The organism is Arsenophonus sp. PmNCSU2021_1 (assembly GCF_036919435.1).
Taxonomy (GTDB): Bacteria; Pseudomonadota; Gammaproteobacteria; order Enterobacterales; family Enterobacteriaceae; genus Arsenophonus; species Arsenophonus nilaparvatae.
In genome coordinates, this window is the sequence record NZ_JAZHPL010000006.1 from 286,567 (window position 1) to 401,909 (window position 115,343).

At 44.3% G+C, this 115,343-nt stretch carries 104 protein-coding genes, 5 tRNA genes, 3 rRNA genes and 20 pseudogenes (2 of these 132 only partly in view); 58 read left to right on the plus strand and 74 right to left on the minus strand.

Features of this window, described 5'->3' with window-relative positions:
• On the minus strand, nucleotides 1-247 hold the 5' portion of the coding sequence (locus tag V3224_RS14310) for an IS701 family transposase (protein WP_334470580.1). It extends 728 nt beyond the left edge of the window; the window shows 247 of its 975 coding nt (coding positions 1-247); its start codon is at nucleotides 245-247; its stop codon lies beyond the left edge, outside the window.
• 181 nt (nucleotides 248-428) lie between these two features.
• Here V3224_RS14310 and V3224_RS14315 point away from each other — a divergent pair, with 181 nt between their 5' ends.
• The 3 genes from V3224_RS14315 to V3224_RS14325 all read left to right on the plus strand — a co-directional run bounded on the left by V3224_RS14315 (nucleotide 429) and on the right by V3224_RS14325 (nucleotide 2,592).
• Nucleotides 429-650: a type II toxin-antitoxin system Phd/YefM family antitoxin gene (locus V3224_RS14315; protein WP_334471329.1), complete on the plus strand. Its 222-nt coding sequence runs from the start codon at nucleotides 429-431 to the stop codon at nucleotides 648-650.
• Complete coding sequence (locus tag V3224_RS14320) at nucleotides 647-1,039, plus strand: type II toxin-antitoxin system death-on-curing family toxin (RefSeq protein ID WP_334471331.1); 393 nt, start codon at nucleotides 647-649, stop codon at nucleotides 1,037-1,039. The genes V3224_RS14315 and V3224_RS14320 overlap by 4 nt, the downstream gene beginning before the upstream one ends.
• Nucleotides 1,040-1,854: 815 nt before the next feature.
• Nucleotides 1,855-2,592: a helix-turn-helix transcriptional regulator gene (locus tag V3224_RS14325; protein ID WP_334471333.1), complete on the plus strand. Its 738-nt coding sequence runs from the start codon at nucleotides 1,855-1,857 to the stop codon at nucleotides 2,590-2,592.
• Here the strand turns inward: V3224_RS14325 and V3224_RS14330 are convergent.
• Complete coding sequence (locus V3224_RS14330; RefSeq protein ID WP_334471335.1) at nucleotides 2,563-3,225, minus strand: acyl-homoserine-lactone synthase; 663 nt, start codon at nucleotides 3,223-3,225, stop codon at nucleotides 2,563-2,565. The genes V3224_RS14325 and V3224_RS14330 overlap by 30 nt on opposite strands.
• 643 nt (nucleotides 3,226-3,868) lie before the next feature.
• On the opposite strand from V3224_RS14330, the gene pfkA reads away from it, so the two are divergent.
• Nucleotides 3,869-4,846 carry a 6-phosphofructokinase gene (gene pfkA, locus V3224_RS14335; RefSeq protein WP_032115812.1) on the plus strand — a complete coding sequence of 326 codons (978 nt, stop codon included), beginning with the start codon at nucleotides 3,869-3,871 and terminating at the stop codon, nucleotides 4,844-4,846.
• 70 nt (nucleotides 4,847-4,916) lie between these two features.
• On the opposite strand, the gene glpD is transcribed toward pfkA, so the two are convergent.
• The 6 genes from glpD to gntX all read right to left on the minus strand — a co-directional run bounded on the left by glpD (nucleotide 4,917) and on the right by gntX (nucleotide 10,061).
• Nucleotides 4,917-6,413 (minus strand): glycerol-3-phosphate dehydrogenase, encoded by a 1,497-nt coding sequence (gene glpD, locus V3224_RS14340; protein WP_334471337.1) that lies wholly within the window; start codon nucleotides 6,411-6,413, stop codon nucleotides 4,917-4,919.
• A gap of 260 nt (nucleotides 6,414-6,673) precedes the next feature.
• Nucleotides 6,674-7,432 carry a DeoR/GlpR family transcriptional regulator gene (locus V3224_RS14345; protein ID WP_334471339.1) on the minus strand — a complete coding sequence of 253 codons (759 nt, stop codon included), beginning with the start codon at nucleotides 7,430-7,432 and terminating at the stop codon, nucleotides 6,674-6,676.
• A 17-nt stretch (nucleotides 7,433-7,449) separates the two neighbouring features.
• Nucleotides 7,450-8,304, minus strand: a complete 855-nt coding sequence (gene glpG / locus V3224_RS14350; RefSeq protein WP_334471341.1) for a rhomboid family intramembrane serine protease GlpG — start codon at nucleotides 8,302-8,304, stop codon at nucleotides 7,450-7,452.
• Between the two features lie 15 nt (nucleotides 8,305-8,319).
• Nucleotides 8,320-8,646: a thiosulfate sulfurtransferase GlpE gene (gene glpE / locus V3224_RS14355; protein ID WP_310511022.1), complete on the minus strand. Its 327-nt coding sequence runs from the start codon at nucleotides 8,644-8,646 to the stop codon at nucleotides 8,320-8,322.
• Nucleotides 8,647-8,740: 94 nt separating this feature from the next.
• Nucleotides 8,741-9,319 carry a Fe-S biogenesis protein NfuA gene (gene nfuA, locus V3224_RS14360; RefSeq protein ID WP_032115817.1) on the minus strand — a complete coding sequence of 193 codons (579 nt, stop codon included), beginning with the start codon at nucleotides 9,317-9,319 and terminating at the stop codon, nucleotides 8,741-8,743.
• A 58-nt stretch (nucleotides 9,320-9,377) separates the two neighbouring features.
• On the minus strand, nucleotides 9,378-10,061 hold the full coding sequence (gntX, locus tag V3224_RS14365) for a DNA utilization protein GntX (protein ID WP_334471345.1): 684 nt from the start codon (nucleotides 10,059-10,061) through the stop codon (nucleotides 9,378-9,380).
• Nucleotides 10,062-10,100: 39 nt separating this feature from the next.
• On the opposite strand from gntX, the gene bioH reads away from it, so the two are divergent.
• On the plus strand, nucleotides 10,101-10,877 hold the full coding sequence (gene bioH, locus V3224_RS14370; RefSeq protein WP_334471347.1) for a pimeloyl-ACP methyl ester esterase BioH: 777 nt from the start codon (nucleotides 10,101-10,103) through the stop codon (nucleotides 10,875-10,877).
• An 88-nt stretch (nucleotides 10,878-10,965) separates the two neighbouring features.
• Here the strand turns inward: bioH and V3224_RS14375 are convergent, their stop codons facing one another.
• A complete protein-coding gene (locus V3224_RS14375; protein ID WP_334471349.1) occupies nucleotides 10,966-11,208 on the minus strand; it encodes a FeoC-like transcriptional regulator in 243 nt (80 codons plus the stop codon).
• Between the two features lie 252 nt (nucleotides 11,209-11,460).
• Nucleotides 11,461-12,486: pseudogene (locus tag V3224_RS14380) on the minus strand (nucleoside recognition domain-containing protein); the annotation flags it as partial.
• Nucleotides 12,487-12,602: 116 nt separating this feature from the next.
• Between V3224_RS14380 and V3224_RS14385 the strand changes: the two are divergent.
• A complete protein-coding gene (locus V3224_RS14385) occupies nucleotides 12,603-13,475 on the plus strand; it encodes an IS982 family transposase (RefSeq protein WP_334467716.1) in 873 nt (290 codons plus the stop codon).
• A 28-nt stretch (nucleotides 13,476-13,503) separates the two neighbouring features.
• Here the strand turns inward: V3224_RS14385 and feoB are convergent.
• Nucleotides 13,504-14,752: pseudogene (feoB, locus tag V3224_RS14390) on the minus strand (Fe(2+) transporter permease subunit FeoB); the annotation flags it as partial.
• 59 nt (nucleotides 14,753-14,811) lie between these two features.
• The gene (gene feoA / locus V3224_RS14395) at nucleotides 14,812-15,048 is read right to left on the minus strand and encodes a ferrous iron transporter A (protein ID WP_334471351.1); all 237 of its coding nucleotides are present in this window, start codon (nucleotides 15,046-15,048) and stop codon (nucleotides 14,812-14,814) included.
• A gap of 426 nt (nucleotides 15,049-15,474) precedes the next feature.
• Between feoA and V3224_RS14400 the strand changes: the two genes are divergently transcribed.
• The gene (locus V3224_RS14400) at nucleotides 15,475-16,347 is read left to right on the plus strand and encodes an IS982 family transposase (RefSeq protein ID WP_334470981.1); all 873 of its coding nucleotides are present in this window, start codon (nucleotides 15,475-15,477) and stop codon (nucleotides 16,345-16,347) included.
• Between the two features lie 341 nt (nucleotides 16,348-16,688).
• Nucleotides 16,689-17,279 (plus strand): tail fiber protein, encoded by a 591-nt coding sequence (locus V3224_RS14405; protein WP_334469890.1) that lies wholly within the window; start codon nucleotides 16,689-16,691, stop codon nucleotides 17,277-17,279.
• 10 nt (nucleotides 17,280-17,289) lie between these two features.
• Here the strand turns inward: V3224_RS14405 and V3224_RS14410 are convergent, their stop codons facing one another.
• From V3224_RS14410 to V3224_RS14430, 5 genes are read right to left on the minus strand one after another with little or no spacing between them, the layout of a single operon-like run.
• Entirely contained in the window at nucleotides 17,290-18,585 is a 1,296-nt protein-coding gene (locus V3224_RS14410; protein ID WP_334471353.1) for a phage tail protein, read from the minus strand.
• Entirely contained in the window at nucleotides 18,585-19,136 is a 552-nt protein-coding gene (locus V3224_RS14415) for a YmfQ family protein (RefSeq protein ID WP_334470560.1), read from the minus strand. Before V3224_RS14415 ends, V3224_RS14410 begins: the two co-directional genes overlap by 1 nt.
• Nucleotides 19,127-20,206, minus strand: a complete 1,080-nt coding sequence (locus V3224_RS14420; protein ID WP_334469513.1) for a baseplate J/gp47 family protein — start codon at nucleotides 20,204-20,206, stop codon at nucleotides 19,127-19,129. Before V3224_RS14420 ends, V3224_RS14415 begins: the two co-directional genes overlap by 10 nt.
• Nucleotides 20,207-20,644 (minus strand): phage GP46 family protein, encoded by a 438-nt coding sequence (locus V3224_RS14425; protein WP_334469514.1) that lies wholly within the window; start codon nucleotides 20,642-20,644, stop codon nucleotides 20,207-20,209. It abuts the gene before it with no gap.
• Nucleotides 20,641-21,150 carry a phage baseplate assembly protein V gene (locus V3224_RS14430; RefSeq protein WP_334470336.1) on the minus strand — a complete coding sequence of 170 codons (510 nt, stop codon included), beginning with the start codon at nucleotides 21,148-21,150 and terminating at the stop codon, nucleotides 20,641-20,643. The genes V3224_RS14425 and V3224_RS14430 overlap by 4 nt, the downstream gene beginning before the upstream one ends.
• Here V3224_RS14430 and V3224_RS14435 point away from each other — a divergent pair.
• Complete coding sequence (locus V3224_RS14435) at nucleotides 21,070-21,267, plus strand: hypothetical protein (RefSeq protein ID WP_334470380.1); 198 nt, start codon at nucleotides 21,070-21,072, stop codon at nucleotides 21,265-21,267. The two genes, V3224_RS14430 and V3224_RS14435, sit on opposite strands and share 81 nt — an antisense overlap.
• Here the strand turns inward: V3224_RS14435 and V3224_RS14440 are convergent.
• From V3224_RS14440 to V3224_RS14495, 12 genes are read right to left on the minus strand one after another with little or no spacing between them, the layout of a single operon-like run.
• A complete protein-coding gene (locus V3224_RS14440; protein ID WP_334469516.1) occupies nucleotides 21,239-22,354 on the minus strand; it encodes a phage baseplate assembly protein in 1,116 nt (371 codons plus the stop codon). The genes V3224_RS14435 and V3224_RS14440 overlap by 29 nt on opposite strands.
• Nucleotides 22,347-23,696, minus strand: coding sequence for a DNA circularization protein (locus V3224_RS14445; RefSeq protein ID WP_334469518.1), 1,350 nt, complete (start codon nucleotides 23,694-23,696; stop codon nucleotides 22,347-22,349). Before V3224_RS14445 ends, V3224_RS14440 begins: the two co-directional genes overlap by 8 nt.
• A 9-nt stretch (nucleotides 23,697-23,705) precedes the next feature.
• Nucleotides 23,706-25,862, minus strand: a complete 2,157-nt coding sequence (locus tag V3224_RS14450; protein ID WP_334469520.1) for a tape measure protein — start codon at nucleotides 25,860-25,862, stop codon at nucleotides 23,706-23,708.
• A gap of 3 nt (nucleotides 25,863-25,865) precedes the next feature.
• A complete protein-coding gene (locus V3224_RS14455; protein ID WP_334467923.1) occupies nucleotides 25,866-26,009 on the minus strand; it encodes a hypothetical protein in 144 nt (47 codons plus the stop codon).
• On the minus strand, nucleotides 25,987-26,448 hold the full coding sequence (locus tag V3224_RS14460) for a hypothetical protein (RefSeq protein WP_334467921.1): 462 nt from the start codon (nucleotides 26,446-26,448) through the stop codon (nucleotides 25,987-25,989). The genes V3224_RS14455 and V3224_RS14460 overlap by 23 nt, the downstream gene beginning before the upstream one ends.
• A 9-nt stretch (nucleotides 26,449-26,457) precedes the next feature.
• Complete coding sequence (locus V3224_RS14465; RefSeq protein WP_334467919.1) at nucleotides 26,458-26,823, minus strand: phage tail tube protein; 366 nt, start codon at nucleotides 26,821-26,823, stop codon at nucleotides 26,458-26,460.
• Between the two features lie 9 nt (nucleotides 26,824-26,832).
• Nucleotides 26,833-28,338 (minus strand): phage tail sheath subtilisin-like domain-containing protein, encoded by a 1,506-nt coding sequence (locus V3224_RS14470; RefSeq protein ID WP_334467917.1) that lies wholly within the window; start codon nucleotides 28,336-28,338, stop codon nucleotides 26,833-26,835.
• Nucleotides 28,335-28,700, minus strand: coding sequence for a DUF2635 domain-containing protein (locus V3224_RS14475; RefSeq protein ID WP_334469522.1), 366 nt, complete (start codon nucleotides 28,698-28,700; stop codon nucleotides 28,335-28,337). The genes V3224_RS14470 and V3224_RS14475 overlap by 4 nt, the downstream gene beginning before the upstream one ends.
• Nucleotides 28,600-29,142, minus strand: a complete 543-nt coding sequence (locus V3224_RS14480; RefSeq protein ID WP_334471355.1) for a phage protein Gp37 — start codon at nucleotides 29,140-29,142, stop codon at nucleotides 28,600-28,602. Before V3224_RS14480 ends, V3224_RS14475 begins: the two co-directional genes overlap by 101 nt.
• The gene (locus V3224_RS14485; RefSeq protein ID WP_334467914.1) at nucleotides 29,142-29,558 is read right to left on the minus strand and encodes a gp436 family protein; all 417 of its coding nucleotides are present in this window, start codon (nucleotides 29,556-29,558) and stop codon (nucleotides 29,142-29,144) included. Before V3224_RS14485 ends, V3224_RS14480 begins: the two co-directional genes overlap by 1 nt.
• A 47-nt stretch (nucleotides 29,559-29,605) precedes the next feature.
• Nucleotides 29,606-30,553, minus strand: coding sequence for a Mu-like prophage major head subunit gpT family protein (locus V3224_RS14490; protein ID WP_334467912.1), 948 nt, complete (start codon nucleotides 30,551-30,553; stop codon nucleotides 29,606-29,608).
• Nucleotides 30,553-31,701 (minus strand): phage protease, encoded by a 1,149-nt coding sequence (locus V3224_RS14495; RefSeq protein ID WP_334467911.1) that lies wholly within the window; start codon nucleotides 31,699-31,701, stop codon nucleotides 30,553-30,555. The genes V3224_RS14490 and V3224_RS14495 overlap by 1 nt, the downstream gene beginning before the upstream one ends.
• Here V3224_RS14495 and V3224_RS14500 point away from each other — a divergent pair.
• Nucleotides 31,700-31,834, plus strand: coding sequence for a hypothetical protein (locus V3224_RS14500; protein WP_334467910.1), 135 nt, complete (start codon nucleotides 31,700-31,702; stop codon nucleotides 31,832-31,834). The genes V3224_RS14495 and V3224_RS14500 overlap by 2 nt on opposite strands.
• 104 nt (nucleotides 31,835-31,938) lie before the next feature.
• Here V3224_RS14500 and V3224_RS14505 read toward each other — a convergent pair whose 3' ends face one another.
• A complete protein-coding gene (locus V3224_RS14505) occupies nucleotides 31,939-32,415 on the minus strand; it encodes a phage virion morphogenesis protein (protein ID WP_334467908.1) in 477 nt (158 codons plus the stop codon).
• A 41-nt stretch (nucleotides 32,416-32,456) separates the two neighbouring features.
• Here V3224_RS14505 and V3224_RS14510 point away from each other — a divergent pair.
• Nucleotides 32,457-32,541 (plus strand): annotated as a pseudogene (locus V3224_RS14510).
• On the opposite strand, the gene V3224_RS14515 reads toward V3224_RS14510, so the two are convergent.
• Together V3224_RS14515 and V3224_RS14520 are read right to left on the minus strand one after the other, a co-directional pair.
• On the minus strand, nucleotides 32,541-33,872 hold the full coding sequence (locus tag V3224_RS14515; protein ID WP_334467906.1) for a phage minor head protein: 1,332 nt from the start codon (nucleotides 33,870-33,872) through the stop codon (nucleotides 32,541-32,543). The pseudogene V3224_RS14510 and the gene V3224_RS14515 overlap by 1 nt on opposite strands.
• Complete coding sequence (locus V3224_RS14520) at nucleotides 33,856-35,229, minus strand: DUF935 domain-containing protein (protein ID WP_442889632.1); 1,374 nt, start codon at nucleotides 35,227-35,229, stop codon at nucleotides 33,856-33,858. Before V3224_RS14520 ends, V3224_RS14515 begins: the two co-directional genes overlap by 17 nt.
• Between V3224_RS14520 and V3224_RS30040 the strand changes: the two genes are divergently transcribed.
• On the plus strand, nucleotides 35,228-35,377 hold the full coding sequence (locus V3224_RS30040) for a hypothetical protein (RefSeq protein WP_442889630.1): 150 nt from the start codon (nucleotides 35,228-35,230) through the stop codon (nucleotides 35,375-35,377). The genes V3224_RS14520 and V3224_RS30040 overlap by 2 nt on opposite strands.
• A gap of 19 nt (nucleotides 35,378-35,396) precedes the next feature.
• On the opposite strand, the gene V3224_RS14525 is transcribed toward V3224_RS30040, so the two are convergent.
• From V3224_RS14525 to V3224_RS14605, 19 genes are all read right to left on the minus strand, one after another.
• A complete protein-coding gene (locus tag V3224_RS14525) occupies nucleotides 35,397-37,064 on the minus strand; it encodes a hypothetical protein (RefSeq protein ID WP_334471357.1) in 1,668 nt (555 codons plus the stop codon).
• Between the two features lie 39 nt (nucleotides 37,065-37,103).
• A complete protein-coding gene (locus V3224_RS14530; protein WP_334467901.1) occupies nucleotides 37,104-37,688 on the minus strand; it encodes a DUF3486 family protein in 585 nt (194 codons plus the stop codon).
• Between the two features lie 10 nt (nucleotides 37,689-37,698).
• A complete protein-coding gene (locus V3224_RS14535; protein ID WP_010618208.1) occupies nucleotides 37,699-37,989 on the minus strand; it encodes a VpaChn25_0724 family phage protein in 291 nt (96 codons plus the stop codon).
• Nucleotides 37,986-38,294: a DUF2730 family protein gene (locus V3224_RS14540; protein ID WP_334467899.1), complete on the minus strand. Its 309-nt coding sequence runs from the start codon at nucleotides 38,292-38,294 to the stop codon at nucleotides 37,986-37,988. Before V3224_RS14540 ends, V3224_RS14535 begins: the two co-directional genes overlap by 4 nt.
• Nucleotides 38,284-38,454 (minus strand): TraR/DksA family transcriptional regulator, encoded by a 171-nt coding sequence (locus tag V3224_RS30045; protein WP_442889627.1) that lies wholly within the window; start codon nucleotides 38,452-38,454, stop codon nucleotides 38,284-38,286. Before V3224_RS30045 ends, V3224_RS14540 begins: the two co-directional genes overlap by 11 nt.
• A gap of 3 nt (nucleotides 38,455-38,457) precedes the next feature.
• A complete protein-coding gene (lysC, locus tag V3224_RS30050) occupies nucleotides 38,458-38,718 on the minus strand; it encodes an Rz1-like lysis system protein LysC (protein WP_442889989.1) in 261 nt (86 codons plus the stop codon).
• Complete coding sequence (locus V3224_RS14545; RefSeq protein ID WP_334471359.1) at nucleotides 38,627-38,995, minus strand: hypothetical protein; 369 nt, start codon at nucleotides 38,993-38,995, stop codon at nucleotides 38,627-38,629. Before V3224_RS14545 ends, lysC begins: the two co-directional genes overlap by 92 nt.
• The gene (locus V3224_RS14550) at nucleotides 38,992-39,498 is read right to left on the minus strand and encodes a lysozyme (RefSeq protein WP_334467897.1); all 507 of its coding nucleotides are present in this window, start codon (nucleotides 39,496-39,498) and stop codon (nucleotides 38,992-38,994) included. The genes V3224_RS14545 and V3224_RS14550 overlap by 4 nt, the downstream gene beginning before the upstream one ends.
• A gap of 125 nt (nucleotides 39,499-39,623) precedes the next feature.
• A complete protein-coding gene (locus tag V3224_RS14555) occupies nucleotides 39,624-40,052 on the minus strand; it encodes a Mor transcription activator family protein (RefSeq protein ID WP_334467895.1) in 429 nt (142 codons plus the stop codon).
• 112 nt (nucleotides 40,053-40,164) lie between these two features.
• The gene (locus V3224_RS14560; protein ID WP_334467893.1) at nucleotides 40,165-40,683 is read right to left on the minus strand and encodes a gp16 family protein; all 519 of its coding nucleotides are present in this window, start codon (nucleotides 40,681-40,683) and stop codon (nucleotides 40,165-40,167) included.
• Nucleotides 40,684-40,686: 3 nt separating this feature from the next.
• Entirely contained in the window at nucleotides 40,687-40,971 is a 285-nt protein-coding gene (locus tag V3224_RS14565; RefSeq protein ID WP_334467891.1) for a hypothetical protein, read from the minus strand.
• Between the two features lie 360 nt (nucleotides 40,972-41,331).
• Nucleotides 41,332-41,856 (minus strand): host-nuclease inhibitor Gam family protein, encoded by a 525-nt coding sequence (locus tag V3224_RS14570; protein WP_334467889.1) that lies wholly within the window; start codon nucleotides 41,854-41,856, stop codon nucleotides 41,332-41,334.
• A gap of 8 nt (nucleotides 41,857-41,864) precedes the next feature.
• Complete coding sequence (locus V3224_RS14575; protein ID WP_334467887.1) at nucleotides 41,865-42,119, minus strand: hypothetical protein; 255 nt, start codon at nucleotides 42,117-42,119, stop codon at nucleotides 41,865-41,867.
• The gene (locus tag V3224_RS14580) at nucleotides 42,116-42,520 is read right to left on the minus strand and encodes a hypothetical protein (RefSeq protein ID WP_334467886.1); all 405 of its coding nucleotides are present in this window, start codon (nucleotides 42,518-42,520) and stop codon (nucleotides 42,116-42,118) included. Before V3224_RS14580 ends, V3224_RS14575 begins: the two co-directional genes overlap by 4 nt.
• Nucleotides 42,513-42,725 carry a hypothetical protein gene (locus V3224_RS14585; protein ID WP_010618224.1) on the minus strand — a complete coding sequence of 71 codons (213 nt, stop codon included), beginning with the start codon at nucleotides 42,723-42,725 and terminating at the stop codon, nucleotides 42,513-42,515. The genes V3224_RS14580 and V3224_RS14585 overlap by 8 nt, the downstream gene beginning before the upstream one ends.
• A 2-nt stretch (nucleotides 42,726-42,727) precedes the next feature.
• On the minus strand, nucleotides 42,728-43,669 hold the full coding sequence (locus V3224_RS14590) for an AAA family ATPase (RefSeq protein WP_334472039.1): 942 nt from the start codon (nucleotides 43,667-43,669) through the stop codon (nucleotides 42,728-42,730).
• Nucleotides 43,670-43,742: 73 nt separating this feature from the next.
• Entirely contained in the window at nucleotides 43,743-45,362 is a 1,620-nt protein-coding gene (locus V3224_RS14595) for a Mu transposase C-terminal domain-containing protein (RefSeq protein WP_334471361.1), read from the minus strand.
• A gap of 182 nt (nucleotides 45,363-45,544) precedes the next feature.
• Complete coding sequence (locus tag V3224_RS14600) at nucleotides 45,545-46,030, minus strand: DNA-binding protein (protein WP_334471363.1); 486 nt, start codon at nucleotides 46,028-46,030, stop codon at nucleotides 45,545-45,547.
• A 2-nt stretch (nucleotides 46,031-46,032) separates the two neighbouring features.
• Nucleotides 46,033-46,272: a helix-turn-helix domain-containing protein gene (locus V3224_RS14605; protein WP_334467883.1), complete on the minus strand. Its 240-nt coding sequence runs from the start codon at nucleotides 46,270-46,272 to the stop codon at nucleotides 46,033-46,035.
• Nucleotides 46,273-46,449: 177 nt separating this feature from the next.
• Between V3224_RS14605 and V3224_RS14610 the strand changes: the two genes are divergently transcribed.
• Nucleotides 46,450-47,037 (plus strand): helix-turn-helix domain-containing protein, encoded by a 588-nt coding sequence (locus tag V3224_RS14610; RefSeq protein ID WP_334471365.1) that lies wholly within the window; start codon nucleotides 46,450-46,452, stop codon nucleotides 47,035-47,037.
• A 447-nt stretch (nucleotides 47,038-47,484) separates the two neighbouring features.
• Here the strand turns inward: V3224_RS14610 and V3224_RS14615 are convergent, their stop codons facing one another.
• Entirely contained in the window at nucleotides 47,485-49,809 is a 2,325-nt protein-coding gene (locus tag V3224_RS14615) for a Tex family protein (protein WP_334472040.1), read from the minus strand.
• A gap of 188 nt (nucleotides 49,810-49,997) precedes the next feature.
• On the opposite strand from V3224_RS14615, the gene greB reads away from it, so the two are divergent.
• From greB to hemN, 16 genes and pseudogenes are all read left to right on the plus strand, one after another.
• Nucleotides 49,998-50,483 carry a transcription elongation factor GreB gene (greB, locus tag V3224_RS14620; RefSeq protein WP_032115823.1) on the plus strand — a complete coding sequence of 162 codons (486 nt, stop codon included), beginning with the start codon at nucleotides 49,998-50,000 and terminating at the stop codon, nucleotides 50,481-50,483.
• A gap of 140 nt (nucleotides 50,484-50,623) precedes the next feature.
• Entirely contained in the window at nucleotides 50,624-51,343 is a 720-nt protein-coding gene (gene ompR / locus V3224_RS14625) for an osmolarity response regulator transcription factor OmpR (protein WP_026821896.1), read from the plus strand.
• The gene (gene envZ / locus V3224_RS14630) at nucleotides 51,340-52,665 is read left to right on the plus strand and encodes a two-component system sensor histidine kinase EnvZ (protein WP_334471366.1); all 1,326 of its coding nucleotides are present in this window, start codon (nucleotides 51,340-51,342) and stop codon (nucleotides 52,663-52,665) included. The genes ompR and envZ overlap by 4 nt, the downstream gene beginning before the upstream one ends.
• Before the next feature lie 265 nt (nucleotides 52,666-52,930).
• Nucleotides 52,931-53,966 (plus strand): annotated as a pseudogene (gene pstS / locus V3224_RS14635) (phosphate ABC transporter substrate-binding protein PstS).
• 96 nt (nucleotides 53,967-54,062) lie between these two features.
• The gene (gene pstC, locus V3224_RS14640) at nucleotides 54,063-55,019 is read left to right on the plus strand and encodes a phosphate ABC transporter permease PstC (protein ID WP_334471368.1); all 957 of its coding nucleotides are present in this window, start codon (nucleotides 54,063-54,065) and stop codon (nucleotides 55,017-55,019) included.
• A gap of 1 nt (nucleotide 55,020) precedes the next feature.
• On the plus strand, nucleotides 55,021-55,905 hold the full coding sequence (pstA, locus tag V3224_RS14645) for a phosphate ABC transporter permease PstA (protein WP_334471369.1): 885 nt from the start codon (nucleotides 55,021-55,023) through the stop codon (nucleotides 55,903-55,905).
• 38 nt (nucleotides 55,906-55,943) lie between these two features.
• A complete protein-coding gene (gene pstB, locus V3224_RS14650; protein WP_334471371.1) occupies nucleotides 55,944-56,720 on the plus strand; it encodes a phosphate ABC transporter ATP-binding protein PstB in 777 nt (258 codons plus the stop codon).
• Between the two features lie 14 nt (nucleotides 56,721-56,734).
• Entirely contained in the window at nucleotides 56,735-57,454 is a 720-nt protein-coding gene (gene phoU, locus V3224_RS14655) for a phosphate signaling complex protein PhoU (protein WP_334471373.1), read from the plus strand.
• A 164-nt stretch (nucleotides 57,455-57,618) separates the two neighbouring features.
• Complete coding sequence (locus V3224_RS14660; RefSeq protein WP_334471375.1) at nucleotides 57,619-58,443, plus strand: transporter substrate-binding domain-containing protein; 825 nt, start codon at nucleotides 57,619-57,621, stop codon at nucleotides 58,441-58,443.
• Nucleotides 58,444-58,504: 61 nt separating this feature from the next.
• On the plus strand, nucleotides 58,505-59,242 hold the full coding sequence (locus V3224_RS14665; protein WP_334471378.1) for an amino acid ABC transporter permease: 738 nt from the start codon (nucleotides 58,505-58,507) through the stop codon (nucleotides 59,240-59,242).
• Nucleotide 59,243: 1 nt separating this feature from the next.
• Nucleotides 59,244-59,978, plus strand: a complete 735-nt coding sequence (locus V3224_RS14670) for an amino acid ABC transporter permease (protein WP_334471380.1) — start codon at nucleotides 59,244-59,246, stop codon at nucleotides 59,976-59,978.
• Nucleotides 59,979-60,208: 230 nt separating this feature from the next.
• Nucleotides 60,209-60,349 (plus strand): hypothetical protein, encoded by a 141-nt coding sequence (locus V3224_RS14675; RefSeq protein ID WP_334471382.1) that lies wholly within the window; start codon nucleotides 60,209-60,211, stop codon nucleotides 60,347-60,349.
• A 173-nt stretch (nucleotides 60,350-60,522) separates the two neighbouring features.
• Nucleotides 60,523-61,176, plus strand: a pseudogene (locus V3224_RS14680) (solute carrier family 23 protein); the annotation flags it as partial.
• A 198-nt stretch (nucleotides 61,177-61,374) separates the two neighbouring features.
• Nucleotides 61,375-61,932 (plus strand): annotated as a pseudogene (locus V3224_RS14685) (solute carrier family 23 protein); the annotation flags it as partial.
• A 163-nt stretch (nucleotides 61,933-62,095) separates the two neighbouring features.
• Complete coding sequence (gene yihI, locus V3224_RS14690; protein WP_032115833.1) at nucleotides 62,096-62,599, plus strand: Der GTPase-activating protein YihI; 504 nt, start codon at nucleotides 62,096-62,098, stop codon at nucleotides 62,597-62,599.
• 270 nt (nucleotides 62,600-62,869) lie between these two features.
• A complete protein-coding gene (hemN, locus tag V3224_RS14695) occupies nucleotides 62,870-64,243 on the plus strand; it encodes an oxygen-independent coproporphyrinogen III oxidase (protein ID WP_334471385.1) in 1,374 nt (457 codons plus the stop codon).
• Between the two features lie 45 nt (nucleotides 64,244-64,288).
• On the opposite strand, the gene glnG is transcribed toward hemN, so the two are convergent.
• Both glnG and glnL read right to left on the minus strand, forming a co-directional pair.
• Nucleotides 64,289-65,716, minus strand: coding sequence for a nitrogen regulation protein NR(I) (gene glnG / locus V3224_RS14700; RefSeq protein WP_334471387.1), 1,428 nt, complete (start codon nucleotides 65,714-65,716; stop codon nucleotides 64,289-64,291).
• Nucleotides 65,717-65,725: 9 nt separating this feature from the next.
• A complete protein-coding gene (gene glnL / locus V3224_RS14705; protein WP_334471389.1) occupies nucleotides 65,726-66,766 on the minus strand; it encodes a nitrogen regulation protein NR(II) in 1,041 nt (346 codons plus the stop codon).
• A 115-nt stretch (nucleotides 66,767-66,881) separates the two neighbouring features.
• Between glnL and V3224_RS14710 the strand changes: the two are divergent.
• Nucleotides 66,882-67,193: pseudogene (locus tag V3224_RS14710) on the plus strand (IS701 family transposase); the annotation flags it as partial.
• On the opposite strand, the pseudogene V3224_RS14715 reads toward V3224_RS14710, so the two are convergent.
• Together V3224_RS14715 and V3224_RS14720 are read right to left on the minus strand one after the other, a co-directional pair.
• Nucleotides 67,183-67,602: pseudogene (locus V3224_RS14715) on the minus strand (transposase); the annotation flags it as partial. The pseudogenes V3224_RS14710 and V3224_RS14715 overlap by 11 nt on opposite strands.
• Nucleotides 67,603-67,799: 197 nt before the next feature.
• A pseudogene (locus V3224_RS14720) lies at nucleotides 67,800-68,354 on the minus strand (transposase); the annotation flags it as partial.
• Between the two features lie 70 nt (nucleotides 68,355-68,424).
• Here V3224_RS14720 and V3224_RS14725 point away from each other — a divergent pair.
• Nucleotides 68,425-68,724: pseudogene (locus V3224_RS14725) on the plus strand (transposase); the annotation flags it as partial.
• A gap of 62 nt (nucleotides 68,725-68,786) precedes the next feature.
• On the opposite strand, the gene istB (V3224_RS14730) reads toward V3224_RS14725, so the two are convergent.
• Nucleotides 68,787-69,548: an IS21-like element helper ATPase IstB gene (gene istB / locus V3224_RS14730; protein WP_334468702.1), complete on the minus strand. Its 762-nt coding sequence runs from the start codon at nucleotides 69,546-69,548 to the stop codon at nucleotides 68,787-68,789.
• Entirely contained in the window at nucleotides 69,535-70,575 is a 1,041-nt protein-coding gene (istA, locus tag V3224_RS14735) for an IS21 family transposase (RefSeq protein WP_334468700.1), read from the minus strand. The genes istB (V3224_RS14730) and istA (V3224_RS14735) overlap by 14 nt, the downstream gene beginning before the upstream one ends.
• Before the next feature lie 78 nt (nucleotides 70,576-70,653).
• Here istA (V3224_RS14735) and V3224_RS14740 point away from each other — a divergent pair.
• Nucleotides 70,654-71,070, plus strand: a pseudogene (locus V3224_RS14740) (transposase); the annotation flags it as partial.
• A 125-nt stretch (nucleotides 71,071-71,195) separates the two neighbouring features.
• Here V3224_RS14740 and glnA read toward each other — a convergent pair.
• Both glnA and argE read right to left on the minus strand, forming a co-directional pair.
• Complete coding sequence (glnA, locus tag V3224_RS14745; RefSeq protein WP_334471400.1) at nucleotides 71,196-72,605, minus strand: glutamate--ammonia ligase; 1,410 nt, start codon at nucleotides 72,603-72,605, stop codon at nucleotides 71,196-71,198.
• 258 nt (nucleotides 72,606-72,863) lie between these two features.
• Nucleotides 72,864-74,018, minus strand: a pseudogene (gene argE, locus V3224_RS14750) (acetylornithine deacetylase).
• An 820-nt stretch (nucleotides 74,019-74,838) separates the two neighbouring features.
• Here argE and oxyR point away from each other — a divergent pair.
• Nucleotides 74,839-75,741 carry a DNA-binding transcriptional regulator OxyR gene (oxyR, locus tag V3224_RS14755; RefSeq protein WP_334471402.1) on the plus strand — a complete coding sequence of 301 codons (903 nt, stop codon included), beginning with the start codon at nucleotides 74,839-74,841 and terminating at the stop codon, nucleotides 75,739-75,741.
• 35 nt (nucleotides 75,742-75,776) lie between these two features.
• Here the strand turns inward: oxyR and sthA are convergent.
• From sthA to V3224_RS14780, 5 genes and pseudogenes are all read right to left on the minus strand, one after another.
• Nucleotides 75,777-77,030 (minus strand): annotated as a pseudogene (gene sthA / locus V3224_RS14760) (Si-specific NAD(P)(+) transhydrogenase); the annotation flags it as partial.
• A 59-nt stretch (nucleotides 77,031-77,089) separates the two neighbouring features.
• A pseudogene (istB, locus tag V3224_RS14765) lies at nucleotides 77,090-77,671 on the minus strand (IS21-like element helper ATPase IstB); the annotation flags it as partial.
• A 170-nt stretch (nucleotides 77,672-77,841) separates the two neighbouring features.
• A complete protein-coding gene (locus V3224_RS14770) occupies nucleotides 77,842-78,075 on the minus strand; it encodes a hypothetical protein (protein ID WP_334471404.1) in 234 nt (77 codons plus the stop codon).
• A pseudogene (gene istA / locus V3224_RS14775) lies at nucleotides 78,072-79,093 on the minus strand (IS21 family transposase). Before istA (V3224_RS14775) ends, V3224_RS14770 begins: the two are co-directional and overlap by 4 nt.
• Before the next feature lie 80 nt (nucleotides 79,094-79,173).
• Nucleotides 79,174-79,329: pseudogene (locus tag V3224_RS14780) on the minus strand (FAD-dependent oxidoreductase); the annotation flags it as partial.
• Between the two features lie 211 nt (nucleotides 79,330-79,540).
• Between V3224_RS14780 and fabR the strand changes: the two are divergent.
• Nucleotides 79,541-80,182, plus strand: coding sequence for an HTH-type transcriptional repressor FabR (gene fabR / locus V3224_RS14785; protein WP_334471406.1), 642 nt, complete (start codon nucleotides 79,541-79,543; stop codon nucleotides 80,180-80,182).
• Nucleotides 80,183-80,408: 226 nt separating this feature from the next.
• On the opposite strand, the pseudogene trmA reads toward fabR, so the two are convergent.
• Together trmA and V3224_RS14795 are read right to left on the minus strand one after the other, a co-directional pair.
• Nucleotides 80,409-81,317 (minus strand): annotated as a pseudogene (trmA, locus tag V3224_RS14790) (tRNA (uridine(54)-C5)-methyltransferase TrmA); the annotation flags it as partial.
• A 143-nt stretch (nucleotides 81,318-81,460) separates the two neighbouring features.
• The gene (locus tag V3224_RS14795) at nucleotides 81,461-81,709 is read right to left on the minus strand and encodes a hypothetical protein (RefSeq protein ID WP_442890456.1); all 249 of its coding nucleotides are present in this window, start codon (nucleotides 81,707-81,709) and stop codon (nucleotides 81,461-81,463) included.
• Nucleotides 81,710-82,042: 333 nt separating this feature from the next.
• On the opposite strand from V3224_RS14795, the gene murI reads away from it, so the two are divergent.
• The 9 genes from murI (at nucleotide 82,043) to birA (ending at nucleotide 92,830) form a co-directional block, all read left to right on the plus strand.
• Complete coding sequence (murI, locus tag V3224_RS14800; protein WP_334471407.1) at nucleotides 82,043-82,882, plus strand: glutamate racemase; 840 nt, start codon at nucleotides 82,043-82,045, stop codon at nucleotides 82,880-82,882.
• A gap of 430 nt (nucleotides 82,883-83,312) precedes the next feature.
• A 16S ribosomal RNA gene (locus V3224_RS14805) occupies nucleotides 83,313-84,857 on the plus strand.
• A gap of 87 nt (nucleotides 84,858-84,944) precedes the next feature.
• Nucleotides 84,945-85,020: transfer RNA gene (locus V3224_RS14810), tRNA-Glu, on the plus strand.
• A gap of 373 nt (nucleotides 85,021-85,393) precedes the next feature.
• Nucleotides 85,394-88,297, plus strand: a 23S ribosomal RNA gene (locus tag V3224_RS14815).
• A gap of 154 nt (nucleotides 88,298-88,451) precedes the next feature.
• Nucleotides 88,452-88,567 (plus strand): 5S ribosomal RNA (gene rrf, locus V3224_RS14820).
• Together the 16S, 23S and 5S rRNA genes with 1 tRNA gene alongside form the textbook arrangement of a ribosomal RNA operon.
• Nucleotides 88,568-88,697: 130 nt before the next feature.
• Nucleotides 88,698-89,738 carry an IS21 family transposase gene (gene istA, locus V3224_RS14825; protein ID WP_334469161.1) on the plus strand — a complete coding sequence of 347 codons (1,041 nt, stop codon included), beginning with the start codon at nucleotides 88,698-88,700 and terminating at the stop codon, nucleotides 89,736-89,738.
• Nucleotides 89,725-90,486 carry an IS21-like element helper ATPase IstB gene (gene istB, locus V3224_RS14830; protein WP_334471409.1) on the plus strand — a complete coding sequence of 254 codons (762 nt, stop codon included), beginning with the start codon at nucleotides 89,725-89,727 and terminating at the stop codon, nucleotides 90,484-90,486. Before istA (V3224_RS14825) ends, istB (V3224_RS14830) begins: the two co-directional genes overlap by 14 nt.
• Nucleotides 90,487-90,827: 341 nt before the next feature.
• Nucleotides 90,828-91,871, plus strand: coding sequence for a UDP-N-acetylmuramate dehydrogenase (gene murB, locus V3224_RS14835; protein WP_334471411.1), 1,044 nt, complete (start codon nucleotides 90,828-90,830; stop codon nucleotides 91,869-91,871).
• Nucleotides 91,868-92,830, plus strand: coding sequence for a bifunctional biotin--[acetyl-CoA-carboxylase] ligase/biotin operon repressor BirA (gene birA, locus V3224_RS14840; protein ID WP_334471413.1), 963 nt, complete (start codon nucleotides 91,868-91,870; stop codon nucleotides 92,828-92,830). The genes murB and birA overlap by 4 nt, the downstream gene beginning before the upstream one ends.
• A gap of 41 nt (nucleotides 92,831-92,871) precedes the next feature.
• On the opposite strand, the gene coaA is transcribed toward birA, so the two are convergent.
• Nucleotides 92,872-93,834, minus strand: a complete 963-nt coding sequence (coaA, locus tag V3224_RS14845) for a type I pantothenate kinase (protein ID WP_334471414.1) — start codon at nucleotides 93,832-93,834, stop codon at nucleotides 92,872-92,874.
• Between the two features lie 593 nt (nucleotides 93,835-94,427).
• Here coaA and V3224_RS14850 point away from each other — a divergent pair.
• The 15 genes from V3224_RS14850 to V3224_RS14920 all read left to right on the plus strand — a co-directional run bounded on the left by V3224_RS14850 (nucleotide 94,428) and on the right by V3224_RS14920 (nucleotide 110,171).
• Nucleotides 94,428-94,500: transfer RNA gene (locus V3224_RS14850), tRNA-Thr, on the plus strand.
• Between the two features lie 27 nt (nucleotides 94,501-94,527).
• Nucleotides 94,528-94,612: transfer RNA gene (locus tag V3224_RS14855), tRNA-Tyr, on the plus strand.
• A gap of 98 nt (nucleotides 94,613-94,710) precedes the next feature.
• Nucleotides 94,711-94,785 (plus strand) — tRNA-Gly (locus V3224_RS14860).
• Between the two features lie 6 nt (nucleotides 94,786-94,791).
• Nucleotides 94,792-94,867: transfer RNA gene (locus V3224_RS14865), tRNA-Thr, on the plus strand.
• Nucleotides 94,868-94,995: 128 nt separating this feature from the next.
• Nucleotides 94,996-96,180 carry an elongation factor Tu gene (gene tuf, locus V3224_RS14870; protein ID WP_032116381.1) on the plus strand — a complete coding sequence of 395 codons (1,185 nt, stop codon included), beginning with the start codon at nucleotides 94,996-94,998 and terminating at the stop codon, nucleotides 96,178-96,180.
• A 280-nt stretch (nucleotides 96,181-96,460) separates the two neighbouring features.
• Nucleotides 96,461-96,844 carry a preprotein translocase subunit SecE gene (gene secE, locus V3224_RS14875; protein ID WP_334471417.1) on the plus strand — a complete coding sequence of 128 codons (384 nt, stop codon included), beginning with the start codon at nucleotides 96,461-96,463 and terminating at the stop codon, nucleotides 96,842-96,844.
• Between the two features lies 1 nt (nucleotide 96,845).
• On the plus strand, nucleotides 96,846-97,391 hold the full coding sequence (nusG, locus tag V3224_RS14880; RefSeq protein ID WP_334471419.1) for a transcription termination/antitermination protein NusG: 546 nt from the start codon (nucleotides 96,846-96,848) through the stop codon (nucleotides 97,389-97,391).
• Between the two features lie 143 nt (nucleotides 97,392-97,534).
• Nucleotides 97,535-97,963, plus strand: coding sequence for a 50S ribosomal protein L11 (gene rplK / locus V3224_RS14885; RefSeq protein WP_334471421.1), 429 nt, complete (start codon nucleotides 97,535-97,537; stop codon nucleotides 97,961-97,963).
• Between the two features lie 3 nt (nucleotides 97,964-97,966).
• On the plus strand, nucleotides 97,967-98,668 hold the full coding sequence (gene rplA / locus V3224_RS14890; protein WP_032116419.1) for a 50S ribosomal protein L1: 702 nt from the start codon (nucleotides 97,967-97,969) through the stop codon (nucleotides 98,666-98,668).
• Nucleotides 98,669-98,974: 306 nt separating this feature from the next.
• Nucleotides 98,975-99,472 carry a 50S ribosomal protein L10 gene (rplJ, locus tag V3224_RS14895; RefSeq protein ID WP_334471424.1) on the plus strand — a complete coding sequence of 166 codons (498 nt, stop codon included), beginning with the start codon at nucleotides 98,975-98,977 and terminating at the stop codon, nucleotides 99,470-99,472.
• Nucleotides 99,473-99,533: 61 nt separating this feature from the next.
• Nucleotides 99,534-99,905, plus strand: coding sequence for a 50S ribosomal protein L7/L12 (gene rplL / locus V3224_RS14900; RefSeq protein ID WP_334471426.1), 372 nt, complete (start codon nucleotides 99,534-99,536; stop codon nucleotides 99,903-99,905).
• Between the two features lie 345 nt (nucleotides 99,906-100,250).
• On the plus strand, nucleotides 100,251-104,279 hold the full coding sequence (gene rpoB / locus V3224_RS14905) for a DNA-directed RNA polymerase subunit beta (protein ID WP_334471428.1): 4,029 nt from the start codon (nucleotides 100,251-100,253) through the stop codon (nucleotides 104,277-104,279).
• 115 nt (nucleotides 104,280-104,394) lie between these two features.
• On the plus strand, nucleotides 104,395-108,621 hold the full coding sequence (gene rpoC / locus V3224_RS14910; RefSeq protein ID WP_334471430.1) for a DNA-directed RNA polymerase subunit beta': 4,227 nt from the start codon (nucleotides 104,395-104,397) through the stop codon (nucleotides 108,619-108,621).
• Nucleotides 108,622-108,790: 169 nt separating this feature from the next.
• A complete protein-coding gene (locus V3224_RS14915; RefSeq protein ID WP_334471431.1) occupies nucleotides 108,791-109,033 on the plus strand; it encodes a hypothetical protein in 243 nt (80 codons plus the stop codon).
• A gap of 217 nt (nucleotides 109,034-109,250) precedes the next feature.
• Nucleotides 109,251-110,171 (plus strand): polysaccharide deacetylase family protein, encoded by a 921-nt coding sequence (locus V3224_RS14920; RefSeq protein ID WP_334471432.1) that lies wholly within the window; start codon nucleotides 109,251-109,253, stop codon nucleotides 110,169-110,171.
• A gap of 394 nt (nucleotides 110,172-110,565) precedes the next feature.
• Here the strand turns inward: V3224_RS14920 and thiH are convergent.
• From thiH to thiC, 6 genes and pseudogenes are all read right to left on the minus strand, one after another.
• Nucleotides 110,566-111,677: pseudogene (thiH, locus tag V3224_RS14925) on the minus strand (2-iminoacetate synthase ThiH).
• Entirely contained in the window at nucleotides 111,674-112,444 is a 771-nt protein-coding gene (locus tag V3224_RS14930) for a thiazole synthase (protein ID WP_334471435.1), read from the minus strand. The pseudogene thiH and the gene V3224_RS14930 overlap by 4 nt, the downstream one beginning before the upstream one ends.
• A gap of 3 nt (nucleotides 112,445-112,447) precedes the next feature.
• Nucleotides 112,448-112,648, minus strand: coding sequence for a sulfur carrier protein ThiS (gene thiS / locus V3224_RS14935; protein WP_334471437.1), 201 nt, complete (start codon nucleotides 112,646-112,648; stop codon nucleotides 112,448-112,450).
• A 2-nt stretch (nucleotides 112,649-112,650) separates the two neighbouring features.
• A pseudogene (locus V3224_RS14940) lies at nucleotides 112,651-113,400 on the minus strand (HesA/MoeB/ThiF family protein).
• Entirely contained in the window at nucleotides 113,393-114,046 is a 654-nt protein-coding gene (gene thiE / locus V3224_RS14945; protein WP_334471439.1) for a thiamine phosphate synthase, read from the minus strand. The pseudogene V3224_RS14940 and the gene thiE overlap by 8 nt, the downstream one beginning before the upstream one ends.
• Nucleotides 114,030-115,343, minus strand: a pseudogene (gene thiC / locus V3224_RS14950) (phosphomethylpyrimidine synthase ThiC) (its annotated part continues 458 nt past the right edge of the window); the annotation flags it as partial. The gene thiE and the pseudogene thiC, both read right to left, overlap by 17 nt.

A 115,343-nucleotide genomic window follows, 5' to 3' on the forward strand; every position in this document is an offset into this window, starting at 1 on the left:
TACTACGTGTTTTGGCAATCAATGTATCATCGGCAATTAGTACGCAAGGGCTTTTTTTGTCTATAGAAGGTTCAACTAATCGCCATAGGTCTTTAGGTCTAAAACATCTACTTTTTAGCCATCGGCTAACAGTGTCATGAGATAAAGGCGATGGGCTTACTTCTGATAACGCTAAACCAGAGTATCTTAAACTGCTTACTTGTAAGAATGTTTTATAGATATCTTTAATACATGGATAACCCGACAAAATATGAACACCCTGATTTTTTCTTGTTTTTAAATTTATACTTCTTTTTTGGAGATTGCGAAACTCGTGTTATATACGTCAATTTCAATGTCTAATGGCCCCATCACTCATTTCTTTTCATATAGTTGCACTATACAGATGTTCGACGTACAATTTAAATGTACACTTTAGGAGACATATCATGCGTACATACACTTCCACTCAAGCCCGCGCCAATATCTCAGAAGTGTTGGATGCTGCCACTCATGGTGAACCCGTTGAAATCACCCGCAGTGATGGAAGTTCAGCAGTAGTTATCAGCAAGGCTGAATTCGAGGCATACCAGAACGCTAAGCTGGATGCGGAGTTTGATGTGATTATACAGCGCCATGGGCATACTGTAGAGGTATTGACAAACCGATGATATGGGTCAGCGCACAGGAAGTTATTGCTTTTCATGACCGTATATTGCAATGGCTTCCCGGCGTTGCTGGTATGCCGGATCCTAGCAGAGCGGAAGCTCTTATTTCCCGGGTGCAAAATCGTGCACATTATGACGGTGTTACGGATATTTTTGAGTTGGCTGCCACTTACTGGGTTGCTATCGCCAGAGGTCACATTTTTAATGATGGCAATGAGCGTATCGCGTTTTTTGTGACCATGACTTTCCTCTACCGCAACGGTATCAATATCCGAGATAACGACAATACTTTGGAAAATTTAACGGTAGAAGCTGCTACCGGAGAAAAAACTGTTGATCAGTTAGCGCAGCAGTTACGTGAGTTAGTAAATCGTATCGAGCCAATTGGTTGAATAATCATTGTTTTTCATGTAATTAATCAAAAATTAGTTTAGTAAAAATATAATCAAATAATATTAGTATTAAGCCACTATTCAGTACTCAAAATCATACTAGTTTATTAAATTAAGGTGTTTTTTAAAATTGTTAGCGTGGCTAAATAATGCACTTGTATTGCTATGGTGTTATTTTTTTAAAAAGATATTGTTAATTAGTGACAGAATATTGAAAAATTCAATCATGATAAGCATCTATCGAAAAAATATTGTTTATTTAGCACATTTATTTTCATAAAGAATAAACCATTCATAATGTTTTTATATCGTAAAATTCTTAGATAATTTTAATATGTAGGATGTTCGATATATCACTAAATGAAATTTATAGAGCAATTGAGATATAGATTAAACTGATTTTTAGAATGAAATATGGCTAATTAGTCGATATATTGATTTAATTATAAATAAATTTGTAAGCAAAAGTTTATTTCTTTGTTAAGGTTAATATATTGATATATAAGTAAAAATTAAAGTCTTGCGAAGAAAAAGTGAGTTATTAGCGGCAAATTATGATTAAAAAAAGCTATAAAGCCAGCAGAGACATCTTGCTTCTGCTGACTATATGATATTGACAAATAAATTTCCCTGGTGTTGGCCAACTTGGCAGCCTGACCTTACATGAGGTCAGGTTTTTTTATTGTTTTTATATAAATCTAATAGTGACTTTACCCTTTTTTATGCTTCGATTGTAGTTAGACTTAAGTCTAGTTTTGTACTATACTTTTGTCCTGACACGGAGGTTAATTATGTATTTTGGGGGGAATTACTGGATGTCAAAGGCGTTTTTTGATAATGATACGATAAATAATGTAATAAAAAACTACTTAGATAAAGAATTAGCTGTTTTTGGGAAATTTAGGTATGCATATATAATCCTGAATAAAAGAAATCCAGCGGAAATGTTTGCGATAACAAATTATCCAGATAAGTGGGTTGAGATATATAAGGAAAGGAATTATCAACAAATAGATCCCGTTGTTATCTTTGCTCTTAATAGAGTTTCTCCTTTTGAGTGGGACGAAAGTTTGTCTGTTAATTCTAATGTTGATTTCTCCAAAATTTTTAATATTTCAAAAGATTATAATGTTGTAAATGGCTATACTTTTGTATTACACGATTATAATAATCTCCTTGCTATGTTATCAATTGTCATGATCAGTTCGGAAGTTGTGGAAATAGAAAAAAGGATAAAAGATCATAAAAATGATTTGCATATGCTTCTTCTTGATGTTCATGAAAAAATCACCTCTCTGTATCGAGAGATGATTAGACGAAACTATCAGAACCCAGCAAGTGGAAAAGATTGTTTTTCACCCCGCGAAAATGAAATTTTATATTGGGTTAGTATGGGAAAAACTTACGCGGAAATTGCAACCATACTAGGTATAAAATTGGGTACAGTAAAATTTCATATTGGCAGTGTTGTGAAAAAATTAGGCGTTATGAATGCTAAGCATGCAATAAGACTCGGTGTCGAATTACAACTCATTAAGCCTATCTCCGAATGACGGATATATCAATGGCCATTTTTTTAAATTATTATTAACAAGTCTGTCATAATGGCTCCTTATTTTTCCAATTAGCTTATTTTGATTTTTAGAATCTATAGGCAAAAGCAGTAGATAAACTTTTTCATTTTTCTCTGATAAACCTTGTTCGATGATTGAAACCTCCCAACCGGATCGCTCTACTACTTTTAACATACCATGGCTGATAATAGTAAGAATCCCATCATAATCGCCTTTTTGCGCATAATTAATCATTGCTAGACATAGTATAAAAAAGACAGGATGTTTGTCGCAATTTAGTTCTTTTGTTCGGTCTTTGGCCACGAAAAAGCGGCTTGATTCAATATAGTTTTCTTTAGGGAGATTGAGATGCTTGAAAAAAGGGGCAAATGTGCCTGTGATCATATTAGGAAATTGCATTTCAATAAATCTAACACTACAGATGATGGTGTTACTTCTTACGCCAAATAGATAGTTAGCTTTGTCATTATCATATTCATCAAACTCCATACCATTAATACAATTAACTGCCCAGTTAAGGCGATCTTTAAATGTTTCTTTTCTTAGCGTAAATAATTCTTTTGATTTTTTTTCAGTCAAAAGGTTGTAGTTCACATCGAATATTTCTAACATTTTTTCTCCATTATTTCATTTACTCGGAGATCCTATATTTAAAATTACTAAAATATTTCTATCTAGCGATACTATTTTTCGATTTCCACTATCGGTAATAATGCCTATTATATTTTGCCTTCTCTGTAATTTTTTGTACACTAGTGGTGTTAAGTTTATATATGCATTTTTCGATGGAACTAACTCACTCATAAGGAATATTTTATGGGAAGTGTAAATCGGAGGTGTAAATTAATCGGACAGTTTTTAATTAAAAGTTAAAAATTTTTATAGATAAAGTTAGCTATATTAAAAAGACATAAAAAGTGTTTTATTGATAGCGCTGGTTTAAGAAAAGTAATCTATATATTTATAGTATAAAAAAAATTAAACTATCTATTAAGATAACTGAGTTATCCGCTAAATATATAATTTATTAACATAATGATTAGACATTTTTTTATTTAATTATTCTCATGATAGCATTTGCAATATTTATACTAAATTTTACCTTTATCAAAGAAAGTTAATAATTTAAGCATTCGGTAAAAGTTTTATCGTATAATGTAGTAAGCCGAATCAATTCAGCCAGTTATAGCCATAAACGAAATGAATGAAATTATGGTTTTTATACTTATGGCAATATATTAAATCAGAGGTCACCATGAACAAAAAAGGAATAAAAAAAGTTGGCGTTTTAACCAGTGGTGGTGATGCGCCAGGAATGAATGCCGCTATTCGTAGTGTTGTGCGCATGGGACTTTCTGAAGATTTAGAAGTTTATGGTATCTATGACGGCTATATGGGACTTTATGAAAATCGAATAAAAAAACTCAACCGTTTTAGTGTTTCTGATATTATTAATCGCGGCGGTACTTTCTTAGGCTCTGCCCGTTTTCCTGAATTTCGTGATAGTGAGAAGGTAAGAACCCAAGCTATTGAGAATATGAAAAAACATAATATTGATGCCTTGGTTGTCATCGGTGGAGATGGCTCTTATCGTGGCGCAAAGAAGATCACTGAAGCGGGTTTCCCTTGTATAGGTGTACCCGGAACTATTGATAATGATGTTGCCGGTACTGATTATACGATTGGTTATTTTACCGCTTTGGATACTATTGTTGAGGCAATTGATCGTTTACGTGATACCTCAACTTCCCATAAACGTATTTCGATTGTTGAAATAATGGGGCGTCATTGTGGTGATTTGACTTTATCCGCGGCTATTGCTGGCGGCTGTGAGTTTGTGGTATTGCCCGAAATACCTTTTGATAAGGAAGAGTTACTGACAGAAATTAAATCTGGCTTAGCAAGAGGTAAACGTCATGCAATTGTTGCCATTACTGAACATATTTATGATGTTAATGAATTGGCAAAATATATTGAAAAAGCAACGGGGCATGAGACACGAGCAACGGTTTTAGGCCATATTCAGCGAGGTGGTAGCCCAGTTGCGAGTGATCGAGTTCTGGCATCCCGTATGGGTGCTTACTCTATTCAGTTACTTTTACAGGGGTATGGTGGGCGCTGTGTTGGTATTCAAAATGATAAACTGGTTCATCATGATATTATTGATGCAGTTGAAAATATGCAACGTAAGTTTAAGCAGGATTGGTTAGATACGGCGAAGAAACTTTATTAACTGGTTTGAGCGGGTTGTAGCTGATAAAGTTTCGATATAAGCCTCATAAATTTATGAGGCTTATATGGTTTTATTGCGTGATGGTTGTATTTTTAGTTAACCATTGCGTTATTCGTTGTTTCTCATCATCATTGAGCCACATACCTAATTTGGTTCTGCGCCAGATGACATCATCTAACTCTGTAACCCATTCATTTTCGACTAAATAACGTAATTCAGCTTCGTATAAATTGTGGCCAAAAGCTTCACCTAGATCTGATAACGATTGTGCTTGTTTTAAGATCAAATTGCTATTACTACCGTAAGTGCGGGCATATCGCAATGCAATGCCTTCTGGTAACCATGGGTAGCGTTTACGTAATAGTTGGGCATAACCGTCACGATCACAGCCTTCGATATCACCACCAGGTAGCGTTGCTTCTTTAGTCCACGCTTTACCGGCATTAGGATAGTAATGAGCTAATTTATCTATCGCATGTTCTGCAAGTTTACGATAGGTGGTTAATTTACCGCCGAAAACAGATAGTAAAGGTGCTTTTCCTTGTTCATCATGGATGTCGAGGGTGTAATCACGTGTAATAGCTTGAGGTGAATCAGATTCATCATCACATAATGGACGTACCCCAGAGTAAGTCCAGACAATATCTTGCTGTGTTAACTGTTTTTTGAAATGATCGTTATAAACTTTTAATAAATAATTGATTTCATTATTATCTATGTGAACATCTTTTGGATCACCTTGATATTCGACATCGGTAGTACCGATAATAGAAAACTCGTCCATCCAAGGTATAACAAAGACAATACGATGATCTTCATTTTGTAAAATATAAGCTTGTGAGCCATCGTGTACACGAGATACAACAATATGGCTACCTTTAATTAGCCGGATACCGTAGGGAGATTTTAATTGTAACCCTTCATCAAAGAAAGATTTAACCCAAGGTCCTGTTGCGTTTACTAATCCTTTTGCTTGCCAAGTTTCTTTTTTGCCCGTACGTAAGTCTTCTGCTTCTACGACCCACAGCCCATTCTCACGCCAGGCTTTCGTCGCTTTAGTGCGAGTTCGAACTTCACCTTTATGTCTGAGAATTTCTTGTGCATTGAGGACAACTAACCGTGCATCATCTACCCAACAATCTGAATATTCAAAACCTTTTGTCAGTTCTGATTTTAAGACAGAGTTTTTACCAAATTTTAGTCCTTTACTTCCGGGTAGACTGGTACGTTTACCGAGGTGATCATAAAGGAAAAGGCCAGCACGTATCATCCAAGCAGGACGAAGATGAGGTTGATGAGGTAGGCGAAAACGCATAGGGAAAGCGATATGAGGAGCGAGCTTAAGCAAAACTTCACGTTCGGCAAGCGCTTCACTAACTAAACGAAATTCATAATGTTCTAAATAGCGTAATCCGCCATGGATTAGTTTGGAACTAGCAGAAGAAGTTGCGCTAGCAAGATCTTGAGCTTCTAATAGTAATACTGATAATCCTCGACCAGCAGCATCAGCGGCAATACCTGCACCATTTATACCACCACCTAGCACAATTAAATCTTTTGTTTTCATGCGTCCCCCAATGTTCGAGATTGCTCAAATATGTTCGTTTTCGCTCACAATTTTAATCAAATTAGATTCTAAAGCCAACTATTATTAAGTTGAAGAAAAACCATTAAATTGAAGCTATTTACCATTTATTGGAAAAATAGAGAAAAAATAGCAAACTAATTAAGAAAATGAGTATTAATCTGGAGAGAATATTAGCTTATTAAGAAGTATAGCCACAGAATAGAGCAGGAAATAAGAAAATCTCCTGCGAAAAGTGAGCATTAGCATATTTCAAGTGTTACATTATGATGCTCAATCATTTTGTGGATGTTTGCAGGAGGGGCTTTGTCAGTAAAAAGATAATCAATCATCTCCATACTACCTAGGTTAACCATTGCATTGCGACCAAATTTTGAGTGATCAGTAACCAGCATAACGCAACGAGAATTTTCAATAATCGCTTTTTTTGTTCGTACTTCATGGTAGTCGAATTCGAGTAATGAACCATCTTCATCGATACCACTAATGCCTAAAATACCATAGTCTAGACGGAATTGAGTTATAAAATCTAAGGTTGCCTCACCAACAATTCCTCCATCACGGCTGCGAACTTCTCCTCCTGCTAAGATCAGACGAAAATCCTCTTTTGTCATAAGTAGGGTTGCAACATTAAGATTATTAGTGACGATCCTTAAATTTTTATGATCCAGCAAAGCATAGGCGACAGCTTCTGGTGTAGTACCGATATCAATAAATAGTGTAGCTCCATTGGGGATTTGGCGCGCAACATGTTGAGCAATCCGTTCTTTTTCGTTCGACCACATCATCTTGCGATCGTGGTAAGCAGTATTAACAGAACTTGAAGGAAGCGCGGCACCTCCGTGATGGCGCTGAATTTTATTTTTTTCCGCTAGTTCATTGAGATCACGACGGATAGTTTGTGGGCTGACATTGAAATATTCAACTAACTTTTCAGTACTTACATAGCCTTGAATACGGGCAAGTTCGATAATAGTATCATGGCGTTGAGTTTGCTTCACAAGAACCTCAAGTATCACTATATGTATTGGTCATGTTTGGTATTATTTGGTTTATGTCTATTATCCCATAATCCCATTAATAAACCGATAATTAACCCGGCAGTGTGTGCCGTGTTAGCTATTTTCATGCCAAAAATATCAAAGTAACCAAGAAATAACCATAAAACAGCAAATATCATTAACCCTCTTGGAATAGAAATACCTTTTTCTGGGTGACGTTCACCGGTTAACCAAACGTAGCCAATCAGCGAAAAAACTAGGCCGGAAAGACCACCAAAAGCAGAGCCACTAAAGAGCGATTGCCTCCAATTACTAAAAAGAGCTGATACAATAGCAATGACAAATAGTTTACCTGTACCCAATTGGCGTTCTACCTGACTACCTAAATACCACCACCACATTAAATTAAATAGAATGTGCATCAACGAAAAGTGAAGTAGGGCGGGGGTGAATATTCGCCAGATTTCCGTGTACTGAGTACTTGATGGCCAAGCAAGATAAGCCATTACGGCGTCATTACCGGAAATTAACATCCAAATATAAATAAAAATAGCTAAAAAGAAAACGATGATGGTTAGTGGGCCAGATTGTTTTTTTAAATAATCAACAGTGAGATAATTACGGTAGCCAAATTTTTTATCGATATGTCCCGTTTGCCAACTTGCTGCCTGATAACGTGAATTAAGAGGATCTTGCATAAACAGCTTTAGTTCTTGCTGCACTTGATCGAACTTATTTTCATCATGTAGCCAGAGATCAAAAAATTTTCTCTGTGGTTCTGCGCGCATTTCGATAACAATGTTTTGCATCGCCATATAATCAATAAATGCTTGTGCTAATCTAGGATTTGCTATAGAAATTAAATGGATCATAACCAGTTATATCGCTTACGAGAGTGAGTTGATGGTGTGTGGGTATTCTCTCAACCATGCTTCAAAACCACCGTTTATGCTATAAACAGTTTCGAAGCCCATATTAACTAAATATTGTGCGGCGCCTTGGCTACTATGGCCATGGTAACACATTATCATTACCGGCGAGTCAAAGTCTGTTTGCTTAATAAAGTTATTTAAGGTCTCATTCGTGAGATGGTAAGCGCCTTTAATATGCGCTGAATGAAAACTTTGTGGGTCACGAATGTCGACCATGATGATGTCACCTGTTTGCCAAAGTTTATAGGCTTGTTCAACTGTAATTAATTGAAAATTATCCATAGTAATCTGCACAATATTATTTTACATTCGGAAAAACAAGATACTCTCTGTATTTTTAAAGAGTATCCATCATTGGCAAAAATGAGTAATTATTTTAATAATAAGAGTGATCACCACGCTGATGTTCGGTTAAATCTTTTACTCCTTTTAATTCGTCTGGGAACATATTTAGCAACTGTTTTTCAATACCTTCTTTTAAGGTAATATCGACCATTGAACAGCCATTACATCCTCCACCGAATTGTAGAATTGCATATCCATCGTCAGTGATTTCCATCAATGAAACCCGTCCTCCATGGCCTGCTAATTGAGGGTTAATTTGTGATTGAATAACATATTCAACTCGTTCAATCAGTGGAGCATCGTCAGCCACTTTTCGCATTTTAGCATTAGGCGCTTTTAGGGTAAGTTGAGAGCCTAATTGATCCGTTACGAAATCGATTTCGGCCTCTTGCAGAAAAGGTGCGCTAATTTCATCAATATAAGCTGAAAGTTTATCAAATTTAAGTTCAATATCCGTCGCTTCGATAGCATCAGGAGGACAATAAGAGACCCCACATTCTGCAGAAGGTGTGCCAGGATTGATGACAAATACGCGAATTTGTGTACCAGGTTCTTGATTTGCCAATAGTTTGGCAAAATGAGCTTGTGCTGCTTCAGTAATATTAATCATAATCGATGCTCAAGTTTATCATTTTAGTATGTTTATCATACGCTCTTTTCCTTACTTTCTACAAGGTTCTGCATATTGCCCAGGCTTGAACTGAGTTTGCTCCAGCACTAATCAGCAACTTAGCAACTTCATTCATTGTTGTTCCTGTTGTAATGACATCGTCAAATACGGCAATATGGCAATCTTGAAACGATTTTTTTACCCTAAAAACTTTACTAAGATTTTGGGTACGTTTTTTAGCAGAAAGTTGAGTTTGCGGTAGTGTAGCACGAGTGCGAATAATTGAATTAGTTTGAAATTGGCATCCTAACCAATAAGCTAATTGAGTTGCTATTAAACTGGCTTGATTAAATCCACGTTGCCAATGTTTACCATGATACAGTGGGAGCGCTATTATGATATCTGGTTTACGCCAGCGTTGTTGGCGATATCCTTGTTGCCAATAGAGTAGAAATAAGTTTGCAAGGATAAAGGCGATTTGCGTTATCTTTTCATATTTGTACTGCTGTATTAGCTTGCTTAATGGTGGTATATAGGGAGTAATGGCGACAGGATTGTGCCAATAGGGTGGAGTTTGTAAGCAGCGACCGCAAGCAAGGGTGAATTGTTCAACGGGTAAAGCACAGCGATGACAAACTCGTTTTAGATAAGGTAAATGTTTTAAACAGTAGTGACAAATGCCATGAAAGCGATATTTTAGTGTTTGGTGGCATAGCCAACAATACCCAGCCATTGTTAACATAATGATGTCCTTTTTTATACCTGTAAAGCGAGAATAACTATGACGACACTGTTTTGGCAGCAGTTGGGTAAAGGAAAACAAGATATTGTGCTATTGCACGGATGGGGATTAAATGCAGAAGTTTGGCGTACCATTGAAGTGGAATGTGGTTCTCATTTTCGTCTCCATCTAGTTGACTTACCTGGCTATGGTCGTAGTAATCTTTTTCCACCGATGTCGCTACAACAAATGGCAGAGGTAATTTGGCAGAAAGCGCCCAAGCAGGCTATTTGGTTAGGTTGGTCGTTAGGCGGACTGATTGCTAGTATCATCTCACTTAACCATCAAGCTGAAATAGCAGGTTTAATAACAGTGGCTTCATCGCCCTGTTTTGGACAACAAGAAAATTGGCCAGGCATTAAACCTACGGTACTTAAGGGGTTTGAACGACAATTACAGGTTGATTTTCATCGTACAGTAGAACGTTTTCTTGTATTGCAAACATTGGGCACTAAAACAGCTAATGGCGATATACGATTATTAAAATCGGTGATACTAGAGCAGCCGTTACCTTCTGTTGCCGTGTTAAACGCAGGTTTGGAAATTTTGCTAATAACTGATCTACGGCAATCTTTATTAACCTTAAATAAACCTTTTTTGCGTATCTATGGTGACCTTGATAGCTTAGTACCCAAAAAAATAGTACCAATGCTGGATAAATGGTTACCTAATTCGCCTTCGGTGGTAATAAAACATGCCGCCCATGCCCCTTTTATTTCTCATCCTAATCAGTTTATTCAATTGTTAGTCGATTTTTTTGGTCAATTGGAGAAATGAATATGGGGAGTCAGAATAAAAGCAAAAGCATTCTTTATGCTAATCGAGTAAGCGATAATTTTAATAAATTATCGCTTACTTGCATAAATTAGAGAGAAGTAACTTGATAAATTTTTAGGTTACACTTTTTTATTTCGGGACATTGCTTACAACTATGGCCCGTTAAACAGGATGATTGATCAATTTGTTCTAATTTTCCCATGGCTGCTAATTTATCTAACATAGCCTCAATCATAGGTAATAATGAAGCAGAGAATTTCTGACTAATTTGGTAAGCATCCGTTCTGCCATACAGCGCAACCATATCTCTGACTTGCAATAAACTGATCATCTCATTACCTCTAGTGGCATGAACCACTTTGGCTGTGGTTACATTTATGGACATTATGATGGAGTTTTAGTGTTATGCGTTTACGTGAATGGCGCAACAATGCAATTAACAGTAACACGAGTTTCGCACAGGCCTATAAAATTCTAGAAATGGCTTAAAAGTAATGATTAATCTGCAAGTTACTGAAATGCATAAATTCAATTAATTTACAATAAGTTATATTTAATTTATAAGGTTTTATCTATTTACATATTATGCTGAATTAAACTTAAAAATAGAGCGTTTTTTTATTGGTGCGAAACTCGTGAGTAAGTTAAACACGACGAGCATCCCAATAACCCACGCGCTATATTGTGGATGTTGTGAGAAAGTGGCTATTTGGTAGAACAAGGCAGAAACCGAATAAGCAACATTCAAGCCCCATAGAATAGAAAATGTCATCCAGTTTCGATTCGTTTCACGGGCAATGGCTCCTAATACAGAAATGCAAGGCACATAAAGTAGAACAAAGATTAGATAGCTATAGGTTGATAAAGACGAACCGAATCGTGCTGCCATAGCGCCCATTGTACTGCTATCCATATCACCATCACCTTTACTGGCTTCAATAGGATTGGATAAGACACTTAAACTGAATGTTTCTTTTAGACTATCCCAAGTTTCATTAACCGCATCTTCTAATTCATCTAACAGATTAAATTGCTCGGCATTAAAAGGTGTTTGAGTAATATTTTCGGCGGTGTACAGTGTATTCAATGTGCCGACTACCACTTCTTTAGCTAACGCGCCCGTAATAAGTCCAACGGTTGCTTGCCAATTATCATCATTGATACCGATAGGTTTCAATAACGGGGTAACGGTTTTACTTACTGACGCTAATGCTGATTGGTTAATATTATCAACGACTTTACCGGACAAAGAAAAACTATTAAGTGCCCCCATAATCATACTGGAAATAATAATCACTTTTCCCGCTCTTAAGACAAAGCCTTTCAATCTTTGCCAGCTCTGTAATAGTAATGTTTTTAAGTGTGGTACATGGTAAACCGGTAATTCCATGATAAAAGGGGAGGATGCGCCCCGTGCAACAGTATATTTCAATAACAACCCGGTTAGGATGGCAATGACAATACCTAATAAATAAAGAGAAAAAACAATACTTACGCCATTTTTGCCAAAAAAAGCGGCCGCAAAGACAGCAAAAATAGTCAGCCTGGCGCCACAAGACATAAAAGGCGCCATTAAAACGGTGATTAATCGTTCACGAGGAGTATCTAACCTGAGTTCGGGATAAGAAATAAAGAGAAAGTCTTGATATTCAAATAGTTGAATGAGCCTGTTTTGTTAAAATACTCTAACAGTCTGGTTAAAGAGTAGAGCATTGTTAAACAATTATGGAAAATCTTACTGAACTTTATTGCCTGATGGATGATTTTTGCAAAGACTTCGAGCCAAAAATGCATGAATATTTGCTGACTAACGGTACTAAGCGTCGTAGACGGTCTACTCAGCTTTCGTTGGCGGAAATGATGACACTGGTTGTGTTGTTTCATCAACTCCGATTCAGGCAATTCAAGGTATTTTATCTCTATTATGTCCGCTTATATCTCCGGAAGGAATTTCCTAACTTGCCATCCTATTCACGCTGTGTAGAGTTACTTCCGCGTAGTGCCTTAGCGTTAACGGCACTGTTTGAGTCAATTAAGGGAAAATGCACGGGGCTATCGGTTGCCGATTCTACTCCGATAGCGGTGTGTGATAACTTACGGATCCGCAGACATAAAGTCTTCAATGGGATAGCTGAACGGGGAAAAAATTCAACAGGTTGGTTCTTTGGTTTCAAGCTTCATGTAATTATCAATCATTTGGGGGAAATACTCAGTTTTCGACTCACACCAGGAAACACCGATGATCGGAAACCATTGCCTGAGCTGACAAAGGATCTTTCTGGTTGTTTGTACGCAGATAAAGGGTATTTATCGGCTTCACTGAAACAGCAACTCAAAACGATGGGAATTAGCCTTATAACGAATATCAAGAAGAAAATGAAGCCTATTAAACAGACTTGTTTCGACAAAGCCATCTTGCGTCATCGTTCTGTCATTGAAACGGTATTTGATGAGTTAAAAAATCTTTGTCAAATAGAGCATACGCGACATCGCTCTCCGGCTAACTTTGTAGTGAATTTATTAGGCGGACTGGTTGCATATTGTTTAATGCCATCTAAACCAAAGATACCTGTTGCAGGTACGTATCTTCAAGTATAATTGATAATGCTTATCCCGAACTCAGGTTATCTAGTGTCCGTGCACCCATAATAGCAGGTACATTACAGCCAAAACCGACAATCAAAGGAACAAAAGATTTACCAGGCAGACCTAGTGCTTGCATCAGTCTATCCATGACAAATGCTGCGCGTGCCATATAACCAGAGTCTTCCAATACAGAAAGGAATAAATACATTAAACCAATTTGGGGAACTAATGGCAAAACAGTGTTGATACCACCACCTACCCCTTGGGCAAGGAAAACCGTCAACCATTGTGGAAAGTTAAAAGTATGGCCAATCCATTGAATTCCATGGATGAAAATGGCTTCTGAGCCACCTTCAAAGAGCGGTTGTAATGCACCACCAATATTGATAGCAAGTATGAACATCAAATACATGATAAAAAGAAATATCGGCACCCCAAACCAGCGATTAAGTACTATGTTATCAATAAATTGCGTTAAGGCATTCGGTTTTGCCGTTTCAGTATTAATCACTGCTTCGCAAAGGCTGGCAATAGTTTGATAGCGTGCATCAGCGATGATGAGCTCAGGCTCTTCTTGTTGTTGAGATTGTAAATGGGTTCTAATTTTATCTAATTTATCAGTGGAAATAGCGGCACGTTCGAGGCTATATATCACCTTCTAAGATTTGTAGTGCTAGCCAACGGCGCTGTTGATGATTGAATTTATTATGGTCGATAATTTGAATTAAATTTTCCACTTCGGTGAGCAAAAAATCGGGATAGCGGATGAGGGTTGAAATAAGATTATTACTATGTTTATCAATCGCTTGTTTTAATTTGCTAATACCTTTTGCGCGAGTCGAAACTAGAGGGATAATAGGGCAGCCTAGGCGTGTTTGAAGTTCATCAATATTAATATGAATATTTTGGTTTTCGGCAATATCCAACATATTAAGCGCAACGATACAAGGCACACCTAATTCAATAAGTTGTAATGTTAGATAAAGATTACGCTCGAGGTTAGCGGCATCGATAACATTTATCAACATATCCGCTTCGCCACTTAGGATGAAATGACAGGCAATTTGCTCATCGAGTGAGGTCTGTTCTGAAATAGTGGTTAGTGAATAGGTGCCAGGCAGGTCAACTAATTCAATATCATATTCCGAGGTTGCAAAGCGACCAGCCTTTCGCTCAACAGTGACACCAGACCAGTTGCCAACACGTTGGCGGGCGCCTGTTAATTGATTAGAGAGTGTCGTTTTACCGGCGTTAGGGTTGCCAATAAGGCCAATAGTTAATGGTTTCATAGTTTTGGTGTCAGATGAGTAATAAGCAATAGGCTATTTAGTTATCATAAAAAATATTTTTATACCGCTTGGTTGCCGGCATCGTCCAAATTTAATAACGCAAGATCTTTTTTTCTTAAGATCAAATTCATACGGCGAGTTTCGATTTGAATAGGATCACCAAGCGGCGCTATACGAATAACGTTAAAAAAAGATCCAGGTAACAGACCTAAAGAAAGTAACTTTTGACGGTAAGCTGGATTTATTTCTGCTGAAAATCCGACAATTTTGTATAGATGATTATGAAGAATTGACATAGACACTTCCACTCTAGAGCGAAAAAAAACAAAGATACCGCAAATGGGTACCAGACGAATAGTAAAATTAATGAAAAATATTATCATTCTCATATTAATAATGATAATCATCATTGTATGCTACTCGAATTAATTTAGCGCTTTTTTTAAATGACAGCAATTGATATTGATCAATAGTTCTCTAGAGAGTGAAGTATTGTATAGCGCGGCAAATCATTTGATACCGAAAGGCAAAATATTTGATACGCTCAAAAAACACACAAAGGAAAGTTATTTGATACTAACTGCGGTATCGAGGTAAATATTTTAACCTGAGTTCGGGATAAGAAATAAAGAGAAAGTCTTGATATTCAAATAGTTGAATGAGCCTGTTTTGTTAAAATACTCTAACAGTCTGGTTAAAGAGTAGAGCATTGTTAAACAATTATGGAAAATCTTACTGAACTTTATTGCCTGATGGATGATTTTTGCAAAGACTTCGAGCCAAAAATGCATGAATATTTGCTGACTAACGGTACTAAGCGTCGTAGACGGTCTACTCAGCTTTCGTTGGCGGAAATGATGACACTGGTTGTGTTGTTTCATCAACTCCGATTCAGGCAATTCAAGGTATTTTATCTCTATTATGTCCGCTTATATCTCCGGAAGGAATTTCCTAACTTGCCATCCTATTCACGCTGTGTAGAGTTACTTCCGCGTAGTGCCTTAGCGTTAACGGCACTGTTTGAGTCAATTAAGGGAAAATGCACGGGGCTATCGGTTGCCGATTCTACTCCGATAGCAGTGTGTGATAACTTACGGATCCGCAGGCATAAAGTCTTCAATGGGATAGCTGAACGGGGAAAAAATTCAACAGGTTGGTTCTTTGGTTTCAAGCTTCATATAATTATCAATCATTTGGGGGAAATACTCAGTTTTCGACTCACACCAGGAAACACCGATGATCGGAAACCATTGCCTGAGCTGACAAAGGATCTTTCTGGTTGTTTGTACGCAGATAAAGGGTATTTATCGGCTTCACTGAAACAGCAACTCAAAACGATGGGAATTAACCTTATAACGAATATCAAGAAGAAAATGAAGCCTATTAAACAGACTTGTTTCGACAAAGCCATCTTGCGTCATCGTTCTGTCATTGAAACGGTATTTGATGAGTTAAAAAATCTTTGTCAAATAGAGCATACGCGACATCGCTCTCCGGCTAATTTTGTAGTGAATTTATTAGGCGGACTGGTTGCATATTGTTTAATGCCATCTAAACCAAAGATACCTGTTGCAGGTACGTATCTTCAAGCATAATTGATTATGCTTATCCCGAACTCAGGTTAAGTATTGTGAATGTAGTTAAGCCACTGTAATTGATCTGTTTTGACGATCGATAACACTTTATTGATCGTCTATATCGCTGATGTTTTATGTTATCCGACAAGAGTTCAGTAGTGAGATTTTGCTGTACATAAAACACCCCAAAATGGATTAAAATTTAATCAAAACCTCGATTTTAGCCCTAAATCGGCATTTTGGCTAAAATTTGAACGGTAAATACAGTGTTTTTTGCCGTGCATTTTCCTCATCAAGCCATCATTTAGGCTTATTTTGTCAGGAAACAGGCGAAATCCTTTTTTACAAAAAACCTTGGTTTGTTAGAAACGGTAAATCTGGCTAAAAATGCCACACCCAATCAGCGTAAAATTAACGGCAAAACTCTCACTCAGGATGTGCAGCTAACTGCCACAGATGTTCATGCTGTTACACCCGAAGTATTGCGTGTCGAAATCCCGGTAGGTATTCCCCTGCCTTGGCCTGCTGAAAGAGCGCCGACCGGTTGGTTTATCTGCAACGGTGAGCCATTCGATAAGAAAAAATACCCGCTTTTAGCACTCGCCTATCCATCAGGAAAACTCCCTGATTTACGTGGTGAGTTTATTCGTGGCTGGGATGCTGGGCGAGGCGTGAATCCTAGGCGTAAGGTTTTATCGTCTGAAACTGCATCACTCGAGAGCCACGCTCATGGTTATCGGGACAGGTATTATGTTGAAGATGATGGTCCACTAGGCCACGCAAACAATAAAGAAAAAATGCCTGTAGGGTATAATGCAGATACAGGTTCACGTGCTACGGATGGAGATAATGATTCTTTTCTATTCATTGACAAAACAACGTCTAATGCAGGCGGTAGCGAAACCCGCCCGCGAAATGTCGCGTTTAACTACATTGTCAGGGCGGCCTGATAATGTTGAGTTAGTAGCAAACCAGCTGCCATGTTCTCGGCGCTTTAATCCCTGTTCTGGTATAATCTGCACTGATAATTAACGATTTTCCGACTATTTCGACATAAGTACCTAAATTGCCCTCGGGAGCAATACCTTTGTATTTTACCGTCGCGTTTGCCGAGAAAATGGCATGAGGGACGGGACAAGGTAAAGATACCGTATAAATCTGTCCGGCATTGAGTGGTGGTGTGATGCCCCATTGTCTGATAAGGCCGCTGTCACCACATTTCCACCATCCATTCGTAGCGAGGTGAGCTGTATTTTTTGCTCCTCGATTGTTAATCTGCATATTAAGCCAGCTGCTTAACGCCCCGCCCCAAATAGGGCCAGTTACATCACCATTTTCTTGATAAACCGCGGTTCTGCCGCCCCATGAGATATGCAAATTGCTATGAGTATTGATGGTTCCATCAATTTCTACACTCTTTAACCAATGCAATCGATCATTATTCCAGGAAGCTACTTTTGCATTATTAGCATAAAATGCCACGTTGCCATCGCCATTAGCCCGTAATCCTGAATCGTTATCGCCGATATGCACAGATTGGGTCACATGGAGGTTGCCATTGACGCTACCACCCGTTCGTTTATCCAGTGCATTTTTTGCACAATCTACCGTTTCCGTTAAACCAAGGTTTTTTATAAATTGATTTTTGTCCAGGATGTCCGCCCCATTCTCATTTTTTGCCAGTTTTTGACTCAACAGTTGCATGACGTTTTCAGCAAATTTGGGGTTATTGCTGATGGCCTGGGCCAGCTTGTTCAGCGTATCTAAATCGGACGGCGCTTTATCAACAACCGCATTCACCCGGTCATTGACCGCCTTGGGTGTCGCGGCGGTAGTGTCGTCCGCGCTGCGAGGGGAACTGTTTAACTGCACAATCCCTTTGCGGTGCACCGTGGCTTCCTGAATACCGTCCTGGGTCGCCAGTTTGCCCAGCCCCAGATGCGTGCGGGCCTTTTCCTGCGCCGTCTTACCCGCTGCCGCAATCTCCGTCAATGCCTGGGTTTTCAGTAACGCCTCCTGACCGATAATCGCCCGGATAGCCAGCGTCAGCTGATTTAACTTGCCCTTATCCGGGCGGATGCCCGCGGCGTCCAGCAAGGCCAGTTGTTCAGCTTGCTGGATATTGAACCAGTCTTCCCCCGGCCAGCTGATGCCCTTGTGGCCGTCGCCCTCGGTAAACCATAACGGCGTGGTGCTCTGGGTTTCTTTCAGCGGCGGCATGGTGGCAATGCCGCTGTTGTTATCTAAAAAATACATTAGCCTTTCTCCTTTTTGTCAGCATACACATAGCGAAAGTCCTGATGCGCCGGCTTATAGCGGTTTAACAGGCATTCCAGTATTCCTGCATAATAAATACGCAGCGGCGTGGTGATCGGGTCAAGCACATGCATCGGGCGATAGTCCACGTCGGTCTCAATCGTCACCATCGTGACCCACTGATTATCCGGTAAGGTGCTCATGTTCACCGTAAAGCCGTAAGACCGCGCCAGGTCAATGTAAAACTGCCGGTTGAGGCTCGGTTTCATGCGCAGTTTGTTGGCCGCATAGCGCTGGCGCTCATCGATACCGGCATCGTCGCCGATATCACAGTCCGGTAGCCCTAAAAAACGCTCCCAGTCAGCCAGCAACCGTGTGGCGGTCAGCGGAAAACGCTCGGCCAACAATTGCTCGGCGCGTTCGGTGACGCGTGCTGTGCTGCGGGCCAGGCCGTCGGCCAGCGACGCCAGCAGCGTATCCGGCGCTTTGTTCCAGGCCAGGCCATTAGGCAGCAGTTGCAGCAGTGCGCGCTGGTGTGCTTTTAAAGCCATGTGATATCCCCCATCACCAGTAGCTCGGTTTTTCCGCTACTGACCGGCGTCAGCGGGTTTTTCAGGGCGTAATCATCCAGCCCGCTTATCCCGGACAGCACACGCCAGAATGCCGAAGGCAACAGGGTTTCGCCTGGTTTGGCCGCGGTGTAAAACAGTTGCCTGAGCGCCTCGCGGATACGGGCCTGGTTATCCGGGGTATTGGGGGCGATACGCAGCGTGATATCGACCTTTTTTGCCCCTGGCGCAAACACCGTCACCGTCGGCCCCTCCGGTTGGCCGACCCACTCGCCGGTGGCCGGGTCCCGGTGGCGCGCGAGATAGTCGGTCACCCGCGCAATATCGGTCGGGCCGGGGAAGATATCTGGGTGATGGTCCATCACGAAGGTCACGCCCACCGTGCCCGCCCCGTTCCAGGTGGGCAGACACCAGCTACGCGTGACGCCCGGCACCTCGCGCGCCCAGCGTTCGTAATCCCAGCGCGTGCCGCCGCCCGGCGGAAACTGCACCCGATACAGCAGGCGCGACAGCAATTCCTCCACGCGCTCGCGGTCAGCGCCGCCCCGAATACCCGGTGCTTCCGTCAGCGCCTGCTGGGCCACCCCGGCAACCGGGGTCACAAAACCGAGGGACTGTCCCGCACCGCAGTCACCCGCCAGCCCCGGCTGGTCGGCCTCAACGTTGACCGTTACGCTGCCGGCCTTGCCCTCGGCGGCGTCTGTCAGGCGGTAAAGCGCGCCGTCAGCCCGTTGCAAACGTGTGCCGACCGGCACACTGGCGGCATCATACAGCGACAGCCTGACCGGGCCGCTGGCCCGTGCGGCCTGTTTGCGCACCACGCCCCAGAACGCACAGTGTTTGAGCAGTTCGCTTTCGTCGGCGTCGCTCGGAATGATTTGCCGGGCTATCCAGCCCAGGTGCTCATGCTCCAGCGCCGACAGCCCGGCCTGCGCCATCGCCATGGCACCCAGCAGACTGTCCTGGGCCGGTAGCGCGCCCGGCAGGCGTTGCGCCACATCCTGCTGCGTCTGGCTGATAAGCTCGCCGAGCGTGGGTATCTGATACGGCATTTACATCCCCTCCAAACGGGCTTTAAAGGTAAACGGGCGCGCACTGCCGTCCTTGAGCGTCAGGCGCACGGTCAGTCGCAGCCAGCCCGGCAGCGGCGCACTCGCCTGGCAATGCAACTGGCTTATCATCCCGGCGTCCAGCAGGCCACGCAGCGCCTCATGGGCGTAGGCTTCCGCCCGCGCCAATACCGCAGGCAGCGCCTTTTCCCGTGACAGCAGCCACAGCCGCGCGCCAACCGGGCGGTCGCGGTAACTGTCCGCCCACCATCCGCGCCGGTCATGGCCGCCATCCGGCAAACAGTCGGAGACCTCGGCACGCCGGTCGGTAAACAGGCACAGCAGCACCGTGGTCGTCAGGCTGTCGTCGGCGAGTAAATCCGCGCCCTCTTGTACCAGCATCCCCTCGCCATTCATCCAGCGTAGCGCCGCGTCGCTCATTGCGGCCCCCCGGTCAGACTGCCCCGGCCATTTTCCTGATGGCGGTGAGCACTCTGTTTGACACCGCCGATAACGGCTTCCGGTGCGGTTAAGGTGCCTTTAGATTCAGCACTGCCCTCAATCGTGATGTTCTGTTTCACGCTCACGCTCTTTGCTATTTCCACATCACCGGTAAAGCGCGCTGTCGGAGTGTTAAACACCGCCTCCTGCTCGGCGACCACTTCCAGTGTTTTACAGGTGATGATGCAGCGCCCGTCCCGGGTCAGACGCAGACGATGCCCCTCATAGTGATACAGGCCGCTATCCCCGGCGGGCAGTCCGGTGGGTCGATAACGGCGGTCTTCTACCACTAGCACGGTCGCCTGGTCACGACTGCCGCCCAGGCAGGCAAACACCACCTCAGCCCCCGGCAACGGCACGCTGATATGCCCGTATTGCTGCGGGCGCTCGACCTCATCGAAGGTTTCGCCGTCCAGCGCCGTCAACTGGACGTTTTGCGCTTTCAGGCTGTCATTGACCCCGGTCAGAACGCCACGCCCAAACAACAGCCGGATCCCGCGTATCACCGGGGCAAGCAGCCGTTGCAGTGCGATATTACTCATCGAGTTTATTCCCCTGGTTAAGCCAGGCCCGCACCAGACCGTCGACGCCGCCGTCAGTACCGCCCGCCTGACGCTCGGCCTCCGCCGGCACAATAAACGCCTCGCGCGGGGCCAGTGTTAACGTTGTGCGTTCCCCCTGGTCCGCATCGAGATCAAACTGCACCTGGCTAATCAACAGGTCACGGCTGACCATCGACAGACGCGGCGCAATGACGCGGGTCAGCCGATTGGTCTGCCACAGTTCACCGCTTTCGCGCCGCCAGCCCTTGACCACGGTGGTAAAGCGTTCTGACTGGGCCAATGCCCGTCGACTTTCCCGCAGGGCGCGCGCCCGTGCGGTGGCGGGGGTCAGTGTGCTGTCAGCCAGAATCACTTTGGGGCGGTAACGCCCCATCGCGGGGTCGTCGCTTTCTCCCTTGGGGGCAGCGCGCAGTGCGTTGGTGTTGGCGTCGCCGGCGTGCCCACCGCCGCCGCCGTGGCCTTTAACCCGATACTGACTGTGGCGGTCGCGCCAGTCCTCGGTGTACTCGGCGGACAACAGATTTTCACCCAGACGCAGGGTGTCAGTGGCGGTGTTCGCCGCCTGGGTAAACACCAGATCGCCATCGGCATCACTGGTCACCAAAACCCCCCGGTAACGCGCCGCCCGGCTCAGCACATCCGCTACGCTTTCAGACAGTTCAAGGGTAAAGGAGGTAAAGGGTTTGGCGGCCTCGGGGTCAGACACCGCCCAGCGCACCGCAATGCCAAAAGGGCTGCACAGGTCTTGCGCAATCTGTTGCAGGGTGCGCTGACGCCATTGCCCGCCCGGATAGACCGCCGAACAGTCCACCAGATCGCCGGTTTTATCCCGGCCCTTTATCGTCACCTGTGCCGCGTCGGCCGCCATCTTGTGCGATACGCTGTCCAGGTAGCCGGTGATGACCGGTTGCCCGTCAAGGGTCAGCGCGAGCGTTCCGCCGGCGCGCAGGCTGTCGGGCAACGCCTGGCCGGGCATCATGATCCCGAGGGTAAAATCCCCGGCCAGACGCGACAGCCCGCGGGTAATACTGACCGAGAGCCAGTGGGTGAAAATCCGGTTGTCGATGCGCAACGCCACCTCAGCCACCGAGCACCTCCACGCGCTCGCCCCCCGGCACAAACAGCGGATGACGCAGCCGGTTGCGACGAATAAAGCGCGCCGTGTCACGCGCATCGCCGGTGATGCGGTACAGGGTCACCAGCGCCGGCTCGGTGATTGTCACTGCGGCCTGGATCAGGCCGGGTAACGCCACGCCGCGATGGGATAAATCCGCCACAAAGGCGCGGCTTAACGCCCGCACCTGCAAGGCCAGGCTCTGATAGCCCAGCGCCGAGCTGGTCAGGGCACACGCATCCAGTCGGCGCGCGACCTGCTGGCTGACGCGCACCACATCCGGCGTACTTTCCAGCCAGACGCTGGCGCTGTCACTGAGCGGCAGCGGGGCGGGCGAGACCGTGTGTGGCAACACCTGCGCCGGTGCGTTTTGGCCGACCGCGGCCAGACTGGCGGTAAGCAGGGACGACAACATCTGTACCTGCACCACCGCCACCGCCAGGCGCAGCGTATTGTGCAGCAGTTGCAGCGTGGCGCGGGTGGCAGGTTGCAGCCCCTGCCTATCGCGCAGGCGATCCTGACGGACCAAAGCGCTGTCCAGCCGGTCGGCCAGCTGGACTATCTGGTGTTGGAGAGCGCCGGGCTGCGGGGAGACCGGCGCGCGTGCCCGGTTTTTTATCTGCTCAGGTTGGGGGTAAGCCGGCAGGCGCTGTATGCCCTGAAAAATGCCCTTGAAGGCCAGCGCCAGGCGGTCGGGGGTGCTGATAAGCCCCTGGATATTGCCGCGCAGGGCGGTAAACGAGGCACTAAAGCTCTGCATATCGGCCAGCAGCCCCAGACCCGTGAGGGCGCTTTCCAGCGTGTTGGCCTGCTCGCTAACGGTATCCATCAACGCCTGCGCGTCATGCAGCGAGGCCTGCCAGCCATCAGCCAGCGTTGAAAAGAGTGCGGCCAGTGTGCTGTCGCCCTGGCGATTGACCACCCCAGCCGTATCTTGCGCCACCGCAGGGGCGGTCTCATCGGCCACCGGCACCACCGTGACGGTAAACTCCACCAGACGCTGGTTATCGACGCTGTAGCGGCTTTCAAAATGTTCAACCAGCACCGACAGCGTACCCCAGTCAGGGTGCAACACCTCGCCCGGTCCCGGCGCATTCAGCGCCTGCGTCAGCCGTACCCGCTGCGCCTGCACATCATCGCCGGTCAGTGACAGGGTGAAGGTGTGCTCAGGCAGTTTTTTTCCTAAATCGTCTGCCCCGCCGTGTTCGCGCAGCGGGTAATCACGCCGCACCACCCGGCGACCGCCGCGACTGCGCTGCTCTTTGTAAACCCAGAAAGGCACGCCGCGAAAGCGGCCCTGACCGGTACTTTTCATCTGCGCACCTCAATAAATACGGTAGTTGTCGCCGTTATACACATCGAGCTGTAAGCCAAAGGCGTTGCTGTCGGTGACGGCGCTGTTTTGCAGCACCAGGCCCGGGGCCAGGGCGATACGCATGTCGGCCTGGGCTTTCACTGCCTGCGGTATTGCCTGTTGCTCGTCCTGCTTGTCCCACCGGGCGTAGATATCGCCCAGCCAGCCGCCGAGTTTTTCGCCGAGTACGCTACCCAGCATCGAGCCGGCCACCGCGCCAATCGGGCCGCCGATAGCGCCGACGAGTCCGCCCGCCGTCGCCCCGGTTGCCGACCCCAGTGCGCCGCCTTTATCTTCGGCTGTCGCGTCTTTATCGAGCAGCGTAGGGGCAACCGACAAAGCCGTGAGTAACGGGCCGCCGAGCCGACTGCCAAACCGCAGGGCACCGCGACCGAGTGCGCCGGCCTTATTACTCAGCCAGCCGGTCGCGCCCGACAGTGTCTGCATTGCGCCGCCGAACAGGCCGCTGGCCCGCTCGCCCACCTGACTCAACCAGCCGCCGGCGCGGCGGCCAATGGAGGCCATAAACCGGCCTGCACGAGCCACACCCGGCACGCTGCCAAGCAGGGTGCCTGCACGATTGACCAGGCCGCCAAAGAAGCCTGAGACGGCGGAGGCCGCCCGCCCCAGACGGGAGCGCGGCACCGGGGCCGCTGGACGGCCCGGACGCAGGCGCGAGCCTTTACGGCGGGTGCGTCCGCTGCCATCGACATAAGTCTCACTGCCTCCCCCGACGCCGCCCGCCGGCCAGTTGGTGACAAACACGCTCACCGGCGCACCCAGTCCGCCGCCCATCGCAAACGGTGCCGGGCCAGGCAAACCCGCCGGGGCATTTTTGCCGCGCCCACGCCACCATCGATAAGCCCGCCACGGGTAACGCACCGGCGCACTGGCCAGCCCCCAGGCGGGACGGGCTATCGCCATGCCGACACGGGCCAGTTTCGAGGCGACGTAAATCGCCAGCATGGCTTTGGCGGTGTTAGCGGCATATTTGCCGATAGTGTCGAGGGTGTCGCCGTAACCGGCCTGGCGTAGCGCCATCAATTCAGCATTGACCCGGCTCAGGCCATTTTTAAACAGCGTGACGCCCCGTCGGGCACTGTCGAATACCCCGTTAAAACGGCTGGCCAGCCGGTTGGCCCATTGGTCCTGCAAACCGCTTTCCTGCGCCTCGCCGGCAACATCCAGAAAGTCTTTTAACTCGGTTTTAAGCCGTTTAAACGGCCCTTGATTCATTACCTTGACGGCGAACTGCTGCCAGACATCACCCAGCTGGGAAGTGAGTCCCGTCCACGAGTTCATCGCGTCTTTCTGCGCCCCTTTGGCCTCTGCCCGCATCGCCTGAAACAGCAAGCGAATAGACTCAGGCCCCAGCAAGCCTTTTTCCCCGCGAGCCTGCATTTCAGGACGTGTTTTTCCCAGCGCCCGGCCAAGGATGCTGTAAACATCAACGCCATAGCCGGTTAACAGGTTCGCATCCTGCGCTTGAATGCTTTTGCGGGAAAACATCTGCTTAAGCTGAAGGGAGGCACCTTGCGCTTCCGGCAGCGTCCAGCCGTGCCGCGCGCCCTGGTCTTCCAGCATGGCGACAAAAAGCCTCGCCTGCTCTCGGTTCATGCCAAATTCACGGCTGGTCGTGTACTCCTGAATGACGCCCTGCAAGCCCCAGGTGGTGTCTTTGGCGTTTTTCGTCGCCCACTGAATATCGTCGTCGGTCTGTCCCTTGTTCTTGTTATTCTGCGCGTTCAGGCGAATGGTGTAGTTTTCCATTGCCGCCGCCGGGTCGATAAAGGCTTTTTTCAGGCCAACCAGTGCCGCGCCCCCGGCCAGCAGCCCGTAAAGGCGTGCTACGCCGCCATAGGCCGCCTTGGCGCGCGTCTCCAGATGGTCAAAACCGGATGACACCGACGCCAGCCCCAGGCGCAGACCGCTAAAGGTGCGCTGGCCCTGATGGCCCAGCCGGTCAAGCTGACTTCCCAGGCTATTCGCCCGCAGACCGAGACCGTGCAGGGATGCGCCGCCTTGCCGCCCCATGCCGACCAGACTTTGACCGAACAGCCGCGCCTGCCGGGGCAGGGTGCCCAGCAGGTCAACAATGACGGCGGCTTTGACTTTTTTTTCTGCCATCGGTTACTCACGCTGTAATAAATGGGTGGCTTGCTGGCAGTGCCGGTAGAGCCGGATTAACGGCAGGGAAAGCGCCCAGTCCATGCCCGATTTGGTAACGGTTGCGAGCATCAGCGCCGCTTCCTCAATTTTTTCCCGACACTGCATCCAGTCGCCCCGCATCAGCCGCCAGCTGGCCGGCCAGCGCGCTGCCGCCCAGACGCTGGGCGATGATAAGGCGTTCAATATCCCGCGCCGACAGGCTTTTCAGTTGCAGCAGCGACAATGGGCCGTTGAGGTTGCCCAGCCGGGCGACCTGGCGGCGCAGCAGCTCAAACTCCACCATCGCTGGCGAACGCACTAACTCTGAGCCGTTAGCCGTCTGCACCACCCGCTCGGCGGCCAATTCGGCATCAATAATGTCCTTGCCGGTTAATGGCCGCAGGGTGACGTCCGTATGGCGCTGTTCATCATCACCGCTGCCGGTGACCAGACCGTCAACCAGGGTCAGTTGCCCGCGCGCCAGTTCGTCGGCGACACTGGCGATATCCGGCGACACCCCTTCAACCTCGTGGGCCGCCGCCAGGGTTTCCATGCTGTGGGTCATGCTTGCTCCTTACGCCACACGCTGGCTGCGAATGGCGGTAAATTTGGCGGAAATTTCGCCCGCGTCCGTCAGGGATTCTTCCCCGTTGCTCCAGGCGTTGGTCATCATGTGCGTTTCGCCGGAATCGGCGGCAAACTCCAGCGTGACATCGTGCCAGCCGTTGATGACGTCCACACTCAGATCACCCCGCGCCGGGAATTTGCATTCCAGCGTGGCGGCGCGAGGTGTCGATTTGTAGCCATAAACGCGTGCGCCGGTCACTTCCTCGCGTTTTTCCCCGGACGGGGTAAAGGTGGCCCCCGTCAGGGTCGGGTATTCCTGCCCGTTAACCCGGACAATGGCCTTGCCCTGGTATTGCAGTTTGCCAAATGCCATCGTACCCCCTTACAAAATGAACTGAATTTGTTCTGCGAAAATGCGGAACTGGTTGACCACATCCGGCCTGCACAGTACGTCTACCCGGTTGCGGTCGTTTTTGTTGCGCTCGACAATCAGGCTGTCGCGGAAGCGCTCGAAGTTCTCAATCAGCCCCGCCTCCAGCCACTCTATCGCCAGCGCCAGTAACTGGGTGCGGATAATGGCCGGCGTCACCATCGCCTGCCCCGGTGCCACCGGCGTACCGTCATCGGCCAGCTTATGGCGCGGAAAGCGCTGGGTGATGCGTACCCCGGTGGAATAGCGCAGATAAGACAGCGTCGCCACGGTATTCACATCGAGGTAAGACGGATCCGGATCGCCATAGGCGTTGGTACGATAGGTGGTTATCTGCCGCTCAATCTGCACCCCATCGTCGGCCCCCACGGTCACGGTAGCGATGCCGTCATACAGCAGCTGGTTACGCTCATTGGGGCGCAGCCGGTCAGACAATGCCGGCGCCAGCCGTCGCGGCAGGCGCAGGCTTTGCAGCGGGCGCGCCGGATCAAGACTTAAATGTTTTGCGCCAATGGCGCACAGGGTGGCCGCCCACAGATAGCCCGGCTCGGGGGCGCGCTGAATGCCGCTACAGGTCAGCAGAAAATCATTGCGCGTCTTACCGAACTGGGTGATTTCCCCCAGACTGCCGGTATGGGCCGCCCAGGCGATGCCGTCAGACATTTTGGTCGGTCCCCAGCGATCGCGCAGCGCTTCACTCAATAATTTCAGATTAGCCGCATCGAGCCAGGGCATGACAATATGGTGATACTGGGTATCCCCCAGCGCGGCAATACTGTTGGCCAAATCAGGGTTCGTCGCCCGTGCAGCGGGCGCGGCAAGTGTCACTGCCAGTCCGGGCGGCGTTATCTCGCCATCGTAATAATTCAGGCGGATATCCTGCGCCGAATAGTCGGAAATAAACCGTGCCGTCAGGGTCACCACCGTTTGATCGGCAGTGACATTTTCACCCCCCGGGGCGGCAGACACCGCGGTCACCGGCAGCGACGGCAGGGTATTAATCGCTGTCGCCAACGCATCACCGACCGTCTTACCCTGCTGGCCTTTCTCCACCGTCACGCGCACCCGCACACCGCCGAGATAGACATTCAGTACCCCGGCCTGTTGTGCTGTGCCCGATAAGGTCAGGCTGCCGGCATCGGCCTTGCCCGCCCCGTTACCCTGCGCCATCACGGTTAACACCGCATCCGGGTTATCGGTTAAAAATTCCCTCACCATCGCCGCCAGCATCGATCCCTGGCCCCAGAGTGTCGCGGCATGATCGGCGCGGGTGATGCGGACCGGCGTGTCTACTGCGCCGCTGCCGTCGACCTTGCCGTCCTTGATGGCGGCCTGACCCAACATCAGCACCTGGGTCAGCGTGGTCGGGGTACCGGTGACGGCCTGCGAATTATCAATCTCAATATGCGTCAGCGGTAGGCGAACCCCGGCGCTGATTTCATTAAAGCTTATGGTCATGAAGGCGACTCCTGTTTACTCAAGGCGGCAGGGGCTGACGTTTGCCGGGTGGCCGCCGGTTTGGATGGGGGCGGGATTTCCAGCACATCCTTGAAACGCAGCAGGCGTGTTAGCCAGAAAGCATTGCGCGGCACCCAGGCCCCCGTATCCGGTAACATCCGCAGGGAATTCGGTTCACGCACCGCACGCTCCGGGGCCGGCACCACAAAAATCATCGGTAAGTCATGCGGGTTAGGGAAGCGCATCAAAGCGTTATCGGTGTCATTCATGGTCGTTGTTCTCTCCGCGCAGGGTGATAGGGGCGGCGAACGGCGGGCTGCCGTCCGTCTGGGTAAAGGTTTGATAATGGCGCAGGTACGCATCCACACCGTCATCCTGAAGCAAAGGCGGCACCGGCTCCTCGCAGGTGAAATAAGTGCCATACAGCACCACGCCATGTTGCCCCTGTTGCTCGGTGTACAGGTTGCGCCCTTCTTCAAAACGCATCGGTCCGGCATGACCGGGACGAAAACCCGACAAGCCCGCTATCAGCCGCGTCACTATCTGGTAGAGGCCGGGGCGGTCTCCCTCGGCACCATTGATAACCTCGGCCACCACGTAAAAAACAAAACGGCTGTCAATCACCCCTTTCACTTGACCCGCCTGCGCTCCCAGCCACACCAGATATACCGAGGGCGGTGTAAGTAGCACATCACGCAGCCCCGCCTCGCTCCAGTCGCCGGGATGGGTGGCGATATCACGCAACGTGTTGCCAAATACCTCATGTAGTCGCGCCAGCAAGGCGTTTTCGGTGGAGACAATCATCAGATAAACCCCTTCTGCCTGCGCCCGAACACCGACGCCTCGGCCTGCATCTGCGGCAGGTCGGCACTGTCGGGAGCCTGGTTATCGTTATCCACCCCGAGCGGCAGTTCACCCTTTTTCACCGCCTCCAGCCAGCGCAGCGCATCCTGGTAACGCTGGCGGGTTTGCTCAGTGGCCCGCTCGTCATTCAGGTAGTAAAACGCCAGGGTGCAGGCATGCTGTTTCAGCACCGACGGCACCACCGAGAGCGGCAGCGCGTAACGGGCCGCGATAAAGCTGTCCATCAGGGCGCTGGCATCGCTGAGCGCCTGGTCCACTTTCTGCCGGGCTGCCGCCTCATCGCCGCGCCCGTCGACCAGTTTTTCTATCAACGGGGCGCTATAGCGGGCGCGTAAATCCTGCTCACTGGCATACATCCCCTGACTCTCCGTTAATGACCGTTAAAACCCGGTTTAAAGGGCGTTTAGAGCGCATCCGCCACCAACAGTGTCAGCTTGCCTTTCATTTCGTTAGAGACCGTGGTGCTGCCCTCGGCCAGTAATTCCCGCTCCAGTAACTGGGTGGCGGTTTTTTCCAGCTCCACCGGCACCACCAGATGGGTCGGGCGAATACCCAGCTTGCGACCGCCATCGGCACTAAAGCCGCGCATGGCGCTCCAGCCTTTCCAGAGGTTATCCAGCGTCAGTGACGCCTGCATGCGGTAAGCCATCTGCCAGAAGCCGTAGCCCACATTGCGCCGGGCGGAGGCACCAAAGACAAATTCGTTATCGGTAAACGCGCGCCCCTCATCGACCTTGGTCAGGGCGAGTAACTCCGGCGGGCGGCGGTTCTGGAAAATCAGCGGTTTAAGCGCCCGTGAGCAGTCCAGCAGATACCATACCGCCCCCTCGTAGTCTTTTTCTGTTGCCCCGGTGCCGGTTTTTTCAATCAACTGGTTGGCGACCTTTTTGGCGGTGCCGGTGCCGTCGACCTTGGGATAGACCGGATGCTCGCTATCAAAAAAAGGTTTACCGTCGTAGCAGTCGGTTTTATTGCCGTCGCGCAAGGCGGTAAACACCAGTTCGTCCGGTTGTGCGGCGGCAGCGCGCCCCATTTCCTGAAACAGCGGGGTATACACGCCCAGATTGTCATCCTCGAAATCATCGCGGGTAATGGCCACCGTACCTTCATAGGTCTTGTTGTTGATGGTGTAACCATAGACTTTCATCTGCTGGATACTGCGTGCACCGACCCACTCACGGAACGCGGGAAACTGCCCCAGCCAGCCGTAGGTATTGGATTTTGACGTCGAGGGCACGCTGGTCGCCACCTGCTGATAGTGAGACGGGGCCATCGCCAGCCCGTTCTGAAACTCTTTGCGAAAGCCGGTCATCAGGGCAGTGATTTGCGACGGGGTAATGGGGGTTGGCATTATAGTGCGTCCTCGGTCTTGATTTTCTGGAACGCCGCCGGGGTCATCCCCAGCACGCGCGCGGCCTGTAACTCTTCCGCCGACAGGGCGACGGTGGCGGTTTTTTCACGGTTTTCGGGCGGCAGCGTCAGGGTTTCGGTCTGCACCCGGGTCAGGGCGGCTATCGGCTGGCGCGTCGCTAGCTGCGCCGACAGCGCCGTCACACCCATCTGGTCGCCGAGTGTTTCCAGGTAGGGGCGCTCGGATTTCAATATCCGCCCGTCCTGCTCGGCCTGGTCCAGCGTCTGCGCCAGGGTGGTTTTTCCCAGGTCGGCGGACAGTGACACCACCTGCTCACGCACCGCGTTATAGGTCTCGACCGGGACATAGCGGCGTAAATCCACGGCCGCCGTCGGTGCCTGGGTTTTCAGGGCGTTCAGGTCAGCGGACAGGGCCGCCATAGTGGTTTCCAGCGCGGTAGCCTTGTCCGCCTGGCTTTTTAGCGTGGTCACGGCAGACAGGGCGGCGGTGGCGACCTCATCGGTCAGCTCGCCGCCCTCCGGCACCGTCAGGCCCAGCGCGGCCAGCAGCGCTGTTAACGATGGATTCATTGCAGGCTCCTTAGGGGAGGAAGGGGGAACAGTTAACGCCTGGTAGATATCTTCGGCGCTCAGAGCGGCCACCGGGCGCAGGCCCGTCAGACCCGGATCGCCGGTAATGGCTAACATTCTTAGCTCCAGGGGTTCGCCGCTGCGCGCGTCATAGCCCATCACCGGCGAAAAATAGGGAAATTCATTGTTTTTTAGGCGCTCAAGCGCCGGCGGGTTCCACTCCGGCTTGACCCAGACCCCGGTGTTGTCGTCCCAGCGAAAACGTGCCGGGGTAGCCGGAACAAAGCCGGCTGCCGGGGCCGCTTCCTGTTTAAACAGCGTCTGGTGGTTATAATCGATTTTGACAGGCTGATTGAGTGCCACCACCCGCGCCACCATGCGGTTAAACGCGGCTTCGTTAATCAGCCAGCCTTCGGCGGGCGTCTCGGGGCGACCGTCACGCGCCCGGACATGGCCGGCGGGCATCACCTGACACCAGCCGTCATGATCAAAGGGCGAGAGCGTCGCGGCGTTGAGCACCGCATAGGCTATCTTGGGAACAGGGGGTTTTGTCGTCATGCCGGCAGTGTGGCAGCCTGAGTGCGGACGGTGGGATTACGCTACATTAACAATCAAAGAGGGGGCCAGTTTTACGTTGGCAGGGGGGCAGATTTCAATGGGCACTGACAACGGCGGGCGATCGCCTGAATAACCCCGTTCAAAACCCCTTCAAAAACGCCGTAGCGCGTTCAAAAGATTTTTTTGATGCAAGGTATACCTTCTCCGTCATCATCGCGTGGTGGGGCGCACTGGCGTTTATGGGTGCAGGGCGTTGGACAGGCGTTGCGCCAGGGCGTCAAGGATATCCCGCTCGCCGGTCGGATCCAGTCCCATAAACGGACGGGCCGGGATGGCTGCCGGCCCCGGACGCATCCCCGGTTTGCCGCCCCACTGATGGATGGCCGCCTGCGGCGCATTGGCCCCGATACGCGCCCAGCTATCCCCCCAGTCGATGCTCACCGAGCGCGCCATATCGCCCTCACGGGTTAACACCTTGATCGGGCTATAGCCGTGCCGCTCACGCCAGCGGCGATACGGATCGCTCAAGGGTGCCCAAGCTGCCCCGGTATCCGGCGCGCGTTCGCGTTCAAACGCCTGCTCAGTGGCCGAAAGGAGGCTGGCGGCAACGATACGGGTGATCGCCTTGCCGTCTTCGCCAACGCGTTGCAGTTCAGCAAACAGGGTTTGCAGGCGCTGGCGATCAATCACTGCGGTTAATTCAGTCTGTGACATCTTGCCCTCCGTATGGGGGTCGGTTAAAATACAGCCAATAGACCGGTGTACGCTTAATGGTAAAGTCGATGTCAGTCCCAGCAATGGGGCATAACATGTATGCAGGTTCGATCCCTGCCACCGGTTTAGTCTAACGTTCCTGCCAGCAGTTCTAGCTTGCCACCGGCCAAATCAGATTTCACTTTATTGAGGTTGAGAATGCGATAAGCATTGATCACCACATCCAGGGTATCCGGGTGTTTCTTAACGCCATAAGACGCATTAACCACAATACGTGCCAGCCCCGCTTTTCCTGGCACAAGAAAAAGCAGGTTTTGGTGAGCCTTATCCCAGAGTACAGCTTGAGGCTTTGCCAACAAGCCAGGAAGTGCGGCCACATCCTCGGGCAACAATGCCACCCCGGTTTTAGGGTGCTTGTCACTGTCGGCATGCAACAGGTTTTTTTCGCTCATTGCCAGCAGACGGGCCGGTGCTTGCCCCGTGCGTGCCTGTACCGCACGGGCAATGGCTTCCGGCAAAAAGCCCAGCGTGTGAATGCCGTTGCCGGCACGCCGGCTTTGCATAATGCGCGTGGCCCACAGCGAAAAACTCAACTGACGCACCGGGCTGTTGTTCAGATCCTGCACCACGGCTTCACGCAGCGCCGCGTCTTTGACCTCAAGGAGTTTGCGGATCATGGTCTGGTCAACACCGAACGCCGCCGCGCCGGGGTGATAGGACCAACCCACATCCGGCGTCATTTTTACCTTGCCATCATCAAAGGTGGTCACGGGGCTGGTGACGATTTCCCCACTACGCTTATCGACACCCGCCGCTGCCTCATGCGTGTGTAGCTGACCGGCCTCTTCCGTAACGTGCAGGCCCAACGCATCGAGTCGGCGTTTTGACAAGGCGCGTACCCGGCAGCGGCAGTTAAACCCGTTGGGCGGGTAATGACTTTGCCAGAAGGGGTGATCGTAACGAAAGACCTTGCCATGCAGGGCGGCATGCGAGGGCCGGGTGCGGCTATCCCCGACGGCGACATACTGCCAGTAGGGATACAGGTCTGCGGTGGCCATCATCTGTGCATAGCGCCCGGCATTATAGGCGACGCGGGTATTGACGTTATATATCGTCGCCAGACGGCGGGCGCTGCCCAGTTGTACGACTTCGGCCTTGCCCTGGCTGTCGACCACGACCTGCTTCCCCCACCATCCGAGCGTTTGCAGCCGGGGCGTCAGCGTGTCGATAAAATCCTGCCGGGATATTCCCTGTGATTTTGCTCTATCCACCTCGTCACGGATCGCACTCAGGACGTCCAGCCGCGCCGCCTTGGCGACGGTAAATATCCGGGCATGAACGTCCGCCTGTTGCTCAAACCAGTTCCAGGTGATGTGATACCCCTTGGCGCGGAAGTAGGCGATGGCCTCTTTTGGCGGCAGGCGGGCGACGACGCCCAAATCAATCGGTTGTGGCATCGAGACGCCCCCAGACTTCCAGTGCAAAGGTGGCGCGGGTCAGCAGTTCAATCAGCGCGCGGTCGTCCATCTCGGGGTAAAGAATCGCCGCCTGCTCCAGCGCCGCCTCTGGCCCCTGCTCACGGATAGCGGCTATCACCGGTGCCAGTAGCGGGTCGGCACTGGCGTTCAATCCCGGGGCGTCAAGTGCTGTCTGCACCGCGTCCAGCGCGTCGCTTATCGGCGCTGCCGGTGTGAGGGTCGCGGATAGCGCCGTTTGCGCCACTGCCGGTGGTGACGAGACGGTAAACACCGCCTCATTGCCATCCGGCACTGGAATGCGCAGCTTATCGTAGATCCAGGAAACCGGTATCGCCATGCCGGTCGCCAGTTTGGGAATAGCCTCGGCAAAGCTGGCCATATCCTCACATTCCAGCGTATCAAACACCAGGCGGGGGAGTCGCCGCGGGTCAAGCGGGACCGGGCTGTTCAGTGCCAGCAGCGGATAAATGAGATCACGGTTAAAGGTCCGTGACAGCTGGCGTAAATCGGCGTTGCGGATCTCCTTGCGCACCGCATTGTGCACCTCGCCCAGCGAGCGCGCGCCTTTATCGCCCGCCTCTGAGGTCAGTGTCCCGCCGAGGATCGCTTTAGATATCGCGCGCTCTCCCCAGGCAATCATCGCCATAAACGGGTCAGACTGACCGTTAGCGGCGGCCTCAAACTCCAGGCTCATGCCGGCGGGAATAATCCCCCCGGCCCGGCGGCCAATATCCATCACCGCCCGCATCAGGGCGCTTTTCTGCTCGGCACTCGCGCCGCTGGGGTATTTCCCCACCCGCAACGGTAGTCCGTAAATCTCCAGAAACTCGGCGAAATCCCGCACGCTGTAATTCTTGAAGATAAACGGCCAAATCAGCGTGCGCACCAGCCCCTGGGTGCCGGGGTAGCCGGTTTTGGCCTTGGCCTCATGGCAAATCCAGCCAAACGGCTGTAACACCTGTCCGGCATAGCTGCCATCGCGCAGCCGCAGCTCGCGGTAGTCGTCGGGATTGACGCAGAACAACGCCGGATCGCGCCAGTGGACAGCGCGCGGGAAAAATTCGCCGCCGCGCCGGGGACCCCAGATAATTTCCTGCATCGCATAGCCTTTGAGAAGGGCGTCGGTGGCGTCAAACAGCGCATTGTCAAACCAGGGCGCATCGGTGAGCCGCGCTTCCAGCGCCACTGCCTGGGCTTTCTCCTGGGCGTTGGGGTTATCCGGCGGCTGAATACGCCATTCCACACTGTGCAGCGCCAGGCGGCGCTTGCTGAGTTCAGAAAACAGATGGGTATCTTTTTCTTCCAGATCGGCGGCCAAATCCACCAGAGCGGTCATGTCACCGTGCTCTGCCGCCCGCAAACAGCGTGCGGCACGGTTAGGGGTGATACCGGACGCCGGATGTTCTGGCGCACGGCTGGCCACCTGGGGAATATCGGTCTTTGCCGTCTGGCTGTCCGGTGAAAACACCCGCGGCTGTCCCTGAATATCTACAAGCCTTTTCATTACCAGCATCCTCGCTCATCAGCGTTATCATCGTCATCGCCGACCTCATCGGCATACTCCATCGCCCGGATACGGGCTGGCAATGCCTGACAGGCCGCCTCATCCAGCACAAAACCGTCCAGCGCGGCGGCGCGGTTGGCCATACAGAGCGCCACCGCATAGTCGCCGTGACGGCGCGCGCCCTGAACGCCTGACGGCGTATCCTTGCTGCGGCCCTTGTCAATTTGCGGTATCCCGTTCACTACCTTGATATGCAGCAAATCATCCAGCGTGGACTGATGGCGGGCCAGGGTCAGGTTTTGCGCTTCCAGCTCACCTTTCAGTTTGGGCATCCATTCGGCATACCATTTTGCCGAGAGCGTGACGCAATCCACCATGTCCGGGCCGAAATGCAGCCGGGCGGCTTCGGCCAGATAGCCGCCGTTGCCGGTGGCGTCAAAGGCGGCCCCCACCAGACGCGGCAGCCGGGTCAGGATGGTGAGCATTATCTGCTTTTGCTGGTCATAGGTGACGTTGCGCAGCTCGACGCGCAGCGCCTCGCGCTTGCTTAAATCCGGGGCGATGGCCAGTACCACAAACACCGACAGATCGCCCTTGCGAGCAAAGTCCTCGCCGAAACAGTAACGACAGTCCGGCGCAAGGGTCGTCAGCACCGCCTCGAGGTGCGCCTGACACCAGGCCTCCACTTCAGCTTCACGCTGCGCGGCGCTCCACAGTTCAAATACCGCCGGGGCCTCAAAGCGCAGCAGGGGGACACGGCCTGTCGGGGCCATCGCCGCCTCAATCAGCGGGCGGGCAAGATAGGCACCGCCCGACTTGCGCGGCACACAGCCGTATTCCTCCTCGGCACATTCGCGATTGGGGGCATTTTTATACAGGTTATCGCGCCACGATTTTTCGGCGTCAGGCGACCACACCTGCCCGGTGACCGTGCAGATACGGCGATACAGTCCCTCGCCAATCGCCTCATCGAGCGTGATGCGGTGCAGGCTGTAATCCTTGCGCCCTTCGCGGGCGTCCTGAATGTAGGCATTAAACGGGTTATCGACCCCGTTATGGGTGGAAATCAACCGCACCCGCGCGCCCCACATGTTGAGCGCCAGCGCCGCCTTGAGCAGCTCTTCAAGGGATTCATGGAACGCCGCCTCGTCAATCACCACGTCGCCCTGCAAGCCACGGAGGTTGGACGGGCGAGCGCTTAACGCCTGAATTTTAAAGCCGCTGTGCGGAAAGCGGATCATGTACTGGAGAATTTCCTCGTGTTTCTCGCTGTCCCAGAAAGTGGACTCGTAAACATCGGCCTGGGCCAGCTGGTTAAAGGCGCGGGCAAACAGCGCGCAGGCGGCAATATATTCCAGCGCCATCTCCTTCTTGCTGCCGACGTAAAACACGTTGCGTCCGCCATCGCGCCGCGACTTGCTGGCGGTGATGACGTTGCGCCCGGCCTCGGCCCAGGTCAGGCCGGTACGGCGGGATTTTTCGGCAATGCACACCGGGCTGTCGTCGAGGAACCAGCGTTGTTGATAAGGCAAAAACACCGGTTCATTTTCGGGTAACGCCAGTGATTCGGGCACATCGACGCCGCAGGCGCGGGTGGCCTCGCGCAGGTCAATTTTGCGCGGGTCGGTCAATCGGTGCATCGGGGCCGGTTGTTCAGCGGTTCGCATTGTCTGTTTCCATTAAAAATCAAACCGTTAAAAAATGCATTAGGCCTTACCCAGCAAAATGTCGCGGATTTTGCTTTCCATCTGGTGACTCATGCCCTCTTGTCCACGGAGCGCTTCACTGACGGCATTCGCCGCTTCCTCAGCATAAGCCTGGCGGATTTGTGCCTCGCGCTTGTGGCTCATCTCTGCCGTGCGCTCCAGGCGCTGGGCGGCCAGCATGGCTTCTTTGAGAAAATCAATATCAATCTCGTCGTTATCCTGGCTGGCAATCTGGTGCTTGCGGATGCCCTTGAACAGCAGGGAGCGCGCCATCTCCATAATCAGCCGCGAGGTTTCGCCGGTGGGTTTTTCGCCCAGTTCAGCGGTCAGGGCGCGGGTCTGCTCACGCAGCTCGCGTAAATCCCGCGCCACGCGCTCGTTTTGCGTTGCCAGCCGGTTCACCCCTGAGCGGGACAGTTGTTGCTCGACCGGGAGGCCTGCGGCATCAATCAGGCGGTTAATCTCGTCCACAATCTGTAACTGGGTAATGCGTTTTTCTCGCAGCAGGGCAAACAGGCGTTGACGAATATCCGCCGGTAATAAATCCACCTTACTGGCGCGCCCGCGCGTGAGGTTTTCTTCCATCGCGACCTCCCTAGCGCCGACGTGGCTTCTTCACGCCCGGCACGGTTGCGCGACCCTCGGCGACCTCCTGCCCGCGCCCGCTCAGATGGGCCACTAGATAACCCCCGGGCAAGGTATCAAGCCGCAACAGGTCCTGCTCCGCCAGCCAGGCCAGTAACACGCGCACCCGGTCGCGCGACACCTTATGACCGTAGGCGTCGAGGCAGTCCTGCAACACCGATTCATTTAATTCGCCGTGATACTCATTCAGTGAACGCACTATCACCAGGCGTTGGTCTTGCGTCAAAATATCGTCAATCATCCGTCACTCCGGTAAAGGGCTTTTTCCACCAGTAACTCTAGCTGATGCGTCACCGCCTGCAAGCTGGCGCGGGTTTCTTTCAAATCGCCGCGCAGCTCGGTGATTTCCACTTTCAGGGCATGCACTGTCTGTGCCGACGGCGCATTACCCAGCTGGGTTTCTACCGTCAGCAGACGGGCGTTAAGGCGCTCGACCTGCTCGCGTCCGGCAAAGGAGCGGCGCATCAGCCACATAAACAGCGCCCCTGCGGTGCTGGCAGCAGAGAGCGCCGGGGCAATAGAGTCTTTAAGCACGTTAACCCACACGCCGCCGCTCCCGTCGTGCCTGGCAGGCCACACAGCAGCGCGCCTGGGGCATCACGGCCAGCCTTGCCGGGTCTATCGGAACCCGGCACGCGGCGCAATAACGCGCGGGCGGGGTTCGGGTCCGTCCGTTGTCCGGTATTGAGGGGGTTATCGTTTCCATCGTTTACTCATCATGGGGTTGCTCTTGTCGGTAATGCTCGGCCTGGCGCAACGCGGCCTTGTCGGCATTACACTGTTTAATCACGGCCAGCAGTTGCAGGGAATAGTCCACGCTGGCCCCAAAGGTCAACGGCTCCGGTGGTAGCGGAGCCGGACAGGCCGCCAGTAAGCCTTCAGGGAGCGGTACCGGCGGCAACGTCACCACTTTCACGGGCGGCGCGGCGCACCCGGTCAGCCACAGGGCCAGGCACAGGCTCACGGGCACAATTGACCCACGATAACCGCTGGCGCACCTGTTGGCGGTCCTTTTCGCTTTCTCCGCGCAGGTGTTGTTTTTCATGCGTGACGGTCTGCTCCAAGGTATGAAATACCTGCTGTATTTGGCGTTGCTCTGCCAGTGCCTGCCAGGCTTCGTCCCGCTCCTGGCGCAAGTCGTGCAGCGCGGTTTCCCGCAGGCGTTCACGTTGCCAGAGCCAGCCGGCAGTAGCGAGTAATAACGCCAGCAGGCACAGCGTCAGCCCCGTTTTAAGTAACGTGTTCACAGCGTCGCCTCGGGGTCAGGCAGTCCATGCCGACACAGCCATTCATCGGCGGCGCGGCGATTGACCAGACCGTTCAGCGTGACGCCCTTCACCTTAACCCAGCGACGAAACTCATCGCAGGCCGCCGGGATATCGCCGGCATTCAGGCGCTTTAGCAGGGTCGAGCGCGCAAAGGCCCCCGACCCGACATTGTGAATAAACGCCGCGAGCGCCACGCGCTGCCCGTCTGACAGCGGTACGGTGACCTGCTGGTCAATCACAGCGAAAGCCTGGCGCATATCCGCCGCCAGCAGGGCCTCACATTGCGCCGGCGTTTGGGTCGTCTCGGGGGTGATATCGCTACCGGTATGGCCGTAGCACACCGTCAGCACCCCGCCGCTGTCGGCATAGGGCTGGAGGGCGTGACCTTCCCAGAACGCGGTATAGCAGGCGGCAATAGTCAACAGACCGGCACCGGAGACGGCGAGGAGTTTTTTACGTAACGGGTCGGGCAACGGCGGCATAGCGATACCTTGATACAGGGATTCCTGGTCACAGGGTAAGCGTTGCGTGATAAGGCGGGGGATTACGCTCCGTTAACAATCCGTCCCCTGGGGGCCAGTCGATTGTTCGGATACGTTAGCAGGGGTTAGTCGGCAAACAGGGCGGGTTGGGTACGCTTGACATAGCGCTGGCGCTGGGTGGCAATCACTTTATAAATCTGTATCTGGCCGAGCCGGTATGCCTTGCGTAGCGTTTCAATCGGTGTGCCCTGCTGCCAGCGGTGGAAAATTTCATCGTCGCGTAACGCCGTAAGCAGACTGTCGCCTTTGGGCAAATAATAGTTACGCCCACCCGCATACGCGGCCAGGGCCGCCGCCATTTTACGCGCCAGAGGGCGAGATTGGGGGGCGGTAAATCCCTGGCGTTGCAGTTCATTATCCATCACATCCACCAACGCGGCGAGTAATTGTGGCCACTGAGGCTGTAAGGTTTCCTCATCCACCGTGTCTATTCGGTCAATTAACGCATGCAGCTGGGTATCATCGGCGAGTAAATCTGCTTGTTGTATCTTCATCGTCTACCTCATCAGGTGAGTTGAGTAATAATGTTATTATACAATATATTATCCCATAACCCTAAAGCGAGACGCCCCTTCTGCCCACGGTGAAGATACCCCGTTACCGACGTTATGACGATACACGGGTCTCGGCCTCATAACGCTGACAAACGCGCGGATAACTTTCAGCCGGCGTACCCGGGGGGAGTGTCGCCAGCATGCAGCGCCGATGCCAGCGCTTAAGACTTTCAAGCACCTTGACGGCCAGGGCGTTATCCTGATTGAGCCAGGCCAGCTGTGCCACCCCCAGGCCACCGTTCTCCCTTGCCGTGGTACGCCTTATCCAGGCATTCAGTGCTGCCTCATCGCCGGACTGCACAAACCCCTGGCGGTGCATGGTCTGCCAGATGGCAAGGATTTTAGCGACCGGTGACGCGGGTTTAACGCCGCGTAAAACCGGCTTTGAACGCACGGTAAAGCCTTTTTGCTGAAAGGCATGTAACACCCTGACCAGCTCGGGTACCGTCATTTCCCGGCAACTGGTTTTATCGGCGCACACCTTCATCAGCGCCGCGCGGTAGGTCGCTTCGTCCAGCTGCAACTCCCGACGGGCCACATGGATAAGTTTGATTAAGGTAGCCCGGTTCATGACTTATCCTTCCCCCGTGTTTATCGTCGCCGGTTGTTGGGTCAATAGGCGTTGCGACAAGGCGTCCAGCTTGCGCACTTTTTCATCGTCAATCATCGCCGCCAGACCGTTCAGGCGAAGCTGGGCGAGCATGATTTCCATGTCCGCCACGGTTTGACAGACTTGTCGCATATTCTGCCCCTGCGAAAGAAAACGGCACAGCGCGCCGGCCAGTGCCCCACAGCGCTCAATGGTTTTTAACATTTGCCGGTCATGGCGCCAGGGCGGCATCATAAATAGACTGTTCATTCACTGACATAATATGTCCTCGGCTGAATTTGGCGCGCACGAAGCCCTGACGCACGCGCCGGATTTAACACTATTAGAACCTGAGTTCGGGATAAGGAATATAAATTTTTTCATTATATATTCAATTACTTAAATTAAAATTATTACATAAAACAGTGCTAAATTTTGGCTTTTTTCATGATTTTAGCAGAGAAAATAGCTTATTTTTTAACCTACAACCAACTAAAAATATTCCTTTTTTTATCATTTTATTGATTTTAAAAGGTTTTTATTGATAAATGAGCTATTTTTATTTTCTCATAACTAACGCTTATCCCGAACTCAGGTTATTAGAGGTAAAACGAAATAACGCGCGCGGAATTATCCGGCGTCTTTTTGTTCAAAAGGCTTGATTTCAAAGTCCTCCACACCGTTTTTCACGGTAATGCCGACAATCCCTTTTACGGCACTGGGGTCGTTTAAAATCGCCTCCTTGTTAATTTCTTCCTTTACCCGAATAAAACGTTCAAGCTGCATACGTCGGAGTACCTCCAGGACCTCATCCGTATGACGGATAGCGCAGGAGGCTGGACGCAATCGCCAACTGACGGTACCGGTGGTAAAGTTGACCGTTTTCACTTTACCGTCGAGCGTCAGCGCCTGACGATGCGCTTCACACCAGGACTGGATACCGTTAAGTAATGCCTTGCCTTCTTTTTTCAGCTGTTCAAGCCTGGGAACATATTGCCCGGTAATATTGGCAATCGCGTCATTCATCTGCGTCTCGGTGCGCACTTGTTCCCGTTTCAGATCGCCCAGGGTTTTTATCGCCTGGCAGACCGCTTCCCGACTTTGTGGTACGGCTTCGCTCGCGGGATTTTTCATACGTTGCACGCTATTTTTCATCGCTTTTATCACTCCTGTGGTCTCTTCTCTTCTGTGGTGTCCCAATACACCAGACACCCCTCAATCTGGCGGGCATACACCTGACGGCGCTCTCCCTGGCAGCAAAGGGTGATTTCCGTCGCGTTATCCCTCTCCCCCGGGCGTACCGGCGGGGTGATTTTTATAAACGGGCGCTGGCAGTAACGCCGGGTATGCAGGATGTCGCTGCCCGCCTGACGTAGCCGGCGGCGCACGGCGTTCATGGCATCAAACATGTTCATCATGATGACCTTTCCTTATTCAGCCTTTTCATTGATAACCGAGCCTCATACAGTAGCGTGCTCAGTAAAACCGGCCCCGATTCGGACGGCACTGACCGCCCGGACAGCAATGCCCGTAAGGTGTGCCAGGCGGCGTACCACGCCTGACGCCGGCTTGGGCCAGAGAGATAACAGCCCAGTTGCAGCGCTTCCCAGACATCCACATCAAATCCCTGCCACCGGTAATACTGTTGCTGGGCCGGGGGCAAGGTCGCCGCCGCCATCTCATACCGGTCCAGCCAGAGGTACGGCGTTGCCCCGCGTGACAGGGTAATATTGGGCCGGATAGTGCCATCAACGTTATAGCTGGCGTAGCGGGCCATACGCCGCAGGGCGCGGACTTCATGGCGTAAAGGGTTATTCATCACTGGCTCTCCTGAGTAACTGGTTCATGTCATGACAGACCTGCATCATCACCTCCTGCGCATCCGGCAACACATAGAGCGCGTCTCCCCGGTTGCCAAACGACACTAACAGGCTGTGTGACGATTCCAGCGAGACAGACACCACCCGCCGGGTATTGAGCAGCACCTGGCGTCCGGCGCTGTCGGTAAAGAGCACACCGCCCATACTCACCCCCTTGCCGGCAGCAGGTCGGTATCGGTATACACCTCCCTGAAGGCCGCCTTGATGTATTTTTCCCCCAGCTGGACCTGTGCATCACCGCTGGCCATCAGCCACGCCTGGCGCAGGGTGTGCGACAATACCCGCAAGGCACCGGCTTTCTGGGCAATGGCCTGTACCAGCGTCAGCTCACTTTCGCCGGTAATGCCCCAGGCGGCAGCAATCGCGGTCACATCGGCTTTTTTGGCCTTTAACAGCCGTTTGGAGCGGGCGATACGGCTGTACAGCCGAGCCAAGTCATCCGCCCCCTGGGTTGAGCGGGCCGATTTCGACAGGCCGCGCGGGTTACCAATCAGCACCATCCCGACCCCGGTCGCATCCTGAATGGCGCGCAGCTGCTCCAGGCCGTCAATGCCCAGGTGGTCAGCCTCATCGACAATCACCAGCCCGTGAGTGCCGGTCAGCCGCCGCCGTATCGCGCGCGCCAGCGTCCCCTTGTTTTTGGGCAGGTCGCTAAGACCCAACGCTTCCGCCAGCTCCAGCAGACACTCGGTAATGCTGGCGTGGGCCGGGGAAAGGGTCACCATCCAGGTATTGGCATGCTGGCAGTACTGACAGGCAGCAAAGGTTTTGCCCACCCCCGGCACCCCGACAATCACATTCATGCACTGCGCCAGCCGGACAAACTGGAACACCGCCCATATCTCCTTGACCGTGGCCGTCTCCACAAACTGCGGCGGCGCGGGCAAAGTCTTTTTTTGCTGATAATCCGTCAGCCAGCGGGTTAACAGTTCACCGACGCGCTGGTTATTGCCGTTATAACTACCGTTGATAAAGCTGGATATCACTGCACTCGACTGGCCGGTTTCACGGGCAATCTGCGCCTGTGTGACCTGGCCTGAATCAATCAGTTGATGCAGCGTCTTGATAAGATCATCATTTTGAGTCATCATCTTGCCTCTTTGAAAGAAAGTGTTTTTGTGTTTCGATAAGGCCATTCGGTTTGCCGACCAGATGGCTTTTTTACAACAGCGGGTCAATCTGCTGGGCTTCCAGTAATGCCAAACCCCGTTGTAACGCGGCTTCCGCATCAAGGTCGCTCTGTTCTTCAACCTCAGCTTTTAATGCGGTATTCCCCAATTGCCGATAAACATTGACCGGTAAGCCGAGGTCATTGACTTTTTCAGCCGGCAACGTCAGGGTATTTTCTGCCTCTGCTAATGCCACTTTCTCCTCACCCCGCTTACGCATCCCTTTGATACGTTGCTGCCGGTTGTGGTATTCCGCCGTTACCGGGAAGGCCAGCTGTTTATTGCCGTCCCACAGGGCGTCACAGAGGTAAGTACCGTCCATACGGCGCACGATAACCTTGCTGGCATCGTGAATGTCGTAACTGATTAACACCTTGCGGTCGTGCTCCTCGGCCAGTTTGGCGGCATAATAAATATTGTTAAGGAAACGGATTTCACAGCGCCTGACCGTGCGCTCGGTCTGTGGCATAAACAGGTCGCGCAGTTCAAACTGTGTCAGCCACTCCAGCTCGGTGGCTTCGTTTTCCAGCTTCCAGCGGCGAAACTCGGCCGGACTGTAATGCTGGCCATCGGGGCGTTTGGGTAATTCACTGTGCGGACGGGCGTTGTACCACTCGACCCCGGCCTTGATTTCATCAATCAGCCTCTCCCAGGAGGGCAGCTTGCGTAACGTGCTCTGCTGGGCGACCGTCAGTGCATGGCCCTTTGCCTGAGCGTTTAAGGCGGATTTAAGCGCCTTGCCAGTCTTGCGCACGGTTTCCCGGTCAGCGCCGGTACCGTAATAAGTGGCAAAGCGGCGGGCAAGGTACATGGGCAAGGTACGGTTAAGGCGTTCGATAATGCCGCGCCCCTGGGGATTGCCGGCGATACCGGTCGGGTGGTCAATCTCGAGCCGCCGCAGAATACCGGTCACGTCTGCATCCAGGGTGAGATTGGTTTCACCACTGCCGTTATCTGAGTAGTAGAGAAACGGTTTGCCGTGAGTGGCAATGCCATACCGCAGGGCATCGGTAACGGCAATCACGTTCTCGGAGAGCGACAGGCTCCAGCCGGTGATATAGCGGCAGCTGCCATCGATAATAAAAGTCACTTCCGGCGAAAAGGGTTGACCGTGGTCGGGATGGGCGACTTTCATCTTCATGCCGTGACCGTCGCCAATCCAGACGTAGTTAACCGGCAGGCTGGTCCAGTCGCGGCGGACAAACCCTTCCAGCTGGCGATATTCGCTGCCGGTTTTGCGCCCGCGCTGTTTGACGATTTCGGGGAGTTTCTCCATCGCGTACAGCACCGCATCGTAGGAAGGCTGCGCGGCCAACATCAGCGGCTCATCGGCATAGCGTTGTTGCCATTCGGCGCAAAAATCCACATAGGCCTCTTTCATGCTGCACCCGTTTGGCTTGCGATAGTGCGCCAGATAGTCATGTAACCAGGCTATCTGCTCCGGTTTGACCACCTCGCGCTTACCCGGTGCCAAGATAATCAGGCGCTCGGCGGGCGTGGCGGCTTTTTTGTAGTCGGCCAGCCAGCGCTTAAGGGTGATTTCACTGAGTTGACGGCTTTTGCCCTTCTTGGCATTAGCCACCTGTGCCGCTTGCGCGATGCTTTCGGGCAACTGGCCTTTTCACGAGTTTCGCACAGGCATATAAAGTTCTAGAAATGGCTTAAAAGCAATGGTTAATCTGCAAGTTACTAAAACACATAAATTTTATTAAATTACAATAATTTGTATTTAATTTATAAGGTTTTGTCTATTTATATATCATGCTGAATTAAACTTAAAAATAGCGCGTTTTTTTATTGGTGCGAAACTCGTGCTTTTTTCGCCTGCTGGACAATAAAGCGGATGGCCTGTGCGCAGCTATAACGCGGCTGTTGGCCGATAGTAAGGATATGCTGTACCAGTAACATTCTCGCATCGGCAATCTGGCGCTGCTTGTCCGTCAGGTCGGCCAGTTTATTGCCAATCAACGCAGGGCAACGGCGATAAACGTCCAACTTGCCAAGCTTCTCCGGATCGGTGTTGACCTTTGATACAGTGGGTTGTTTGGCAGCATCATCCACCGGTGCAGCGATCATCAGTTGTTGAAGATGACGCTCACGGATCGCGTTCTGGGCTTCAGGTGGTAAGCAATCAATGTGGTACTCGTAAGCCTTGGTGCCTGGACGTTTGCGTTTCATCGAAACAGAACCAGCGGCCCATTTATTTAGAGACCAACGCAAGCCTTGCACAGTACTAGGTAAACCAGGTATCCCGATTAATTCATTCACTGATACAAACATAATCAGGCTACCTCACGGGCACGACGATACCGACTTGGCCAGATTTCTTCAGGAGCAACACCGATCGCCTCCGCAACAATACGTTCGTATTTTTTACAGGGGCGATATAGCACGTTTTTTAGTGAATCTGGCTTTAATCCTGCCTGAACGGAGAGCTGGCGAAGTGTGAACCCTTTCACATGCACCGCAGCCACAATATGTTGGCGGTGCCAATCACGGTTTAAAACTTCATTTATAAGCATTATTCGATTATCCTAAAAGGTTAGATATGCAGATAACATGGGTGTGTTATCCATAGATATTATTATCTTAACTTGAATCAAAGTAAAGCAAATTAGCTCCTTTCTTTTCGTTTTTAACACGAAAATTGCTCAAGTTAAAACAAAGCCTTTTGATTCAATAAATTAGAGGAAAAGAAAATGACAGATGCTAAAAGCAAAGATTTTTCTTTGCAACATACTGAAAAAGAAAGTTTTAAAGACCGATTGAAAGCACTTATAGGTAGCAGAAGTGTACGAGCAGCAGCAAAAGACTGGGGGATTCCAACATCAACTTTGAATAACTACTTAAGCAAAAATACTCAACCTTTACTAAGTATGATTCAAAAAATCGCTTGTAAAGAAAATGTCAGTATTGATTGGTTAGTTAATGGCCAGCAGCCACAACAGCCACAACAGCCACAACAGCCACAACAGCCACAACAGCCACAACAGAATGAGTCATTACTTGATCGTAACTTGCAAGATCTTAATGCTATTTTAAGGTCGTTGGAGCCTGTAGAACGGGAAAAGTTAGCTAGATTACTTGGGCGCAAAGGTGCTGAATTATTAGCTTTATTACTAGAACAGGGGGGTGTAGATTTACTTAAACTTTCAGGAGAGGCAAGGGAGGCAGCTCTTAGTTTGCAGGAATTACCACCTAATCGCGTAAGAGAGATTTTGCGTGAAATCAAGCAATGTAGTACCCTTTCCGAAGAAATAAATCATAAGCACCAAGCCAGTGCTTGAGGCGCTTGCTAAGCTAATGCTTTTTACTATATTAAAGCTATTTTAAAACGGTCTTAAATCCATTGCAGTAAGTATCAAATATTTTGCCTATAGGCTCATTTTTGTTCATATTTTGCTCATCGGTATCAAATAGATAAATCCGAGCTAACCCTAAGAAATCCCATGAGTTCCCGCCAATTCCCGGATGTTCCCACAAGTATCAAATAAATTACTTCTTTATAATTGGCATCAAAATTAGTCACGAGTTTCGCACGGGCATATAAAATTCTAGAAATGGCTTCAGAACAATAATTAATCTGTAACTTGCTAAGACGTATAAATTTACTTAAATTACAATAAGTTATTTTTAATTTATGAGATTTTTTCTATTTATATATTATGCTGAATTAAACTTAAAAATAGAGCGTTTTTTTATTGGTGCGAAACTCGTGTAATATATATTAACAATTAACGCTTTTTATTGAGTGCCGCCGCCAGTGCATCACCCATTACACTATTAGCGAATAGCGTATTGTTGCGTTGGGATGTTTTAGTTGAACTGGCTGAGGAGGCATTTTTGCCTGTCTGTGGCTTATTACGATGTTGTTGTGGCGTATCTGCTGTTTTCTCATCCAGACGCATGCTTAATGCAATTCGTTTACGGTTTAAATCAATATCGATAACTTTAACGGTGATAATATCCCCTGTTTTGACTAGAGAATGAGGATCTTTAATAAATTTATCGGACAGAGAGGAAATGTGTACCAAACCATCCTGATGAACGCCAATATCGACAAACGCACCAAAATTGGTCACATTGGTCACCGAACCTTCTAATATCATACCTACTTTAAGATCTTCCATGGTTTCAATGCCATCGATAAAAGTGGCTGTTTTAAATTCTGGCCGCGGATCTCGTCCAGGCTTTTCTAATTGTTTTAGAATATCATTTACCGTCGGAATACCAAATTTGTCTGTAGTAAACAATTCTGGTTTGAGATTATTAAGCACGCTAGTGTTACCCATAATCGTTTTTAAGGGTTGCTTAGTGGTTAATAAAATCTTTTCTACAATCGGATAAGCTTCAGGATGAACTGTTGAGGCATCGAGAGGATTATTCCCTTCCATAATGCGTAAAAAGCCCGCACACTGCTCAAAAGCTTTTGTACCAAGACGTGTAACTTCCAATAGTTGTTTGCGGTCATTAAAGCGCCCGTGTTCGTTACGCCAATTAACGACATTTTGCGCAATCGCTTTACTTAGTCCTGCAATATGTGAAAGAAGAGCAACAGAGGCGGTATTTAGATCAACACCGACTGAGTTTACACAATCTTCAACTACCGCTGTCAATTTTTTAGCTAGTAAAGTTTGGTTAACATCATGTTGGTATTGACCAACACCAATTGATTTGGGATCAATTTTTACTAATTCGGCTAGTGGATCTTGTAAACGGCGGGCAATAGAGACTGCGCCACGTAAAGAGACACCGAGTGCTGGAAATTCTTGAGCCGCTAACTCAGATGCCGAGTAAACTGAAGCGCCAGATTCACTAACAATTACTTTCTGGGCGGTAATTTGCGGGTACTGTTTTTTAACTGCGGCAAAGAAGCGTTCAGTTTCACGTGAGGCAGTACCATTACCAATAGCGACCAAGGCAACTTTATATTTCTCACATAAGGATGCAATAGTCGTTGCAGATTTAGCTGCTTGTCCGGTGTGAGGATAAATCGTATCTGTGGTAATGAGTTTGCCTGTCGCATCAACAATAGCAACTTTGACCCCAGTGCGTAAACCAGGATCTAATCCCATGGTGGTATGCATACCAGCAGGCGCTGCCATCAAAAGGTCACGTAGATTACGGGCGAAAACATGAATCGCTTCTTCTTCTGCTTTTTCACGTAAGGTGCCCATCAACTCTGTTTCAAGATGTAACAGAATTTTAACTCGCCATGTCCAACTGATAACGGCTTTTCGCCATTTATCTGCTGGTGCATTATTTAAATGTAAGCCAAAGTGTTGGGTAATAATTTCTTCACAATAACTTTCTTTTGGTGGTGATTCAAATTGTGGATCTGCATTAAGTGATAATTGTAAAATACCCTCGTTACGGCCAAGAAACATAGCAAGTGCACGGTGGGATGGGATATGCGAAATAAGCTCATGGTGATCAAAATAGTCGCTAAATTTTGCACCTATGGTTTCTTTACCTTCAATAACTTTTGCCGTTAAATGGGCATTTTTCCACAAATAATTACGAATTTTGCTAAGTAAATTTGTATCTTCAGCGAAGCGTTCCATTAAAATATAACGAGCACCATCGAGCGCAGCTTTAGTGTCATTAATATTTTTTTGTGGATCAATAAAGGTTTCAGCTATCTGCTCTGGTATATGTTGGGGCTCATTCCATAACCGCTTTGCGAGTGGCTCTAAACCTGCTTCAATCGCTACTTGGCCTCGTGTCCTACGTTTTGGTTTATAGGGTAAGTAGAGATCTTCGAGCTCAGTTTTATTAAAAGTGTTATTAATCGCCTGAGCAAGTTCAGCCGTAAGCTTTCCTTGTTCATTAATCGATTTTAGGATAGTTTGGCGGCGCTCGTTTAATTCACGTAAGTAACTTAAACGTGTTTCAAGTTTATGTAGCTGGTTATCATCGAGTCCTCCTGTTACTTCTTTACGATAACGGGCAATAAAAGGAACAGTATTTCCTTCATCGAGTAATGTAATGGCTGAAAGTATTTGCGCTGGCGTTGTATCTAATTCATGTGCAATAATTTTGCTTAAGGATTTATTCATCATTTTAGTTTCTTCAATACTTAAATAGGACGCAATTAACGACTTATGTGCGCATTTATACGTGTTGAAAACAATAATTTCCAGTTAACATTATATTTGGATATTAGAACTTGATGTAGTGAACGAAAACTTTTTTTGAATTATATATAGTAATTAGTTTAAATTAAGGTTAATCATACTGAGTTTTTATTGTGAAAAATAATTATATTACTCGTGAAGGGTGGGACAACCTCAAACAAGAGTTGAAGTTTCTTTGGCGTGAGGAGCGGCCGAAAGTCACTCAAGCTGTATCAGAGGCAGCGGCGCTTGGTGATCGTTCAGAGAATGCGGAGTATATTTATGGTAAAAAGCGATTACGAGAAATTGATCGACGTATTCGATTTTTATCTAAACGTCTTGAAGTATTAAAAATAGTTGATCCCGATCCTCGGCAGGAAGGTAGAGTTTATTTTGGAGCTTGGGTAAAACTACAAGATGAAAATGGTGGTATTAAAGTTTTTCGTTTAGTTGGACCAGATGAATTTAATCCGGCTAAAAAATGGATTTCTATTAATTCACCAGTGGCAAGGGAATTATTAGGTAAACAAATTGATGATGAAGTTACGGTGAATACGCCAAATGGTATTATTACTTATTGGATATTGGAAATTAATTATCAAGGAATTGAGTTGTAAATGATATAAAATTAAAAAAATCAATAAAATGTAAATATTAATCTAAAAAAGCCTAATAGGAATTAGTTATATTATTATTGTCTTATTTGTTATTAAGACACTATATATAGGGATCTTAAAAATATTTGTGGAGTCAAAAAATGCAAGAAAATTATAAAATTCTTGTTGTGGATGATGATATGCGTTTGCGCTCTTTACTGGAGCGTTATTTAACTGAACAGGGTTTTCAAGTTCGTAGTACCGCCAATGCGGAGCAAATGGATCGTATTTTGACGCGTGAATCTATTCATTTGATTGTACTGGATTTGATGTTACCGGGTGAAGATGGTTTATCTATTTGTCGTCGTTTAAGGAGTCAAAATAATCCTATCCCAATTATTATGGTAACAGCAAAAGGTGAAGAAGTAGATCGGATTGTTGGATTAGAAATTGGGGCGGATGATTATATACCTAAACCATTTAATCCTAGAGAGTTATTGGCTCGTATTCGCGCCGTATTACGACGTCAGGCAAATGAGCTGCCGGGTGCGCCGGCACAGGACGAGGCGGTGATTCGATTTGGTAAATTCAAATTAAACCTAGGAACAAGGGAAATGTTTCAAGATGATGAGTCTATGCCATTAACCAGCGGTGAGTTTGCGGTTTTAAAAGTGCTTGTTTCATATCCACGTGAGCCTCTATCTCGTGATAAATTGATGAGTCTTGCTCGAGGGCGTGAATATAGTGCGATGGAGCGTTCGATAGACGTGCAGATTTCACGTCTTCGTCGAATGATTGAGGATGATCCTACTCATCCACGTTATATTCAAACGGTTTGGGGGTTGGGTTATGTATTTGTACCAGATGGTAGTAAAGCATGAAACGATTGTGTTTTTCCAGACGTAACACGTTTTCTCGTTCATTATTTGTTATTGTTACTTTACTGTTTGCTAGTTTAGTCACCAGCTATTTAGTTGTGCTTAATTTTGTTGTAATGCCGAGTCTTCAGCAGCTTAATAAAGTCTTAGCCTATGAAGTGCATACGTTATTAACAGAGAAAATTGAATTGCAAGATGGAAATGCAATTTTAATGCCGCCATCATTTAAGAAGAAAATCTATAAAGAACTGGGTATTAATTTTTATACCGAGTCGCGTGCTATGGCAAAAGGCTTAGGTTGGGCAAGACATTATGAGGAATTAAGCCAGCAGATGGCGGAATATATGGGTGGCAAGGCGGATGTTCGTCTTGAAATTGCCAAAGAGCATCCTTTTTTATGGTTAAACTCTTATCTTGCCCCAAATGTTTGGATAAGACTGCCTTTAACTGAAATAGGACAGAATCAGTTCGCCGTTGTATTTCGTTATACATTGGCTATTTTTTTAACCATTTTTGCTGTTACATGGCTTTATATTCGTTATCAGAGTAGACCATTATTTGTATTAGAAAGTTATGCCAAGCAAATGGGAAAAGGTGTCATGGTTCCAGCAATCAAGGAAGAAGGTTCATTAGAAATACGTTATGTCATCCGCGCTTTTAATCGTATGTCGTCAGGAATAAAAATGCTGGAAAATGATAGAACGATATTAATGGCAGGCGTGAGTCATGATTTGAGAACTCCGTTAACCCGGATCCGTTTAGCAACAGAAATGATGAATGAAAAGGATCAATATCTAGCAGAATCAATTAACAAAGATATTGAAGAGTGTAATGCTATCATTGGGCAGTTCATGGACTATATATGTACAGGCAGGGAAATGAACATGGAGTTTTGTGACTTGAACAAAGTCCTACTTGAAGCTGTTAATGCTGAGAGTAGTTTCCTGTCTAATATTGAGACGCAGATTAGTTCATCACCTATCATTATTAATGCTAATGTAATTGCCATAAAACGAGCAGTAACCAATATGCTGGTTAACGCCCTCCGCTATGGGAATGGTTGGGTAAAAGTCAGTAGTGGTGTGATAAAAGATCATGCCTGGTTTCAGGTTGAGGATGATGGAGCAGGAATTAAAAAAGAAAGTATTCAACATCTTTTTCAACCTTTTGTGCAAGGTGAAAGGGCAAGAAGTAATGGTGGTACAGGACTAGGATTAGCAATTATTCGCCGAATTATTGATGCTCATGATGGTGAAATTATTATAGATAAAAGTAAACGGGGAGGGTTATCTATACGGGCAACTTTACCATTAATGGAAAAATAAAAAGCTATATTTTTATTTAGCCGTAATTTAACGGAAATTTTATTATATTTTATGAAATCATATAATTCTTTGATTTTGAAAATTTATTATATCGATATATAAGGCTATATTTTTAAATAAATTGATTATTTATTTAACAGTCATAAAACTGTCATAAATAATACATCTTTCTGTCATCTAACTAACCTATTTTTTCCTCGTATTTTTTAACTCGCTACAATTAACAGAGTAATTTGTTTCTCTTTCATCTCAAATAGGAGAGATTATGAAATTGATGCGTTCTATCATCGTTAATATCATAGCCATGTTTTCTTTGACGGCCATGTCAGCTTTTGCGGCAACAAGCCTTACTGGCGCTGGTGCCACATTTCCCGCGCCAGTTTATGCAAAATGGGCAGATAGTTACCAAAAACAGACCGGCGATCAGATTAACTACCAGGGGATTGGTTCATCCGGTGGGGTAAAACAGATTACAGCTAAAACGGTCGATTTCGGTGCTTCAGATGCGCCTTTAAGTGATGAAAAACTCAATCGAGAAGGACTCATTCAATTTCCAACTGTGATTGGTGGTGTTGTTCCAACAATCAATATTTCAGGTATTCAATCTGGACAATTGGTATTAGATGGCAAAAGATTGGCTAACATTTATTTAGGTAACATTAAAAAATGGAATGATCCAAAAATTGTTGAATTAAATCCAGGTTTAGTATTGCCAGCACAAAATATTACCGTTGTTCGCCGTGCTGATGGTTCAGGAACGACTTTTGTTTTTACCAGTTATCTGGCTAAGGTGAATGCTGATTGGAAAAGTAAGATTGGCACGGGTTCTACGGTTAGATGGCCAACTGGCATTGCTGGAAAAGGTAATGAAGGTGTTGCTGCCTTTGTTCAGCGTCTGCCTGGTGCTATTGGCTATGTAGAATATGCTTACGCTAAACAGAACAAATTAGCTTATACCAAATTAATTTCTGCCGATGGAGAAGCGGTGTCGCCAACAGCCAGTAGTTTTAGTGCCGCTGCTAAAAAAGCTGATTGGACTAAAACCTTTGCACAAGATCTGACTAATCAGGTAGGCAAAAATGTCTGGCCAATTACTTCTGCTACTTTTTTTATTACATAAAGAACAAAAAAATATTGAGAAGGCGAAAGCAATATTAGCCTTCTTTGACTGGGCATACGATAAAGGCGCTGAACAGGCTAAGGCTTTGGATTATGCTACCTTGCCGAACGAAGTTGTGGCCCATATTAGGGCGGCATGGAAAAGTAATATAAAAGACGCTAATAGTAATTCTGTATATTGAATTGAGTGTGGCATCAGCTGATAGCAAAAATCGCGCTCTATTATAAATGAACGATTATCCCCTTGTTATATAAGGGGATTAAAATGAGAAAAAACAATGGCTGAGAAGTTAACGACATATAAAGCACCGGGAAAAAAAGGTGATATTATTTTTGGTGCTCTCGTTAAACTAGCTGCACTAATTACACTGTTAATGTTAAGTGGAATTATTATTTCTTTGATTATTGCATCGTGGCCAAGTATCGAAAAATTTGGCTTTTCTTTTCTTTGGTCAAAGGATTGGGATGTTCCTGCCCAGGAATTTGGTGCGTTAGTGACCATTTATGGCACGGTAGTAACGTCGTTAATTGCATTGATCATTGCAGTGCCTGTCAGTTTTGGCATAGCTTTATTCTTAACAGAATTATCACCAAATTGGTTAAAGCGCCCGTTAGGCATTGCGATTGAATTATTGGCGGCCATACCGAGTATTGTTTATGGCATGTGGGGATTGTTTGTTTTTGCGCCACTATTTGCCACTTATTTTCAAGAGCCGATTGGTAACGTTTTGGCAGGTATACCAATTATTGGTGAATTATTTTCAGGCCCGGCTTTAGGTATCGGCATTTTAGCTGCTGGCGTGATCCTGGCAATTATGATTATTCCTTATATTGCTTCAGTGATGCGGGATGTTTTTGAACAGACCCCAGTTATGATGAAAGAATCTGCTTATGGTATTGGCTGCACGACTTGGGAAGTTATCTGGCATATCGTATTGCCCTATACGCGTAATGGTGTGATCGGCGGTGTGATGTTAGGGTTAGGGCGAGCTTTAGGGGAAACAATGGCAGTCACTTTCATTATTGGTAATACTTATCAGCTAGATAGCTTTTCACTTTTCATGCCAGGAAATAGTATTACCTCTGCGTTGGCAAATGAGTTTGCTGAAGCGGAAAGTGGATTACATACCGCTGCATTAATGGAGTTAGGCTTAATTTTATTTGTTATTACTTTTATCGTGCTTGCGTTTTCTAAATTGATGATTATGCGTTTAGGCAAAAATGAAGGGCGCTAACATGGTGACGGCAGATACAACAAAAACTATTGATATTAAACAACGTCAACGTCGTCAGGCATGGCGGAGACAAAAAAATCGGATTGCACTGTTGCTCTCGATGATCACCATGGCATTTGGTCTATTTTGGTTAATTTGGATCTTATTTACAACGTTAACCAAAGGGGTTGAAGGCATGTCCTGGAGTTTATTTACTGAAATGACGCCACCACCAAATTCTACCGGTGGTGGATTAGCCAATGCGATTGTAGGTAGTGGTTTGCTGGTTTTATGGGCTACGGTGTTAGGCTCACCCCTTGGCATTATGGCGGGTATTTATTTGGCTGAATATGGACGTCGTTCTTGGCTGGCAGAAATAATTCGTTTTATTAATGATATTTTGCTGTCTGCGCCATCAATTGTGGTTGGATTATTCGTTTATATGATTATCGTTGCCAGAATGCAGCATTTTTCTGGTTGGGCAGGTGTTATTGCTCTGGCTTTGTTACAGATCCCGATTGTTATTCGAACAACGGAAAATATGCTAAAACTGGTGCCAGATAATTTACGTGAGGCAGCTTATGCTTTAGGTGCACCAAAATGGAAAATGATTTTATCAATTACCTTAAAAGCGTCTGTTTCAGGGATTATTACCGGAGTATTACTCGCCATTGCGAGAATTGCTGGTGAGACTGCGCCTTTGTTGTTTACTTCACTTTCCAATCAGTTCTGGAGTACAGATCTCAGTGGACCGATTGCTAATCTTCCAGTAACCATATTTAAATTTGCGATGAGTCCATTCTCAGAATGGCAGCAATTGGCTTGGGCAGGTGTTTTATTGATTACTTTATGTGTTTTGTTAATCAATATCTTAGCGCGTGTATTATTTGCCAAGAAAAAATATTAGTTCTTTAGTAACAGATGACAAACTTAAGAGACAAATTGATGATTAAAGTTAATGACATGGCAGAAGGTAAAATTCAAGTTCGTGACTTGAATTTCTACTATGGCAAATTCCATGCGCTAAAAAACATTTCATTAAATATTGCAGAGAATAAGGTAACGGCTTTTATTGGTCCTTCAGGCTGTGGTAAATCTACCCTGTTACGTACATTTAATAAGATGTTTGAGCTTTATACTGAGCAGTATGCTGAAGGTAAAATTTTGTTGGATGGCACTAATATTTTGACCGATGAACAAGATATTGCGTTATTGCGCGCCAGAGTAGGTATGGTTTTTCAAAAACCAACACCATTTCCGATGTCAATCTATGACAATATTGCTTTTGGGGTGCGTTTATTTGAAAAACTTTCTCGCGCTGAAATAGATGAACGTGTTCAATGGGCGTTAACTAAAGCTGCCCTTTGGGATGAAACGAAAGATAAACTTTCGCATAGTGGCTATAGTTTATCAGGCGGTCAGCAGCAACGGTTGTGCATTGCTCGTGGCATCGCGATCCGGCCAGAAATATTACTATTAGATGAGCCTTGTTCAGCACTTGACCCTATCTCAACAGGACGTATTGAAGAGTTGATAAGTGAACTGAAATCGGAATATACCGTGGTAATGGTCACACATAATATGCAGCAAGCCGCACGTTGCTCCGACTACACAGCATTTATGTATTTAGGTGAGCTGATTGAATTTAATGATACAGATACTTTGTTTACCGCACCTACAGTAAAACAGACTGAGGATTATATTACTGGCCGCTACGGTTAATATAGGGTATTACCATGGATAATCTAAATTACAACAAACATATTTCTCGCCAGTTTAATGCTGAGTTGGAGCATATTCGCACTGAATTAATGAAAATGGGTGGGTTGGTAGAAGAACAACTTAAAAATGCCATTGAAGCTTTACATAACCAAGATCAGAATTTGGCAAAAAAAGTGATAGAGGATGATCAAAAAGTCAATATGATGGAAGTGGCGATTGATGAGGCTTGTGTGCGCATTATTGCTAAGCGGCAACCGACTGCCAGTGATTTACGTTTAATTATGGCGATTTCAAAAACCATTGCTGAGCTTGAACGTATTGGTGATGTTGCTGATAAGATTTGTGAGGTTGCGTTGGAAAAGTTTTCTGAGCAACATCAATCGTTACTTGTTAGTCTGGAAGCTTTAGGCGGGCATACTATTCAAATGTTACATAATGTGTTGGATGCATTTGCCCGTATGGATCTGGATGCGGCAATTGGCGTTTATCTGGAAGATAAAAAGGTTGATGAAGAGTATGAAGGTATTGTTCGCCAACTGATGACTTATATGATGGAAGATCCTCGCACTATTCCTAGTGTATTAACAGCGTTGTTTTGTGCGCGCTCTATTGAGCGAATAGGTGATCGTTGCCAAAACATTTGTGAATTTATTTTCTATTATTTAAAAGGGCAAGATTTCCGTCATTTAGGTGGGGATTTTGTAGAAAAAATGCTAACTAAGGGTGGTCATTAACACGCTTTTCAGCGATTATTGAATGATTATTTTTTAGCTCATGGTTATTCCTTTTTGGAATAACCATAGGTTTTTATATTATTTCATGTTTTAACTGTGAATTGATAATTTGAGTCGAATAAACATAAATATACAAAAAATTGACAGTAAAAGGTAATAGTGAAATGAAATTCAATCTTATTGCAACTGTATTATCTGTCACATTAGCATTGGTTACCGGGTTGGCAAAAGCAGATAAATTGGAAAGTATCAAAAAAGCCGGTGTGATCCGTATTGCTGTTTTTGATAGTAATCCTCCCTTTGGTTTTATTGATGCTAAAACTAAAAAATTGGTGGGTTATGATATTGATATTGCAGAAGCGATTGCTAAAGATTTTGGTGTTAAATTAGTATTGCGTCCAACTAATCCAGCGAATCGAATACCGCTATTGACAGCAGGTAAAGTGGATCTGATTGGTGCTAATTTTACCATCACCAACGAACGTGCTAAACAAGTTGAGTTTTCAATTCCTGATTTTGCTACTGGGCAGAAATTTATCGCACGTATTGGGGTATTAAAAACGGCTGATGATATTATTCCTTTGCGTATCGGTGCAGATAAAGGAACCGTGCAGGAAATTACTCTACGTGAACGCTATCCTAATACTAAAGTAATATCTTACGATGACACCCCGCTCGCTTTTGCTGCATTACGAAATGGCAATGTACAAGCTATTACGCAAGATGATGCCAAACTGATTGGTTTATTGGGGAACTTACCGGCAAAAATTAAAGCAGATTATGAGATCTCACCTTTTAGTCTTACACGTGAATATCAGGCATTAGCAGCGGCTAAAGGTGAAACGAATTTGATTAGAGTGGTAAATAATACTTTATTGAAATTAGAAAAAAATGGTCAGGCAGAAATAATTTATAATCGTTGGTTTGGTCCAGAAACTAAAGCAGCACTACCTCGTGGTGATTTTAAATTTTCACCATTAGAAAAGTAAAAAGATATTATTTTTAATAAAAATACCTAAATGAGTGCCTCATCATAAATAGGTTGCATAAATGTTTGAACATTTTTTCTCTAGCCAGCTATTAGCCCCTGAATATCTTGATTGGATTTGGCAGGGCTTACTCATTACTATTTGGATCTCATTTTGTGCCATAGTCGCCTCAACCCTGCTAGGGTTTGTTGTCGTTGCTGCTAGAGATAGCCATACCGTATTTTTGCGTTGGTTAGCAATTAGTTATATTTCACTATTTCGTAATACGCCATTATTAATACAGCTTTTTTTTTGGTACTTTGCTGCTGGAACGATATTACCAGAATCAGTTATGCAATGGCTAAATACACCACATCAGCTGGCTATTCTCGATATTAAGCTCGCATGGCCATCATTTGAATTTTTGGCAGGTGTGATTGGCTTAACTCTCTACTCTACGCCTTTTATTGCTGAAGAATTAAGAGCCGGTATTTATGGTGTAAAGCAAGGACAAAAATTTGCTGCATTAGCATTAGGTTTATCTGGCTGGCAAGCCATGCGTTATGTGGTTTTACCCCAAGCGCTAAAAATCGCAATGTCGCCTTTATTGGGGCAGTATATGAATATTGTAAAAAATTCTTCCCTAACTATGGCAATTGGTGTTGCGGAGCTTTCTTATGTTGCTCGTCAGATTGAAAGTCAAAGTTTACAAACCTTTACGGCGTTTGGTGTGGCGACAATTCTTTATGTTGCCATTATTGCCCTGATGGAAGCTTGGGGACAATGGCGTCAGCAGCGTCTATTAATAAAGGGATATTAACATGGATTTTACAGTGATTGCTGAAAATTGGCGCTATCTGTTATTTGGTACATTTCCTGATCGCCCTTTAGAAGGTGCAGCACTGACTCTGTTAATAAGTTTATTAGCAGGAAGTATCTCTATTTTTCTCGGTATTGCTGGTGGAATTGCATTGGCGATGTTAAATGGTTGGTGGGCAAATTTACTGGCAGCTGCGTTAGGTTTTTTTCGGGCTATACCTGTCATCATGTTAATTTTCTGGAGTTACTTTTTATTACCTGTTTTACTAGGTACGGATATTCCTGAATTGACGACCGTAATTTGTGCTTTAGCTTTGATCACATCAGCTTATTTAGCCCATGGAGTAAAAGCAGGTATTTTGGCTATAGGTCAAGGGCAATGGCAAGCGGGGATGTCGCTAGGTTTTACCCGTTGGGCGGTATTGTGGAATATTATATTGCCGCAAGCGTTACGGATGATGATCCCCTCTTTTATTAATCAGTGGATTGCATTAATTAAAGATACTTCATTGGCTTATATTGTGGGAGTGGCAGAATTATCATTTTTAGCCACTCAAATAAATAATCGAGAAATGATTTATCCAATGGAAATTTTTCTATTTGTTGCTTTTATCTATTTCATTATGTGTTTTTCACTTGAGCTGATAGCAAATCAAATCTTACGTCGTTTAGAAAAAAATCGGTCGTCACAGGCTCTATTATCAGGCAAGCAACCAAATCAGTTGGTTTGTTTCTAGTGCCTTTTAGAGGTAAGTGAAAGATTGGTAACATGAGTGGTTGATTCGTTGGTATTTATATCACTCTCTTTTTGATTCCACGAAGCCTTATTTCAACGTAATGACTGTGTTGAATATTCATTCGCATAATTATGTCAGATATTGTTTTCCTTTTTCTGTTTTATAATTAACTATTTGGATTAATTTTATTGTAGGATAGAGCAAAAAAACTTTTTTATTAGGCTAAATATATGAACAAAACAGATCCGATCAGACGACAGAGTCTGCTTCAGCGCATGTTTAAATTACATGAACATGGCACGACAGTTCGAACAGAAATCATTGCCGGATTGACGACGTTTTTGACAATGGCACGAGTTTCGCACCAATAAAAAAACGCTTTATTTTTAAGTTTAATTCAGCATAATATGTAAATAGATAAAACCTTATAAATTAAATATAACTTATTGTAAATTAAGTAAATTTATGCATTTCAGTAACTTGCAGATTAATCATTACTTTTAAGCCATTTCTAGAATTTTATAGGCCTGTGCGAAACTCGTGAATGGTTTATATCGTTTTTGTTAACCCACAAATTCTATCAATGGCGGGAATCGATATTAAAGCTGTTTTTGTCACTACCTGCCTGGTTGCAGCGTTAGGTAGTATTATGATGGGGCTCGTCGCCAATTTACCGGTTGCTGTTGCTCCTGCGATGGGATTAAATGCCTTTTTTGCTTTTGTCGTTCTTGGTGCTATGGGCTATTCCTGGCAAGTGGCGATGGGAGCAATTTTCTGGGGAGCAGTTGGTTTATTTCTTTTAACACTTTTTCATATTCGCTACTGGATCATTGCGCATATCCCTTTAAGCTTACGGGTTGGTATTACCAGTGGTATTGGTTTATTTATTGCCATGATGGGATTGAAAAATGCTGGCATAATTGTTGCTAATCGAGATACCTTGGTGGCGATTGGTAATTTTTCTCAATCGAATGTGTTATTGGGGATCTTGGGATTTTTTATCATTGTCGTGTTAGCGGCGCGCAATATTCATGCTGCGGTGCTTGTTTCTATTGTGATCACCACGCTGATTGGGATGATTATCGGTGATGTCCAATATAATGGTGTTTTTGCGCTACCACCTAGCATCATGACGGTTGTTGGACATGTTGATATGATTGGCTCATTAGATATTGGTTTGTCTGGCATTATTTTCTCTTTCATCACGAGTTTCGCACCAATAAAAAAACGCTCTATTTTTAAGTTTAATTCAGCATAATATATAAATAGATAAAACCTTATAAATCAAATACAACTTATTGTAATTTAAGAAAATTCATGTGTTTTAGTAACTTGCAGATTGATCATTGCTTTTAAGCCATTTCTAGAATTTTATATGCCTGTGCGAAACTCGTGTTTCATGCTGATTAACCTGTTTGATTCTTCAGGAACCTTAATTGGTGTTACCGATAAAGCGGGTTTGGCTGATAAGACAGGTAAATTTCCGCAGATGAAACAGGCGCTTTATGTTGATAGTTTAAGTTCGGTCGCAGGCAGCGCAATGGGAACATCTTCAGTAACTACCTATATTGAAAGTAGTTCTGGGGTTGCGATAGGTGGACGTACTGGATTAACCGCAATTGTGGTTGGCGCGCTATTTTTATTAACAATTTTTATTTCACCGCTAGCTAGTATGGTACCCGCCTATGCAACAGCTGGTGCACTGATCTATGTTGGTGTCTTAATGACATCGAGTCTAACATGTGTTGCGTGGCATGATTTAACCGAGTCAGTACCCGCTTTTATCACAGCGGTTATGATGCCTTTTAGTTTTTCCATCACTGAAGGTATCGCGTTAGGTTTTATTGCTTACTGTGTCATGAAAATAGGAACAGGACGGTGGCGTGAAATTGGTTTGGCAGTCGTTATTGTTTCGCTGTTATTTATTGCAAAAATTATTTTGGTTGATGTGTAATAGCATTGATAAATAACTGAATAATTTATTTACATTACTTCGATAATTATTATATCGAAGTTTTTATTTATTCTAATTTTACCGTATCTAGTATAAGTCATCCACATATCATATTATTGTGTTAAATATAGAATTGAAAATCAGCAATGAGAGAAAACCCGTTATGTCGGAGCATAAGAAAAAAGCAGCTAATAAGATGAAAAAAAATCGTGAATCGCTAAATTTAGCCAGTCGTGAACGAAAAAAACAGAAAAAAAAGCGCGGCCATATAGCAGGTAGTCGTTATCAAGAAAGATCTAATGCACAAAATAACAATTATCCATCAATGGAGAAAGATCCGCGCATTGGTAGTAAGAAACCGATCCCTCTACTCATTGATGCTAAAGAAGAAAAAGCCTTAAATACCAACAAGCAAAAAATAAACAAGGTAGAAAAATCAATATTATCACCCGCAGAAGAGTTGGTATTATTGGAAAATGATGAACGTCTGGCCGCGTTATTAACTGATCTTGAAGAAGGTAAAAAATTGGCCAAAGATGAAATGACTTATGTTGATAGTAAATTGGATCGCATTGATACTTTACTAAAAATAGTTGGTATTGAGCTTGATGACGAAGAAGATGATGATAAACCAGATGATATTATGCGGCTTTTAAAAGGGAAGTAAGCATTGTTTGTTTCATAACTATTTAATAGTAAAAATGGGTGTTACTGCCTAATAAAATAGTAATATTTATTACTGATTAATCATAAATAATTTATTAATAATTATCTTTGATTATCAATATTACTGATCTTAAATAGTTTGATTAATTGGATGATTATTCCATTTACATCATCTTATGATAATCTCTCATCAGTTAAGATAGTGGCAGCAAATACAGTAATGTGAGTCTGGCTATAAGATAGCAGATAGTTATTATTGAAGGATAAAAATATGTCAGAGCAGGGTATTATTTGGGATCTTTCCATCATTCAAAAATATAACTATGCTGGGCCCAGATATACATCTTATCCTACTGCGTTAGAATTTAATCAACACTACAGTGATAGTGATTTTGCTATTGCTGCCAGTCGCTATCCTGACAGACCGCTGTCTCTTTATGTACACATTCCGTTTTGTCATAAACTGTGCTATTTCTGTGGTTGTAATAAGTTGGTGACTCGTCATAAACATAAAGTAGATAACTATCTGCTGATTTTAGCAAAAGAGATCATAGAACAAGCGAAATTATTTACTAATCGTACTGTTACCCAAATGCACTGGGGCGGTGGGACACCAACCTATTTGAGTAAATCCCAGATCAGCCAACTATTGGCAATGTTGAAATCACATTTTCATTTTGCCACCGATGCCGAAATATCAATTGAAATTGATCCGCGAGAAATAGAATTGGATGTTATTGATCACTTGCGCTACGAGGGTTTTAACCGCTTGAGTATGGGCGTACAGGATTTTAATAAACAGGTACAGCATTTAGTTAACCGCCAGCAGGATGAAGATTTTATTTTCGCTTTGATTCAACGAGCCAGAGACACGGGGTTTATTTCTACCAGTATCGATTTGATTTATGGTTTACCGAAACAGACAGCGGAAACGTTTGCTTTTACTTTAGAGCGAGTATTAGCCCTTTCGCCTGATCGTTTAAGTGTGTTTAATTATGCCCATTTACCGGCTCTCTTTGCTGCACAACGCAAAATAAAACCGCAAGATTTACCGACAGCGGAACAAAAACTGGCTATTTTGCAGCAAACGATTTTCACCTTAACACAAAATGGTTATCAATTTATTGGTATGGATCATTTTGCTAAACCTAACGACGAACTGGCTATTGCACAACGTAATGGGGTTTTACATCGTAATTTTCAGGGCTATACCACTCAGCAAAACTGTGATCTACTCGGACTTGGCGTGTCAGCAATTAGCATGTTAGGCGATCATTATGCACAAAATCAAAAAGATTTAAGCGCCTACTATCAGGCCATTGAAAATCATCAACATGCATTGTGGAAAGGTTTATCTTTGACACAGGATGACTGTATTCGACGTGATGTCATCAAAACTTTGATCTGCAATTTTTATTTAGATTATGGTCAAATTGAAGATTGCTATCAGATTGATTTTAAAAATTATTTTTCTGCAGATTTACAGTTATTACAACCGATGATAGCAGATGGTTTGGTGATTGTTGGTCAAAGACAGCTACAAATTACCCCTAAAGGCCGATTATTAATTCGTAATATATGTATGTGTTTTGATATTTATTTGTGCAACAAAATGCGTCAATGTCAATTTTCACGTGTGATTTAGTTGGTTACAGAGAATAGTCTAGCTGTACACTTCAGCTCTTTTTTACTACTCGATACCAAATTCTTTCAATTTACGAGTAATAGTATTTCTCCCCCAGCCGAGTAAGCGAGCGGCTTCTTGTTTATGGCCTTTGGTATGGATTAAAGCGCATGCAAGCATTGTACGTTCAATCTGCGGTAAAACTTCCTGTAGTAAATTCTGTTTATTATTTTCGAGTGCGGTTTTTGTCCAATTGGCAAGTGGATCAAGCCATATTTCGTTATTTGCCGCAGGTTTCTTTTTAGGCGAATAGAGAAATTGTTGATTTTGTTGCAAATCGCTTGGCAGATCTTGCGGCAATATCACTTGGCTGGAAGACATAACTGTAAGCCAACGACAGACGTTTTCTAACTGGCGTACATTACCCGTCCAAGGTAAAGACATTAAGATAGTTTCTGTCTGTGGTACCAAAATTTTGCTCTCGACGCCAAGTTCTTGTGCTGTTTGGCGTAAAAAATGGCTGGCCAAATGTGGAATATCTGCAGTCCGTTCACTCAATGGTGGAAGCGGAATGCGGATCACATTGAGGCGATGAAAGAGATCTTCTCTAAATTTTCCTTCTTGTACCAGTTGCTCAAGGCATTGATGGGTTGCGGCAATAATACGGACATCAACTTTAATCGGTGTATAACCACCAACCCGATAAAACTGGCCTTCAGCCAATACGCGTAAAAGGCGAGTTTGAATATCAAGTGGCATGTCACCAATTTCATCGAGGAAAAGTGAACCACCATGCGCTTGTTCGAAGCGCCCTTGCCTGACCTGACTGGCGCCAGTAAAAGCGCCTTTTTCATGGCCAAATAACTCAGATTCAATCAGATCTTTAGGGATAGCCGCCATATTTAACGCAATAAAAGGCCCTGCTGCTTTAGGACTATGGCGATGAAGTGCATCCGCAATTAACTCTTTACCAGTGCCTGACTCACCATTAATAAGTACACTAATCGAGGAACGGGATAAGCGACCGATAATTCGATAAACTTCCTGCATGGCTGGTGCTTCACCAATAATCTTGGTGACAGGAGCGGTCGGAAAAGAATTTGATCCACGACTCGATTGTTGATTGCGATAATAATTAAGTGCGCGTTCAACCAACGATATCGTTTCGTCAATATCAAAAGGTTTTGGCAAATAATCAAAAGCACCTTGTTGATAGGCATTAACTGCGGTATTGAGATCTGAATGGGCAGTCATAATAATAATCGGTAATTTAGGATGACTTTGTTTAAGTCTTGTCAGTAATGATAATCCATCGTTTTCTGGCATATGGATATCAGAGATTAAAACATCCGGACAGGTTTTCTCTAATGCAGCCAGTACACTTTGAATATCTTCAAAACTGCGACATTCCATGTTGGCATTATTTAACGCTCGTTCTAAAACCCAACGAATGGCATTATCATCATCAACGATCCACACCGTACCTTTTTGCATATCAGTTACCTAATTCTTAATAGGAAGATAAATCGAAAATTGTGTATGGCCAGGCCAACTGGAAAATTCGATCCTGCCAGCATGCTGATCAATAATATTTTGTGCAATTGAGAGTCCTAAACCATTGCCACCTTTACGATGACTGACCCTTGGATAAAACAGCGTGTCTTGTATCTGTGACGGGATGCCTGGACCATTATCTTCAATATCGATCCGGGCAGCAAGTCGATACGTTTTTCCATGTAATGTCACTCGAAATGCGGTGCGAGTCCGTATAATCAAGGTTCCGCCGTTTTCTTCCATTGCTTGTATCGCGTTTTGGCTTAAATTGAGTAATACCTGTTCAATTTGTTCCGGATAGTGTGCAAATTCAGGTAAACTGGGATCATAGTCTTTTATTAGTTTAATATTTTCCGGTAGTGTCAGTGATATTAAATGGTAAGTACGCTCAACAACTTGATGAATATTCTGTTTTGTTTTTGCGCCAGGATGTTGGGGGCCAAGTAGACGATCAACTAAATTACGCAAGCGATCGGCTTGCTCAATAATAACTTGGGTATATTCCAACTGATTAGAATTAGAAAGGGTTTTGGCTAACAGCTGAGCTGCTCCACGTAAACCACCTAATGGATTTTTTATCTCATGAGCTAAAGTACGGATTAACTCACGTGATGCGCTTTGTAATGATTGTTCTTGATCTAAACGGCGATGGTGATTGACTGGCGAAAATTCTAGCAAAATAAAGCATGGTGAAATGGGCTGCGCACTGATAGTCACGATATAAGAGTGATTATTAATAACCAGAGTAACGTCATTATCGGTAAAGCTTAGATTTTTTTTTATTTTTTTTTGCATTAAATCCATATTAAGCGAACAATAATCAAACAGTACTGGTAGCGGTGTACCTAGTAATTTTCTTGGGCTAGCTAAAAAAAATTGGCGGCTAGCATGATTAGCGTAATGGATAATGAGTTCATTATCGAGTAATAGAATATTATGCAATAAACAATCTAAAATATGATCGCCAATTGGTAAATTATCAATTTTCACTTGGTCTTACTCCTGCACCTTTTTAGTGCATATTAACATATTTGAGCACGAGTTTCGCAATCTCCAAAAAAGAAGTATAAATTTAAAAACAAGAAAAAATCAGGGTGTTCATATTTTGTCGGGTTATCCATGTATTAAAGATATCTATAAAACATTCTTACAAGTAAGCAGTTTAAGATACTCTGGTTTAGTGTTATCAGAAGTAAGCCCATCGCCTTTATCTCATGACACTGTTAGCCGATGGCTAAAAAGTAGATGTTTTAGACCTAAAGACCTATGGCGATTAGTTGAACCTTCTATAGACAAAAAAAGCCCTTGCGTACTAATTGCCGATGATACATTGATTGCCAAAACGCGTAGTAAAAAAATAGAGATGGTCCATTATCAATATTCAGGTACACGAGTTTCGCACAAAACTAATTTGGGTAAGCTAATAAAACACGGATTTGCTCAGTAATAGCACTTTTGATTACGTCCCAATTTTGTTGATAAAGGGTTATTTTTTCAGATATACGACGTTTATGTTGTTCAAACCACGCAGAAATAGCGAGAAAAATATGATTTCTTTGCGCTCGGCTCGTGCGAGCCTGACAGCGTTCAATACCACAGTTTTGTTTAACTTCTCGATGATAAACTTCAACAGACCAACGTGCATCCATGATAGATTTGAGGTATTGACGGGTGGGATTCTCTTTGTTTGTTACTATGTAATCAATACGGCCGTTTTTGGCTGTAAATTTGAAAACGGTTACCCAACCATATCCTCGCAAGTGTATTGACGTTCCTTCTTCTGAGATGTTTAACTTGTTCAGTTGTTTGTTATGGTTAACAATCCTACACGAGTTTCGCACAGGCATATAAAATTCTAGAAATGGCTTAAAAGCAATGATCAATCTGCAAGTTACTAAAACACATAAATTTTCTTAAATTACAATAAGTTGTATTTGATTTATAAGGTTTTATCTATTTATATATTATGCTGAATTAAACTTAAAAATAGAGCGTTTTTTTATTGGTGCGAAACTCGTGTCCTATTTTTCCTCAGCGTGGTTACCCAGATCCAACCATGAGAGCGAATTGATTTCAGGTTATCCAGGCTAGAATACCAAGCATCCATCACTACGGCTTCTGGCATGATCCCTCTTTTTTTAGCAAGAGTGAGCATTTCGGAAAAGTGCGTGTTTTTTGTTTTTCCATCAGAATCTTTATCATAAATACGATAATTGATAGGAATTGATTCAACCTTCGTCAGATCATGCCAAAGCAAATTAACTAAACCTATGCCAGCAATAACATCATGTTCATTACCTGAATATTGATAATGGACCATCTCTATTTTTTTACTACGTGTTTTGGCAATCAATGTATCATCGGCAATTAGTACGCAAGGGCTTTTTTTGTCTATAGAAGGTTCAACTAATCGCCATAGGTCTTTAGGTCTAAAACATCTACTTTTTAGCCATCGGCTAACAGTGTCATGAGATAAAGGCGATGGGCTTACTTCTGATAACGCTAAACCAGAGTATCTTAAACTGCTTACTTGTAAGAATGTTTTATAGATATCTTTAATACATGGATAACCCGACAAAATATGAACACCCTGATTTTTTCTTGTTTTTAAATTTATACTTCTTTTTTGGAGATTGCGAAACTCGTGAGGTAATGAACATGATGTTATTGCTGGCATAGGTTTAGTTAATTTGCTTTGGCATGATCTGACGAAGGTTGAATCAATTCCTATCAATTATCGTATTTATGATAAAGATTCTGATGGAAAAACAAAAAACACGCACTTTTCCGAAATGCTCACTCTTGCTAAAAAAAGAGGGATCATGCCAGAAGCGGTAGTGATGGATGCTTGGTATTCTAGCCTGGATAACCTGAAATCAATTCGCTCTCATGGTTGGATCTGGGTAACCACGCTGAGGAAAAATAGGATTGTTAACCATAACTGTCAACGATCACCGAAAACTGATCCACTTTTTATCTAAATACGATCAATCAAAATTGATCCACTGTTTTACTCGGTTATTGCTCCTGATCGCCGCTTATCTTTCAATCGATAGCTTTCACCGCTTAATTGCAGTACATGCGAATGATGAAGTAAACGATCAAGCATAGCGGCGGTTAATGTTGCGTCATCAGCAAAAGTACCAGGCCATTGCCCAAATGATAAGTTACTCGTCAATATGACACTACCATGCTCATAACGCTTGGCAATCACATTAAAAAATAGGGTTGCTTCCTCTCGCCCAAACGGCAAGTATCCAATCTCATCTATGATCAACAACTTCGGGACCATCACCGAACGTGATAGATATTGTTTGAGCTTATTTTGTCGTTTGGCAGTTGAGAGTTGCAACATCAGTTCAGCCGCTGTTGTAAAGCGAGTTTTCTTCCTAGCCTGTACTGCTTTTAATCCTAATCCAATAGCTAAATGCGTTTTACCTACACCACTTGGGCCAAGCAATACGACATTTTCATTACGTTCAATAAATGTTAATGCGCTTAATTCCTGTATTTGTTGTTTAGGAACACTCGTTGCAAACTTAAAATCGAACGTATTAAGTTCTTTGTGTACTGGGAATCCTGCCATCCGACTCAAGAGATTACGAGTTCGTTCATCTCGTTGTTGTTGCTCACATTTTAATAGGGACAGTAAAAACTCTCCGTAGCTTTTGTCTTGGGCAATGCATTGTTCTGCAAGTGATGACCAATGACTGGGAACAGAATTTAATTTCAATGACTCACACAGGTGTTCAATTTGTTCATGCAATAACATGTTCACCTCCCAGCAATGCTTCATATACGCTGATTGAGTGTTGCAAATTGACAGATTCAAGGGGCGGTACGATACGAATATTAAGCGTATTAGTCTGCGGGATAGATTGGCAAACCCTTGCTGGTAAGGGAAGAAGATACTTAACTTCCTTAGCTAATCTGTCTGCTGGCTTTTCTAACGTTGTTCCATGAATCCGCTGATGGGCAACGCGTTGTAACCATGGACCCACTTTTGCGTTGGCTATCTCGATATCTAGTTCAAGGTTATGAGCACGAAGGTCGGTATTTAATGGCACGATAAAACTGTTTTTTAAATAGTGGTTAAAGCGCTCTACTTTCCCTTTCGTTTTTGCCCTGTAGGGCTTGCAAGCCTTCAATTTAAAACCGTAATCTTTCGACATTTGAAGCATTTCGACATGCAATTTATGTTCACCTTCTGCATAAGCATCCCGTTCGATGATGAGGGATTTTGCGTTATCACACAATACTTCCTGTGGTACACCACCAAAATAGTCGAAAGCTTCTCTTAAACCTTGTTGCCACGATCCTGCTCGTTCATTATCAAAGAACTTTACATAACTAGCACGCGAATAGCCTAGTGTTGCAACAAACGCTTTTAGGGATTTTTTACCTCGCCGGATGCTGGTGAAGTCGATTTGCATTTGTTGACCTGGCTGTGTTTCAAAACGGACGACAGCTTCGGGAACAATGCTTGGTTTAAATTGACAAACAAATCGGCGTAACTGAGCAATACCGCCTTGATAACCTCTTTCAGCTACCTCATCAAATAACACTGTTGCAGGGATCCAATCAGGTTTAGCCAATTCAATTCGCTGAAGCAAATAAGGTTTAAAGGGTGCCAGTTTACTCGGTTGTTTACTTCTTTTAGCATAAGTTGGCATTGCCTGTTGTTGTAAATGATGTTTTACGGTGTTACGGGAAATGCCTAATTCACGGGCAATTTTTCGAAGGCTTTGTCCTTGTGTAAAGCGAACATGAATATCCACAAATATCTCCTTGGTTAACATAAATTACCCGTACAAAAATGTACGAATAATACCAAGTGGATCAGTTTTAGATGATCGTTAGTGGATCAGTTTTGCATGATCGGTGACAATAACAAACAACTGAACAAGTTAGACATCTCAGAAGAAGGAACGTCAATACACTTGCGAGGATATGGTTGGGTAACCGTTTTCAAATTTACAGCCAAAAACGGCCGTATTGATTACATAGTAACAAACAAAGAGAATCCCACCCGTCAATACCTCAAATCTATCATGGATGCCCGTTGGTCTGTTGAAGTTTATCATCGAGAAGTTAAACAAAACTGTGGTATTGAACGCTGTCAGGCTCGCACGAGCCGAGCGCAAAGAAATCATATTTTTCTCGCTATTTCTGCGTGGTTTGAACAACATAAACGTCGTATATCTGAAAAAATAACCCTTTATCAACAAAATTGGGACGTAATCAAAAGTGCTATTACTGAGCAAATCCGTGTTTTATTAGCGTACCCAAATTAGTTTTGTGCGAAACTCGTGTTGAGTATAAACCAAGAGTTTTTGTTCAATTTTTATGCAAAAAAACCTCATCAAAAGATGAGGTAAATATTACAATACAACAAAAATACTCAGCGGAGAATGGCTTATCAAACGCTGTAGTATATTTCGAACTCTAATGGGTGAGGTGTCATCCGAATACGTTGAACATCACCTTTTAATAAATTGATATAAGCATCGATCGTTTCATCAGTAAATACTTCACCCCGTTTCAAAAACTCCCGATCAGCATTCAATGCCTGTAGTGCTTCTTCCAGTGAACTGGCAACGGTTGGGATCTCTTGTGCTTCTTCTGCAGGTAAATCATATAAATTTTTGTCCATTGCTTCACCCGGATGAATTTTATTAATAATTCCATCGAGACCTGCCATCAATTGTGCCGCAAAGGCTAAGTACGGATTGGCGGCCGGGTCTGGGAAACGAACCTCAATACGCGATGCCCTAGGATTAGCAACGATTGGAATGCGAATAGAAGCTGAACGATTACGTGCGGAGTAAGCCAGCATTACAGGTGCTTCAAAACCTGGCACCAGACGTTTATAAGAGTTGGTGGTTGGATTAGTAAAGGCATTTAAAGCTCGCGCATGTTTAATAATACCTCCAATATAATAAAGTGCCATTTCAGATAACCCGCCATATTTATCACCGGCAAACAAGTTGCTGCCATTTTTTTCCAGTGACATATGACAGTGCATACCAGAGCCATTATCACCCACTAGTGGTTTTGGCATAAATGTTGCTGTTTTACCAAAAGAATGGGCAATATTGTGCACCACGTATTTGTATATTTGTGTTTCATCGGCCCTTTTAGTCATGGTATTAAAACGGGTAGCAACCTCGTTTTGGCCTGCGGTGGCAACTTCATGGTGGTGTGCTTCAACAATTAATCCCATTTTCTCCATGGTGGAACACATAGCGGAGCGCATATTTTGTGAAGAGTCAACGGGAGGGACAGGAAAATAACCACCTTTAACGCTTGGCCGATGACCTTTATTACCATCTTCATAATGTGCGCCAGAATTCCAGGCTGCTTCAACATCATCGATATGATAATAAGCACCAGAAATATTGTTACCAAAGCGAATATCGTCAAACACAAAGAATTCAGGTTCAGGTCCAAATAATATCGTATCTGCAATACCGCTACTACGTAAGAAATTTTCGGCGCGTTTAGAAATTGAACGAGGATCTCGTTCGTAGCCCTGATGAGTGTGGGGCTCTAGGATATCACAGCGAATAATTAGGGTTGAATCACTAAAAAAAGGATCTAATACTGCCGTCTCAGGATCAGGCATAAGCATCATATCTGACTCATTAATTCCTTTCCAACCGGCAATTGACGAACCGTCAAACATTTTACCTTCTTCAAAGAAATCTTGGTTAATTTGGTGAGCAGGGATAGTGATATGTTGTTCTTTACCTCTGGTATCGGTAAAGCGTAGATCAATATATTTAACATGGTGCTCTTTGATCATGGATAAAACATGCTCAACAGACATAAAGATTCTCCTGATTGGATCCTATTTTGAAGACAGCGCCAAAAAGTTTTACTATAGTTAATTATTCACTATGCGAAAATCATGCCAAATTTTTATAACTGATAATAGATGCTTTTTTAATGATTTATTAGTAAATAATCATAAATCGAATAATAAACTGCACCATTATTGTGCAAATCGGATGCTATTAAAGCACAATCATGGTGCGGTAGTGAAAAAAAGATAGAGCTGGTCTTATTTTATTCCCAATTTAGTAGTTTATTTTTTCAAGCAAAAATGGGATATCATTTGTGAAAGTAATTCAATTGTCGGTTTTATATATTTAAGTTCAATAAATTCATCAGGTTGGTGAGCCTGCTCTATCGAACCTGGCCCTAATATTAATGTTGGACATCGCGTTTGAATAAAGGGCGCTTCGGTGCAGTAATTTACGGTTTGAGCTTTTTTATCTAATAAATTTTCAATTATTTTCACCATGTTATGATTTATTGGGCATTCAAAACCGGGAATAGGCGGATGAAGTTCCTCGATAGTTAAGCGATCAGGCCAACGATGTTTAATCGGTTTAAGTGCGGCATGTAACAATTCATCCAAATTTTTTAGTGACAGACCGGGTAGTGGACGAATATCGATATGTAATTCACAACACCCACAAATTCGATTTACGGCATCACCCCCATGAATATGTCCGAAATTCATTGTTGGGTAGGGAATATCAAATGCCTTGTTGTGGTAATCGGTTTTTAGTCTATTTCTAAGCAAAATTAACTGACTAATGGTTTCATGCATTAACTCAATCGCATTGATACCCTGTTCCGGATCACTTGAATGGCCAGATTGACCGGTAATACGAATGGCATTGGCAATATGCCCCTTATGAGCGCGAATCGGTCGCAATGAAGTTGGTTCACCAATAATTGCTAATTCAGGCTGAATTTCTGCAGTTGCAGCAAAATAACGTGCTCCGGCCATGGTGGTTTCTTCATCAGCGGTTGCCAGAATATAGATGGGATGCTGTAACTGATCAATATCGACATTGCGTAAAGTATCAATAATAAAAGCGAAAAAACCTTTCATATCCGCGCTACCTAAACCATATAATTTGTCTTTATATTCCGTTAATTGGAAAGGATTTTTTGTCCAGCGCCCGTCATCAAAAGGAACCGTATCAGTATGCCCACAAAGTAGTAATCCAGCCTCTCCTTGGCCAAAAGTAGCCAGTAAATTGAATTTATGGCGGCTATCTGGTACAGGTTAAATGGTTATTTTACCACTTAGTGTCGTAAGCCATTCTGCCAGTAGATTAATTAATGTTTCATTACTTAGATCGCGTCTTGCATCGACAGAACTAATTGATGGTATGCCAACTAATTGACGGTATAACTCAATAAATGTGGGCAGTTTGTTTTTCACTGTTGTCAGCCTTAATGACTAAAATTTCAGTACTCATGCATTTCATTGAATAAAAATACAACAATTAATGTTAGTTCAGTGTACAAGATTTATTAATGAGAGGGTTGATGATACAAATTTTTTCTTTTACACGAGTTTCGCACAGGCATATAAAGTTCTAGAAATGGCTTAAAAGCAATGGTTAATCCGCAAGTTACTAAAACACATAAATTTTATTAAATTACAATAATTTGTATTTAATTTATAAGGTTTTGTCTATTTATATATCATGCTGAATTAAACTCAAAAATAGCGCGTTTTTTTATTGGTGCGAAACTCGTGTTTTAATTGATAACAACAATATATACAGGATAAAGGAAAATTAATGGCGTATAGGATCGTCGATTAATATATTTCGATATAAAGATTTTATTTAAGAATTAAAAAAATATTTGCTTTAACATAATAATATTATTGATAAAATAATTATTTCAATATATCGATTTAAATTCAGCAATGACCATTAATTTGTTCATAAAAGTTTAGTGAAGTCTTTATTGGTGATGTGTTCAATCGATGCTTAGTGAATCTGAATTTCAATAAATAGGGTGTTGAAGCATTGATTTATGGTCGCAACTTAGTTGTGAAATATTAGCTGCTTAGTAGAATCAGTTATTGGCGCTAAACAACTCACCGCGAAAGCGTTTAATTTATTCGTTTTGTCTATAAATTATGAAGATAAATTTTTTTGCCGAATTTTTTCGTTGATAGGAAAACTGGATCCATTATGATGAATAGATAGGTTGATTCTATCAAATTTGTATTTAGGGAAGGAGTAGGCATGAATATTCGTGATTTGGAGTACCTTGTTGCATTAGCTGAGCATAAACATTTTCGGCGTGCTGCAGATGCCTGCCATGTTAGTCAACCGACCCTCAGCGGTCAAATTCGTAAATTGGAAGACGATTTAGGTGTTATGTTATTAGAGCGGACAAGCCGAAAGGTTCTGTTTACTCAGCAGGGGTTATTATTAGTTGAACAAGCCAGAACAGTATTGAGAGAAGTTAAAATACTGCAGGAAATGGCTTCCTTACAAGGTGAAAGCATGTCAGGCCCGTTATACATAGGATTAATTCCTACTATCGGTCCTTATCTTTTACCTTACATCATTCCAGAATTACACCGTTTATTTCCTAAATTGGAGATGTATTTACATGAAGCACAAACACACCATCTGTTAGCGCAATTAAATAATGGCAAACTAGATTGTGCAATATTAGCGCAAGTGAAGGAGACCGAAGCTTTTATTGAAATACCTCTGTATGAGGAACCTATGCGATTAGCTATTTATGAAGGACATCCATGGTTCAATCGTAAGGAAATTGAAATGCGTGAGCTTGTTGGACAGAAATTACTTATGTTGGAAGATGGACACTGTTTACGTGATCAAGCGATGGGATATTGTTTTCAGGTTGGGGCAAAAGATGATACCCACTTTCGTGCCACCAGTTTAGAGACATTACGTAACATGGTGGCAGCCGGAAGTGGTATAACACTATTGCCAGATTTATCTGTACCGAAAGAGATAAAACGTGATGGTGTTTATTATCTTGATTGTATTAACCCTGTTCCTTCACGTTCGGTTGTTTTAATTTACCGTCCTGGCTCACCGCTTAGAAGTTGTCATGAGCAGTTTGCTGAGGCAATTCGTAAGCAAATGTATCGATACTATAGTAAAAATTAATTGTTTACTTACTACTAATATTGAGCTTTATTGGGTTAAAACAGACGGTTTAACCCATTCAGTGCGGCAACCCGAAATGCTTCTGCCATAGTTGGATAATTGAAGGTAGTATTAACAAAATATTCAATAGTATTACCTTCACCTTTTTGCTCCATAATTGCCTGGCCAATATGAATAGTTTCTGCTGCACGCTCACCGAAGCAGTGAATACCTAGAATTTTTAATGTTTCGCGATGAAATAGGATCTTTAAACTGCCTACATTCATCCCTGCAATTTGTGCTCTGGCTAAATGTTTAAATTGAGCACGCCCGACTTCATAAGGAATTTTCATGGCAGTCAATTGTTGTTCTGTTTTACCGACAGAACTGATTTCTGGAATGGTGTAGATCCCGGTAGGAATATCCTCTATTAAATGGGTATCGCTGTGGCCCGTTGTTATCGCGCGGGCAGCGAGACGACCTTGATCATAAGCGGCTGAAGCTAAACTGGGATAGCCAATAACATCGCCGACCGCATAGATATTTTTATTATGAGTACGATAGGTAGTATCAACTTTAATCAAACCTCGATTATCAATAGGAATAGCGATATTTTCTAAATTTAGATTATCGGTATTTCCCGTACGGCCATTAGCATATAATAGACAATCGGCTTTAACCTTTTTACCTGACTTCAGATGAATAATTACGCCATCATCTGTTCCTTCGATTTTTTCATATTCTTCATTATGGCGAATGACAACACCATTATTCCAAAAATGGTATGATAAAGCGTCTGACATCTCTTGGTCTAAAAACGACAGAAGGTGATCACGGGTATTAATAAGATCAACTTTTACCCCTAATCCTCTAAAAATTGAAGCATATTCACAGCCAATTACCCCTGCACCATAAATAATAACATGGTGGGGCTCATGATTGAGAGTTAAAATTGAATCGCTATTGTAAATGCGTGAATGCTGAAAATCGACATCGGGTGGACAGTATGGACGAGAACCTGTTGCGATAATGATTTTTTCAGCATATAGAGTATCGTAGGTACCATCATTATAAAGAACTTTTAAACTATGTTGGTCAATGAAAGAGGCTTCACCGGCAAACATTTTGCAACCATTTCGTTCGTAAAATCCTTGCCGCATAAGTGTTTGTTTATTAATTACGGTCTCGGCTTGTTTAAGAATGTCGGAGAAAGAAGAGCGTAAAAGCCGGGATTTATCGCTGTATAATGGATTTTGATTAAATTCGATAATTCGGCTGACCGCGTGCCGAAGCGCTTTAGAAGGAATTGTCAATGCCAACTGAATTCTGATCCACTTTGCTAAAGTAAAACTGATCCACCCCCTTTAATTTACTCGCTAAGTTCCGGTTTCAATTTTTTATGTAGCTGACCGCTTTTTAGCTTGTCTTTTAACCGATAACTTTGTCCACTAATCTGTACAATATGTGCATGGTGCAGCAATCTATCCAGCATAGCCGCTGTTAGCGTCTCATCGTCACCAAATGTACTTGACCACTGAGCAAAAGACAGATTACTAGTTAAGAGCACACTACCCGCTTCATATCGCTTTGCCACCACCTGGAAGAACAGGTTTGCTTCTTCCTTGCCAAAAGGTAAATAGCCAACTTCATCGATAATCAATAGTCTAGGTTTACTGATAACTCGGGTAAGATATCCTTTAAGGTCACCTTGTCGATGAGAGGTAAGCAGCTGCAACATCATGTCCGCCGCAGTTAGAAAACGGATGCTTAATCCCTGCATCGCAGCCCTATAGCTGATGGCAGTAGCAAGGTGGGTCTTACCGACACCAGACGGACCTAACAACACGATATTCTCCTGGCGCTCAATAAAAGCCAGTCCAGCCAGTTCCTGTATTTGGTTACGGGGAACACCGCTGGCATATTTGTAATCAAACTGCTCCAACGTCTTTATCACACGAGTTTCGCCCCAATAAAAAAACGCTCTATTTTTAAGTTTAATTCAGCATAATATATAAATAGATAAAACCTTATAAATCAAATACAACTTATTGTAATTTAAGAAAATTAATGTGTTTTAGTAACTTGCAGATTGATCATTGCTTTTAAGCCATTTCTAGAATTTTATATGCCTGTGCGAAACTCGTGTATCACTGGCAGCCCAGATAAACGGAGTATCGTTTGACGCCGACGTTCAGTAAGTCCTTCATACTGGAGTCGTAAAACAGACTCTAGAAAGTCAGCGTGTGTACCGTTCTTGTCGACAGTTCCTTGCGCTACAGCTGGCCACTCTGTGCTTAGTCTGTCCAGTTTAAGCTGCTGGTAGAATTTTTCGATGCGTTCATACTGAAGACTCATATCGGCATCTCCAGAATCGACTGATAGACGGACAAAGGATGTTGTAGGCTCTCGATAGGAATGGGGCGAGTCTGATGTATCGGTAAAGGAAATGCTTGCATGACTTTCGGCAGCGGCAACAGTGCCAAGCGTTCTTGTAGCATGCGCTCTTCCGGCGATACACCCGTAGTGCCGTGTTTACGTACATTAGCTATTGTACTCAGCCAGTCTCCAATACGTGAGTTGGCGGCGGTAGCATCCAAAGTAAGCCCTGCCTGACGAAATGACGCGGTTAGTGGAACAATGAAACTGTTCTTAAGATAGTGATTAAAAGGTTCAACCTTACCTTTAGTCTTCGCCCTGTATGGACGGCAGACTTTCGGACTGAAAGCATATTTTTCGGCAAGCTTGATAAGCTGTGGGTTCCAGCGGTGTTTACCAGGACCATAAACATCACGCTCAATGATAATGGTCTTCGCATTATCAAATAGCAGCTGACGAGGGGTACCGCCAAAATACTGTAGGGCTGACTCAATCCCGTCGCCCCAGGCTGCTGAATTTTGACAGGTGTAAAACCTAACAAAAGTGGAGCGACTCCAGCCTAACGTGGCAACGAATGCCATCAAAGGATTCTTCCCCTGTCTGATAATCGTGAAGTCAACCTGCATCTGTTCACCGGGTTCAGTCTCAAAGCGGACAAGATCTTCAATAACGGTTTTTTTCATAGGATGAAGAAAAGCGGTCAGCAAGCTATAGCTGCCTGTGTAGCCTCGTTCACGGATCTCCCGTAGCAATCGCAGGCCGGTATCCAATCAGGTCTGGCCGCCTCTACGCGTTCGAGAATATATACCTTGAAGGGATCCAACTTACCGGGTCTAGGCGCTCTCGATTTATAACGCATATTCGCCGCCGCTTCAGTGCTACGAAGATATCGCCTCCCGGTTACTCTTGAGCATGAAAGCCGTCGCGCAATCGCACGTATAGACATACCCTGGCGATGTAAAACAGAAATTTCCACTCTGATCTCCAATGTTATCATCGGCAGTACCTTAAAACTGCCATATTTACTCTTAGTGGATCAGTTTTACATTAGCAAGTGGATCATTTTTACATTGGTAGCGACAGAATGGTTCCCCAGTGGGTACAACCACCACCAATTTTATTATAACGTTCAATGACTGCGACTTTTTTCCCTTGTTTTACCAACCCCATTGCTGCACCTTCTCCCCCGGGGCCGGAACCAATAACGATAGTATCAAATTGAATCTGTGGCATTCGGTATAACCTATTATTATGTAAATACGAATAGACAACTCAGATTAACATTATCTTCTTTAATCAAGCTTAAATATAAGATTCAGGCTTTACATTTTAATAAATAACAGAAATTCCTTATATACTAGTTAAACTTAAGAACACTGCAAATCTGTTAAAATTTGGTATAGTAGCCTAGTTACATTATTATCGAAGAGGTATATTAATTACTGTGAGTAATATTACAGGCGTCAGGGCAAAGCAGAAAGAAAAAACGCGTCGTTCTCTGATAGAAGCGGCTTTTAGTCAATTGAGTGCTGAGCGTAGCTTTACTAGTCTCAGCTTACGTGAGGTTGCCCGAGAAGCGGGTATTGCACCGACTTCTTTTTATCGACATTTTCGTGATGTTGATGAATTAGGATTGACCATGGTTGATGAAAGCGGTCTTATGCTCCGTCAATTAATGCGTCAAGCACGACAGCGTATTGCAAAAGGTGGCAGTGTTATTCGAACATCTGTTGCTACTTTTATGGAATTTATTGGTAATAATCCGAATGCCTTTCGATTATTGCTGCGTGAACGTTCAGGTACATCGGCTGAATTTCGTGCGGCAGTTGCCAGAGAAATTCAGCATTTTATTGCTGAATTGGCCGACTACTTGCAACAGGAAAGTAATATGCCTCGGTATTTTACTGAAATTGAAGCCGAAGCCATGCTTACTATAGTATTTAATGCGGGGGCAGAAGCATTAGATATTGATCAGGAAAAAAGGCAGCTTTTGGAAGAACGATTAGTTTTACAGCTTAGAATGATCGCCCGAGGAGCCTATTATTGGTATCGTCGTGAACAGGAAAAACATAATATTAAATTATAAATAATTTTTTGCAGTAAACCAAAAATTGCAATTATTTATTGGTGTTTTCTATATTAGTTTTTTAAATGACTTTTAATATTATGAATGTTAGAGAAATATTGTCTATATCAATATTATTTAATATATTCTTAGAATAAAAATAATATTAGCTATCATTAGATAGATTTTTTGCTGTTATAACTTATAAAATAAAACGCCATATTTTTTAATGGCGTTTTTATCTCATTCAAATATGTTTTTTCTCAAGTAAAACACCGCATTCAATATGGTGGGTATAAGGAAATTGATCAAATAACGCTAATCGATCAATTTTATGAGTTTTATTGAGTATATTTAAATTGTGACAAAGTGTATTAGGATTACAGGATATATAAAGAATGCGTGGATATTTTTGTACTAATTCAAGCGTTTTTTCATCTAAACCACAGCGAGGCGGATCGATTAAAATAGTCTCACATTTATAACTTGTCAAATCAACACCTTCAAGGCGTTTAAACTGACGTTCACCTCGTATTGCTTGGGTAAAATCTTCTGCTGACATTCGAATAATTTTTACATTATTAATTTTATTAGCTTCAATATTATATTGAGCTGCTGCTACTGATGGTTTTGCAATCTCGGTTGCCAGAACACGATTAAAATTTTGTGCTAGTGCGATAGAAAAATTACCGTTTCCACAATAAAGCTCCAGTAAATCACCTTTTGTGTTTTTAGTAATATTAATCGCCCATTCTAACATTTTGATATTTATTCCGGCATTGGGCTGGGTAAAACTATTTTCAATTTGGCGATAGATAATTGACTTACCTGAAATAGGTAATACCTCATCAATATGATCCTGTTCTAATATAATTTTTGTTTTTGCTGCGCGGCCAATAAGTTGTATATCAAAACCTTGATTAATTAGAGCGCTACGTAATTGTTTAGCTTGTTCAATCCATTCTTGTTCCAATTTTTTATGATAAATTAATGAAACAATAATCTTATTACTTAATGTTGATAAATAATCTAATTGGAAGAGTTTATACCGTAAAAGCGGTTTAGTTTTAATTAATGGAATTAAAGCAAGCATCATTTGATTAATTAATTTACTAGCGCTAGGTAATTGATCAACTCTTATACGTTCACGAGTTTCGCACGGGCATATAAAATTCTAGAAATGGCTTCAGAACAATAATTAATCTGTAACTTGCTAAGACGTATAAATTTACTTAAATTACAATAAGTTATTTTCAATTTATGAGATTTTTTCTATTTATATATTATGCTGAATTAAACTTAAAAATAGAGCGTTTTTTTATTGGTGCGAAACTCGTGACGTTGTTTAGTCGTTTGATCAAACATTATATGAAATAAATCTGGTCCTTCATGCCAGAGGCGAAATTCAGCGCGCATTCTATAATGGGAAAAATCAGAACGAAAAATTTCTGGTTCAGGTGCATTAAAAGGCCGCATAATACTGTTTAAATATTTGATTTTTTCAGCTAACTGCAAGTTGTATTGGGTAATTGACAAATTATTTAGCATGTATTCAGATTCATCTTGATAAAAAATTTTCTATCGTGAGAGTGTAGGGAAAGAGAAGTCTAGCTTTGGTGCACGATTTATAGATAGTAATTAAAAAGGTTTTTCTAAAGCTTATTTTTTGAATATTGATAGTAAGAGTCGTAAAGTTTTAGTTCTTCGATATTGGACGGTAATGTAAAAATAAAAATAGGTTATAATATTGTCTTAAAACCAGCGGACAATTATTACAACAGCACAGGATTCATTCAATCTATTATTACTGTATAATTACTCATGACTATTTTTACTAACAATTCTCTTATCAGCATATTGTTCATTATTGTGATGAAATGAATGAAAAATGAAATAAAAAAAGTAACCTCTGCTCAGTCGAAAACGGCTCGGCCAACTATTCTAATTTTTGATTCTGGTGTTGGTGGGTTATCTGTTTATCGTGAAGTCAGACAGCTATTGCCAGATTTACACTATATTTATGCTTTTGATAATGATGCTTTTCCTTATGGAGAGAAAAGTGCAGAATTTATTATTGAACGTATTATTCGCTTCATCGATCAAATTCAACAAAAACATGCGTTAGCAATAGCAATTATTGCTTGTAATACGGCAAGTACGGTCAGTTTGCCTGTTTTAAGAGCGCATTTCCAATTTCCAATTATTGGGGTTGTTCCCGCAATAAAACCAGCAACTAAATTAACACGTAATGGTGTTATTGGATTATTAGCAACTAAGGTAACGGTTAGTGGAAACTATACTAGAGAACTGATCGATCGATTTGCCGTTGATTGTAAAGTTGAGATGATCGCTTCATCAGAATTAGTCGAATTAGCAGAAAAAAAACTTCATGGTCAGGTAATCTCAAAAGAAGCGTTAGTGCGCATTGTAAAACCGTGGTTAAAAATGAAAGAACCCCCTGATACCATTGTGCTCGGTTGTACACACTTTCCGTTATTATCGGCAGAACTAAAAGAAGTGCTGCTTGACGGAACCAGACTCATTGATTCAGGCGCTGCAATTGCCAGACGAGCGGTTTGGTTAATCAATAACCATCAAAATTTGATTTTGACAAAAAGTAAAAATATCGCCTATTGCACTAAAATGGATGTTGAAGCTGAAAAGCTTATTCCTGTAGTGATAAATGAAGGTTTTAATCGGTTAGAAAAAATTTCTATTTAAGCCTATTTGTTGAAATATAAACCAATTAGACAAATTTTTTTAAATAACGGTTGCCAGCGGCTTAAACGCGCCTATAATGCGCTCCCACTGGCTGAGAATAAATAATTGGATTTTTAGTCAGTGAAGTGAAAAGAAAAGTAGAAATAACTACTTGACTTTACAGGTGAAAAGCGTAATATACGCCACCTCGCGGCTCAGGTCGGACGCTCTTTAACAATTAATCAGACAATCTGTGTGGGCACTCGCAAGACATCATCAAAAAATATTTGATTTTAAAGTCTTGAAGAGTGACAAACAGTTAATTCATATATGAACTAATATGCAGTAACGTTATTTTGGACGGCAGCGGCGAAGGTGGTCAAACATCGGCAAAGCGGGTTGAACAAAAGGGCGTTACGGTCAGTAAAACATTCTTTGAGCATCAAGCTTTTAATTGAAGAGTTTGATCATGGCTCAGATTGAACGCTGGCGGCAGGCTTAACACATGCAAGTCGAGCGGCAGCGGAAGGAAGCTTGCTTCCTTGCCGGCGAGCGGCGGACGGGTGAGTAAGGTATGGGGATCTGGCCGAAGGCGGGGGATAACCACTGGAAACGGTGGCTAATACCGCATAATCTCTAAGGAGCAAAGTGGGGGACCGTTCTGGCCTCACACCTTCGGATGAACCCATATGAGATTAGCTAGTAGGTGGGGTAATGGCTCACCTAGGCGACGATCTCTAGCTGGTCTGAGAGGATGATCAGCCACACTGGGACTGAGACACGGCCCAGACTCCTACGGGAGGCAGCAGTGGGGAATATTGCACAATGGGCGCAAGCCTGATGCAGCCATGCCGCGTGTATGAAGAAGGCCTTCGGGTTGTAAAGTACTTTCAGTCGTGAGGAAGGTGTTAAGGTTAATAACCTTAGCAATTGACGTTAGCGACAAAAGAAGCACCGGCTAACTCCGTGCCAGCAGCCGCGGTAATACGGAGGGTGCGAGCGTTAGTCGGAATTACTGGGCGTAAAGGGCACGCAGGCGGCTAATTAAGTTGGATGTGAAATCCCCGGGCTTAACCTGGGAATGGCATTCAAGACTGGTTAGCTAGAGTCTTGTAGAGGGGGGTAGAATTCCATGTGTAGCGGTGAAATGCGTAGAGATGTGGAGGAATACCGGTGGCGAAGGCGGCCCCCTGGACAAAGACTGACGCTCATGTGCGAAAGCGTGGGGAGCAAACAGGATTAGATACCCTGGTAGTCCACGCTGTAAACGATGTCGATTTGGAGGTTGTGGTCATGAACTGTGGCCTCCGGAGCTAACGCGTTAAATCGACCGCCTGGGGAGTACGGCCGCAAGGTTAAAACTCAAATGAATTGACGGGGGCCCGCCCAAGCGGTGGAGCATGTGGTTTAATTCGATGCAACGCGAAGAACCTTACCTACTCTTGACATCCAGCGAATCCTTTAGAGATAGAGGAGTGCCTTCGGGAGCGCTGAGACAGGTGCTGCATGGCTGTCGTCAGCTCGTGTTGTGAAATGTTGGGTTAAGTCCCACAACGAGCGCAACCCTTATCCTTTGTTGCCAGCGAATAGTGTCGGGAACTCAAAGGAGACTGCCGGTGATAAACCGGAGGAAGGTGGGGATGACGTCAAGTCATCATGGCCCTTACGAGTAGGGCTACACACGTGCTACAATGGCGTATACAGAGAGAGGCGAGCCAGCGATGGGAAGCGGAACTCAGAAAGTACGTCGAAGTCCGGATTGGAGTCTGCAACTCGACTCCATGAAGTCGGAATCGCTAGTAATCGCGGATCAGCATGTCGCGGTGAATACGTTCCCGGGCCTTGTACACACCGCCCGTCACACCATGGGAGTGGGTTGCAAAAGAAGTAGGTAGCTTAACCTTTTTGGATGGCGCTTACCACTTTGTGATTCATGACTGGGGTGAAGTCGTAACAAGGTAACCGTAGGGGAACCTGCGGTTGGATCACCTCCTTACCTAGATAGATGGAATGTGAGTGTTCACACAGATTGTCTGATGAAATAACGCGTAAAGCCAATCTAAGATTGACTGAAGAGCTTGAAGTCCCCTTCGTCTAGAGGCCTAGGACATCGCCCTTTCACGGCGGTAACAGGGGTTCGAATCCCCTAGTGGGCGCCACTTTAGTGATTTAGAAAGGCGGTGCATCACGCTTTTAGTGTTGTGCACCGTTTGTGCTTTACGCAATAATGATTAAACCAATTTAGTGAGTTGGTTTACTAATTATGCTCTTTAACAATCTGGAACAAGCTGAAAATTGAAACACACATTATTGAAAAAATAATGTGGAGAACTCTCAAACTCCAATTTGAAGTGTTATTCAAATAGGCAGACGAGTGGCATGGCGAGCAGGGTGAAATTTGCGGCGTAGGCGCGCAGTCAGCGCAGCGTACATAAGTACGTGAGCATGACGAGCACCGCACAACAAAAAATTTCGCACGGCGCAGCCCTGACGCCTGTGTATTATTTGATAAGAGACACCTTCGGGTTGTGAGGTTAAGCGAATGAAGCGTACACGGTGGATGCCTAGGCAGTCAGAGGCGATGAAGGACGTGCTAATCTGCGAAAAGCGTCGGTAAGCTGATATGAAGCGTACTAGCCGGCGATGTCCGAATGGGGAAACCCAGTGCATTAATGCACTATCGTTTGATGAATTCATAGTCAAACGAGGCGAACCGGGGGAACTGAAACATCTCAGTACCCCGAGGAAAAGAAATCAACCGAGATTCCCCCAGTAGCGGCGAGCGAACGGGGAGCAGCCCAGAGTCAACATCAATATTTACCGCAGGAGAAGGGTCTGGAAAGGCCAGCAATAAAGGGTGATAGCCCCGTATCTGAAACGGTAAGTGTTGTGAACTCGAAGAGTAGGGCGGGACACGTGTTATCCTGTCTGAATATGGGGGGACCATCCTCCAAGGCTAAATACTCCTGACTGACCGATAGTGAACCAGTACCGTGAGGGAAAGGCGAAAAGAACCCCGGCGAGGGGAGTGAAATAGAACCTGAAACCGTGTACGTACAAGCAGTGGGAGCACCTGAAAGGGTGTGACTGCGTACCTTTTGTATAATGGGTCAGCGACTTATATTCTGTAGCAAGGTTAACCGCATAGGGGAGCCGTAGGGAAACCGAGTCTTAACTGGGCGTTAAGTTGCAGGGTATAGACCCGAAACCCGGTGATCTAGCCATGGGCAGGTTGAAGGTTGGGTAACACTAACTGGAGGACCGAACCGACTAATGTTGAAAAATTAGCGGATGACTTGTGGCTGGGGGTGAAAGGCCAATCAAACCGGGAGATAGCTGGTTCTCCCCGAAAGCTATTTAGGTAGCGCCTCGTGAATTCATCTTCGGGGGTAGAGCACTGTTTCGGCTAGGGGGTCATCCCGACTTACCAACCCGATGCAAACTACGAATACCGAAGAATGTTATCACGGGAGACACACGGCGGGTGCTAACGTCCGTCGTGAAGAGGGAAACAACCCAGACCGCCAGCTAAGGTCCCGAAGTCATGGTTAAGTGGGAAACGAAGTGGGAAGGCTTAGACAGCCAGGATGTTGGCTTAGAAGCAGCCATCATTTAAAGAAAGCGTAATAGCTCACTGGTCGAGTCGGCCTGCGCGGAAGATGTAACGGGGCTAAACCATGCACCGAAGCTGCGGCAGCGACATTTAGATGTTGTTGGGTAGGGGAGCGTTCTGTAAGCCGTAGAAGGTGCACTGAGAGGTCTGCTGGAGGTATCAGAAGTGCGAATGCTGACATAAGTAACGATAAAGCGGGTGAAAAACCCGCTCGCCGAAAGACCAAGGTTTCCTGTCCAACGTTAATCGGGGCAGGGTAAGTCGACCCCTAAGGCGAGGCTGAAAAGCGTAGTTGATGGGAAACGGGTTAATATTCCCGTACTAAGGGTTACTGCGAAGGGGGGACGGAGAAGGCTAGGCTATCCGGGCGACGGTTGTCCCGGTTTAAGCGAGTAGGTGGGTAGTGTAGGCAAATCCGCACTGCTACAACACTGAGACGTGATGACGAGCCACCAAGGTGGTGAAGTAGTTGATGCCCAGCTTCCAGGAAAAGCCTCTAAGCGATAGGTAATCATTAATCGTACCCCAAACCGACACAGGTGGTTAGGTAGAGAATACTCAGGCGCTTGAGAGAACTCGGGTGAAGGAACTAGGCAAAATGGTGCCGTAACTTCGGGAGAAGGCACGCTGGCATTAGGTGAAGGGTCTAGCATCCGGAGCTGAAGCCAGTCGAAGATACCAGCTGGCTGCAACTGTTTATTAAAAACACAGCACTGTGCAAACACGAAAGTGGACGTATACGGTGTGACGCCTGCCCGGTGCTGGAAGGTTAATTGATGGGGTAAGCCGTAAGGCGAAGCTCTTGATCGAAGCCCCAGTAAACGGCGGCCGTAACTATAACGGTCCTAAGGTAGCGAAATTCCTTGTCGGGTAAGTTCCGACCTGCACGAATGGCGTAATGATGGCCAGGCTGTCTCCACCCGAGACTCAGTGAAATTGAACTCGCTGTGAAGATGCAGTGTACCCGCGGCAAGACGGAAAGACCCCGTGAACCTTTACTATAGCTTGACACTGAACATTGAGCCTTGATGTGTAGGATAGGTGGGAGGCTTTGAAGTGTAGACGCCAGTCTGCATGGAGCCAACGTTGAAATACCACCCTTTAATGTTTGATGTTCTAACTTGGGCCCGTAATCCGGGCTGAGGACAGTGTCTGGTGGGTAGTTTGACTGGGGCGGTCTCCTCCCAAAGCGTAACGGAGGAGCACAAAGGTTGGCTAATCACGGTCGGACATCGTGAGGTTAGTGCAAAGGCATAAGCCAGCTTGACTGCGAGCGTGACGGCGCGAGCAGGTACGAAAGTAGGTCTTAGTGATCCGGTGGTTCTGAATGGAAGGGCCATCGCTCAACGGATAAAAGGTACTCCGGGGATAACAGGCTGATACCGCCCAAGAGTTCATATCGACGGCGGTGTTTGGCACCTCGATGTCGGCTCATCACATCCTGGGGCTGAAGTAGGTCCCAAGGGTATGGCTGTTCGCCATTTAAAGTGGTACGCGAGCTGGGTTTAGAACGTCGTGAGACAGTTCGGTCCCTATCTGTCGTGGGCGAAGGAAGATTGAGGGGGGCTGCTCCTAGTACGAGAGGACCGGAGTGGACGCACCACTGGTGTACAGGTTGTCATGCCAATGGCATCGCCTGGTAGCTAAGTGCGGAAGAGATAACCGCTGAAAGCATCTAAGCGGGAAACTTGCCTCAAGATGAGTCTTCCCTGACAGTAATGTCCTATAAGGGGTGTTCGAGACGAGGACGTAGATAGGCTGGGTGTGTAAGCGTAGCGATACGTTGAGCTAACCAGTACTAATGACCCGAGAGGCTTAACCTGACAACACCGAAGGTGTTTTGAGAGAGAGAATTTTAGCTTGTTTTGAGATTGAATCTGGTCGGATTTTACTGAAGGCCGAGGTGTGTTCGCTACTGAGGTAGGTGAGCAGACTGTAAGGCAGCGAAATAAGACGGGATAAATAGAAAAGAATTTGTCTGGCGGTAATAGCGCGGTGGTCCCACCTGACCCCATGCCGAACTCAGAAGTGAAATGCCGTAGCGCCGATGGTAGTGTGGGGTCTCCCCATGTGAGAGTAGGGAGCTGCCAGACTTTAATTATGTTAAGAAAGCCACCCAAGGGTGGCTTTTTGACGTTTTATTGTTTGATTTTGTAACTCTGTCACCGATCATGCAAAACTGATCCACTTGGTATTATTCGTACATTTTTGTACGGGTAATTTATGTTAACCAAGGAGATATTTGTGGATATTCATGTTCGCTTTACACAAGGACAAAGCCTTCGAAAAATTGCCCGTGAATTAGGCATTTCCCGTAACACCGTAAAACATCATTTACAACAACAGGCAATGCCAACTTATGCTAAAAGAAGTCAACAACCGAGTAAACTGGCACCCTTTAAACCTTATTTGCTTCAGCGAATTGAATTGGCTAAACCTGATTGGATCCCTGCAACAGTGTTATTTGATGAGGTAGCTGAAAGAGGTTATCAAGGCGGTATTGCTCAGTTACGCCGATTTGTTTGTCAATTTAAACCAAGCATTGTTCCCGAAGCTGTCGTCCGTTTTGAAACACAGCCAGGTCAACAAATGCAAATCGACTTCACCAGCATCCGGCGAGGTAAAAAATCCCTAAAAGCGTTTGTTGCAACACTAGGCTATTCGCGTGCTAGTTATGTAAAGTTCTTTGATAATGAACGAGCAGGATCGTGGCAACAAGGTTTAAGAGAAGCTTTCGACTATTTTGGTGGTGTACCACAGGAAGTATTGTGTGATAACGCAAAATCCCTCATCATCGAACGGGATGCTTATGCAGAAGGTGAACATAAATTGCATGTCGAAATGCTTCAAATGTCGAAAGATTACGGTTTTAAATTGAAGGCTTGCAAGCCCTACAGGGCAAAAACGAAAGGGAAAGTAGAGCGCTTTAACCACTATTTAAAAAACAGTTTTATAGTGCCATTAAATACCGACCTTCGTGCTCATAATCTTGAACTAGATATCGAGATAGCCAACGCAAAAGTGGGTCCATGGTTACAACGCGTTGCCCATCAGCGGATTCATGGAACAACGTTAGAAAAGCCAGCAGACAGATTAGCTAAGGAAGTTAAGTATCTTCTTCCCTTACCAGCGAGGGTTTGCCAATCTATCCCGCAGACTAATACGCTTAATATTCGTATCGTACCGCCCCTTGAATCTGTCAATTTGCAACACTCAATCAGCGTATATGAAGCATTGCTGGGAGGTGAACATGTTATTGCATGAACAAATTGAACACCTGTGTCAGTCATTGAAATTAAATTCTGTTCTCAGTCATTGGTCATCACTTGCAGAACAATGCATTGCCCAAGACAAAAGCTACGGAGAGTTTTTACTGTCCCTATTAAAATGTGAGCAACAACAACGAGATGAACGAACTCGTAATCTCTTGAGTCGGATGGCAGGATTCCCAGTACACAAAGAACTTAATACGTTCGATTTTAAGTTTGCAACGAGTGTTCCTAAACAACAAATACAGGAATTAAGCGCATTAACATTTATTGAACGTAATGAAAATGTCGTATTGCTTGGCCCAAGTGGTGTAGGTAAAACGCATTTAGCTATTGGATTAGGATTAAAAGCAGTACAGGCTAGGAAGAAAACTCGCTTTACAACAGCGGCTGAACTGATGTTGCAACTCTCAACTGCCAAACGACAAAATAAGCTCAAACAATATCTATCACGTTCGGTGATGGCCCCGAAGTTGTTGATCATAGATGAGATTGGATACTTGCCGTTTGGGCGAGAGGAAGCAACCCTATTTTTTAATGTGATTGCCAAGCGTTATGAGCATGGTAGTGTCATATTGACGAGTAACTTATCATTTGGGCAATGGCCTGGTACTTTTGCTGATGACGCAACATTAACCGCCGCTATGCTTGATCGTTTACTTCATCATTCGCATGTACTGCAATTAAGCGGTGAAAGCTATCGATTGAAAGATAAGCGGCGATCAGGAGCAATAACCGAGTAAAACAGTGGATCAATTTTGATTGATCGTATTTAGATAAAAAGTGGATCAGTTTTCGGTGATCGTTGACACTTATCTATTCTCTATATATCTACATTAATAGACTATATAATTACTATATCACGAGTTTCGCACAGACCTATAAAATTCTAGAAATGGCTTAAAAGTAATGATTAATCTGCAAGTTACTGAAATGCATAAATTCACTTAATTTACAATAAGTTATATTTAATTTATAAGGTTTTATCTATTTACATATTATGCTGAATTAAACTTAAAAATAGAGCGTTTTTTTATTGGTGCGAAACTCGTGTAGACTATATATATTAATTGAGTTTTGATATATGCATTCTGATAATCATAATGAATTAAAAAAATATAATACTTTTAGTCTTGATGCTAAGGCAAAAGCAATATACTCGGCTACTTCAGTAGAAGAGTTGCTTATGTTATGGAAAAATGCACGACTAAAAGGGTGGCCTATTTTATTATTGGGCGGCGGGAGTAATGTTCTCTTCATTAGTGACTTTGATGGCCTGGTTATTTTAAATCGAATTATGGCGTTAGAGATAACTGAATCAGCTAAGGAATGGTTTATTCATGTTGGCGCAGGAAATAATTGGCATCAATTGGTTGAAACACTTATAAAAAATGGCATCTATGGATTAGAAAATATGGCGTTAATTCCGGGATCTATAGGGGCTGCGCCTATACAAAATATCGGTGCTTATGGTATGGAATTTAAAGATGCATGTCACTATGTCGATATTGTTAATCTAAATAATGGTCAACAATATCGTTTAGATGCCGCTGAATGTCAATTTGGTTATCGGGATAGTATTTTTAAGCATAAATATCGTGAAAATTTTGCTATTGTTGCAGTTGGTCTGAAGCTTAACAAGCTATGGCAACAACCCAGATTAACATATGCTGGTTTGACTTCCTTAGCAGCACAAACAGTGACAGCGGAAACTATCTTTGACGCTGTTTGTAAAATCCGGCAAAGTAAGTTACCTGATCCATTTTTGGTAGGAAATGCGGGTAGTTTTTTTAAAAATCCCGTTATTTCTAGTATGGCGGCAAATGAAATAAAGGCCCATTATCCTCGATGTCCAGAATATCCTCAAATTGATGGTACAGTAAAGCTTGCTGCTGGATGGCTCATTGATCAATGTGATCTAAAGGGTTATCAATGTGGTGGCGCGGCAGTACATAAGGAGCAAGCATTGATTTTAATTAATAAAAATAATGCGACTGGAGAAGATATTGTAGATTTAGCCCGTTATATCCGAAAAAAGGTTATAGAGAAATTTGCTATTACACTAGAACCAGAAGTGCGTTTTATTGGTAAATATGGTGAAGTAAATGCTATGGATGCTATTTCATGAAAGATGTAACTATTCCTTTAAAACTCATCAAAATACTTTCTGATGGTAGTATACATTCAGGCGAGCAGTTGGGTGAATTACTTGGCATGACGCGAGCTGGTATTAATAAACATATTCACACACTACGTAAATGGGGTATTGAGGTTAATACTATTACTAGTAAGGGTTACCAACTTACTAGAAAAATGGATTTATTAGACTACGAGCGAATTTATGGTTTAGTGAGACGCGGAAATATAATAGTAAAACCGGTTATTAATTCTACCAATCAATATCTACTTGAGCGCATTGATCAATTAAGTTCTGGTGATGCTTGTGTTGCAGAATATCAAACAGCCGGTAGAGGGAGGCGTGGTCGATATTGGGCTTCTCCTTTCGGCTGTAATCTTTATTTATCATTGTACTGGCATTTAGACCAAGGGCCGGCTGCTGCCATGGGTCTAAGCTTGGTTGCGGGGATTGTGATAGCTGAGACCCTTAATAAATTGAGTGGTAGTAATATAAAAGTTAAATGGCCTAATGATCTTTATCTTAATGAAAAAAAGCTTGCAGGTATTTTAATTGAAATGGTAGGTAAAACTGGCGATGCGGCACATATTGTGATTGGTATTGGGCTTAATATTGCAATGAGTCGTAATTATGAAACAAATATTAATCAAGGATGGATTAATCTTGAGCAGGCTGGTATTCAAATAGAAAGAAATGTGATCGCAGGTCAGATCATTATGGCATTACGTCATGAATTAGTGCAATTTGAGAAATATGGTCTTGTTCCTTTTATTAAGCGTTGGCTGGCGTTGGATAATTTTTTACATAAAAAAGTAAGATTACATATTGGTGATCACCTTGAAATCGGTATCGTGAAAGGTATTAATGAACACGGCGCAATTTTGTTAGAACAAAATCGTGAAATTGTTTCTTATATAGGTGGTGAAATTTCATTACGGCCAGATAATTAGAACAATTGAGTCGAAGCTAATCATCGACTCAATGTTTGAAATTATTTTCTTAATCTAACATTTGTAATTGAATGATTAGAGACTTTAGTCATGATCAAACTGGCTCTTTCTTTGGTTGGTATTATATTCTCTTCCAAATTTATTTTATTAATTTCTTCCCATATTGTTTTAGCTGTATTGATTGCTTCTTCTTGCTCTAATTTAGAATAATGGTAGAAATAGGCGTGAGGGTCGGAAAAAGCGCCTTGGCAAAATTTCAAAAATCGACTGATATACCATTTTTTCAATAAATTTTCCGGGGCATCAACATAAATTGAAAAATCGACAAAGTCAGATACAAAAACATGATGGGGAGCATGCGGATAATCCATTCCGCTTTGCAAAACGTTTAAACCTTCCAAAATAAGAATATCAGGCTGCTCAATCACTTGCTTTTTATCGGGAACGATATCATAAGTAAAATGGGAGTATACCGGAGCGGTAACCTGTTTGACTCCAGATTTTATATCAGAAACAAATTTTACTAAACGGTGCATATCATAGGATTGTGGAAATCCTTTTTTCTTCATTATTCCACGTTCGTTTAAAATCTGATTTGGGTATAAGAAACCATCTGTTGTAATAAGATCAACTTTACGATGCTCGGGCCACCGACTTAATAAAGTTTGTAATAGGCGAGCTGTGGTACTTTTACCAACTGCAACACTGCCTGCAATACCGATAACATAAGGTACTTTAGTACCATTAGTACCATTAGTACCTAAGAATTGTTGTAAAACTGTTTGTCTACGTAAATTTGAACTGATATAGAAATTAAGTAGCCGTGAAATAGGAAGATAAATTTTATTTACTTCATCCATTGAAATTTCGTCATTGATACCCTTCAGTTCCAGCAGCTCTTTATGCGTTAGTAGCTCTAGTGGAACAGAATCACGTAATGTTGCCCAATGTTCACGGTCAAATTCTAAATAAGGTGTTATTGAAAAGTTTTGTTGTTGTTTCATAAGTCAACATTTACCTGTGTACAGGTTGTCATAATCATTCATAACCAATAAAAAAATAGATTGCATAATAACGATTGAATATCTTTAGGCGTAGAGTTTTTTCTGTTTTTTTGTATTAATTAAATAATTGATCACAATTCATCCGTTTTTTATTTTTAGCAATGAAATAATATTGTATGTTTTACGATACGTTTTTATTAGTCACGAGTTTCGCACCAATAAAAAAACGCGCTATTTTTAAGTTTAATTCAGCATGATATATAAATAGACAAAACCTTATAAATTAAATACAAATTATTGTAATTTAATAAAATTTATGTGTTTTAGTAACTTGCAGATTAACCATTGCTTTTAAGCCATTTCTAGAACTTTATATGCCTGTGCGAAACTCGTGTTAGTGAGAAAAATTTGATGTCATTTTTCACTAGAGTAAATAGTAAATAAAAAATTTATACTGTTGAGTATTTAAACATTTACTATAGAAAAAAGCAGCAAAAAAGGTTAAAGTGAGTGTTTTATAAGCAAAAGAACAAATATTTTAATTTTTTTGTTGCAACATGCTCGTTCTCTACCTAGAATGCGCAGCAGCTGATGCCGGCATAGCTCAGTTGGTAGAGCAACTGACTTGTAATCAGTAGGTCCCGAGTTCGACTCTTGGTGCCGGCATCATTAAAAATTTGGATATAAGTAAAAGGTGGGATTCCCGAGCGGCCAAAGGGAGCAGACTGTAAATCTGCCGTCACAGACTTCGAAGGTTCGAATCCTTCTCCCACCACCATAAGTTTCATCTTAAGTGTTCAGCTTAAAATGCCACCTCGATGCAAAATACTTAAGATAAAATTTGCAGCTGATTAAAGTCAAGTAGCCGAGTTCATCGCGGGCATCGTATAATGGCTATTACATCAGCCTTCCAAGCTGATCATGCGGGTTCGATTCCCGCTGCCCGCTCCAAGATGTGCTGATATAGCTCAGTTGGTAGAGCACACCCTTGGTAAGGGTGAGGTCGGCAGTTCGAATCTGCCTATCAGCACCACTCCTAGAATGTGTTCTTAATTGTTCCCTGATTTTTTTCCTGCGAAAAAACAAGCAACGAGTATGCGACTTTTACTGCTTGCTTAATGTGGTGTAACCACCGATTCCGTGTCTTAGAGGGACAATCTAATGTCTAAAGAAAAATTTGAACGTAAAAAACCGCACGTTAACGTTGGTACAATCGGCCACGTTGACCATGGTAAAACAACTTTAACTGCAGCAATCACCACCGTATTAGCGAAAACTTATGGCGGTAGTGCACGTGCATTTGATCAAATTGATAATGCACCGGAAGAAAAAGCGCGCGGTATCACAATTTCTACCTCTCACGTAGAATATGATACGCCAACCCGCCATTATGCCCACGTTGATTGCCCAGGCCACGCAGATTATGTAAAAAACATGATCACCGGTGCGGCACAAATGGACGGCGCGATTTTAGTGGTTGCGGCAACAGATGGTCCAATGCCACAAACACGTGAGCATATCCTATTAGGTCGCCAGGTAGGTGTTCCTTACATCATCGTTTTCCTGAACAAATGTGATATGGTAGATGATGAAGAGCTGCTGGAATTGGTTGAAATGGAAGTGCGTGAGCTTCTTTCTCAGTATGATTTCCCAGGAGACGACACGCCGGTAATCAAAGGTTCAGCGTTGAAGGCGTTGGAAGGCGTTGCTGAGTGGGAAGAGAAAATTCTAGAGTTAGCGAAAGCATTAGATGACTACATCCCAGAGCCAGAGCGTGCGATAGATAAACCGTTCTTGTTGCCAATCGAAGACGTATTTTCAATCTCAGGTCGTGGAACCGTAGTAACAGGCCGTGTAGAGCGTGGTGTAGTTAAGGTTGGTGAAGAAGTTGAAATCGTCGGAATTAAAGAGACGACCAAAACGACGTGTACGGGCGTAGAAATGTTCCGCAAACTGCTGGACGAAGGTCGTGCAGGTGAGAACGTAGGTGTATTATTACGTGGTACCAAGCGTGAAGATGTAGAGCGTGGTCAAGTATTAGCAAAACCAGGTTCAATCAATCCGCATACTCAATTTGAATCAGAAGTATATATTTTAAGCAAAGATGAGGGCGGTCGCCACACGCCATTCTTTAAAGGTTACCGTCCACAGTTTTATTTTAGAACGACGGATGTAACGGGCACAATCGAGTTGCCAGAAGGCGTAGAGATGGTAATGCCAGGTGATAATATCAATATGAAAGTGACGTTGATAGCGCCAATCGCGATGGATGAAGGATTGCGTTTTGCGATCCGTGAAGGTGGCCGTACAGTCGGTGCCGGTGTCGTTGCTAAAATTATTGCTTAATCTTTAGAGCAATAATTGTAAAAAGGGCATCATCTGATGCCTTTTTTATACTAGCTTGGATAATTTAAGAACCTATCTCATCAATAGTTTATATGGTAGTTTAATTATTGGTGAGATAGGCTCTGATTAAAGAATTATTGGATGTCTCTCAATAGTTGAATTTCATACTGGTTTATGGCGTAAAGTGAGATACAATAGTGGTATGTTTTATTTCGGTCAAATTTGAATTGTTTTACGAGGCAAATTGACTTTTTATTATATCATAGTAGCGGGTTGATTTATGAGTGTGAATAGCGATGCTCAAGAAAGCGGACGTAGTTTTGATGTAGCAAAATGGGCATTAGTCGCGATTCTTTTAGTTATTGCTATTGTTGGTAATTATTATTTCCGACAATACAATCTTGCATTACGTGTCATAGCAGTTGTTGCTATTGCCGCGCTTGCTGGTGGCATTGCATTGTGGACAGCAAAAGGAAAAGCAACTTTAGCATTTGCTCGCGAAGCTCGTATTGAAATGCGTAAAGTGATTTGGCCAACGCGCCAGGAAACATTACAGACAACATTAATTGTTGCGGCAGTTACTGCCGTTATGGCACTAATTCTTTGGGGATTAGATGCTATACTGGTGCGTTTAGTTTCATTTATTACAGGCCTGAGGTTCTAAGATGTCTGAATCCCCTAAAAAACGCTGGTATGTTATTCAAGCATCTTCTGGTTTTGAAGCTAGAGTTGCCCAGTCATTGCGTGAACATATCAAGTTGCATGATATGGAAGATAAGTTTGGTGAAGTGATGGTGCCAACCGAAGAAGTTATGGAAATTCGAAGTGGCCAACGTCGTAAAAGTGAACGAAAATTCTTTCCAGGATATGTTTTAGTTCAAATGACTATGGATGATGCTAGCTGGCATTTAGTGCGCAGTGTACCACGTGTTATGGGTTTTATTGGTGGTACACCAGATCGCCCAGCTCCTATTAGCGACAAAGAAGTTGATGCGATTATGAATCGCTTGCAGCAAGTAGGGGATAAGCCGCGACCCAAAACACTGTTTGAGCCAGGAGAAATGGTTCGTGTTAGTGATGGTCCATTTGCAGATTTCAACGGTGTGGTTGAAGAAGTTGATTATGAAAAGAGCCGTCTTAAAGTATCGGTTTCTATTTTCGGTCGTGCAACACCGGTAGAATTAGATTTTAGTCAAGTAGAAAAAGTGTAATACACTTGACAACTTGCTAAAGGCGGGAAATTTAGCTACAATTTCGCGCTTTTATTTTTTATGGTCTGAAAATTGCACAGGTCATTATATATACAGGGGAGCTTGATAATTGAAGCGACATTACCCAATTAGAGGAAATATGCATGGCTAAGAAAGTACAAGCCTATGTTAAGCTGCAAGTTGCAGCAGGCATGGCTAATCCTAGTCCTCCTGTTGGTCCGGCTTTGGGTCAGCAAGGTGTGAATATCATGGAATTTTGTAAAGCGTTTAATGCTAAGACAGATAGCTTAGAAAAAGGCTTGCCAATTCCAGTTGTAATTACTGTCTATTCAGACCGTTCATTTACATTCATAACCAAGACACCACCTGCCGCGGTATTACTTAAAAAAGCAGCGGGTGTTAAATCAGGTTCAGGTACACCAAATAAAGAGAAAGTTGGTAAAGTAACCAGCGCACAAATTCGTGAAATTGCTGAAACTAAAGCTGCGGATATGACAGGGGCTGATATTGAAGCGATGATGCGTTCAATTGAAGGTACTGCTCGTTCCATGGGCTTGGTGGTGGAGGTTTAATCAATGGCTAAACTAACCAAGCGTATGCGCAATATCCGTGAAAAGATTGATGCAACTAAACAATATGATATTACTGAAGCAATTACACTCTTGAAAGAATTAGCGACGGCTAAATTTGTAGAAAGCGTTGACGTTGCAGTTAATCTTGGTATTGATGCACGTAAATCTGATCAAAATGTTCGTGGGGCAACTGTTTTGCCGCATGGTACCGGTCGTTCTGTTCGTGTTGCGGTATTTACTCAAGGAGCAAATGCTGAAGCTGCAACAGCTGCTGGAGCTGAATTAGTTGGTATGGAAGAACTGGCTGATAAAATTAAAAAGGGTGAAATGGACTTTGATGTTGTTATTGCTTCGCCAGACGCAATGCGCATTGTTGGCCAGTTAGGTCAGATTTTAGGACCTCGTGGCTTAATGCCAAATCCTAAAGTTGGTACAGTAACGCCTAATATCGCTGAAGCGGTTCAAAATGCCAAAGCTGGTCAGATCCGTTATCGTAATGATAAAAACGGTATCATTCATACCACTATCGGTAAAGTTGATTTTGACGATAGTAAATTAAAAGAAAACCTTGAAGCACTATTGGTTGCGTTGAAAAAAGCAAAACCCTCTTCTGCTAAAGGTGTTTATATTAAGAAAATTAGCCTATCTACCACGATGGGAGCAGGAGTTGCTGTTGATCAAGCAGGATTATCTGCGTCAGCATAATTTTTGAGTATTATTTTTAGCTTTACCTTTGTGTTAAATTTGTATAGAATTTTGCGCCTTATGTTTGCTATTTCTATTTTAAACAGAAAAATAGCAAACGCTGAATTTAGGTTGGTGCCTGGCCTTATCCAGGCCCCGTCCAAGACCGTAGGTGTAAGTGATTACTTAATATCCTACGTAGACGGTGACAGAGCCACTAAGATTAATTTCTGTATTCTGCTCACCGTATTTAACGCTCAAACATATGGGATGTTTTGAGTGATGTGAGTCCCGGGGTAACCCGGTTAATCCAGGAGCAAGAAGCTAATGGCACTAAATCTTCAAGACAAACAAGCGATTGTTGCTGAAGTCAGCGAAGTAGCCGAAGGTGCGCTGTCTGCAGTTGTCGCGGATTCTCGTGGTGTAGCTGTAGATAAAATGACTGAACTGCGTAAAGCAGGTCGCGAAGCAGGTGTTTATCTGCGTGTTGTTCGTAATACGTTGATGCGCCGTGTTGTTGAAGGTACTGCTTATGAGTGCCTCAAAGAAGCGTTTATTGGTCCAACCTTGATTGCTTTTTCTAATGAACATCCGGGCGCAGCATCTCGTTTGTTTAAAGAATTCGCGAAAGCGAATCCAGCATTCGAGATTAAAGCAGCAGCCTTTGAAGGAGAGCTTATCCCAGCGAATCAAATCGATCGTTTGGCAACTCTTCCAACTTACGAAGAAGCAATTGCGCGTCTGATGTCAACCATGAAAGAAGCCTCTGCAGGTAAGTTGGCTCGCATTATGGCGGCACTACGCGATCAGAAAGAAGCTGCTTAAAGCTATTTCCGTTGTTGCTTTTTAACGTATAAAATATTTCTGAATTTTAGGAATCCTTGTTATGTCTGTAATAACTAAAGAACAAATTCTTGATGCAGTTGCAGAAATGTCTGTAATGGACGTTGTTGCACTGATCACTATGATGGAAGAGAAGTTTGGCGTTTCTGCTGCGGCAGCAGTCGCAGTTGCTGCACTAGGTGCAGCTGAAGCAGTTGAAGAAAAAACTGAATTTGATGTTATCTTGTCTGCTATTGGTGCTAACAAAGTTGCGGTTATTAAAGCTGTTCGTACAGCAACTGGCTTAGGACTAAAAGAAGCTAAAGAAATGGTAGAATCAGCGCCAGCAACAATTAAAGAAGCTGTAAGCAAAGACGAATCTGAAACATTGAAGAAATCGCTGGAAGACGCGGGTGCTTCTGTTGAAGTTAAATAAGCTTTGCTTTAAGTTGGCAGCCTAATTTTATAGGCTGACGGCTGGTGATTTTTTAGTCACCAGCCTTTTTGCGCTATAAAGTGTATTAGGGTATCAGTAATATTTCACACTGTTTAGTTACTGAGTGATCCTTTCAATGCTTTTTGCTATTGACGACTTAATATACTGCGTTTGTGACTCTGACAATTAAAGCTTGGTAGTTATATAATGCAATGAAATGATTTAAGAGTAATAGCAATAAGTATTATGGAAAATAATCTGTTTTCCGTTCCAAAAAATAGTGTTGCAGATGCTGTCCTTTAGGACGGACAGAGTGGGCCACTGATCAGCAAGCTGAGGAACCCTATGGTTTACTCCTATACCGAGAAAAAACGTATTCGTAAGGATTTTGGCAAACGTCCGCAAGTCTTGGATGTTCCTTATCTTTTATCTATCCAACTTGACTCGTTCGCTAAATTTATCGAGCAAGATTTAGAAGGTCAGAATGGGCTGGAAGCAGCATTCCGTTCTGTATTTCCAATTCAAAGCTACAGTGGCAATGCTGAATTGCAATATGTTAGCTATCGTCTTGGTGAACCTGTATTTGATGTTAAAGAATGTCAGATCCGTGGTGTCACTTATTCTGCTCCTTTACGGGTTAAGCTACGCCTTGTTATTTACGAGCGTGAAGCACCAGAAGGCACAGTAAAGGATATAAAAGAGCAAGAAGTTTACATGGGTGAAATTCCACTCATGACAGATAATGGTACTTTTATTATCAATGGTACAGAGCGTGTTATTGTCTCTCAATTACATCGCAGCCCTGGTGTATTTTTTGATAGTGATAAAGGTAAAACCCATTCTTCAGGTAAGGTATTATATAATGCACGCATTATTCCTTACCGTGGTTCATGGTTAGATTTTGAATTTGATCCTAAAGATAATCTTTTCGTTCGTATTGATCGCCGTCGTAAATTACCGGCGACCATTATTCTACGTGCGATGGATTATGGTACCGAAGAAATCCTCAATCTCTTTTTTGAGAAAACGATTTTCCAAATCAGTGATAATAAACTGTTGATGACGTTGATACCTGAACGTTTACGTGGTGAAACGGCTTCTTTTGATATTGAAGACAACGGTAAAGTCTATATTGAAAAGGGCCGCCGTATTACTGCACGTCACATTCGTCAGCTAGAAAAAGACCAAATCAGCAGTATTGAAGTACCTGTTGAGTATATTGCTGGTAAAGTGGTAGCTAAAGATTACATTGATGAAAGTACCGGCGAATTAATCTGTACAGCTAATACAGAGCTTTCTCTGGATATGTTGGCACGTCTAAGTCAAGGCGGTCATAAAACCATTGAGACCTTATTTACTAATGACTTAGATCATGGTGCATATATTTCAGAAACCTTGCGTACTGATCCAACAAATGATCGTTTAAGTGCATTAGTTGAAATTTACCGTATGATGCGTCCAGGCGAGCCACCTACCCGCGAAGCGGCAGAAAATCTGTTTGAGAACTTATTCTTTTCTGAAGAACGTTATGCTCTTTCCGCTGTAGGGCGCATGAAATTTAATCGCTCACTAGATCGTGAAGCAATTGAAGGCTCAAGCATCTTAAGTAAACAAGATATCATTGATGTGATGAAAAAACTCATTGGTATTCGTAACGGTAAAGGTGAAGTTGATGATATTGACCATTTAGGTAACCGTCGTATTCGTTCGGTTGGCGAAATGGCTGAAAATCAGTTCCGTGTTGGTTTAGTGCGAGTTGAGCGTGCGGTTAAAGAGCGTTTATCATTAGGTGATTTAGATGCATTAATGCCTCAGGACATGATTAACGCGAAGCCTATTTCTGCTGCGGTTAAAGAGTTTTTTGGTTCCAGCCAATTATCGCAGTTTATGGATCAGAATAACCCACTGTCTGAAATCACACATAAACGTCGTATTTCAGCATTAGGGCCAGGTGGATTAACACGTGAACGAGCTGGCTTTGAAGTTCGTGACGTACATCCAACGCACTACGGACGTGTATGTCCAATTGAAACACCTGAAGGACCAAATATCGGTTTGATTAACTCATTGTCTGTCTATGCACAAACCAATGAGTATGGTTTTTTGGAAACGCCTTATCGTTTGGTACGAGATGCTATCGTTACTGATGAAATTCATTATTTGTCAGCGATTGAAGAAGGTAACTACATCATTGCTCAGGCGAATACTGTTTTAGATGATGATGGTCGGTTTGTTGAAGAATTAATCACTTGCCGTAATAAAGGTGAATCTAGTTTATTCAGCCAAGATCAAGTGGAATATATGGACGTTTCAACCCAGCAGGTTGTTTCTGTTGGAGCTTCATTAATTCCATTCCTTGAGCATGATGACGCAAACCGTGCATTGATGGGCGCGAACATGCAACGTCAGGCGGTACCGACGTTACGCTCAGATAAACCATTGGTTGGAACGGGTATGGAGCGTGCCGTTGCTGTTGACTCTGGGGTAACAGCGGTAGCTAAACGTGGTGGTACCGTTCAGTATGTTGACGCTTCACGTATTGTTATCAAAGTTAATGAAGATGAAATGTATCCTGGTGAAGCCGGCATTGATATCTATAATCTGACTAAATATACGCGTTCTAATCAGAACACTTGTATTAATCAAATGCCATGTGTTTCGCTCGGTGAACCGATTGAACGCGGTGATGTTTTGGCTGATGGACCATCGACTGATTTAGGTGAATTGGCGCTTGGTCAAAATATGCGCGTGGCGTTCATGCCCTGGAATGGTTACAACTTTGAGGATTCTATTTTGGTATCTGAACGAGTGGTACAGGAAGATCGTTTCACCACCATTCATATTCAGGAATTAGCTTGTGTATCGCGTGATACTAAGTTAGGGCCAGAAGAGATTACGGCAGATATTCCTAACGTAGGTGAAGCTGCATTATCTAAATTGGATGAATCAGGTATTGTTTATATCGGTGCTGAAGTAACGGGCGGCGACATTCTGGTTGGTAAGGTAACACCCAAAGGTGAAACGCAATTAACGCCAGAAGAGAAATTGTTGCGCGCCATTTTTGGTGAAAAAGCTTCTGATGTTAAAGATTCTTCACTGCGGGTACCAAATGGGGTATCAGGAACGGTTATTGATGTACAAGTCTTTACCCGTGATGGCGTAGAGAAAGATAAACGTGCGTTAGAAATCGAAGAAATGCAGCTTCGTGATGCGAAGAAAGACTTAACTGAAGAGTTGCGTATCTTTGAAGCAGGTCTATTTGCCCGTATCCGAGCAGTACTAACTAATGGCGGTATTGAAGGTGAAAAACTGGATAAATTACCCCGTGAACGTTGGTTAGAATTATCCTTAAAGGATGAAGAAAAACAAAACCAGCTAGAGCAATTAGCTGAGCAGTATGATGAGCTGAAAGCCGAATTTGAGAAGAAGCTAGAGGCTAAACGTCGTAAGATCACTCAAGGTGATGATTTAGCGCCAGGCGTATTGAAAATCGTTAAAGTTTATTTGGCAGTAAAACGCCAAATCCAACCGGGCGATAAAATGGCCGGTCGGCATGGTAACAAAGGTGTTATTTCAAAAATAAACCCTGTTGAAGACATGCCTTACGATGAAAGTGGTAACCCTGTTGATATCGTTTTGAACCCACTGGGCGTACCATCACGTATGAATATTGGTCAAATTCTGGAAACCCATTTGGGGATGGCAGCTAAAGGTATTGGTGATAAAATCAATGCCATGCTGAAACAACAGCGTGAAGTAGCCAAATTGAGAGAATTTATTCAGAAAGCTTATGACTTAGGAGATGATCCTCGTCAAAAAGTTGATCTCAGTACCTTTTCTGATGAACAAGTTCTGCGGTTAGCACATAATTTGAAGAAAGGTATGCCAATTGCGACACCGGTCTTTGATGGTGCAAAAGAAAAGGAAATCAAAGAACTATTGACTTTAGCTGAGTTGCCGACTTCCGGTCAGATTACATTGTATGATGGTCGTACAGGCGAGAAATTTGAACGTCAGGTGACAGTTGGCTATATGTATATGCTAAAACTGAATCATCTTGTTGATGATAAAATGCATGCACGTTCAACAGGCTCCTATAGTCTGGTTACTCAACAACCGTTGGGTGGTAAAGCACAGTTTGGTGGTCAGCGTTTTGGTGAGATGGAAGTTTGGGCTCTGGAAGCATATGGCGCCGCTTACACCTTGCAAGAAATGCTTACCGTTAAATCCGATGATGTGAACGGACGTACTAAGATGTATAAAAACATCGTAGACGGCAACCATCAGATGGAACCAGGGATGCCGGAGTCTTTCAATGTATTATTGAAAGAGATCCGTTCGCTGGGTATTAACATCGAACTGGAAGACGAGTAATAAGTGATGTTGTAAAGCTTAGTCGCGACTAAGCTTTACAAATTGTTACACTGGGTTTAGGAGGAAGTGGTTAAAGCCGCTTCCTAGCAGGTTTAACTCCGACAGGAGCCATTCCGTGAAAGACTTATTAAAGTTTCTGAAAGCACAGACTAAAACAGAAGAGTTTGATGCGATCAAGATTGCTCTGGCCTCTCCAGATATGATCCGTTCATGGTCATTTGGTGAAGTGAAAAAGCCAGAAACTATTAACTACCGTACGTTCAAACCTGAGCGTGATGGTCTTTTCTGTGCACGTATTTTCGGGCCAGTTAAAGATTATGAATGTTTGTGTGGTAAATATAAACGATTAAAACACCGAGGTGTGATTTGTGAGAAATGTGGTGTTGAGGTTACTCAGACTAAAGTGCGTCGTGAACGTATGGGTCATATTGAGTTGGCTTCACCGACAGCACATATCTGGTTTTTAAAATCATTACCGTCACGTATTGGTTTGTTACTTGATATGCCTTTGCGTGATATTGAGCGGGTACTCTACTTCGAATCTTATGTTGTGGTCGAAGGGGGTATGACAAGCTTAGAGCGTGGACAAATCTTGACTGAAGAGCAATATCTTGATGCTTTGGAAGAGTTTGGTGATGAATTTGACGCTAAAATGGGTGCAGAAGCTATCCAATCTTTGCTAAAAAATCTCGATTTGGAGCAAGAGTGTGAAGTGCTACGTGAAGAGTTAAATACAACTAACTCTGAAACTAAGCGGAAGAAATTGACTAAGCGTATCAAACTGCTAGAAGCGTTTATTCAGTCTGGTAATAAGCCTGAGTGGATGATCCTGAATGTACTACCGGTATTACCGCCGGATTTGCGTCCGCTTGTTCCGCTAGATGGTGGTCGCTTTGCAACTTCTGATTTAAATGATTTATATCGTCGCGTTATTAACCGTAACAATCGTTTAAAGCGTCTATTGGATTTGGCTGCGCCTGATATCATTGTACGTAATGAAAAACGAATGCTACAAGAAGCGGTTGACGCACTGCTGGATAATGGACGTCGTGGACGTGCGATTACTGGTTCGAATAAACGTCCGCTGAAATCTTTGGCCGATATGATCAAAGGTAAGCAAGGTCGTTTCCGTCAGAACTTACTGGGTAAGCGTGTTGATTACTCAGGTCGTTCTGTTATCACGGTTGGTCCTTATCTTCGCCTGCACCAATGTGGTTTGCCGAAGAGAATGGCATTAGAATTATTTAAGCCATTTATTTATGGTAAATTGGAATTACGTGGATTAGCGACAACGATCAAAGCAGCCAAGAAGATGGTTGAGCGTGAAGAAGCTGTCGTCTGGGATATTCTCGATGAAGTGATTCGTGAACATCCGGTGATGCTAAACCGTGCTCCAACGCTGCATCGTCTTGGTATTCAGGCGTTTGAGCCTATTTTGATTGAAGGTAAAGCAATCCAATTACACCCACTTGTGTGTGCTGCTTATAACGCTGACTTTGACGGTGACCAGATGGCTGTTCACGTCCCGTTAACTTTAGAAGCGCAGTTAGAAGCGCGTGCCTTAATGATGTCGACAAATAATATTTTGTCGCCAGCCAGTGGTGAACCTATCATAGTACCTTCTCAAGACGTGGTACTTGGTTTGTACTATATGACACGTGATTGTGTAAATGCTGAAGGTGAAGGCATGGTATTGTCTGGCCCGAAAGAAGCTGAGCGGGTTTACCGTGCAGGCTTAGCATCATTACATGCTCGCGTTAAAGTCCGTATTACAGAAGAAGTCCGTGATGGTGAAGGTAATGTTGAGGTTGCAACTCAGTTAGTTGATACCACAATTGGTCGCGCTATCTTATGGATGATTGTACCTAAAGGCCTGCCATACTCATTGGTTAATCAGCCGTTGGGTAAAAAAGCAATTTCTAAAATGCTTAATACTTGTTACCGTGTTTTAGGTTTAAAACCAACCGTTATCTTTGCCGACCAGATCATGTACACCGGTTTTGCTTATGCAGCTCGTTCTGGTGCTTCTGTTGGTATTGATGATATGGTAATACCGGAGAAGAAAGCCAGTATTATTGCTGAAGCTGAAGCTGAGGTTGCTGAAATTCAAGAACAGTTCCAATCAGGTCTGGTTACTGCGGGCGAACGTTATAACAAAGTTATTGACATTTGGGCTGCGGCTAATGAGCGTGTCGCAAAAGCGATGATGGAGAATTTATCCACAGAAACCGTTGTTAACCGTGATGGCCAAGACGAACAACAAGTTTCGTTTAACAGCATCTTTATGATGGCTGACTCTGGAGCACGTGGTTCTGCCGCACAGATCCGTCAGTTAGCGGGTATGCGCGGTTTGATGGCGAAGCCAGATGGTTCAATTATCGAGACACCGATCACCGCTAACTTCCGTGAAGGTTTGAACGTATTACAATACTTCATTTCAACTCACGGTGCACGTAAAGGTCTAGCCGATACCGCCTTGAAGACAGCAAACTCAGGTTATTTAACCCGTCGTTTAGTTGATGTTGCACAAGATCTGGTTGTCACTGAGGATGATTGTGGTACCCACGACGGTATTTTAATGACACCAGTTATTGAAGGTGGTGACGTTAAAGAACCTTTACGCGAACGTGTCTTGGGTCGAGTCACCGCGGAAGATATATTAGTACCTGGTACAGCGGACATTTTAATACCGCGTAATGCCTTATTAAGTGAAAAATGGTGTGATGAACTGGAAGCTAACTCTGTTGATAGCGTAAAAGTACGCTCTGTTGTAAGTTGTGAAACTGACTTCGGTGTTTGTGCGAAATGTTATGGACGTGATTTAGCGCGGGGTCATATCATCAATAAAGGTGAAGCTGTTGGTGTTATTGCTGCTCAATCAATCGGTGAGCCTGGCACACAGTTGACAATGCGTACATTCCATATTGGTGGTGCGGCATCACGTGCTGCTGCGGAATCGAGTATTCAGGTACGTAACAAAGGTAATATCAAACTAGTTAATGCTAAGTTTGTAACAAATTCTGAAGGTCACTTGGTTATCACTTCTCGTAATACAGAATTGCGAGTGGTAGATGAATTTGGTCGAACCAAAGAAAGCTATAAAGTTCCTTACGGTGCACACCTGAATAAAGGTGATGGTGATGGCGTTAATGGTGGTGAAACCGTTGCTAACTGGGATCCACATACTATGCCGGTTATCAGTGAAGTTGCGGGTATTATTCGTTTCTCTGATATGGCAGATGGACAATCTATTATACGTCAGACAGATGAACTAACGGGTTTATCATCAATTGTTGTGCTCGATACAGCTGAGCGTACTGCGGGTAGTAAAGATTTGCGTCCTGCATTGCGTGTTGCTGATGCGAAAGGCAATGATGTATTAATTCCGGGTACTGATATGCCAGCGCAATATTTCTTGCCTGGTAAAGCGATTGTTCAATTGGATGATGGTGCAACAATTAATATTGGTGATACCTTAGCTCGTATTCCACAAGAATCGGGCGGTACTAAGGATATTACTGGTGGTTTACCACGGGTTGCTGATCTATTCGAAGCACGTCGACCAAAAGAGCCAGCTATTTTGGCTGAAATTAGCGGTATTATTTCTTTTGGTAAGGAAACTAAAGGTAAGCGTCGCCTAGTTATCACACCGATAGATGGTGATGATGCATACGAAGCAATGATCCCTAAATGGCGTCAGCTTAATGTCTTTGAAGGTGAGCGAGTTGAGCGTGGTGATGTGATTTCTGATGGCCCGGAATCACCGCATGATATTTTACGTTTGCGTGGAGCGCATGCTGTTGCTCGTTATATCACCAATGAAGTCCAGGAAGTTTATCGTCTACAAGGCGTTAAAATTAACGATAAGCATATTGAAGTTATCGTTCGTCAGATGTTACGTAAAGTAACAATTGTTGATGCTGGTAGCTCTGAATTCTTGGAAGGTGAACAAGTAGAGTATGCACGCGTTAAAGTAGCGAATCGTAAATTAGAGCAAGATGGAAAAGTGCCTGCTACCTTCAGTCGTGATCTGCTAGGTATTACCAAGGCGTCTCTGGCGACAGAGTCCTTTATCTCAGCAGCGTCATTCCAGGAAACAACACGTGTGCTTACCGAAGCTGCGGTGGCTGGAAAACGTGATGAACTTCGTGGTTTGAAGGAGAACGTCATTGTTGGCCGTCTAATTCCTGCCGGTACAGGCTATGCATATCATCAAGATCGGATGCGTCGTCGTCATATGGTTAATGAACCTGTTGAATCATCACAAGTTAGCGCTGATGAGGCAACGGCTAATTTGGCAGAATTGCTAAATGCGGGTTTTGGTAACCGAGACCATGAGTAATGCAGCTTGATCTGTAAAAAATGCCCTCATAACGAGGGCATTTTTATAGCTATATTATGGAGAAAATTAAATAATGACACGCTGTCGTTTTATTACTTTATATATATTGAGTATTTTTATTTCTTTTTTTCTCAGTTTTCCACTTTATGCGGAAAACAGCATGGTTCCATTGTTAGAAAAACGTCTTGATGTTGATCTCAACAAACCAATGAAAATTAGCCAGGATAGTGTGATTTATGCGGTAGTGGGAGGAAAAATACGGCCAGCTGGTTGTTTATTGAAAAATTCGGTTTTACTTATGCAACCGGCGAAAAATAATTTTTACCGTTTTCATTTTGGTAATAGTGTTGGCTATATTACTCAGCAACAAGCTTTTGAGGCAAAAAAAATCAGTTTCCGGCTGATACTTTAAAACAATTAGATCTGCCAGTTTATGACTACACGAGTTTCGCACAGGCATATAAAGTTCTAGAAATGGCTTAAAAGCAATGGTTAATCTGCAAGTTACTAAAACACATAAATTTTATTAAATTACAATAATTTGTATTTAATTTATAAGGTTTTGTCTATTTATATATCATGCTGAATTAAACTTAAAAATAGCGCGTTTTTTTATTGGTGCGAAACTCGTGGACTATTTAGTGACCACTGAAAAAACGCCTATCTATGAAAATGCAGATGAGAAAAGCACGGTTATTGGTTTTCTGTCCGCCAATTTACGTTATCCAGTACTAAGTCGAATAGCGAAGAAAGTTGAGTTTGACTCATCATCCATGAGCTCTTGGTTTATTATTGATCTTGGTGGTAGACTGGCTTTTATTGATGGTCAAGATGTTTCATTAGATAAAGGGATCCCAATTCTCACCTATCATCATTTACTTCCTGATAATGAAAATAAATTATTTCGCCATACTTCAACAACTACTTCGGTAACAGCTTTTAAAGCTCAAATGGATTACTTAAAACAAGCGGTTTATCAGACAATTACCTTGGACGAAGTTGATTGTTATTTAAAGAAAAAAATTAATTTACCGGGTAAGGTAGTCAGTATAACTTTTGATGATGGCTTAAAATCGGTTTATCGCTATGCTTATCCGATCTTGAAAGCGCATGCGCAGCTGGCAACGCTTTTTGTTATCTCCTCGCGGATTAAATTTCATGATCAAAAATGGGATCCGAATGGTTTACAATTTATGAGTAGACATGAGTTGAAAAACAGTCGCGATGTCTTTGATATTCAATCTCACTCCCATTTTCTGCATAGATTAGATAATAAAAATCAACCGATTATTTTTAGCCGATCTTATCGTACAGTAAAACTTGATTTTCCCCATTCTCGTCGTGTATTAGCGCCATTTAATCCCTTTCAACGTTACTTGGCATATCCTTTTGGTGCCTATAATGGACAGGTCATGGATGCGGCAAAAGCTGCTGGAATGATGTTGGCACTGACGACTATTCAAGGTAAAGTGAAACTGGGTGATAATCCGTATGCATTGAAACGATTATATCACGAGTTTCGCACCAATAAAAAAACGCTCTATTTTTAAGTTTAATTCAGCATAATATATAAATAGACAAAACCTTATAAATTAAAAATAACTTATTGTAATTTAAGTAAATTTATACGTCTTAGCAAGTTACAGATTAATTATTGTTCTGAAGCCATTTCTAGAATTTTATATGCCCGTGCGAAACTCGTGTATATGCCTTGCGGAATGATCCAATGGAAAAATTTGTCCAAATGGTGGGCAATAGCGAGCAACAAATTATTAATAAAGACATTATTGTTGATCAATAAAGACTCATTATGTAGGTACCACTATAGGTAAGATCATAGCTAGGCAAATTTTTATTCTATTTAGTTGCTAGAAAAAAAGGAATTAAAAATTAACCATGTGATTGAGTAGACCCGCTATCACCACCGATTAAGGTGGTGTTTTATTAACGGCCTAAATGGTGATCCCAATCTTTCCCGACGGGTTGGAGTCCAGCATTAATAATAACCTTAGCCATGGTTTCAGCGCTGCGATTATCATAGACAGTAAATTGCTCCAGTGCTTGATGATTATCAGCATAACCACCGGGTTGAGTTTTTGAACCAGAGCTAAGGGTATTGATAACCACTGGAATAATATTATCACGGAAAAAAGGAGATTCACGGGTTGATAATGAAAGCTCAACTTCGGCTGCCAATAAACGGAAAGCGCAAATTAATTCTGCTTCGTGGATGGTTGATGCTGGCTGAATACCCCCTATACAAGCGCGTATTCGGGGGAAATAAATAGAGTAACGGCTTTTCCAATATTTTTTTGCAGATAAGATAGATGATTTGCGACGAGATAATAGTCAACTCGCCAATTATCGGATAATCCGATTAGTGCACCTAAGCCGATTTTATCAATACCGGCCTGGCCAAGGCGATCCGGTGTTTCTAGACGCCAAAAAAAATCTTGTTTTTTCCCCCGTAAATGGTGCTGCTGATAAGTTGGTTGATGATAAGTTTCCTGGTAAACCAGTACACCATCTAAGCCAATTTCTTTCAGTTCCCTATATTCTGTAATTGTTAATGGCTGAACCTCCATCAATAGCGTACTGAAATATTTTTTAATTAATGGAATATATTGGCGAAAATAATTCATCCCCACTTTGCTTGGATGTTCACCGGTTACCAGCAAGAGATTATTATATCCAATGGAACGTAGCGCTTCGCATTCTGCAATAATTTCTGTTTCGTGAAGTGTTTTTCGTTTGATTGGGTTGTGCATGGAAAAACCACAATAAGTACAATTATTAGCACACAGGTTAGACAGGTAGAGCGGTACATAAAGACCAACAGTATTGCCAAAGCGCTGGCGGGTTAATTTTTGCGCTTTTTGAGCGATAACTTCCAGATAGGGATAAGCAGCGGGTGAAATGAGAGCCATAAAATCATTCAGGGACGGTCTGTCTGAGCAAATCGCTTTTTCAACCTCTTGAGCCGATTTGCTATTAATTTGTATCGCTAGTTGCTGCCAATCAAGTTGCTGATAAATTTCAGTAAAAGCCGTCATTATTGAAATGCCTCGAGGAATTGAGTTAAAGGGCTAGTGGATGCCGCTTGATGCTGCTGCGCTGCGAGTCCAGCCGCTTGTACTATCTCACCTGCTTCAGTGGCAATGCGAAAAGCGTGAGCCATTGCAACAGGATCATTAGCAACGGCAATGGCGGTATTTACCAGTACAGCATCGGCTCCCATCTCCAAAGCGGCTAATGCATGACTGGGTGCTCCGAGCCCTGCATCGACAACAACTGGGATCGAGGCTTGTTCAATAATAATTTGTAGAAAATCGTAGGTAATTAATCCTTTATTGGTACCGATAGGTGCGCCAAGCGGCATCACAGCAGCGCAACCTACCTCCTCTAAACGCCGACACAAGACAGGATCGGCACTACAATAAGGTAAAACAATAAAACCTTCTTTTACCAATAGTTCAGCCGCTTTTAACGTCTCAATCGGATCGGGTAATAAGTATTTTGTATCGGGGTGGATCTCAAGTTTTATCCAGTTTGTGGCTAAGGCTTCACGCGTTAGACGAGCGGCAAATAGAGCTTCTTGGGCATTTTTAGCACCAGAAGTATTAGGTAATAATTTGACGCCGATTTTTTGTAATGGCGCTAAAATATCATCATTTTTATTTATTAAATCAAGCCTCTTCATCGCCATGGTGACTAACTGACTGCCAGAAGCTTGTATAGCTTGGGTCATCAATGATGAATTAGCGAATTTTCCGCTACCAATAAATAAACGTGATTGAAAAACAGTATCAGCAATTTTTAACATAAATTAGCCTCCGGCAATGGCCTGGAATAGCAGGATCTTATCTTGGTGGTTAATATAGTGATGGTTCCAATCTTCACGGGGAATAATGATCTGATTAATTGCTATTGCAATACCTGATGCGTTAAGTTTCAGATGATCAAATAATTGGCTGATTGTGATCGCACTATTAAGTTCGATCAGTCGATCATTTAGCATAATGGGCATATTTATCTCCTGGTTCGACAAACTAAACAGCTTTTTGCTTTGCTAAGTTGCAATGTATGCCAATTGTGTTGTTTACCATCGAATCATTTCAGTTTTCCATTGAGAGAAGAAGGTAAATTGATTAATAATTTAATCGCCTCTAAGGCTTGCAGAGTACCGATAACGCCAACAATCGGTCCGACAACTCCTGCTGTGCGGCAGTTTTGATAGGGTTCATTGGTATCAGGATAAAGGCAAGCATAGCAGCCTTGGTTATAGGGAGGTTCAAGCACTAACAGTTGACCATTGAACCCTACTGCACTACCACTAATGAGGGTTTTTTTTTCTGCCACACAAGCTGCATTAATTGCCTGACGGGTTGACATATTATCAGTACAATCCAATACCAGATCCGTATTACGGACAAGTGGACGGAGAGAATGATAATGTTGTTTGGTGTTAAATGTTTTCACCTTGATTTGTGGATTGAGCTGACTAAGCTGTTTTACTGCTAATGTGACTTTAAGCTGAGAAACATCCTGCGTATGGTAAAGAATTTGTCGTGGCAGGTTGGAAATATGTAGCTTATCGTTATCGGCCAACCAGAGTTCGCCGACACCGGCCGCCGCTAAATAAAGTGCCGCCGGTGAACCCAGTCCCCCCAATCCCACAATAAGCACTTTGCTCATTGTTAATTTTTGTTGTCCTTTATTACCGATTTCTTCAAGTAATAGCTGACGGCTATAGCGCATAAAAATAGCATCATCAAGCATCGATCATTTCCTTACCTTCGATGAGATAGAGTAACTGAGCAACAACTTTGCGCCAGTTAGTCGATTTGGTGATCGCACTAACCATAGCAATACTCCCGACTCCAGTTGCAAGCACTGCGGGAACACACGCTAAAGAGATACCGCCTATTGCAATAGTGGCATGATCTGGTGTGTCATTAACCTGCTGTTTTAGGGTTACTAAACCTTGCGGTGAAGAGGACATTAATTTTGTAGTAGTAGGAAAAATATGTCCTAATGCAATATAAGAGGGTTTTAACTGCTTTGCTCTGATGAGTTCTTGTTGATTATGGGTCGAAATTCCTAGGCGCAATCCTGCTTTTTGTAGGCGATTCAGATCAGCGAAATTAATATCCTCTTGCCCTAAATGGACGCCATAGGCGCCATGTTTTATGGCTAATTGCCAATAGTCATTAATAAATAGGCGAGCTTGATATTGCTGGCCTAGCATAATTGCCTGATTAATATCTTGTTCGAGGTTACTGGCTGATCGATCTTTGATCCTTAATTGAATAGTGGTAACACCGACGCTAAGCAAGCGCCTTATCCACTCGACGGAATCAACCACTGGATACAAGCCAAGTTTATGCTCCGTAGTTGCAAATGCGTGATCAGGCCATTTTGTCATCGGAAATCGTCTCCATATCGTGGTATAGCTCACTACCGTGGGCGCGAAATGTTACCGACATCTGTGCCATTTGAGCTGCATGCTCACGGACTTCTTGTGAAATTTTCATGGAGCAAAATTTAGGCCCACACATTGAGCAAAAATGGGCGACTTTACCAGCGGCTTGCGGTAGTGTTTCATCATGTTAGGCACGTGCGGTTGTAGGATCGAGAGCCAGATTAAATTGGTCTTCCCAACGAAACTCAAATCTGGCTTTGGATAAGGCGTTATCACGAATTTGAGCCCCAGGGTGGCCTTTAGCCAGATCAGCGGCATGGGCAGCAATTTTATAGGTAATAAGTCCTTGTTTTACATCTTCTTTATTAGGTAAACCCAAGTGCTCTTTTGGGGTAACATAACAGAGCATGGCACAGCCAAACCAACCAATTAAAGCCGCACCGATACCAGAGGTAAAGTGATCATAACCTGGTGCGATGTCGGTGGTTAAAGGCCCTAAGGTATAGAATGGCGCTTCATGGCAATGAGTTAATTCTTCCGTCATATTGCGGCGGATCATTTGCATTGGGATATGACCAGGGCCTTCTATCATAACTTGAACATCATATTGCCAGGCTATCTTGGTTAATTCGCCTAATGTATATAGTTCAGCAAATTGCGCTTTATCATTAGCGTCTTGTAAGGAGCCAGGTCGTAATCCATCGCCAAGGGACAAAGAGACATCATAAGCAGCACAGATTGCACAGATTTCGTCGAAATGGGTATACAAAAAATTTTCTTGATGATGTGACAAGCACCATTTGGCCATAATAGAGCCACCGCGAGAAACAATACCCGTCAATCGATTAGCAGTCATTGGTATATAGCGTAGTAAGACACCGGCGTGGATGGTAAAGTAGTCTACGCCTTGTTCGGCTTGTTCAAGTAAGGTGTCGCGAAATATTTCCCAGCTCAAATTTTCTGCCACGCCATTGACTTTTTCTAGTGCTTGATAAATTGGCACTGTACCAATAGGAACTGGGCTATTACGTAAGATCCATTCTCTCGTTTCATGGATATAGCGGCCTGTCGATAAATCCATCACGGTGTCAGCTCCCCAGTGAGTCGCCCAGATTAGTTTTTCAATTTCTTCTTCAATCGATGAAGTTACTGAGGAATTACCGATATTAGCATTGACTTTCACCAAAAAATTTCGACCAATGATCATCGGCTCGGATTCAGGATGGTTAATATTGGCTGGAATAATGGCACGTCCAGCGGCAACTTCTTGTCGAACAAATTCAGGGGTAATATTGTTTGG

Bases quoted from the DNA above. Each gene is read 5' to 3' on its own strand.
- V3224_RS14315 (WP_334471329.1), top strand. From the start codon at position 429: ATGCGTACATACACTTCCACTCAAGCCCGCGCCAATATCTCAGAAGTG.
- V3224_RS14320 (WP_334471331.1), top strand. From the start codon at position 647: ATGATATGGGTCAGCGCACAGGAAGTTATTGCTTTTCATGACCGTATA.
- V3224_RS14325 (WP_334471333.1), top strand. From the start codon at position 1,855: ATGTCAAAGGCGTTTTTTGATAATGATACGATAAATAATGTAATAAAA.
- V3224_RS14330 (WP_334471335.1), bottom strand. From the start codon at position 3,225: ATGTTAGAAATATTCGATGTGAACTACAACCTTTTGACTGAAAAAAAA.
- pfkA (WP_032115812.1), top strand. From the start codon at position 3,869: ATGAACAAAAAAGGAATAAAAAAAGTTGGCGTTTTAACCAGTGGTGGT.
- glpD (WP_334471337.1), bottom strand. From the start codon at position 6,413: ATGAAAACAAAAGATTTAATTGTGCTAGGTGGTGGTATAAATGGTGCA.
- glpG (WP_334471341.1), bottom strand. From the start codon at position 8,304: ATGATCCATTTAATTTCTATAGCAAATCCTAGATTAGCACAAGCATTT.
- glpE (WP_310511022.1), bottom strand. From the start codon at position 8,646: ATGGATAATTTTCAATTAATTACAGTTGAACAAGCCTATAAACTTTGG.
- nfuA (WP_032115817.1), bottom strand. From the start codon at position 9,319: ATGATTAATATTACTGAAGCAGCACAAGCTCATTTTGCCAAACTATTG.
- gntX (WP_334471345.1), bottom strand. From the start codon at position 10,061: ATGTTAACAATGGCTGGGTATTGTTGGCTATGCCACCAAACACTAAAA.
- bioH (WP_334471347.1), top strand. From the start codon at position 10,101: ATGACGACACTGTTTTGGCAGCAGTTGGGTAAAGGAAAACAAGATATT.
- V3224_RS14375 (WP_334471349.1), bottom strand. From the start codon at position 11,208: ATGATCAGTTTATTGCAAGTCAGAGATATGGTTGCGCTGTATGGCAGA.
- V3224_RS14385 (WP_334467716.1), top strand. From the start codon at position 12,603: ATGGAAAATCTTACTGAACTTTATTGCCTGATGGATGATTTTTGCAAA.
- feoA (WP_334471351.1), bottom strand. From the start codon at position 15,048: ATGTCAATTCTTCATAATCATCTATACAAAATTGTCGGATTTTCAGCA.
- V3224_RS14400 (WP_334470981.1), top strand. From the start codon at position 15,475: ATGGAAAATCTTACTGAACTTTATTGCCTGATGGATGATTTTTGCAAA.
- V3224_RS14410 (WP_334471353.1), bottom strand. From the start codon at position 18,585: ATGTATTTTTTAGATAACAACAGCGGCATTGCCACCATGCCGCCGCTG.
- V3224_RS14415 (WP_334470560.1), bottom strand. From the start codon at position 19,136: ATGGCTTTAAAAGCACACCAGCGCGCACTGCTGCAACTGCTGCCTAAT.
- V3224_RS14420 (WP_334469513.1), bottom strand. From the start codon at position 20,206: ATGCCGTATCAGATACCCACGCTCGGCGAGCTTATCAGCCAGACGCAG.
- V3224_RS14425 (WP_334469514.1), bottom strand. From the start codon at position 20,644: ATGAGCGACGCGGCGCTACGCTGGATGAATGGCGAGGGGATGCTGGTA.
- V3224_RS14435 (WP_334470380.1), top strand. From the start codon at position 21,070: ATGCCCGTATTGCTGCGGGCGCTCGACCTCATCGAAGGTTTCGCCGTC.
- V3224_RS14445 (WP_334469518.1), bottom strand. From the start codon at position 23,696: ATGAAAAGTACCGGTCAGGGCCGCTTTCGCGGCGTGCCTTTCTGGGTT.
- V3224_RS14450 (WP_334469520.1), bottom strand. From the start codon at position 25,862: ATGGCAGAAAAAAAAGTCAAAGCCGCCGTCATTGTTGACCTGCTGGGC.
- V3224_RS14455 (WP_334467923.1), bottom strand. From the start codon at position 26,009: ATGCAGTGTCGGGAAAAAATTGAGGAAGCGGCGCTGATGCTCGCAACC.
- V3224_RS14460 (WP_334467921.1), bottom strand. From the start codon at position 26,448: ATGACCCACAGCATGGAAACCCTGGCGGCGGCCCACGAGGTTGAAGGG.
- V3224_RS14465 (WP_334467919.1), bottom strand. From the start codon at position 26,823: ATGGCATTTGGCAAACTGCAATACCAGGGCAAGGCCATTGTCCGGGTT.
- V3224_RS14470 (WP_334467917.1), bottom strand. From the start codon at position 28,338: ATGACCATAAGCTTTAATGAAATCAGCGCCGGGGTTCGCCTACCGCTG.
- V3224_RS14475 (WP_334469522.1), bottom strand. From the start codon at position 28,700: ATGCGTACCTGCGCCATTATCAAACCTTTACCCAGACGGACGGCAGCC.
- V3224_RS14480 (WP_334471355.1), bottom strand. From the start codon at position 29,142: ATGATTGTCTCCACCGAAAACGCCTTGCTGGCGCGACTACATGAGGTA.
- V3224_RS14485 (WP_334467914.1), bottom strand. From the start codon at position 29,558: ATGTATGCCAGTGAGCAGGATTTACGCGCCCGCTATAGCGCCCCGTTG.
- V3224_RS14490 (WP_334467912.1), bottom strand. From the start codon at position 30,553: ATGCCAACCCCCATTACCCCGTCGCAAATCACTGCCCTGATGACCGGC.
- V3224_RS14500 (WP_334467910.1), top strand. From the start codon at position 31,700: ATGCCGGCAGTGTGGCAGCCTGAGTGCGGACGGTGGGATTACGCTACA.
- V3224_RS14495 (WP_334467911.1), bottom strand. From the start codon at position 31,701: ATGACGACAAAACCCCCTGTTCCCAAGATAGCCTATGCGGTGCTCAAC.
- V3224_RS14505 (WP_334467908.1), bottom strand. From the start codon at position 32,415: ATGTCACAGACTGAATTAACCGCAGTGATTGATCGCCAGCGCCTGCAA.
- V3224_RS14515 (WP_334467906.1), bottom strand. From the start codon at position 33,872: ATGCCACAACCGATTGATTTGGGCGTCGTCGCCCGCCTGCCGCCAAAA.
- V3224_RS30040 (WP_442889630.1), top strand. From the start codon at position 35,228: ATGTCACCGTGCTCTGCCGCCCGCAAACAGCGTGCGGCACGGTTAGGG.
- V3224_RS14520 (WP_442889632.1), bottom strand. From the start codon at position 35,229: ATGACCGCTCTGGTGGATTTGGCCGCCGATCTGGAAGAAAAAGATACC.
- V3224_RS14525 (WP_334471357.1), bottom strand. From the start codon at position 37,064: ATGCGAACCGCTGAACAACCGGCCCCGATGCACCGATTGACCGACCCG.
- V3224_RS14530 (WP_334467901.1), bottom strand. From the start codon at position 37,688: ATGGAAGAAAACCTCACGCGCGGGCGCGCCAGTAAGGTGGATTTATTA.
- V3224_RS14535 (WP_010618208.1), bottom strand. From the start codon at position 37,989: ATGATTGACGATATTTTGACGCAAGACCAACGCCTGGTGATAGTGCGT.
- V3224_RS30045 (WP_442889627.1), bottom strand. From the start codon at position 38,454: ATGGAAACGATAACCCCCTCAATACCGGACAACGGACGGACCCGAACC.
- V3224_RS14550 (WP_334467897.1), bottom strand. From the start codon at position 39,498: ATGCCGCCGTTGCCCGACCCGTTACGTAAAAAACTCCTCGCCGTCTCC.
- V3224_RS14555 (WP_334467895.1), bottom strand. From the start codon at position 40,052: ATGAAGATACAACAAGCAGATTTACTCGCCGATGATACCCAGCTGCAT.
- V3224_RS14560 (WP_334467893.1), bottom strand. From the start codon at position 40,683: ATGAACCGGGCTACCTTAATCAAACTTATCCATGTGGCCCGTCGGGAG.
- V3224_RS14565 (WP_334467891.1), bottom strand. From the start codon at position 40,971: ATGAACAGTCTATTTATGATGCCGCCCTGGCGCCATGACCGGCAAATG.
- V3224_RS14570 (WP_334467889.1), bottom strand. From the start codon at position 41,856: ATGAAAAATAGCGTGCAACGTATGAAAAATCCCGCGAGCGAAGCCGTA.
- V3224_RS14575 (WP_334467887.1), bottom strand. From the start codon at position 42,119: ATGATGAACATGTTTGATGCCATGAACGCCGTGCGCCGCCGGCTACGT.
- V3224_RS14580 (WP_334467886.1), bottom strand. From the start codon at position 42,520: ATGAATAACCCTTTACGCCATGAAGTCCGCGCCCTGCGGCGTATGGCC.
- V3224_RS14585 (WP_010618224.1), bottom strand. From the start codon at position 42,725: ATGGGCGGTGTGCTCTTTACCGACAGCGCCGGACGCCAGGTGCTGCTC.
- V3224_RS14590 (WP_334472039.1), bottom strand. From the start codon at position 43,669: ATGACTCAAAATGATGATCTTATCAAGACGCTGCATCAACTGATTGAT.
- V3224_RS14600 (WP_334471363.1), bottom strand. From the start codon at position 46,030: ATGTTTGTATCAGTGAATGAATTAATCGGGATACCTGGTTTACCTAGT.
- V3224_RS14605 (WP_334467883.1), bottom strand. From the start codon at position 46,272: ATGCTTATAAATGAAGTTTTAAACCGTGATTGGCACCGCCAACATATT.
- V3224_RS14610 (WP_334471365.1), top strand. From the start codon at position 46,450: ATGACAGATGCTAAAAGCAAAGATTTTTCTTTGCAACATACTGAAAAA.
- V3224_RS14615 (WP_334472040.1), bottom strand. From the start codon at position 49,809: ATGAATAAATCCTTAAGCAAAATTATTGCACATGAATTAGATACAACG.
- ompR (WP_026821896.1), top strand. From the start codon at position 50,624: ATGCAAGAAAATTATAAAATTCTTGTTGTGGATGATGATATGCGTTTG.
- envZ (WP_334471366.1), top strand. From the start codon at position 51,340: ATGAAACGATTGTGTTTTTCCAGACGTAACACGTTTTCTCGTTCATTA.
- pstC (WP_334471368.1), top strand. From the start codon at position 54,063: ATGGCTGAGAAGTTAACGACATATAAAGCACCGGGAAAAAAAGGTGAT.
- pstA (WP_334471369.1), top strand. From the start codon at position 55,021: ATGGTGACGGCAGATACAACAAAAACTATTGATATTAAACAACGTCAA.
- pstB (WP_334471371.1), top strand. From the start codon at position 55,944: ATGATTAAAGTTAATGACATGGCAGAAGGTAAAATTCAAGTTCGTGAC.
- phoU (WP_334471373.1), top strand. From the start codon at position 56,735: ATGGATAATCTAAATTACAACAAACATATTTCTCGCCAGTTTAATGCT.
- V3224_RS14660 (WP_334471375.1), top strand. From the start codon at position 57,619: ATGAAATTCAATCTTATTGCAACTGTATTATCTGTCACATTAGCATTG.
- V3224_RS14665 (WP_334471378.1), top strand. From the start codon at position 58,505: ATGTTTGAACATTTTTTCTCTAGCCAGCTATTAGCCCCTGAATATCTT.
- V3224_RS14670 (WP_334471380.1), top strand. From the start codon at position 59,244: ATGGATTTTACAGTGATTGCTGAAAATTGGCGCTATCTGTTATTTGGT.
- V3224_RS14675 (WP_334471382.1), top strand. From the start codon at position 60,209: ATGAACAAAACAGATCCGATCAGACGACAGAGTCTGCTTCAGCGCATG.
- yihI (WP_032115833.1), top strand. From the start codon at position 62,096: ATGTCGGAGCATAAGAAAAAAGCAGCTAATAAGATGAAAAAAAATCGT.
- hemN (WP_334471385.1), top strand. From the start codon at position 62,870: ATGTCAGAGCAGGGTATTATTTGGGATCTTTCCATCATTCAAAAATAT.
- glnG (WP_334471387.1), bottom strand. From the start codon at position 65,716: ATGCAAAAAGGTACGGTGTGGATCGTTGATGATGATAATGCCATTCGT.
- istB (WP_334468702.1), bottom strand. From the start codon at position 69,548: ATGTTATTGCATGAACAAATTGAACACCTGTGTGAGTCATTGAAATTA.
- istA (WP_334468700.1), bottom strand. From the start codon at position 70,575: ATGTTAACCAAGGAGATATTTGTGGATATTCATGTTCGCTTTACACAA.
- glnA (WP_334471400.1), bottom strand. From the start codon at position 72,605: ATGTCTGTTGAGCATGTTTTATCCATGATCAAAGAGCACCATGTTAAA.
- oxyR (WP_334471402.1), top strand. From the start codon at position 74,839: ATGAATATTCGTGATTTGGAGTACCTTGTTGCATTAGCTGAGCATAAA.
- V3224_RS14770 (WP_334471404.1), bottom strand. From the start codon at position 78,075: ATGAGTCTTCAGTATGAACGCATCGAAAAATTCTACCAGCAGCTTAAA.
- V3224_RS14795 (WP_442890456.1), bottom strand. From the start codon at position 81,709: ATGCTAAATAATTTGTCAATTACCCAATACAACTTGCAGTTAGCTGAA.
- murI (WP_334471407.1), top strand. From the start codon at position 82,043: ATGAAAAATGAAATAAAAAAAGTAACCTCTGCTCAGTCGAAAACGGCT.
- istA (WP_334469161.1), top strand. From the start codon at position 88,698: ATGTTAACCAAGGAGATATTTGTGGATATTCATGTTCGCTTTACACAA.
- istB (WP_334471409.1), top strand. From the start codon at position 89,725: ATGTTATTGCATGAACAAATTGAACACCTGTGTCAGTCATTGAAATTA.
- murB (WP_334471411.1), top strand. From the start codon at position 90,828: ATGCATTCTGATAATCATAATGAATTAAAAAAATATAATACTTTTAGT.
- birA (WP_334471413.1), top strand. From the start codon at position 91,868: ATGAAAGATGTAACTATTCCTTTAAAACTCATCAAAATACTTTCTGAT.
- coaA (WP_334471414.1), bottom strand. From the start codon at position 93,834: ATGAAACAACAACAAAACTTTTCAATAACACCTTATTTAGAATTTGAC.
- tuf (WP_032116381.1), top strand. From the start codon at position 94,996: ATGTCTAAAGAAAAATTTGAACGTAAAAAACCGCACGTTAACGTTGGT.
- secE (WP_334471417.1), top strand. From the start codon at position 96,461: ATGAGTGTGAATAGCGATGCTCAAGAAAGCGGACGTAGTTTTGATGTA.
- nusG (WP_334471419.1), top strand. From the start codon at position 96,846: ATGTCTGAATCCCCTAAAAAACGCTGGTATGTTATTCAAGCATCTTCT.
- rplK (WP_334471421.1), top strand. From the start codon at position 97,535: ATGGCTAAGAAAGTACAAGCCTATGTTAAGCTGCAAGTTGCAGCAGGC.
- rplA (WP_032116419.1), top strand. From the start codon at position 97,967: ATGGCTAAACTAACCAAGCGTATGCGCAATATCCGTGAAAAGATTGAT.
- rplJ (WP_334471424.1), top strand. From the start codon at position 98,975: ATGGCACTAAATCTTCAAGACAAACAAGCGATTGTTGCTGAAGTCAGC.
- rplL (WP_334471426.1), top strand. From the start codon at position 99,534: ATGTCTGTAATAACTAAAGAACAAATTCTTGATGCAGTTGCAGAAATG.
- rpoB (WP_334471428.1), top strand. From the start codon at position 100,251: ATGGTTTACTCCTATACCGAGAAAAAACGTATTCGTAAGGATTTTGGC.
- V3224_RS14930 (WP_334471435.1), bottom strand. From the start codon at position 112,444: ATGTTAAAAATTGCTGATACTGTTTTTCAATCACGTTTATTTATTGGT.
- thiS (WP_334471437.1), bottom strand. From the start codon at position 112,648: ATGCCCATTATGCTAAATGATCGACTGATCGAACTTAATAGTGCGATC.
- thiE (WP_334471439.1), bottom strand. From the start codon at position 114,046: ATGACAAAATGGCCTGATCACGCATTTGCAACTACGGAGCATAAACTT.